The organism is Sphingobium sp. (assembly GCF_036170395.1).
GTDB lineage: Bacteria > Pseudomonadota > Alphaproteobacteria > Sphingomonadales > Sphingomonadaceae > Sphingobium.
Genome location: NZ_JAVHPD010000012.1, coordinates 1 through 99,450, shown reverse-complemented (window position 1 = coordinate 99,450; position 99,450 = coordinate 1). Strand labels below are relative to the sequence as shown.

Below are 99,450 nucleotides of genomic sequence, written 5' to 3'. Positions count from 1 at the left end.
CAAACTAGGGAATTTTAGATGCCCACTTTTGCGGAATCTTCAGTGCCCGTTGACATGATGTACGATGCGTGGGAAGCGAGCGGTGCCGCGCGTGTCGCTCTCGCCAGGGCCGCACTCGACATCTCTCCGCTATGCGCGGACGCCTATGTCCTGCTTGCGGAGGAAGACGCGCGATCCCAACCGGACGCACTAGCCCTTTACCGTCAAGGCGTGGAGGCAGGCGAGCGCGCGCTCGGCAATGAATTCGAGGAACTGTCTGGCCACTTCTGGGGGTTCCTGCAGACCAGACCCTATATGCGGGCGCGAGCAGGACTGGCGATGACATTATGGCGCACGGGCGAGCAGCAGGCGGCGATCGACCATTATCGCGCGATGCTGATCCTCAATCCCAATGACAATCAGGGCATCCGCTACCTGCTGGCAAGCGCCTTGCTCCAGCGCGACGATCTCGCTGGGCTGAAGGTGCTACTGCGCCAGTATGAAGGAGATGGAAGTGCCGCCTGGGCCTACACGCTGGCGCTGATAGCCTATCGCGAACAGGACCCGCGCGGTCCGGCGATTGTCCGGGAAGCCTGGGAGAGCAACTCGCATGTGCCTGCCATGTTGGCCGGCCTCAAACGCCTCGTTCCTTCTCGCGACGGCTACATCAGTATGGGCGGAGAGGATGAGGCGACCGCTTATGTCGAGGAAAACGGCGCCGCCTGGCGTGCCATCCCGGGCGCCATCGACTGGCTGGCCGAAAGAAGCACGGGGCTGAAGCCGCGACATCGCGGATGCCAGTCATGAGGAACGAACGCGCGCAAACGGTCGTTTGCGCAGCATCCAGACCGGTCCAGCAAAAACAACGCGCTATTCGTCGCACAAAGCTGTTGCCAAACGACATGCAAAAGCAACAGATAAATGCAGCATCACCCAAGCTGCTCGGCTATGCTCGCGTGTCCAAGGCCGAAGACCAGGATACCGCCCCGCAGATCGAAGCACTCGAAGCCGCGGGCTGCACCCGGGTCTACGAAGAACATGCCTCGGGCGGCCGCTGGGATCGACCGGAACTCCACCGACTGCTCGACCGTCTCGAGCCCGGTGATGTTCTCGCAGCCTGGAAACTTGACCGGCTGTCGCGGTCGCTGAAAGATCTGCTGCTTATCCTCGACCGCGTCGAAAAGGCCGGCGCCGGATTCCGCTCGCTGACCGAAAATATCGACAGCACAACGGCATCCGGTCGCATGATGATGCAAATGCTGGGCTCGTTCGCCGAGTTCGAGCGCGCCATGGTGCGCGAACGAACGCAGGCTGGCCTGCGCTCGGCGCGTGCCCAGGGGCGCAGTGGCGGCCGACAACCCAAGCTCTCGCCCCACCAACAGACCGAGGTCATCACCATGCTCACCGCTGGCAGATCGACAGCCGATATCGCCCGCCTCTTCCGCGTCCATCGCGCCACCATCAGTCGCATCGTCAACAACTTCGCCGTCAAAGACGCCGCGCGAACTCCATAACGTTCCGCGTCCGTTCTTCGCCTTGGCCGTTTTTCAACCTATGAGGTCACTGCGCCTTGTTGCGCCTTTTCCCGGTGCGCCGCAGTCCAGGTGTACCAGGCTCCGAGTACGATCACAGCATGAGCCGCCAGCGTTGTGAAGACGACCCATTCCGCCTCGCCGCTGCACAACAGGCTGTAGATGTCCCATGCCGCGCCGACCGCTTCGGTTAGCACGATCACCGGGACCAGCGCGATGTATTTCCACGGCTGCCGCGCGCCCCACAGGGCGACGATACCGATCGCGGCCAGCTGTATCCCGACGATCAGCCAGGCATCGAGCAGCAGATCGAACACCGGCTGGCCCTGGCCCAGATCGATTCCCGGATAGATCAGGGACAGGGCCCCTGCATAGACCGGCGGCCAGAGCAGGACCAGATTGCACAGGTACCAGATTCCGCTGGCGATGAAGAAGATGCGCAGGCTTTGCATGGTTCGATCTCCAAAGGCTGCGCCGGTCAGTCGGCGACCGCGAAAATGTCGGACGTTGCGCCGGCGATCCGTGCAACCTTGAACGGCGCATAGTCGGGGCAGGCCATGAACGCTTGGACATCCGCCATCGCAGGGAAGCGGATGATCACCGTATAGTGCGGCGCCGCGCCTTCGCCTTCGAAGCGTTCGAACTGGTTGGAGCGGCAGATCAGTTCGCCGCCGAACCGCGCAACCATCGGCGGAACATTGGCTTGGTAGTCCGCAACCCAGCCATCGTCGTGCGAGGTGACGGAAGCGATGAAATAGGCGGCCATGGTTGTTCCCTCCGTGTCGTTAGCGGTCTGGTCTGCGGCTTTCGGTTCGCCGCGTCAAAAGAATCGATTGCCGGGGCGCGGCAACCCGAAATGATCGCGCAGGGTCGTGCCTTGGTAGTCCTTGCGGAAAATGCCCCGGCGCTGCAATTCGGGCACGACCCGATCGACGAAATCGTCGAGCCCCTCCGGCAGATAGGGGAACATCACGACGAACCCGTCCGAACCGCGCTCCTCCAGCCATTGCTCCATCTCGTCGGCGATCGAAGCCGGAGTGCCGACGAAGGCGAGCCCGGCATAGCTGCCGGCTTTCGCGGCGAGCTGGCGGATGGTGAGGTTGTACTGTCGGGCTTGCGTGACCAGCATTTCACGAGAGGTCTTGCTGGCGTTGGTATCGGGTATTTCGGGGAGGGGGCCATCGGGGTCGAACCCCGAAACATCGTGATCGAGCATGCCGCACAGCGAGTGAATCCCGCTTTCATAGTGAACCAGGCTGTCCAGGTGAGCGCGCTTGGCCTTGGCCTGCTCGACCGTGTCGCCGACAACGACGAGCGCGGCGGGCAGGATCTTGAGATGATCGGGATTGCGTCCGATCGGGATCATCCGCCCTTTCACATCGGAATAAAAGCTCTTGGCGGCGGCAAGATTCGAACCGGCGGCAAAGACGACTTCGGCGGTTTCGGCGGCAAGTTGGCGTCCAGGATCCGACGCACCGGCCTGGAAGATGACCGGCCAGCCTTGCGGAGGGCGGGCAATGTTGAGCGGCCCGCGAACGGAGAAATGCGGGCCCTTGTGATCGAGCACGTGCATCCGCGCGGGATTGAAATAGATGCCGCTTTCCGCATCGCAGACGAAGGCGTCTTCCGCGAAGCTGTCCCACAGGCCAGTCACGACGTCGTAGAATTCGCGGGCGCGCCCGTAGCGGCCGGAATGATCGGGCTGCACCTCGAACCCGAAATTCTTGGCGCTCTCGGGGTTGGACGTGGTGACGACGTTCCAGCCGGCCCGCCCGCCGCTGAGGTGATCGAGCGAGGCAAAGCGGCGCGCGACGTGAAAGGGTTCGTCGAAGGTGGTGGAGGCAGTGGCGACCAGCCCGATCCGTTCGGTGGCGCCAGCCAGCGCCGACAGCAGGGTGAAGGGTTCGAACGAGGTGACGGTGTGGCTGCGCCGCAGCGCCTCGACCGGCATGTTCAGGACCCCGAGATGATCAGCCATGAAAAAGGCGTCGAACTTGCCTGCTTCCAGCTTGCGCGCGAATTGCCGGATCGCGGCGAAGTTGAAATTCGCATCCGGGATTGCCCCGGGGTAGCGCCAGGCGCCGGTATGGATGCTGACCGGCCGCATGAACGCGCCGAGGTGAAGCTGACGTTGCAGGCTCATGCGTTTTGTTCCTTCAGGCTCGCGAAGACTGCCGGGGATCACCTTCCCTGCAGCTTTTCCAATATTTGGCGGGTCAGGACCGCTGTACTGCCGTTGCCGCCCAGATCGGGGGTCAGGACTGCTTGCGGATCGCGCAGGACCGCTTCGATCGCGGCCAGCACCATCGCTGCGGCTTCCGCTTCTCCCAGATGGTCGAGCATCATCGCCCCCGACCAGATCTGTCCGATCGGATTGGCAATGCCCTGGCCGGCAATGTCCGGAGCCGATCCGTGCACCGGTTCGAACATCGACGGATAGCGCCGCGACGGATTGAGATTGGCCGACGGCGCGACCGCTATCGTCCCGGTTACGCCGGGACCGAGATCGGACAGGATGTCGCCGAACAGATTGGATCCGACCACCACGTCGAACCGTTCGGGTGACATCACGAAGCGGGCGGCCAGAATGTCGATATGGTACTGGTCGGTGGCGATCCCGGGATATTCCGCGCCGATCGCCGCGAAACGCTCGTCCCAGAACGGCATCGAATGGTAGAGCCCGTTCGACTTGGTGGCCGAGGTGACATGCGGCCGGCCAAGCTTGCGCGCGAAATCGAAGGCGTAACGCAGGATCCGGTCGGTGCCGCGGCGGGTGAATACTGCCTGCTGGATGACGATTTCATCCTCGCCGGTGCCGGTGCGGCCGCCGATCTGGGAATATTCGCCTTCCGAATTTTCCCGCACCACCCAGAAGTCGATATCGCCGGTGCTCTTGTCGCGCAGCGGCGAGCGAATGCCGGGCAGCAACCGCACCGGTCGGAGATTGACATATTGATCGAATTCGCGCCGGATCGGCAGCAGCAGGCCCCACAGCGAGACGTGATCGGGCACCCCCGGGTAACCGACCGCGCCAAGGAAGATTGCGTCATGATCGGCAAGCCGGGTGAGCCCGTCATCGGGCATCATTTTCCCGGTGGCGAGATAGGTTTCGCAGCTCCAGTCGAAGTCGCGAAACTCGAGCGCGAAGCCGCATCGCTGCGCGACCGCCGACAAGACCTGCACCCCGGCGGGCAGAACCTCGCGGCCGATGCCGTCGCCGGGAATATTGGCTATGGTATAGCGGTTCAAGCGGGCTTCCCGTGCCGAAAGGTCAAAGGTAGGTGTTCAGGGTCTTGAGGACCCGGTAAGCCCCCAGGAATGTCGGCGCATCGACGCCGAGGCGTTCGGCGGCCTCGGCGAGCGGTCCCAGAATTTCGTCGACCTCCATGCGCCGTCCTGCCACCAGGTCATCGTGCATCGAGGTCCGCACCGGGCGATTCTCCGGCTTGAACCGGCCGACCATGGCCATCACCCCGGCGAGCGCTTCGTCGAAGCTTTCTCCGTTGATCTCGACGAGCCGTGAGACGGGCGCGAAGAAATTTTGCGGTTCGTACCCCAGCGCATTGTAGATCGCCAGCAGGTCCTTGACGATCAGGACATACTGGGCCGCGCCTTCGCGTACCGCCACACCGTCGATGAAATCGAGCTCTTTGATGCCGCCCAGGGTGCTGGCGCTCCACGATGAAGCACTTCCGACCTGGACCAGTTTTTCCCAATGGACATGGGTGATGTCGGCAGTCGAGCGGGACCCCATCCCGGCTGAGTCGAGCGCCTCGGCCATGGTCCGGGTGCGATCGCTTTCCCCGCCTCCCAGTTCACCGAAATAGGCGGTTACCGGGACGGCCATGTGGTTGAGCGCGCGGCCGGGTTCGAGCAGGGTTGCGCCGTCCATGATCGACCCGCCGATCACCTTGTCCTTGCCGAACGCGGCCTGCAGCCGGCCTTCCTTGCCAACCCCGTTCTGCAAGGTGAGGGCGCAGGCTGTCCGGTCAACCAGCACTGTCGCATCGGCCAGCGCCTGATCGGTGCCCTTCGCCTTGGTCAGCAAGATGTAATAGTCGATCGCGTCCTCGACCTCAGCCGGGGTCTCGACCGCGAACAGGTTGTCGCGCTGCACGAACTGTGCACGCACCCCTTCGATTTGCAGACCGCCCTGACGGATTGCCTCGACATGGGGTTTGCGCGCAATCAGCGTTACCTTGTGTCCGCCGCGGGCCAGGAAGCCGCCGACAACGGAACCAAGACCGCCTGCGCCGTGGATGCAGAAATGCAATTGTTTCGTCATTGCCGATGTCCCGCGTTCGATCAGGCGATGCCGAGCTCGATGAGCTTGGCTCTGATCTCTTCCTTCTTCTGCGGGGTCACGTCGGCAACCGGCGGCAGGATCGGGCCGGCCTTGAGGCCGATCGCCTCATACCACGCCTTGATGTTCGCCAGTGCCGAAGCATAGGTCGCGGTGCGCGCAATATCCCAGACAAACTGGTCATGGTAATATTCGCGGACATCGTGCAGGCCTTCCCACTTGGTGCGGGCCTCTTCCCATTTGCCCTGGTTGGCGAGGTTGATATAGTCGCGCGCGAGGTGGCGCTTTTTGCCATAGAGCATGAACGACAGTTCGCCCCAGCACACCGTCCCGCCCAGCCGGAGGTCTTCGAGGAAGAAATATTCGAACGGCTCCATGGTGTTGAAGCCTTCGGGCATCAGGCTGCGGATCTTGATCGTCTCGGCGCGGTTAAGCGCACCCTGCTTGACCCCGATCACGGTCTCGAGATCGGCCAGGCGGCGCATCAGGTTCCAGCTCAGCACCGTGCCCGAAACCGGCGTGCGGTAGAGGCAGACCGCCATGTTGCTGCGATCGGTCAGATACTTGAACCAGGCGAAAATCTCGTCGTCAGTGCGAAGCTGGACGACGGGATTGATGACCTCGGCGCCGTTGAAACCCAGCTTCTCGACGAACTGCATCTTTTCGAGCGCGAGGTGGACCGACGGGTCGAGGATGATCGTCCAGAGATCGAGCCGCCCGGCGTTGGCCTCGGCGACGATCTCGTGATAGCGCATCCATTCGGACGGAGTGACGTTCCAGCATTCGGCAATGAAGCCGCCGACCACCAGGCCATCAAGGCCCATTTCGACATATTTGTCGATGTTGTAGCGGATTCCGTCGATGTCGAACTTGTGGTCCGCGGTCATCGGGGTGATCGGACACTGGTAAAACCCCCGGACTGTCTCGGTGGCCCATTTCTTGGCGTCCTTGCGATCATAGTCCATGGTTCTTCTCCTCCACCCTTTGACTTGTTAAGCTCTTGGCCGGGTTCCGCGCTAGGTAGCGGCCAGTGCCGATTGGGCAGCGGCGAGGCGCGCTATGGGAACTCGGAACGGGGAAGCGCTGACATAATCGAGGCCGACCCTGTGGCAGAACGCGATCGAGGCCGGATCGCCGCCGTGTTCGCCGCAGATCCCCAGCTTGATGTCGGGGCGGGCCTCGCGGCCCAGACGGGCGGCCATCGCAATCAGCTTGCCGACCCCTTCGACATCGATGCTGACGAATGGGTCGGTGGCAAAGATGCCCTTGTCTATGTAGCTGCCAAGAAACCGTCCGGCATCGTCCCGGCTGATGCCCAGCGTGGTCTGGGTAAGATCGTTGGTGCCGAACGAGAAAAACTCGCCAACCTTAGCGATTTCGTCCGCCACCAGCGCGGCGCGGGGCAATTCGATCATGGTCCCGACGGTGAATTCAACCGTCAATGCCTGCTCCGCGAAGACCGCTTCCGACACCCGGATCACAGTCTGCTTGAGCATGTCGAGTTCGCGGGCCGTGCCGACAAGGGGGATCATGATTTCCGGCACGACCGGTTGGCCGGTCTCCCGGCTCACCGCGCAGGCCGCTTCGAAGATTGCGCGGGCCTGCATCTCGTAGATTTCCGGATAGACCACGCCCAGGCGGCAGCCGCGGTGGCCGAGCATCGGATTGGACTCGGCTAATTCCTCGGCCCGGCGTCTGAGCTGATCCACGCCGATGCCGACGGCGGCGGACAGCTCGGTGAATTCCGATTCGGAATGGGGAAGAAACTCATGGAGTGGGGGATCGAGCAGCCGCACCGTGACGGGAAGCCCCTGCATGATCTCGAAAATCCGGGCGAAATCGCTACGCTGTTCGGGCAACAACCGATCGAGCGCGACGAGCCGCTCAGCCACATTCGCGGCCAGGATCATCTGGCGCATGAAGTTGATGCGTTCGCCGTCGAAAAACATGTGTTCGGTGCGGCACAGACCGATGCCTTCCGCTCCGAACTGGCGGGCGACTTCGCAATCGACCGGGGTTTCGGCATTGGTGCGCACATTCATGCGGCGATGCCGATCGGCCCAGGCCATCACCGTCGCAAATTCGCGGTCAAGCTCAGGCATCACGGTTGGCAGGGCGCCCTGGAAAATCTCGCCGGTGCTGCCATCGATAGTGATCAGGTCACCTTCGGCGATGTGCACGCCACCAATCTCCGCTGATCGCGCCTGGTAATCGATCGACAGGCTGGACGCCCCCGAGACGCAAGGGCGCCCCATGCCCCGCGCGACGACCGCCGCATGGCTGGTCATGCCGCCCTTGGCAGTCAGAATTCCGCGAGCGACATGCATGCCATGGATGTCGTCCGGCGAAGTTTCCTGCCGGACCAGGATGACGTTTTCCCCCAGTTCGGCGCGCACCGCAGCCGTATCGGCGTCGAACACGACCGCGCCCGATGCAGCCCCCGGCGAAGCCGGAAGCCCCGATCCCAGCAGGGTCCGTGGCGCGTCGGGATCGAGCGTGGGATGCAGAAGCTGATCGAGCGAGGCCGGATCGATCCGCCTGATCGCCGCTTCCTCGGCGATCAGGCCTTCCTCGACCATATCGACGGCGATCTTCAGCGCGGCTTTGGCCGTGCGCTTTCCGGAGCGGGTCTGCAGGATATAGAGCTTGCCGCGCTCGACCGTGAATTCGATGTCCTGCATGTCCTGATAGTGCAGCTCGAGCAGCTCGAACAGGCGGGCGAGCTCCGTGAAGACCGCGGGCAGCGCCTCTTCCATCGACGGCAGCTTGGCACCGGCGGCCGTGCGGGCTGCGAGCGTCAGATATTGCGGCGTCCGGATCCCGGCGACCACATCCTCGCCCTGGGCGTTGACCAGCCATTCTCCGTAATAGGCCTTGTCCCCGGTTGCCGGATTGCGGGTGAAGGCGACGCCCGTCGCGCTGGTTTCGCCGAGATTGCCGAATACCATCGCCTGGACGTTGACCGCCGTTCCCCATTCGCCAGGGATGCCGTTGAGGCGGCGATAGACCTTGGCGCGATCGGATTCCCAGGATTCGAATACAGCAGCGATTGCGGAAGCAAGCTGCTCGTCGACGTCCTGCGGAAAGGGAGCGCCGCGTTCGGCCTCGACGATGCCGAAGAACTCGCCGATCAAGTCACGAAGATCGGTGGCGCTCAGGTCCACGTCCTGCGAGACGCCGCGATCTTCCTTGGCCTTTTCCAGCGCGTCCTCGAACCGCGCGTGATCGATCCCGAGCACAACGCTTGCGTACATCTGGACGAAGCGGCGATAGCTGTCCCAGGCAAACCGCTCGTCGCCAGACGAAGCAGCCAAGCCACGCACCGTTTGGTCGTTGAGGCCCAGGTTGAGGATCGTGTCCATCATGCCCGGCATCGAGACCCGGGCGCCGGAACGAACCGATACCAGCAAGGGATCGTGCCGATCGCCGAACCTCTTGCCCACCGTGCGCTCGATATGGGTCAGCGCCGACCTGACTTCGCCATCGAGGCGCGCGGACTGGCTGTGGCGATCGCGCAGGAAATGAAGGCATTCTTCGGTTGTGATGGTGAAGCCGGGTGGGACAGGCAACCCGATCCGCGCCATCTCGCCGAGATTGGCGCCTTTGCCGCCCACTACCGCCTTGTCGCGGGCGCGCGAGTCATCATGGGCAATGCCGGGGCCGAACGTGTAGACGGTTTTCATTTGCTGCTAGTTTCCCCGCGGAATGTGCCGCTCTTGCCAAACATGTCCCCGGGCATGCCGCGCCTTGCCGCCACACGGGCGGCAAGGCGGCTGGCGAACACGGTCCTTACATCCGGAGGATGGCCTTGATCGCGCTGCCAGTTTTTTCGGTGTCTTCGACAGCCTGGTTGATCTGATCGAAATCGTAGAACGAGCAGAGCTTCTCGAATGGGAACAGGCCGGCCTTCTGCATCGCGATCAGCTGCGGGATGAACACCTGCGGCGTGCTGGAGCCTTCCACTACCCCGCGCAGCTTGCGACCGAACAGGATGTTGTTCATATCAAGCGAAAATTCGGTGCCCAGCTTGGCGCCGCCCACGACTGCGGTTTCCCCCATGTTGTGGGTGCTTTCGACCGCCGAACGCAGGACTTGCGGGATCGCGGTCGTATCAATCGCATAGTCCGCGCCGCCGCCCGTCATCGCGACAATCGCTTCCTGGGCATTTGTGGTCGAGGCATCGATGACATCGGTTGCGCCGAGTTCGCGCGCGACTTCGAGTCGGGCGGGATTGCGATCGACCGCGATGATCTTGAGACAGCCCGACGACTTGGCGGCCATCAGCGCGCTGAGACCGACCGAGCCGACGCCGAAGATGGCGATCGAGGAACCCGGAGCCGGCTGCAGCGAATTGAGGACTACGCCCGCCCCGGTCTGGATGCCGCAGCCCAGCGGGCCGAGCAATTCGATCTGCGCGTCGTCGGCAACCTTGACGCAATTGTTCTCGCTCGCGATCGAATAGGTCGCGAACGAGGACTGGCCGAAGAAGCAGGCGTTCACGTCCTCGCCGTTGCGCGTGATCGGGGTCGATCCGTCGAGCCTGCGGCCCATGAAATTGAGCGGGAACAGGCTGGGGCAATAGGCCTGATGCCCCTTGAGGCATGACGGGCAGGTGCCGCAGTAGCTGAACGACAGGACCACCTTGTCACCTGGCTTGACAGTGGAAACGCCGCGTCCGACCTTTTCGACAACGCCCGCGCCCTCGTGGCCGAGCACAGCCGGCAGCGGGGTCGGATAGTACTGGTCGCGGACAGTCAGGTCGGTGTGGCACATGCCCGCCGCGGCAACCTTTACGAGCACCTCACCATCGCGGGGGTCCTCAATCGATACGTTATCGAGGACGAATTCCCCGCCTTGGCGTTCGATGATCGCGGCGTAGGCTTCCATGCATTTTCTCCCGGTTTTGCGCCAAATCGCGCGTTATCAGCAAAAGAAATAGAGATTCTTGTCTTGCGTGACTCTCGCATCGAGGATCAGTTTGCGCCGGAAGACCTTGAAGCCATTGCCGTCCCGGCGCAGCTTGTCCTCGCGCCCCAACGTATGGACCGTGACCTCGGTCTGGCGGCGGTTGCGGTAGACAAGGATGTTCGACAGGACGTCCAGTTCACCGTTGCCGGCTTCGAAAGCTTCGACATTCGAAACGAAGTACCGGATCTTGGATGGCGGATCCTCCATCCAGACCTGGCCTGAATAAAGCCGCTCGACGCGCTGCTTGAGCTCTCCGAAATCGTCGTTGTAGATTGCCGCATCGTCCGGCGTCGGGTCCGGGCGCCGATCCCTTGCGAAGCGCTGTTCGTAGATCGGCATCCAGTAATGGATGTCTTCGGCGACCATTCCGTGCAGCCATTCCCGGTATTGCCCGGTCTGCAAAAGTCTGACCTCGGCGCGATAATGCGCCTCGACGGCATAGTGCACATCCGGCGTCACCGGTACTTGTTCGGACGACATGTTCTCTCCGTAATTCTCGATATTTGTATCGGCGTTTGCGGTCACTCGGCGGCGTCGAGCTTTTCAGTCCAGAAATTGCGGTTCGGGAAGACCGAATCCCAAGTGTCGTCATTTGCTTTCACGCTCGCCCAATCAGGGGCATCGATCATTTCCTTCCAGAACCGGTAGAAGCCCCGGTAGGAGGTTTCACCGATGAAGCTGATTCCGACGATACCGGGATAGACCGGATGCGGTCCTTCGTAGCCGGCACCCATCGTGGAGTTCATTCTGCCATCGCGCGTGATCACGCCACGGTTCATGTAGGTTGCCGAAGACATGTTTTCGCCGTCATCGCTTTCCAGCGTTCCGGCGGTGCCGAAGGTGCGGATTGCTTCGCGCTGTATCATGCTCTTGGTAGCTGGATCGGCATCACGCGGCACCATGGTATAGGTCCACACCTCGATTTCATGCGGTCCGCGCGGATGCCAAATCTTGAAGGTGTTGGTCCCGTAGAGGAACGAGCAGTTGGGGAAGATCGAGCAGTTCCAATGCCCCATATAGAGCCGTTCGCGCTCCGGGCCGAACTTGCGGCGCACTTCGCCGCGCGTGTCCTCGAGATATTTGGTCCAGCCCTCGCGCTTGACGTGGATTGCGGCCGCTGCGTTGTCGATCACCCCGAAGCCGTGGCCATGACGGGTCGTGAACTGCAGCCCAAGATCGTCGAAGGGAATGTCCGCGCGATTGCCCGAAAGGCCTGCCAGCTCGCCGCCGATCTGGCCGAGCGCGGCGGCATGTGTCCAGCCGACGTGATAACCGTCGCCGATGAAGTTCTCGGTCGGTACCTTCCAGTTGCACTGGAGCAGGCTCTTCATCGGAGGGCCAAGCAATTCCATTCCGCCGCCGGCGCCCTCCCAGATGGTATCGAGGTAGTAGCGGAACTCACCCAGATAGTCCTCCAAGCTGGGCGCTTCGGGATCGTGGCAACCGAAAATGAAACCCTTATAGGTTTCGACCCTAACCGACTTTGCCGCCAACGCATCCTTATCGAGGCTGTTGTGGTAGCAACGCGATTCGAGCGGGACATCGACCAGCGATCCATCCTGTCCGAACACCCAGCCATGATAGTTGCAGACGAACGCCTTGGCATTTCCGCTGTCGGCGTGACAGATCTGGTTGCCGCGATGGCTGCAAGAGTTGATGAAGGCGCGGAAGGTCCCGTCGCTTTGATGCGAGAGGATGACCTTATCTTCGGCCATGTAGGTGGTGATGAAATCGCCCGGCTTGGGCACAAGCGACTCGTGGCCGAGCATCAGCCATGCGCGTGAAAAAATCCGCTCTATTTCAAGAGCGTAAACATCTTTGTCCCAAAACACCTTACGGGATTGGCTGGCATTCACTGTGTCTACGAGTGTGGTGTCGCCGCTCATGGCTCTCTCCGGTTTTCACGAACTGCGGTTGTCGTCTGCAGATTCGTACACTAAGGGCAATGCGATGTACGATATGCAAAAAGCCGATGCCACGCAAGTGGGATTGAGAGTGACGGACCGTTCGTTCTGATGGGTACTGGCAATGGTTCTTCTGGATGGCGGCAGGCCCTTCGTTACGTATGGAGCTCACCAGTCTTGCTGCTTTCTCTCGCTTCGCTATTCTGGGCGCTGAACCCCATCGTGGGCCGGGCGGCGCGCGACTTGCTTTCTCCTCTGGCGCTGGCCTTTTGGCGTTGGGTGGTCGCGTTGCTATTCGTTCTGCCCTTTGCCTGGCGGCACGTCGTGGCCGATCGTCGGGTCCTGCGCGATTCCTGGCGCCTGCTGGCGGTGCTGGGCGTGTTCGGCGTGGGGGTGTTCGCCTTCATCGTTTACTGGAGCCTGCAACTCACCACAGCCACCAACAGCCTGCTGCTGCAATCGACCATGCCGATCATGACCTTGGTCATGCCGAGCATTCTGTTCGGGGAGCGGATCAGACCGCTGCTGGTTTCCAGTGCGGCGCTGTCTCTTACCGGAGTCGTCTGGATCGTGACCAGAGGGCAGCCTTTCGCGTTGCATCTTGGCGGACTCAACCATGGCGACTTGCTCGCCCTGACCGGGGTCTTCCTGTACTCGGCCTACGCGACGTTCTTGCGCAAGGTGCCCGCCATACACCACATCACTCTGCTCGCTGTGCTGTTCGCGGTCGGCATGGGAACGCTGGCTGTACCTTACCTGGTGAGCCTGGCCGATGGCGGGGTCGCCAAGCCACAAATTGAAGTGATTGGCGCGGTGCTCTATGTAGGCATCTTTCCTTCGCTGATTGCCTATGCCTTCTTCAACCGTGCGGTAATCCTGATCGGTTCAGTAAGAGCCGGCGTCTACATGAATCTCCCCACGGTGTTCGGTGTTTTCTTGGCGGTGCTGCTGTTGGGAGAGAGACTTGAAACCTATCACATGGTCGGAGCGGCCATTGTCTTGGCCGCGATATTCGTATCGCGCCGAGCAGCAGCAGGCCAGACGGAAAACAGGGGAGAGCGGGAATTATGATTGAAGATACCGAGGCGGTGGCTTACGCGGACGCGGTGCGGTACGCCGCAGACCGCCCAGACCAATTCTGGAGCGAGGCCGCAAAGGCGATCGATTGGGTCGCGAACCCGCTGCGCGCCCATAACCCAAGCATGGGTTGGTTTCCCGATGGCATGCTGAACACGTGCCACAATTGCCTCGACCGGCATGTCCAGGCCGGACGCGGCGATGCGCTGGCGCTTGCCTATGACAGCCCGGTAACCGGAACCATCCGCCATTACACCTACCGCGAACTGCTGTACGAAACCGAACGTACGGCGGCGATGCTGGCGAGCCTCGGCGCGGAAAAGGGGGATCGGGTAATACTCTACATGCCGATGATCCCCGAGACGGTTTTCGCGATGCTGGCTTGCGCGCGGCTCGGTGTGATCCATTCCGTTGTGTTCGGCGGGTTCGCCCCACCCGAACTGGCCAAGCGGATCGACGATGCCACCCCCAAACTGGTGCTCACCGCTTCGTGCGGAATCGAGGGCAGCCGCACCATTGCCTACAAGCCGTTGGTCGACGAAGCGCTGGTCCTTGCCGCCCACTCGGTCGAGCATGTCGTCCTGGTCCAGCGCGAACAGCTAACCGCGGACTTGATGCCCGTCCGAGACATTGACTGGCACGATCTGCAGCGCCGGACCGCGGATCAGCCGGCGCCTCCGTGCGTTCCTCTCGCCTCCGGCGAGCCGCTCTACATCCTCTACACCTCGGGCACCACCGGAACGCCCAAAGGGGTGGTGCGCGACAATGGCGGACACGCCGTGGCCCTGGCCTGGTCGATGGCCAACATTTACGGCATCGGGGCAGGGGACACGTTTTGGGCAGCCTCGGACGTCGGTTGGGTGGTGGGGCATAGCTACATCGTCTATGGCCCGCTGCTAGTTGGGGCCACGACCGTACTGTTCGAAGGCAAGCCCGTCGGCACACCCGATCCCGGCACCTTTTGGCGAACCATCGTGCGGCATAAAGTCAAGAGTTTCTTCACTGCGCCGACCGCCATCCGGGCGATCCGCAAGGAAGATCCCGATGCCCGGTTCCTGAAGGAGATTGGCACCGGAGCGTGCCGCGCGGTGTTTCTGGCCGGAGAACGCGCGGACCCGGAAACGATCGCGTGGCTGGAGCGGTTAAGCGGTTTGCCGGTGATCGATCACTGGTGGCAGACCGAGCTTGGCTGGCCGGCCATCGCTTCATGCTTCGCGATGGGGGACCTGCGCCGCAAGCCTGGCAGCGCTGGCTTTCCGGTGCCTGGTTACCAGTTCGCCATCCTCGATGACGATGGACTTGCTCTGCCCGACGGGGCAAGCGGCAATGTCGTTATCGAAACCCCGCTGCCGCCCGGCACCTTCCGTTCGCTGTGGAACAATGACGCGACGTTCGTCCGGAATTTCGAGACATTCCCTGGGTACTACGAAACCGGTGATGCAGGCTTCCGCGACAGGGACGGCTTCGTGCACATCATGGGGCGAACCGACGACATCATCAACATCGCTGGTCATCGACTTTCGACCGGACAGATGGAAGAAATCGTGGCTCGACAGCCGGGGGTCGCCGAATGCGCCGTTGTCGGTGCGCACGATGACCTCAAAGGCATGGTGCCGGTTGCCTTCGTCACCCCGCAAGCCGGCTATGCGACGGACAAGAGCCTTGTCGAGCGCTCAGTCCTTTCCGTGCGCAGCGAACTGGGGGCTATCGCGGCGCTGAAGGCAGTTCTGGTCGTCGAACAATTGCCCAAGACCCGTTCTGGCAAGATCTTGCGTAGCCTGCTCCGTAAGATCGTTAACCGCGAACCCTTCGATATCCCCGCGACAATTGACGAGCCGGAAACGCCAGCCAAGCTTGCGGCGGTTTTTGCGGAAGAAGCGGGATTTAACGACCCTCATTCGCTGAAGCGGGTAAGTGATTGATCCGCATCATGAGCGTTTTGACCGATTAGAGGCAGCGTCAGAACGCTCTCGTAATGGTGTACGATCGGGTTTTGTTATGATCGTAGCCATCCGGTGAGGCTTGCGATTACCCATAAGTATTTGAGACGCTATGTTCGCGGTTGGTAGCTCGTCCCCGGCATGCAGTATCGAGGGTTGACCAAAGATCAGGTCCTATCCTCATGCATGGGAGACGAGCCATGGAATATTCTACGACATATGTAGCGATGGACACGCACAAAAAGACGATAGCGGTATCGGTCGCGGAGGCAGGTCGGCGCGGGGAGGTCCGCTACATCGGTGAGATATCCAGTGATCCTACAGCAGTGGCGAAGATGGTTGCCAAGCTGGCGGCACGTCATGCCCGTTTGTCATTCTGCTACGTGGCGGGGCCGTGCGGCTACGGCCTTCATCGCCAGATCACGCAGCTCGGCCACGAGTGCGTTGTCGTTGCTCCTTCACTCATTCCGACACGTCCCGGCGATCGGGTAAAGACCGATCGTCGCGACGCCACCGCTATTGCCGCGCTGTTTCGTTCCGGCGAACTGACCGCAGTGTAGGTGCTGGACGAAGCTCATGAGGCCATGCGGGACTTGTGCCGGGCCCGCCAGATGGCGATGCAGGGATTGCGCCGGACCCGCCAGCAGGTGCTGGGCTTTTTGCTGCGCCAAAGCCGGATATACAGCGCCGGCAATCACTGGACCGGAAAGCATCGCCGATGGCTGGCAGCCCAAGGCTTCGAACATCCTGCCCGCCAGATTGCTTTCGAGGAGATGGTCCAGGTCGTTGATGAAGCCGAGGCCCGCCGGGATCGGCTTGCCCGGCAGATGGAGGCATTGGTGCCGTCGTGGTCATTGGCGCCGGTCGTGACTGTTATCCAGGCCTTGCGTGGGATTGCCCTGATCGCGGCGATCACCATCGTGGCCGAGATTGGCGATTTCCACCGTTTCGCCAACCCCCGCCAGTTGATGGCCTACCTCGGCCTGGTGCCTTGCGAGCATTCTTCCGGCGCCAAAACCGCGCGTGGAAACATCACCAAGGCCGGGAATACTCGTGCGCGACGCATGCTGGTCGAGAGTGCCTGGACTTACAGACTCCCGGCGCGGATCGGAGAGACCATACTCAAACGCAATCAGGGGCTCGACCAGTCGATCCGCGATATCGCCTGGAAGGCGCAGGTCAGGCTCTGTGCTCGTCATCGCCGTATGACCCGCGCCGGCAAATCGGCAAACGTCGTCAACGTCGCCATCGCCCGCGAACTGGCCGCCTTCGTATGGGCCATAGCGACTAGCCTCAAACAACCAGTCTAATTAACCCGCAGCAGCAAAAGGAGCATCTGCACTAACACACACTCTGCGCTGCTCATCAATGGAAGCGGCGGCACGGTAGGGCATTCCTCGATGTGATTCTGTGGCCGGTCAAAACCGACGCCCGACTTGAGACAGAGGCAGGCCCGAGACGAATACGCGGTCTTGCGGTATCCAACCCGCGCATCACAGTCTGATCAACCGTCGTCCAACGCCGCCGCTTCCTACCATGCGCAGCGCTACAAACCCTCGCCGCCATTGCGAGCGGAAATCGTGTCCCGAGGGGTTCTCTAATCGCCAAGGTCAAGTGCTGATTTCTCAGCGATCCATCCTGCGTGCCGGGCTCTTGGGTTCTCTCCGCGGTCACCGCGTCGGGTGCCGCATGTTTGCGTTCCAGTTCGGGGGATCGAAGTGGTGTGCGCGGTCATTGCCGCTAACCCGGGAGCGATCTCACCCTCGCCGCGCGTCCCGGCTGGACGCATTCCGTTGTGCTGATGATCAGTGTCGTTTCGGTTGCGATCTATGCCATCGCTGGCTCCCGGAAGGGCGTGTTAGTGCGCCACATCGCATGCAATGTTACAGCAAGTTTCCGCGCCAGAGCCACCTTGGCTTTTCGGGTTCCTGTCCTTTCGGCGATAGCTTTGGACCAGTTGCGTAAGCGTGGGCCACCAAGGTCCCGACAGACGATCGCGTTCGCCGCCTCAAATAGGCATTTCCGCGTGAACCTATCTCCGCGTTTCGAGATGCGACCGTTCCGGCTACACCCACCGTGTCGCTATCGCGAACAGCCGTCTCGTCAGCATGGTCGATGCTACCGTCACCTTCCGTTGGCGCGACTATCGGCATGGCAATGCCCAAAAGCATATGGCTTTGACCGCAGACGAGTTTATCCGCCGGTTCCTGCTCCACACTCTGCCCGACCGCTTCCATCGCATCCGTCATTACGGTTTTCTTGCCAACGGATGTCGTCGTACCCTATAGCGCGACGATCTGGATGAGAGGCCTCTCATCCTGTTTGTCGCGCGGCAACTGCCGCCAAGGCCTTCTCGGCGGTGCGGCGTGGCTCCAGGAGGCTTGGGAAGTAACTGCCTTTTCGAAGCTTCGGGATCGCCAGATCAATCCGGCCAGCTCGCGTATCCCAACCGCGCTCGCGGTAGCCGTTGCGGTGGTTCAGCCGTTCCGGGCTGCGTGATCCGCAAGGCACGCCCGTCTTAGCCTCGATCTCCAGATCCATCATGCGCTCTGCGGCGAATGCCAGCATCTCACCCACCAAATCGCTATCAGCCCCTTGCTCAATCAGCTCGACAAGGGCCATTCTGTCATCGGTCATCGTCTTCTCCAGGTTCGAGTTCGCATCCGAACCCTACCAGAAGATCGACGGTGGCCACCCTCTCAGGGAAACCTTCCTACACCACTTAACGTAATCGCCACACTCGACCTCCGCTTCGTTGCGGTAGGAGGACATTGCCGCTTCGGCGCTCGGCCGGAGTCGAACGTGGAGGACATTGCCGCTCTCGATGGCAAAATTCAGGCCGTAGCCAAACAGCATGGTACGGTACGTCTTTTGATGACAGCACCGGGAGTCGGACCGATCACCGCGATGGCGGTAACTGCAGCGTTCGACGACGCCGAACGCTTCAACCGATCTTCCAGCGCGGGCGCTTATCTCGGTCTGACGCCAAGGCGCTACGAATCTGGCGAAATCAGCCGGAACGGGCGCATCTCGAAAAGCGGTGACAGGTTCGCTCGGAAATGCCTGTACGAAGCGGCAAATGCGATCTTGTCTCGAAAGCTTGGCGGCCCTCGCCTGCGTGAGTGGGCACAGGCGATCGCCGGCCGAACCGGGCCTCGCAAAGCGAAAGTCGCGCTGGCCAGGAAGCTGGCGGTAACATTGCACGCAATGTGGTGTACCAATACGGCCTTCCGGGAGGCCGCTATGGCCTGACCTAAATCCGAAACAATACGCTGAACTCAAGCGCGACAGAACGCGTCCTCCTGGGACGCTTAGCGAGGGTGAAATCGTTCCCGCGAGTGCGGCACGGACCGCGCACACCACTTAGATTCACCCTACTTTGAACGCTAACATGCGGCGTCCAGCGCGACGACCGCGCCGAGAGAACCCTGGAGCCCACCACGCGCGTGACGAACCGCATAAGAGATCAGCTGTTGACAGTGGCGATTAGGGAACCTCGCGGGACACGACCCATCCTAATCAACGAATAACCACATGATTATGAGTAATGGATACTGGGACGGTTGCGCCTGAGCGAACGTTTTGATAAATCATCAGGGCTTCATGACATCTGCGAAGGTTTCCCGTTGGGAGATTTATCGCGTGCCCAAGGTTAACTTTCGCCTCGACGAGTCGCTGCACTCAACATTGATGCGACGCGCGCGTGGCGCGAACCTCTCTCTGTCAGGATTTATCCGTCAGGCGCTGGAACAGGCGGTCGACGAGCGCAAGCGCTACGTCTTCTCCTCGCAAGATGAAATCCTCGCCACCTCCATCCAGATACTCTCGATCCTGGCGACCTCCGTGGGCCAGCAGTCGCCGAAGGCCCTCGAACAAGGCATGGCCCAGGCGCGATCCATACTTCTGGACCGCGGCCTCCTCGGGGAGGCGGATCGCCCATGAGCATTTTCCGGAACGATACGCTGGGATCGTGGACGCGGGGCGGGCAAGCGATCGTCCACAATGTCCGCATGACCACTCAGGTCTTCTACCAGACCATGCTGGCCGGGTTGATCATCTGGATCATCGGCACGCTTTGGTATGCCTTCGAAAAATCGACGGAATATGAGCGCTTCGTGCTGGTCAAGCTCGCGGAGGCGATGATCAAGGTCGACGCAGCGGGCGGCCCCAACGATCCGGTCCAGTTTCGCACGCCGACAGGCCAATCCTACTGGACGTCCGCGGACTGGTTGGCCGCTTCGACCCTGGCAAAGAAGACGCTGCACCAGTTCGAGATCTATCTTCTGCACGGCGCTCTTCTATCCGGGCTCTTCACCCTCGCCATGCTCGGATGGGCCTGGTTCTACTTCACGCGGACGGGCAGGGGCCTTGGCTCCAACGAATATCTGCGCGGCGCCCGCTTCGGTACCATCAGGCAAGTGAAGCGCGCACTCTGGCGGCAAGGCAAGGGACCGTTGATCGTAGGCAATGTCCCGGTCCCGGAAGCCTTCGAACCCGAACATATCCTTCTGTGCGGGGCGCCGGGGACAGGCAAGACCAACCTCATCAACGGCATGCTCGATGGCATTCGCAAGTCGGGAAGGCGAGCGATCGTCTATGACACGGCGGGTACTTTCGTCGAGAAATTCTATCGCCAAGGCACGGACATGCTGCTCAATCCGCTCGACCAGCGCACGGCGCGCTGGTCGCCCTGGGTCGATGTGCCGCGCGACTATCATTATGATCAGATCGCCGAGTCGACGATCCCCGACAAGCATGGCGATCCATTCTGGGCCAAGGCCGCGCGAGGCACCCTAGTCGCGGTCATGCGCAAGGTCGCGCGGCAGAAGCACACCTATGTCTCGGTGCTGCTCGACCGGCTGCTACGCTCCAAACTCAAGGATCTCGCCGCTTTCGTGTCCGGGACGGATGCAGCAGCCTTTATCAGCACCGAAGGTGAAAGGACGTCGGCAGGCATTCAGGCGGAACTCGCGTCGGTCATGCGCAGCTTCGGGTATCTCGACGATACCGAAGATGGCTTTTCGATCCGCGACTGGGTGGAGAAGGGGCAGGAAGGGAGCTGGCTCTTCATCACCGTCAAGGCAGATCAGTTGCCGTCGTTGCGGCCCCTGATCACCGTCTGGCTCGATATCGCGATCAGCGCGATCATGAGCCTCACGCCCGACCGCGATCGCCGCCTCTATTGCGTGATCGACGAGCTGCCGACGCTCCAGAAGCTGCCGTCACTGTCCGACTTCCTTGCCCGGGCCCGCAAATATGGCGGCTGCGGCATATTGGGGTTCCAGTCCTATCCCCAGCTTGAAGCCACTTACGGCATTCAGGATGCCGCTGCCATCACCGGCTACTGTTCCACATGGGTAGCGTTACGGGCCAACGATACCGCGACGGCCAAACATGTGTCGGAGAATCTGGGTCAGGTCGAGCAGGTCGAGGCCAATGAGGGCATGTCCTATGGCGTCAACGACATGCGTGATGGCGTCAACCTCTCGCGGATGCAGGTGACGCGGCCGCTGGTGATGCCGACCGAAGTCACCAACCTGCCCAACCTGGTCGGATTTCTGCGCTTCGGCCGCAATCTGCCGGTTGTCCGCTTCGACAGCCGTTTCAACGAAATTCCTTCACTCGGCCCCGCCTTTCTCGAGCGTACGGAGCCCCCCATTCAGATCGATAAGGCGAAGAAGCTCGTCCGGATCGCTCACGCCGAAGCGCGCGTCCGAGAGGTGATCGAGCGGGAAGCGGCGCAAACACCGCCGCCGCCCGCGAAACCGCCGGCCAGTTCCCCAGACGAGCCGCCGAGCGGTGAACAACCGCCGCAATCTCCGCCGCAGCAACGGGACCTGTTCCAGCCGCCTGAGCCGCACGTCGATGCGCAGCGGGTTGAAGACATCCTGTTGAACGAGGAGGACGCTGACCTTCCGGTTCCGCCCCGGCTCGCCTGGACGATCCTGGCGGGCAAGCAGGGCGAAATCCGCTCCGACCTGGTGCAACATGAGCGGGACGATGGTCCGCGCGAACCGTCGCGACCGGCATGATCCAGCCGCAACGTCTCCACGGCAAGCCCGCCAATATCGCCCGATATTATACGGTTGGCGACTATTATACCAAGGGCGGCAACGAGCCGTCCGAATGGGGTGGCAAACTTGCTGCCGACCTCGGCCTTTCCGGTCCCGTCGACGCCAGGCAGTTTCGTGACCTGCTTGCCGGCAAAGTCGGCGATCAGCAACTGGGGCGACACCGCACTGACGGGCAAATTCAGCATCATCCCGGCTGGGACTTTGCCGTCAATGCCCCGAAATCCGTATCCATCATGGCGCTGGTGGCAGGGGATGAGCGAGTGCTCGCCGCGCATGAACATGCTGTCACAGCTGCCATCACCTATCTGGAGGAACAGGCACAACTTCGCCGCCGCGAGGAAGGCAAGATCGTTCATGAGACCACGGGGCGCATTCTCGTCGCGCGCTTCACCGAGCATGGCAGCCGGGAACTCGACCCGCACCTCCATACCCATCTGGTCGTTCTCAACATGACCAATCGCCAGGATGGCGACCCGATGGCGAGCCTGGAAAGTCGCGTCATGTATGGTGAGCAGCGCGTCGCCGGGCAGATCTATCGCAATGCGCTCGCCTTCAGCCTCCGCGAGGCTGGTTATGAGGTCGAGTTCGATCCTCGCACTGGCTTATTCGAGATACGGGGCGTGCCCAAGGAGCTCATCGAGCGCTTCTCGCAGCGCGCAGAGGCGATCGAGGAGCATGCCCGGGAACATGGCCTGGTCGGCCAAAAGGCCCAGCGCGCCTCCTTCTATGCCACCCGCAAGGCCAAGGTGAAGATCGGCGCGCAAGAACATACTGTACAATGGCATGAACGGACTGGCGACCAACTCGACACGCTTGGTAAAATCGCTGCCGTTGCACGCGAACGGGAGGGGCAACATTCTCCCCCTACCGAACGCACGGCTTCACGCGCTGCCCTTTTCGGCCTGCGGCAACTCGAAACCGCCGAAGCCGTCAACAATCTCGGCGATATCCTGCGCACGGGGCTCGCAGCCCATGTCGGGGAAATGCGGCTGGAGGATCTGCGTCCTCGGGTCGCGATGCATGAACTCATGCGAAAACTGCTGCCGACCCACGAGCAAACGGGCGACAGGGTACTCACGCATGGACGCACCACCCGCAAGTCATGGCGGTTGGAACTGGCGCTTACCCAACATATTGCACTTGGCCTCGACGACGCCCGGCCGATCGCGTCGGGCGACCGGCTCTTGGCCGTGCTGGAAAAGACGACACTCAATGCGGAGCAGCAGCGGGCCCTGGTCGAGACCGCTATGTCACGGGATCGCGTCACCGGAATCCACGGCGTTGCCGGTTCGGGCAAATCGACACTGGTGCGGGTATTGGGCGAAGCGGCGGAACCAGGAACGACGCTGATAGCATTGGCGCCCACATCATCGGCGGCTGCGGAACTGGGGCAAAAGGCCAGTATCGAGGCGCACACGGTCGCCAGCTTTGTAGCGCGTGGCGGCCATGGCATAACGGATCGCCATGTGCTCGTGCTCGACGAGGCCGGTCAGCTTGGCAACCGTCAGGCTAGAAGGCTGCTCGAGATCAGCCGGATAACCGGAGCAAGGCTCCTGTTCCTTGGTGACGAGAAGCAGACCGGCGCCATCGAACAAGGCAAGCCCTTCTGGCTGATGCGCCGGCTGGGATTGCCGGTGGTGGAACTGACCGAGGCGGTTCGCCAGGAAACCCGTACGATCAAAGAAGCGGTCGCTCAGGCGAGGGCCGGCAATTTCGAGCAGTCGCTCAAGAATCTCGACAGCGTGACGACCGTCACCGACAATGAGGCCATGGCCGCGATGGTGGTCAACGCCTGGGTGAGGCTCAAGCCCGACTCCCGTGCGGGCACCAACATCCTCGTGCTCGACAACGCCACGCGCCTCATCGTCAACAGCAAGATCCGCGAAGCGCTCAGGAACGAGAATGGGTTGGCAGCCGAAGACAGCAGGCTCTCGATCCTTGCCCCGGCAGGCTTCACCGATATCGAAAAACATATGGGCCGCTTCTACGGAGCAGGGCAGGTGGTGCGCTTCGACCGCGACATCGCTGGTCTCGGCGTTGCCCGGCACACGGACTATCGCGTCGTAGGGCTCGGACGGGAGCCCAACGGCCGGCAGGTCGTGCGCCTTGTCGATGAACAGGGTCGCATCATCCGCTGGGATCCGCAGACGACACGGGCCCGGCACATCAATGTCTTCAACCCCGAAGAGCGTGATCTGGCCGAGGGGGATCGTATCCAGTGGCGACTGGTCAATCGCGATCTCGATCTGCGCAACGCCGAGCGCGGCACGGTCGAAAAGCTGGACGGCGACCTCGCCACCATACGATGGGACCGGGACGGCCGTGTACAGCAGGTCAACCTGACAGAGCACAAGACCTGGGACCATGGCTATGCCGAGACGGTATATTCCTCCCAGTCGAAGACCTATCCGCGGGTCTTCCTGCTGGCGCCCGTGGACTCGCCGCTGGTTAGTGCCCAGAACTTCTACACTGCCATTACGCGCGCCAAGTACGGCGTCAGGCTCTGGACGAACAACGTCAAGGAACTTGTCGCCAAGCTGGAGCGACAGTCGGGTGAGAAGACCTCCTCCACCGAGGGCCTTGGACGCATGGACCAGGACCGCGTCGGCCCGTTCACGAACCGGCAGCGCGCGCGCCTGGCAACGCTGAAGGCCGAACAGGAAAAGGACCGGGCGTCGCGTGGAGATCGCGCCCTTGAAAGGCAATTGTCTCGCCGGGATCGCGGACCGCAAGGGACAGCAGAGTATATCGCGGAAGGCGCCCGAAGCGTCGCGCAGGTCCTCTACCGGTTTCTCGAGGGTATTCTCGATCGTGCTCGCACCCGGATCGAGCCCCCGGCGACGCATGCTGAACGGCAGTCGCCATCCCCCGCACCTCAACCCGAACCCTCCCACGGTCCCGAACGATAGAGGCTCGTCCCATGCTCCTCATCCTGCTCGCTGTCGCGTTGATGCTCCTGGCCCTTGTCCTGCACCGCTTTCACGTGCCCTTGCGGCATCGCTGGCGTCGCAGGCAGGCAAGGGTCATGGTGCAGCAACTGCGCCGCCGTGATCGCCTGCAACCGCCCCAGCTCCTCTACGCCCGGCTAAGAAGCATGGATCCGCTCGCCTTTGAGGAATTGCTGCTCGAAAGTTTGGAGCGTCGTGGTTTCAGGGTCATCAGAAACCATCGCTACACTGGCGATGGCGGCATTGATGGAAAGGTGATGATCGACGGCGCTCTGTGGCTCATCCAGGCCAAGCGCTATGCAACGGCCATCCGGCCCGAACATGTCAGCGCCTTCAATGCGCTGTGCCGGGCCAGCAACTGTCGCGGCCTTTTCATCCATACCGGCCGAACAGGGCCGCAGAGCCGAGAATCCATCGGTAACAGCAGCCACGTCGAGATCCTATCCGGGCGGAGGCTGCTTGCCCTGGTGACAGGCGGCCCGATAGCAGTGGCTGAAGTACCAGGCCGTGCCGTGCTTCCCGCGAAATCTCATCGAGCCACGCCGTGGCGGGCACGGTGATGTGGCGCCTTCTCTCGAGCACGACATGGGCAGTCACTGCCTTGCTGGCAGCATCGCCGGAACGGGCCATGGCCGCGCCCGAAAAAGTGCAGGAGGAACAGCGTATAGCTACCTGCATCCGTCACGCGTCGATGGGTCATGCGTGGCTGGAGAAGACGCTTTGGGGCCTGCGAGACCAGGAAGCAGGCTGGATCGGAGCTGAAGTCCGCAATAGCAATGGCTCGCATGATCTTGGCCCCTTGCAGATCAACAGCTGGTGGGTGCCGCGCATCGCCGCGCAAGTCGGGCACTCCGAATTGCAGGTACGACATTGGCTGCGCTTCGATCCCTGCTTCAACGCCGAAGCTGCGCGATGGATCTTTCTCTCCGGCCTACGAGCGGCGAAAGATTACTGGGCGGCAATTGGCCTTTATCACAGTCCGACTACTTGGCGGCAGCGCAGATATTCAGGTTCGGTCGCACGTCGGATGAAAATTCGCTTTGGCGAGAGCGTCTTTCACGAGCCGATGCGGACACATAATTAACGCTGGAAACATTGGCCAGCTACATCGCTGCGAGCGTGAAGGAATAGCTGTAGTAGTGGGCTGCGGCGCCCGAGGGTGCCATGTCGCGGTGGCGCACGAGCAGAAGATAGCGACCGGCATCCGGCGAGGTAAACGGTGAACTTGCCCGACGCATTGGTGTGGAGGTCGGCCGCCACTTTCTTTCCATCATAGAACCCGGCTTCCTGGAACAACCTCACGTCGGCGTTGGCCAGCCCCTTGCCGCTGTACAGGACCTTAATCGTGAAGGGCTGCGCTCTAGTGATCGATGTCGCGTTGCAAAGCGGATCGAATTTTGAACGCTGTGCCCCGCATATTTAAAGGCAGCAGCGCCGGCATCCTCCAGCCGTTCACCCTAGCGCCATGGCCCACTCCGGTTGCGAGGCACAAACAAGGACGGTTAAGCGGACTTCTACAATTTATTCAGATTGCGACTTCTAGAGAATGGCGACGTCGGCAGTTGTAGTTCCCCGCAAACACCGCTGCCGACATTGGAGACGAACTCGAGTATCGGTCCCGGTTTAATCCCTCCCCCGCAACCACCGATACCGACAAACCAGATTTCTCCTTGGATTGTCGGTCTCGGTTAGATCGCCCTCCCGCAACCAACATAAATCTCAGCGAGCGTAAGCGAGCGCTAAGATTTATGTTATCCCCGCGAAAGCGGGGACCCAGTATGAATTCCAACCCAGCCCGCCCCATGGCGGGCTTTTCGTGCGCAATTGGCAATGATTGGAACGCGCAGCCTGCTTTACGAGGCCGTACGCCGGGGCCAGTCGCTCGCTCCCAACTGGACCCCGGCCTGCGCCGGGGAACAGCATGCGCCAAGTTCGCTTCAACCCGCGCCACTCACTCCCCCTCCAGCCGCTGGCTGAAATAGACCATCTGCATCGCCTGCAACCGCGCGCCCTGTTCGATGTCGGCGTCGCCCGAATGGCCGCCGGCCGTGTCCTCGTAGAAATGATAGGGAATGCCATAATCCTTCAGCCGCGCGGCGAATTTGCGCGCATGTTGCGGCCCCACCCGGTCATCTTTCGTCGTCGTCCAGATATAGGGTGTCGGGTATTTCACGCCCCTGCGGATATTCGAATAAGGCGAAATCCTCTCCAGAAATGCCTTTTCCTCAGGCACGGACACGCTGCCATATTCGTCCACCCAGGACGCGCCGGCCGCGATCTGTTCGTAGCGGATCATGTCGAGCAGCGGCACCTGGATCGTCACCGCGTTCCAGAGATCGGGATGCTGGTTGAACTCCACGCCCATCAGCAGCCCGCCATTGGAGCCGCCATAGATGCCGAACCGGCGCGGCGAGGAGAGTTTGCGCGCGAAAATATCCTGCGCCACCGCCGCGAAATCGTCATAGATGATCTGGCGCTTCGTCTTCAGCCCCGCCTCATGCCAGGCCGGACCGAATTCGCCGCCGCCTCGGATGTTGGCGAGCACGAAGCTGTTGCCCCGCTCCAGCCACAGTTTGCCGGTGATCGCGGCATAGCTTGGCGTCATCGAAATCTCGAACCCGCCATAGGCGGTCATGATCGTTGGCGTGGAGCCGTCCTGCTTCATGTCCTTCCGATGGACGATGAAATAGGGGATTTTCGTGCCGTCGGTGGAGGTCGCCTCATATTGCTCGACCACCAGGCCGCTCGCGTCGAAGCGCGCCGGCATCGCCTTTACCTGAACCGGCCTGGGAGCCGCCGCGTCCAGCGCCCAGAGCGTCGTCGGCGCCAGGAAACCGGCGACCGAGAGATAGGCGCGGTCGCTCTTCTCGCTGGTGGTGGCGATGCCGATCGTCGCATTGTCGGGCAGGGCGACGGGCGTGCTCGTCCATCCCTGCGCGCCCGGCGTCAGCACCGCCACCCGGCCGCGCACATTGTCATTGTAGGACAGGATGACATGGCCTTTGGTCGCGCTGACCTCCTCGATCGACTGGCGCGGCGTCGGCGCGAACAATATCTGGGGCGTCAGCGTCTCGCCCGCTTGCAGCGCTTTCAAGGGCACCGCCGCCAGCGCGCCGCTCGGCACCGTCACGCCGCCGCTGTCCCATGCCTGGCTGGTCTGGATCAGCAGCTGGCCCGCCACCATGCCCTTGATCGTGCTCTTGGCCGGCAGCGGCAGCTTCTTCACCCCCTGCGACGTCACCAGAAAGGTCTCGTTGGTGAAGAAGGTAACGCCGCGATAGAGGAAGGCGGCGCGATTGCCGTCTCCGTCCGAATAGACCGACGGATAGACGCCGACCTGGTCGCTGGCCGCGCCCCGATAGATTTCCGTCGCCGCCGACAAAGGCTGGCCGCGCTTCACTGTCTTGACGACGAAGGGATAGCCCGATTTCGTCATCGAGCCCTCCCCCCAGTCGCGCGCGAGCAGCAGCGTATCGCCGTCCAGCCATGCCTCATTTTGCTTGGAGGTCGGCACGTCGAAGCCGCCTTTCACGAACTGCCCGGTCTCCAGGTCGAACTCGCGCAGCGTCACCGCGTCCTCGCCCCCGTCCGACAGGTTGATGAGCGCCAGCCGTTCCTCGGGATCGAGGATGGTCGCGCCTTTCCACACCCATTTCCTGCCCTCCGCCTTGGACAGCGCATCGAGGTCCAGCACCGTGGTCCATTTGGGCGCATCGGTCGCGTAATCGGCTTCGGTGGTCCAGCGCCAGATGCCTTGCGGATGATCGGCGTCGCGCCAGACATTATAGACCCGCCCGTGGATCAGCATCGGCATGGCGATCCGGTCCTTGGCCGATGCGATCGCGAGCGCTTGGGCGTAATAGCCGGCATAGCGCGGATCATTCTGGAAGGCGGCCAGCGTCGCTTTATTCTCTGCCTCTACCCATTGCATTGCGCGCGGCCCGGTCCAGTCCTCCAGCCAGACGAACGGATCGTCGGCGGGGGCGGGCGGGGTGGCGGATGGCGCATTGGCGCCGGTCAGCAGGGCAGCGGAAACCAAGCCTATCATCCTTTTCTTCATGTCTTTCATTCCCCCTGCGCGCGTCCCAGCCGCCCCTGACGATAGCGCCGGCGCCGCGACGCGCCCACGATCAGCAAGGGTAACGCTACGAGCATCAGGACGATCCCGATCAGGCTCGGCGACCAGCCGAACAGGGTGTGGACGCCGAAGGCCGACGGCGCGAGCAGAGCCAGGAAGCCGGCGGTCAGCAGCCACAACCCCCACCGCCGGGGCCGCACCGCGACCATCCGCATCTCATGCCGGAATGCCTTGCGCCCGGCGCGGGTGGTGAGGTCTGGCGGGGGGCGGTGCATGACGCAAAGCTAGGACGCCGCCGCGCAGATCACAAGCCGCGCCAAACGGCAGGAATTGGCCCGGCCGCTCGTGCGTGCCCAAGCGGCGCAGCGTGCAAAAGTCCTCGTTCCTTGCGTCTCGACGCGAACCGGATGCCCCGTGCCGCGCAAAGCAAATTGTCCAGCCTAAACCCGATCTTAAGCTCCCCCGTGCCATTGTCCCGGCGACATCGGCAATTCAGGCGCGTCTTTCGTGGCGATCATCACCTTCACTCAGCCCGTTCCTTTCCCGATCGCGCCGCTGCGTCAGGTGCTGGGCGCGCAGCTGCCGCTCTACAAATGGCAGATCGGCGAGGAGGATGACGGCGGCGCCAAAACCATGGGGCAATGGCATGGCGCGCAGCTGATCGCGGGGCGCACCGGGGCCAGCGTCGTCTTTTGCGAACTGTTCGCGCGGAACGAAGCGCTGTCCAGCGACGCGCCGCTCCACAGCTGGCATCTCGACATTCGCCGCCCGACCACGGAAAGCGACGCGATCGCGCACCGTATGCTGCTGCTGATCGCCTCGGTCGTGATGGTGCCGGACGATGGCGCGCTCTGCCAGCTTGAGCCGGGCGGCGGCTGGCTGTCGCAGGAGGACATGGTTCGCGCGGCCAAAGCGCTGCTCGCGGGCGAGGCCTTCGACAAGATCGTCCAGTTCGGCCGCCCCGCCAGCAGCTTTGCCGGCGCGCGCGTCACCGCGCCCGCACCCGCCGCCGCCCCGCCGGCCGGGCGCCGCTATGCCGGGCTCAGCCAGGAACAGGCGCTCTCGCTCGGCAGCATGGACGAGACCATGGCGCGCATCCTGCACGAACGCGGCATGGGCGAGATCGCCGACGGCATGGGCCTCAGCCGCCCGCCCGCCTTCGCGCATGAAAAGCCGCAGCCCGATCGGCTGCCGACGATGGTGCTGCTCGCCACCCAGCCGCTGATCCTCGATTGGGCGCTGGTGCGCGAAGGGATGGACGCGATCGACCCCGGCGGCGACTGGCGGGTGGAAGAGACCGGCATCCGCCATGGCGTGATCGCCGGGCGCGGGGCGACCATCCGGCTCGATACCGAAGCCGCGCCGCTCCCCGCCTATCTGCTCGCCCAGGCGCAGGCGCGCAGCCATGGCCTTACCGAAGACGACAAGCGCCTCATCGCCACCCACCGCATCCATCATGCGATCCGCATCGATCTCGACACCCGCGCCGCGCCCTTCGTCGACGTGCGCCAGACCGCGAAGATCGCGACGCTGCTGATCGGCCTCGCGTCCAAGCGCGCGGGCTTTGTCGGCCTCTTCAACGCGGGTGTCGCTACGGTCATGCCGGCGGCGCGCGTCCATAGCCAGATCGGGATTCTCGGCAGCGACGAGGTGCCGATCACGCTCTGGACCTGGGCTGCCTTCCATTCGATCGAGGCGGACGCCATCTCCATCTCGACCGGCGGGATGCTGCCCTTCACCGGGTTCGAGGTCGAGCTGTGGAACGCGCCGGGCACGCTGGAGCAGGTGGCCGAGCGGCTGAACGGCGTGCTGCGCTATCTCCTCATCAACGGTCCGGTTATCGCCCATGGCGACACGATCGGCGATCACGCCGCCGACCGATCGACTCGCTGCTTCCTGGGGGAGAGCCGCGCGGATCGCGGTGAGGGCAGCGTGCCGGCGATGCTGCTAGAATTTGACGGGCTGGGCGGCGCGCCCGCCGCGCCCCGCGCTGACCTGCCCGCCGCGCCGGCCGCGCCGCCGCGCGCCGATGCGCCGCCGCCGCGCGCCGATCCGCTCCCCGCGCCCCGCGCGCCGGCGCCGTCTCAGGGGTTCGGCCGTCGCGCGCCCGGCGGCTTCGGGCGCAAGGGGCTTTAACTCTCCCGCCGCTTGCGCTACACCCGCTGCCATCCCCGGGGGACCGTCCACAGACGGTTGAGAGGCGGCTGGCTTCCTTGAACAAGGGGCGGGGCCGCGACCCGCTGAACCTGATCCGGCTGACACCGGCGTAGGGAGGGAGCGCGCCGTGACACCGCCCGCACTCTCTTTCCGCCCGAAGGAGAGTTATCATGGCAGATGTCCCCGCACGCACCGAAATGCGCGTCACTACAGGCCCGATCCGGGGATCGCGCAAAATCCATGTCGGCCCCTTGAAGGTCGCGATGCGGGAGATCGACCTCGAACCCTCCAGCGGCGAGCCGCCGGTCCGCGTCTATGACACGTCCGGCCCCTATACCGATCCCAACGCCCGCATCGACATCATGGCCGGCCTCCCCGCCCTGCGCCGCGACTGGATCATCGGCCGCGGCGATGTGGAAGCCTATGACGCCCGCGCCGTGAAGCCCGAGGATAACGGCCTCAAGGGACCGGATCGCACCGGCGGCGTGCAGCCCTTTCCTAACGTCGTCAAGCGCCCGCTGCGCGCCAGGGCGGGCGGCAACGTCAGCCAGATGCACTATGCCCGTCGCGGTATCATCACGCCCGAGATGGAATATGTCGCGGAGCGCGAGAATCTCGGCCGTGCCCGCCTCGCCGAATATGTCCGCGACGGCCAGAGCTTCGGCGCGTCCATCCCCGACTATGTGACGCCCGAATTCGTCCGCGACGAAGTCGCACGCGGCCGCGCCATCATCCCGTCCAACATCAACCACCCGGAATCCGAGCCGATGGCGATCGGCCGCAATTTCCTGGTCAAGATCAACGCCAATATCGGCAATTCGGCCGTCGCTTCCGACGTAGCCTCCGAAGTCGACAAGCTGGTCTGGTCGATCCGTTGGGGCGCGGACACGGTGATGGACCTCTCCACCGGCCGCAACATCCACGACACGCGCGAATGGATCCTGCGCAATTCGCCCGTCCCGATCGGCACCGTCCCCATCTATCAGGCGCTCGAAAAGGTGGGCGGCATCGCCGAGGATCTCACCTGGGACATTTTCCGCGATACGCTGATCGAGCAGGCGGAGCAGGGCGTCGACTATTTCACGATCCATGCGGGCGTGCGCCTGGCCTACATCCCGATGGCGGCCAAGCGCGTCACCGGCATCGTGTCGCGCGGCGGATCGATCATGGCGAAATGGTGCCTCGCCCATCACAAGGAATCCTTCCTCTACGAGCATTTCGACGAGATCAGCGAGATCATGAAGGCGTATGACATCGCCTACTCTCTTGGCGACGGCCTCCGTCCCGGCTCGATCGCCGACGCCAATGACGAAGCGCAATTCTCCGAACTCTATACGCTGGGCGAACTGACCCACCGCGCCTGGAAGCAGGATGTGCAGGTGATGATCGAAGGGCCGGGCCATGTGCCCATGCACAAGATCAAGGAGAATATGGACAAGCAGCTCGAAGTCTGCGGCGAAGCGCCCTTCTATACGCTCGGGCCGCTCACCACCGACATCGCGCCCGGATACGACCATATCACCAGCGCGATCGGCGCGGCGCAGATCGGCTGGTACGGCACGGCGATGCTCTGCTACGTCACGCCCAAAGAGCATCTGGGCCTGCCCGACCGCGATGACGTGAAGGTTGGCGTCGTCACTTACAAGCTCGCCGCCCACGCCGCGGACCTCGCGAAAGGCCACCCCGCCGCCAAGGTCCGCGACGATGCGCTGAGCCGCGCAAGGTTCGAATTCCGCTGGCGCGACCAGTTCAACCTGTCGCTGGACCCCGACACCGCCGAGCAATATCACGACCAGACGCTCCCGGCCGAAGGCGCGAAAACCGCCCATTTCTGCTCGATGTGCGGCCCGAAGTTCTGCTCGATGAAGATCACGCAAGAGGTGAGGGACTTCGCCGCGAAGAAGAACCAGCCGGCGGACGGCTTCCTGGAAGCCGGCCTCACCGGCGCGGAAGTCGCGGAGGCCAGCCGCGCGGCGGCGCTCAAGGGAATGGAGGAGATGAGCCGGCTGTTCAAGGAAACGGGCAGCGAACTGTATATGGGTGCGGGAGATAGGGGGCGGGACTGAACGGTCTACGTGGAGAAGCGGCTATGATTGGCGCCGCTTGGCCTCGAAGCGCTTTTTCCGCTCTTGCCGCTCTTCCCAGCTCGGCGCGACATAGGTCCACATGTCGCGCTTGTTTAGTGCGCCCATAAAATCAGCGAGTTTGCCAACTCCGATAGCTGCAGATTGGATAAGTTCTGTTGAAGCTCCGCCGCCCCCTTCTGGTTTGGCAATAACGATGTAGTCGCCGCACTTAAGCTGCGCCGGACGATTGATGTAGTCCATGTCAGTAAACAAGTATGCATCTGAAAGCCATACCAACGCATGTCCATATTTAGATCGGCGGACAAGATATAAGAAGTACTCGTCCGTACTGACATCCTCTATAGATATGACTGAATTATGCTCTAACATTCTCGCGATAAAATACTGTGGTATTGTATAATATAGATCTTTCGTCATAAAATCTCACGCGTTGGTGCTGCGCGCTTGAGGAACAAGTTTATAATTTCGTCTTGAGAAATGTGAAATATCTGTACGTTTAAAGTGAATTTAAATTTTATCTTGAATGATTTTTTTATTTGACTCATAAAATCTCGAATATCCCACTCATTGAATACTATGATGATATCAATATCATTCGGATTTTCAGAGTGTAATATCGACCCAAACATCAGACATTTCACAACTGGAAGTGAATGGCTGCCGAAATAATTCCTCAACCATATTTCTACAATTTCAGACTTAAGCATGACGGGAAATGATCGCGGATATATCTCGGGGAAACTGATTCCGGCTGTAGTCGGCTTTGTCGTCGATTATATGGGCATTGAATGCATCTATATGATCGAGCCATTGGATGAAGGCCGGTCGAAACTCGAATGGTATTGCGGTCATGTTTTCCTTTATAAGATATTCTATTTTCTTATTGTTTTCAGAAATTTTATTGCGAACCTGATACCATATCCCTAAGTCATGCCTAACGATCTTTGGAAGGCCTTCACTACTGCCGCTGTTAGGGCCGAATTTGGAGAACATCCTATAGTTATCATCCATAATCGGCTTAATTGATCGGCATAGATTGCGAAAGCGGCTACGCCTGAAGTTACCGCCGACATATGAGCTGGACCGAACTCCACGCCATCGTCGATACAATTTCCTTCCGCAGTATATGAGTAAGGAAGCTAAGGAAGCTAAAGCGGTAAGAACCGCGATCCAAGTTGCGGCGTCCCACCCCAATGGCTTGCAGGTTGAGAGGTCATAGAACCGCCAAGCGTTCATGCACGTTGAAGCTAGATTGGTGGTTTCCATTCGGATGCCCTCAATAATGATACCGACAACTCAGCACTTCCAGCGCCTGCGTGTCGCCCGATCCACTCACCCGATAGACCAGCCGATGCTCGCCGGTGATGCGGCGTGACCACCAGCCGGTCAGATTCTGCCGCAAGGGTTCGGGCTTGCCCAGGCCGCGAAACGGATCGCGCAGGCATTCGCCGATCAGCGCGTTGATCCGTTCCAGCACCTTGGGGTCTTCCGCCTGCCACGCCACATAGTCGCGCCAGCTCTCAGCCCCAAAGACGATCTTCACGGCGCGATCAGCTCATGCTCCTCGCCAAGTCCGGCATCCAACTCCGCAATGCCCTCCAGCAAATGCCTGGCGTTCGCGGGCGAGGCCAGCAGGTGCAGCGTCTCCTGCATCCCGGCCCACTCGCTTTCCGCGATCATCACCACGCCTTCGCCCTTGGGCCGCACGATCTGGATCGGCGCCTTGTCGGCCACTACACGGTCGAGCACAGCTTTCAGATTGGAGCGGGTTTCGGATACGCTGACGGTCTGCATGAGGAACTTGTACCAAATTCCGTACGAAATTACAAGATGGTTGATCCGAGGTAGCCGCCATGTTATAACCCACGTATGAACATGCCTCTCAAAATCACCAGGATCGGCAACAGCGCCGGCGTCATCCTGCCCAAGGAGCTGCTGGCGCAACTTCGCGTCGGCTTGGGCGACACGCTTTATGCCACCGAAACGCCGGAAGGCGTGCGCCTGACCGCTGGCGATCCCGACTTCGAGACGAAGATGGCGCTGGCCGAGGAGATCATGCGCGAAGATCGCGACATATTGCGCGTCCTTGCCAAGTAGATGAGCGAAGACCGGCAGGAGCCGATCTGGATCGACCGGAAGGTCGCGCTCGCCATCCATGATCGCCAGCTTGCCGAACATGGCGGCGGCGAGGGCGTGCGCGATCTTGCCATGCTGGAATCCGCGCTGGCCCGCCCCATCAATCGCTGGAATTATGGCGAGGACGATCCTTGCGCGCTCGCCGCTGCCTATGGGTTCGGCGTGGTTCGCAACCATCCTTTCGTGGACGGCAACAAGCGCACTGGCTGGGTTCTCGCGCGCCTGTTCCTGAAGCTGAACCAGGTCGCCATCGGCTTCGACCCCGCCGACGCCACGCGCACGATGCTGGATTTTGCCGCCGGCACCCTCTCCGAAGAGGAACTGGCCGACTGGTTCCGCCAGCATCTCACCGACCCTCTTTCCTAATAGGAAAATCTCTGGTCCACCCTCGTAAATGGACCAGAACCCCCACCCCAATCCGCCCCGTCCCCGGCCCGCCAAACGCGGCCACTGGACGCCCGCCCTCCAGGCCCGCTTTCTCGCTGCGCTGATGCAGAGCGGCAGCGTGCGCCATGCCGCGCGCGCGGTCGGCATGTCGCCGTCCAGCGCACACCGGCTGCGCCGCCGCCTCGCCGATACGCAGTTCGACGCCAATTGGGATGAAGCGCTGGCGATGTACGATCATTATTGCGCTCATCCGCTCGCGCTTCAGGCGATGGCCGCCGCCATCGTCGATCGCTGCGCCGGAGAGGGGGCGCTTGGGTGAGGCGTCGGGGACGCGTCCGTGGCGCGTGACAGGCGCGTCGCGAGCGCGAAGCGAGCGCTTCGCATCGAAAAGCGTGCGCCACGGTGTGAACTTCGCACGGGCCGATCCCTACCCCAAAAGCCTGCTGTAACAAACCCGACAAATCCCTACATGGAACCCATGCCGCCTTCGACACCCGACGCCACGCCGCTGCCGCCCATCTGGCAGACGCTCCGCCGCTTCCTGCCCTATCTCTGGCCGGCGGATGCGCCCGCCTTACGCCGCCGCGTGGTGCTTGCCATGAGCTGCGTCCTGCTGGCGAAGGCGGTGACTTTGCTCATGCCCTTCGCCTACAAGGCGGCGGTGGACCGGATGGCGCCGGGCCTCGAACCCGCCGCGGGTCTCGCCATGGCGCTGGTCGTCGCTTATGCCGGCGCGCGCTTCGGCGGCGTCCTGTTCGACAATCTCCGCAACGCGGTTTTCGAGAAGGTCGGGCAGGAGGCCGGCCGTCGCCTCTCCGACGATGTGTTCGTCCACCTTCATCGCCTCTCGCTGCGCTTCCATCTCGACCGGCGCACCGGCGCGGTCACGAAGATCGTCGAGCGCGGCACGAAAAGCATCGACACGATGCTCTATTTCCTGCTCTTCAACATCGCCCCCACGGTGCTGGAGCTGGCGGCGGTCTGCGCCATCTTCCTCGTCAAGTTCGGGGTGGAGATCGTCGTCGCCACGCTGGCGATGGTCGCGCTCTACATCTGGTTCACGCGGACCGTCACCGAATGGCGCAACCAACTGCGCCGCGACATGGTGGACATGGACACCAACGCGGTCGCGCACGCCGTCGACAGCCTGCTCAATTTCGAGACGGTCAAATATTTCGGCGCGGAACAGCGCGAGGCGGATCGCTACGCCGACGCCATGCGCCGCTATGCGCGCGCGGCGGTGAAGAGCGAGAACAGCCTCGCCTGGCTCAACATCGGCCAGTCGCTCATCACCAACCTCATGATGGCGGGCGCCATGGCCTATACCGTCTGGGGCTGGAGCCGGGGGCAATTCTCGACCGGCGATGTCGTGCTGGTGAACACGCTGCTCAGCCAGCTTTTCCGCCCGCTCGACCTGCTCGGCATGGTCTATCGCACCATCCGACAAGGGCTGATCGACATGGAGGCGATGTACAAGCTGATCGACACCCAGGCGGAGATCGCCGACGCGCCCGGCGCGCCGACGCTGACGGTGGCGGGCGGCGAAGTGCGGTTCGAGGATGTGCATTTCGGCTATGACCCGGAGCGCGAAATCCTCCACGGCGTCAGCTTCACTGTGCCGTCGGGCAGGACGCTGGCGATCGTAGGGCCATCGGGCGCGGGCAAATCCACCATCGCCCGCATCCTCTTCCGCTTCTACGACATTCAGGGTGGGCGAGTGACGATCGACGGGCAGGATATTGCCGCCGTGACCCAGGCATCGCTGCGGGCCGCGATCGGCATCGTGCCGCAGGACATGGTGCTGTTCAACGACACGGTCGGCTACAATATCGCCTATGGCCGGCAGGGCGCGAGCCAGGCGGAGATCGAGGCGGCGGCGCGTGCGGCGCAAATCCACGACTTCATCATGAGCCTGCCGCAAGGCTATGACACCCGCGTCGGCGAGCGCGGCCTGAAACTGTCGGGCGGCGAAAAGCAGCGCGTCGCCATCGCGCGGACTCTGCTCAAAGACCCGCCGGTGCTGGTGCTGGACGAAGCGACCAGCGCCCTCGACAGCCGCACCGAAACCGAAATCCAGACGGTGCTGCGCGACATCAGCCGCCAGCGCACGACATTGGTGGTCGCGCATCGGCTGTCGACCGTGGTGGATGCGGATGAAATCATCGTGCTGGATCAGGGCCGCATCGCGGAGCGCGGGCGCCATGCCGACCTGGTTCAGGGGGATGGGCTTTATGCCATGATGTGGGCGCGGCAGGCGGCCGAGCGGGCCGACATGCGCAGCGAGAGGGGCGTTGAGGATATATTCGAGGTCGCGACGCCCTCCTGAAGGAGGGCGTCGGACGGGATCAGTTCTGCGTCGTGACCGTCGTGGTGGTCTGCTCGGCGACGGCGGTGCGCGGCGCAGCCGTGGTCGTCTTGCGGACGATCTTGCGGGGCGCGGCGGTGCGGCGCGGCGTAGCGGCCGCCGTCTTGACCGTCTCGGTCGTCACCGTGGTGGTGGCGGGGCGGGCGGCGGCCACAGCGGCGGCGTTCCGGGCGGCGGCGGCATCGGCGGCGGCCGAAGCGGCAGCCTGTTCGGCAGCGGCGGCGCGGGCATTGGCGGCGTCAGCCTGCTGCTGCGCGCTCAAGGTGGCCTCGGTCTGCACCTGCGCGCTCATGTCGGCGCTCTGCTTGCTCTCACCGATGGCGGTGTCGGCCGCCTGCTGCGCGTCGAGCGCGGAGGCGATCGCCTTCTGTTCCTTGCCGCTCTGATACTGCTCCTTGGCGAGCCGCAGCGACGCCTGGGCGCGGGCGATGAGTTCGGGCGAGGCGTTGATCCGGCTCGCCGCATCCAGCTTGCCCTGCGCTTGGGCGATGGCGGCGAGCGCGCGTTCCTCGTCGCCCGCAAAAGCCGGCGTGACGGTCAGGGCAAGAGCGGAGGCGGCGAGCAGGCCGCCCATGGTGGACCCGAAGATATTCTTCATGTTTCTCTCCTGTCATTGGTGATGACGGCCGGAGAAACGTGCGCCTTTGTCTTAGGGTTCCTTTATCTGAGGTTCAGGAAAGGAGCGGCGACATCTGCCGGAACCCGCATCAGCCGCCCGCTTTGCTTGTCGATCATCGCCCAGGTCGATCGCGCCGCGACCTTCACCTTGCCGTCGGGTCCCGTAAATTCGATCAGCCGGTCGAATCGCGCGCCACGCGGCGGCTCGGGGATCCAGGTCCGCGCCGTCACCGTCTCGCCTTCGGTCACATTGCCGCGATAGTCGATCTCGTGCCGCGTCACGACCCAGATATAGGCGTCGACATGCGCCAGATCGGCGTCGCGCCGCCAATGCTCGACCGACACCTGCTCCATCCACTGCACCCACACCGCATTGTTCACATGGCCGAGTTCGTCGATATGCTCAGGGAGCGCGGTGATATCCTTGGTGAAGCTCGCCGCCATCAGTTCGCCAGCCCCAGCTGCCACAGGATGAAGGCGAATTCCTCCGCCGTTTCATGCAGGCTCTCGAACCGCCCCGACTTGCCGCCATGGCCCGCGCCCATATTGGTCTTGAGCAGCAGCATGTTGCCATCCGTCTTGGTCGCGCGCAGACGCGCCACCCATTTGGCCGGCTCCCAGTAAGTGACGCGCGGATCGTTGAGGCCCGCCGTCACCAGCAGCGGCGGATAGTCCTGCGCGCGCACATTATTGTACGGGTCGTAGGACAGGATGGTGCGGAACGCCGCTTCGTCCTCGATGGGATTGCCCCATTCCGGCCATTCGCCCGGCGTCAGCGGCAGGCTCTCGTCGAGCATGGTGTTGAGCACATCGACGAAGGGCACATGCGCCACCACCGCGCCCCACAGGTCGGGATCGCTGTTGGCGACCGCGCCCATCAATTCCCCGCCGGCCGATCCGCCCGAAATGCTGATCCGGCCCTTCGCCGTATAGCCGCGCTCGATCAATCCCTTCGCCACATCGACAAAGTCGGTGAACGTATTGGTTCGCTTGTCGAGTTTCCCGTCCAGATACCATTGCTGGCCAAGATCGTCCCCGCCCCGGATGTGCGCGAGCGCGAAGGCGAAGCCGCGGTCGAGCAACGAGAGCCGGCTGGTCGAAAAGCCCGGCTCCATCGCGATGCCATAGGCGCCATAGCCATAGAGATGCAGCGGTGCGCTCCCGTCGCGCGGCAAGTCCTTGGGATAGACGATCGACACCGGAATCGGCGTCCCGTCCCGCGCCGGGATCATCAGCCGCTCGGTCGCATAAAGGCTGGCGTCATAGCCCGAGGGTATCTCCTGGACCTTCAGCACTTCGAGCGCGCCGGTCTCCAGATGATAGTCGTAGATCGTATCGGGCGTGACCATCGACTCATAGCCGATGCGGAGTTTCGTCACGTCATATTCGGGATTGTCGTCAAGACTCGCCGAATAGCTCGCTTCCGGGAACGGGATGCGCTTGGCCGCGTGCGTCGCATAATCGCGCAGTTCGATCTGGTCGAGCCCGTCCTGCCGCCCTTCGGTGACGTAGAAGCGCTTGAACAGGGTGAAATCGGTCAGGTAGAAATGCGCGTCCGGCGCGATCACTTCCTGCCACTCCCCCGGCGTGTCGAGCGACGCCTTCACCAGCCGGAAATTGGGATGGGCGTCGTTGGTGCGGATGTAGAGCGTGCCCTCATGCTCATCGACATCATATTCGCGCCCCGCCTGCCGCGCCGATACGAGCAAGGGCGTCGCGGTGGGATCATCGGCCGGCACCAGCCACGCCTCGCTCGTCACATGGTCGCCGGTCGCGATGACGATCCATTTCTCCGAGGACGTGAGGCCGATCGAGACGCGGAACCCCTCGTCATCCTCGTGGAACAGCTCGACGTCGCTCGCCACATCCTGCCCCAGCCAGTGCAGCCGCGCATTGTCCGTCCGCCAATTGTCGTTGGCGAGGCCGTAGAGCAGCCCCTTGCTGTTTGACGTCCATACCAGCGAGGAGAGCGTATCGGGGATCACCTCGGGCAGTATCTCGCCCGAAAACAGATCCTTGATCCGCGCCTCGAACCGCTCCGACCCGTCGGTGTCGATCGCATAGGCGAGGTAGCGCCCGTCGGGGCTGACCGACATCGCGCCCAGGCGGAAATAGTCACGCCCTTCCGCCAGCGCCGGCTCGTCCAGGATGAGCTGGTCCGGCCCGCCGCTTGCGGGCTTGCGATACCATTTGCGATATTGCGCGCCCTTCTCGAACGCGCGCCAGTAGATATAGTCGCCATCCTTCTGCGGGACCGAGCTGTCATCCTCCTTGATGCGGCCCTTCATCTCCTGGAACAGCGCGTCGATCAGCGGCTTGCGTGGTTCCATCGCCCGCTCGAACCAGCGATTCTCCGCCTCCAGATAGGCGAGTATGTCCTTGTCCTTGACCTCGGGATAGCCAGGGTCGCGCAGCCACGCCCACGGGTCTTCGATCGTGACGCCGTGGCGCGTGAAACTATGCGGGCGGCGCTCGGCAACGGGGGGCAGGCTTTGATCGGTCATTCACTATCCATGGCTAGACGGGGCGATGCGCTGGCATAAGCGCTCGGCCTTCTCTATGTTGTCGCCTTCATGCCCTGTGCAAGGGCCGATTGAATCCAGGGAAATTTTGATGTCCAGTTATGAAGACCGTCTGAAGGCGCTGCGCGCGCAACTCGTGCGGCAGAAGCTCGACGGCTTCGTGGTGCCGCTGACCGACGAGCATATGAGCGAATATGTCGGCGCCTATGCGCAGCGGCTCGCCTGGCTGACGGGGTTTCAGGGGTCGGCGGGCAGCGCGGTGGTGCTGCCGGAGGACGCCGCGATCTTCGTCGACGGGCGCTATACGCTTCAGGTGCGCGAGCAGGTGGACGGGGCGCACTGGCAATATCAAAGCGTGCCGCAGACCTCGATCGCCGCCTGGCTGAAGGACCATGCCGGGCAGGGCGCGCGGATCGGCTACGATCCGTGGCTTCATACAAGCAGCTGGGTCAAACAGGCGACCGAAGCGCTGGCGGAAAAGGGCGCTGAGCTGGTCGCGGTCGATACCAACCCCATCGACGCCATCTGGCCCGATCGCCCGGCGCCCAGCAGCGCCAAGCTCGTCGTCCATGACGATCGCTTCGCCGGCCGCAGCGCGGCGGAAAAGCGCGCCGAAATGGCCGACTGGCTGACCGGGAAGAAGGCCGACGCCGCCATCCTCTCCGCGCTCGATTCGATCGCCTGGACCTTCAACATTCGCGGCAAGGATGTCGATCGCACGCCCGTCGCGCTGGCCTATGCCATCGTCCATGCCGACGCGACCGCCGACCTCTATGTCGCGCCGGAGAAGATGGACGAGGCAGTCGCCCAGCATCTCGGCAATGCTGTCCGCATCCACGACCGCGCCGCCTTCGCCGATGCGCTCGCCGACCTTGCCGGCAAGACCGTCGTCGCCGATCCCGAGCGCGCCGTCGCCGCCATTTTCGAGGCGCTGGAGCAGGCCGGCGCGACCATCCTCCCGCTGCGTGATCCCGCTGTCCTGCCCAAGGCGATCAAGAACGGCACCGAGATCGCCGGCCACAAGGCGGCGCAGGCGCGCGATGGCGCGGCCCTGAGCCGCTTCCTCCACTGGATCGCCGCCGAAGCGCCCAGGGGCGGCCTTACCGAAATCGCCGCCGCCGACCGGCTGGAGGCGTTCCGCAAGGAAACCGGCCTGCTGGAGGATCTGTCCTTCGACACGATCAGCGGCGCGGGGCCGAACGGCGCGGTCGTCCACTATCGGGTCGAGGAAAAGACCAACCGGCCGATCGAAACGGGCAGCCTCTACCTGGTCGATTCAGGCGGCCAATATCGCGACGGCACCACCGACGTCACCCGCACCATCGCCATCGGCACGCCGACCGACGAGATGCGCCGCCGCTTCACTCTGGTCCTCAAGGGCCATGTCGCGCTCGCCCGCGCGGTTTTCCCGAAGGGCACGCGCGGCGGCCAGCTCGATCTGCTGGCGCGCCAATATCTCTGGGCCGAGGGGCTGGATTATGCCCATGGCACCGGCCACGGCGTCGGCAGCTTCCTGTCGGTGCATGAAGGGCCGCAGCGCATCGCCACCTTCGGGGGCGGCGACGAGCCGCTCGCGGCGGGCATGATCCTCTCCAATGAGCCCGGCTATTACAAGACCGGCGAATATGGCATCCGCATCGAAAATCTGGTGCTGGTGGAGGATCGCCCCATTCCCGGCGCGGAAAAGGAGATGCTCGGCTTCGAGACGCTGACCTTCGCGCCCATCGACCGCGCGCTGATCGCCGTCGATCTGCTGAGCCCGGAAGAGCGCGGCTGGATCGACGCCTATCATGCCCAGGTGCTGGCCATAGTCAGCCCCCAACTCGATGGCGACGCGCGCGACTGGCTGACCGCCGCCTGCGCCCCACTCTAATTGGCTCACCCCGCCCGCATATCGCGCGCGGCGGGGTGCGCCATGCAGGCCAATGTGCCCAGCAAGACCAGCGCGCCCGCCAGCGCCAGCGGCGCGGCCAGCCCGTAGCGCATCAGCATCGTCGCCCCGGCCGCGGCGCCCAGGAAGATGGTGAGCACGCTACCGATCCGCCGCGCGAGGTTCGCGCCGGTCCCGCCGGCCAGCCGGGAATCGGCGGCGATGCCGGTGATGGTCAGCGTCAGCACGGTGGTGGTCAGGTCCGGCACCTTCAACTGCCGGATAGTCGCATTGCGAAAGCCCATGGCGACCGCCGTCAGCGCGATGATCGCATATAACGCGCTGCCCTGCGGCGCAACGCTGCCGGTCCAGGCCGCGACGCCCGCGGCGGCCCAGAGCAACGCGGCCTCGACCAGCGCCGCGATCGTCAGCCACCGGCGCAACGGTCGCGCGCTCAGCCGCCGGCCTGTATAGCCCGCGGGCAGGGCGCCGATCAGGAAGGCGGCTATCGCCACCAGGAAGGGCCATATCGCAAAGCCCGGCGTTCCCACCACGCCAAAGCCCAGAAAGACGATATTGCCGGTCATATTGGCGGTGAACACCTTGCCCAGGCCGAGCACGCTCGCCGCATCGACCAGGCCGGTGACGAAGGAGAGGAGCAGCAGCAGCCAGGGGAGGGGCGAGGCGGGGGCTTGGGCGTCGGCCATGAGCAACTCCTTGCATGTGCATGTCCTGGCAGTTTAGGCGCCCGCCCTTCGCTCCGCCATCCGGCGAATATCCGCCGCACCGTTCGATTATCTCGAAAAGCGCCGCTCCCAGCCGCGACCCGGCCGCCTTCGCCGCAATCGGCCCGCAGCCCCGCATCCTTCACCTTGCGCCGCCGTCATGCTAGGCCGCCCTGTCCCCGACCGGCAGAGTGGCATGACGATATCCTCCCTCGACACACGCAGCCCCTCCGCCCGCGACCGCGCGAAGGCCATCATCGGCGGATCGACCGGCAATCTGGTCGAATGGTATGACTGGTATGCCTATGCCGCCTTCACCCTCTATTTCGCGCCGCATTTCTTCCCGTCCGATAACCCGACGGCAGAACTGCTCGGCGCGGCGGCGGTGTTCGCGGTCGGCTTCTTCATGCGGCCGCTCGGCGCATGGATCATGGGCATCTATGCCGACCGGCGGGGGCGCAAGAGCGGGCTTGCCCTTTCGGTGACGCTGATGTGCGCGGGGTCGCTGCTGATCGCGATCGCGCCCACCTATGAGAGCGTCGGCCTGCTCGCGCCCGCGTTGCTCGTGCTCGCGCGGCTGATGCAGGGGCTGTCGGTTGGCGGGGAATATGGCGCCAGCGCCACCTATTTGTCGGAAATGGCGGGGAAGAACCGGCGCGGTTTCTTTTCCTCCTTCCAATATGTGACGCTGATCGGCGGGCAGTTGCTGGCGATCGGCGTCCTGCTCGCGCTCCAGACGATCCTGAGCGAGGCTGCGCTCGACGCCTGGGGCTGGCGCATCCCCTTCGCAATCGGCGCGGCGCTTGCGGTTGTGGTGTTCTGGATCCGCAGCGGCCTTGCCGAGACCGAGAGTTTCGAGAAGGCGAAGGGCAGCGATGCGCCCAAATCAGGGCTGCTCGCCCTGTTCCGCCATCACCCGCGCGAGGCGATCACGGTCATGCTGATGACCGCCGGCGGCACGCTCGCTTTCTATGCCTATTCGATCTACATGCAGAAATTCCTGGTCAACACCAGCAGCTTCGACCGGGAAACCGCCTCGCGCATCAATGGCGGCACCTTGTTCCTGTTCATGCTGCTCCAGCCGGTCGCCGGGGCGCTCAGCGACCGGATCGGCCGCAAGCCGCTGCTGGTCGGCTTCGGCCTGCTCGGCATGATCTGCACCTACCCGCTCTTCGCCACGCTCGAAACGACGCGCGATCCCTTGACCGCCTTTCTGCTGGTGCTCGGTGGCCTTGTGATCGTCACCGGCTACACCTCGATCAACGCGGTGGTGAAGGCGGAAATGTTCCCCGCCCATATCCGCGCGCTTGGCGTCGCTCTGCCCTATGCGCTCGCCAACACCTTGTTCGGTGGGACCGCCGAATATGTCGCGCTGCGCTTCAAGGATGAAGGCTGGGAGCGCGGCTTCTACTGGTATGTGACCGGCATGATCGCCCTGTCGCTGATCGTCTATCTGCGGATGCGCGACACCCGCCGCGAGAGCGCCATATTGGAGGATTGACCGCTCATAGGTCCGTCCTATGACGGCGCAGCGCTTTGCGCTATCCTTCACCCATGCAGACCCGGCTCGTCGAATATTTCCTCGCCATCGAACGCGAAGGCCATTTCGCCCGCGCCGCCGCCGCCTGCAACGTCTCGCAGCCCAGCCTGTCGGCCGGCATCGCTTCGCTCGAAGCGCAACTGGGCAAGCGGCTGATCCGGCGCGACCGCAAGTTCGTCGGGCTGACGGCCGAGGGCGAGGCGATCCTCCCCTGGGCGCGCCAGCTCGTGGCCGCCGCCGAAGCGATGGAGCAGGCCGCCGAGACGGCGCGCGGCCCTCTGAAGGGCGAGTTGCGGATCGGCGCGATCCCCGCCGCCATGCCGATCGTCGGCAGCCTGGCGCGCGCGATGCTGGACCGGCATCCGGGGCTCAATATGTCGGTGCGCGCCCTGACCTCGCGCCAGATCGAGCGGGAGCTGGCCGCGTTCGAGCTGGACGCTGGCATCACCTATCTCGATTTCGAGCCGCCGGCCCATGCGCTCTCGGTCCCGCTCTATGCCGAACGCACGATGCTGGTGAGCGCGACCGGCGGCGTCGCTGTGCCCGATCCGCTCGGCTGGTCCGATCTTGCCGGGCTGCCGCTCTGCCTGCTGCACCAGGGGATGCAGAATCGTCGCATCCTCGACGCTCGCCTCGCCGAGCGCGGCCTGGCGATCCGCCCGCTGGTCACCGCCGACAGCTATATCGCGCTGCTCGCGCTGGTGCAGCATGGCCGGCTCTGCTCGATCATCCCGGACAGCCATGCGACGTTGCTCGACGGCCTTTCCTGGGCGCGCACGGCGCCGCTGCCCGAGATGCACGAAGGCAGCAAGGTCGGCGTGATCGTCGCCAACAGCACGCCGGTCGGCCCGCTTGCTCAGGCGGTGCTCGGCGTCGCGCGCCAGCTGCGCCTGCCGCCGGGCTTTCGGGCCGACTGATAGGATTGGTCTATCATATATAGGCCGGATCGATTTGACGAACGGCCAGCCGCGCGCCACGCTACCGACCCGAAAATGGCGACGGGTCAACTTATATGGACGCATTTATCGAAGGCTGGGTAGCGGTCCATGGCGACGGCCGCGATCAACTCCTGCCGCTGCTTCATGCCGTGCAGGAAGAAGCGGGCTATATCGACGATGCGCTGGTGCCCGCCATCGCCAGGGCGCTCAATCTCAGCCGCGCCGACGTGCATGGCGTCGTCACCTTCTATCATGATTTCCGCCGCACCGCGCCGGGCCGCCATGTCGTGAAGCTCTGCCGCGCGGAAAGCTGCCAGGCGCGCGGCGGCGCGGCCATCGAGGTGGAAGCGGCGCAGCGACTGGGCGTAGCGATGGGCGACACCCGCGCCGACGGGCAGGTCAGCCTGGAGCCGGTCTATTGCCTCGGCCTCTGCGCGATCGGCCCCAATGCGCTGGTCGATGGGCGGCCGGTCGCGCGGATCGACGCGGCGGCGCTCGACCGCATCGCGCTGGAGGTGGCGGCATGACCCGCGTCTATGTGAGCGGCGACATGGCCTCGGTCGCGCTGGGCGCTGACGATGTGGCGCGCGCCTTCGCTGACGCCGGCTGCGAGGTCGTGCGGACCGGATCGCGCGGGCTTTTCAGCATCGAGCCGCTGGTGGAGGTGGAGACGGCCGCAGGGCGGATCGGCTATGGCCCGATCACCTCGGCCGATGCGGCGGCGGTGCTGGCGGGCACGCATCCAGCGCGGTTCGGCCCTGTCGATGAGCTGCCCTTCTTCGCCAGCCAGCAGCGTTTCACCTTCGCCCGCTGCGGCGTCATCGATCCGCTGAGCCTTGCCGATTATGCCGCGCATGGCGGTTGGAAAGGGCTGGAAGCCGCCCGCGCTCTCAGCCCCCAGCAGGTGGTCGATGCAGTCAAGGCGTCGGGCCTGCGCGGGCGGGGCGGCGCGGGCTTCCCGACCGGGATCAAGTGGCAGACCGTGCTGGATGCGCCCGCCTCCCCCAAATATATCGTCTGCAACGCCGACGAGGGCGACAGCGGCACCTTCGCCGACCGGATGCTGATGGAAGGCGACCCCTATTGCCTGATCGAGGGTATGGCGATCGCCGCCCATGCGGTCGGCGCGGCACACGGCTATATCTATATCCGCAGCGAATATCCCTTTGCGTGTTCCACGATGCGCGCCGCGATCGAGGCGTCGGCGCATCTGGTCGCGCCCTTCACGCTGGAGGTGCGCGAAGGCGCGGGCGCCTATGTCTGCGGTGAGGAGACCGCGCTGCTCGACTCGATCGAGGGCAAGCGCGGGCAAGTGCGCGCCAAGCCGCCGCTGCCCGCGATCAAGGGGCTGTTCGGCCAGCCGACCGTCATCAACAATGTGCTGAGCCTCGCCGCCGTACCCTTCATCCTGGCGGAGGGGGCGGAGGCTTATGCGGCGGTCGGCTTCGGCCGGTCGCGCGGCACCATGCCGGTGCAGCTCGCCGGCAATGTGCAGCATGGCGGCCTCTACGAAATCGGCTTCGGCGTCACGCTGGGCGAACTCGTGAACGACATCGGCGGCGGCACGGCGAGCGGCCGCCCGGTGCGCGCGGTGCAGGTGGGCGGGCCATTGGGCGCCTATTTCCCGCCGAGCATGTTTCATCTGCCCTTCGACTATGAAGCCTTTGCGCAGGCGGGCGGACTGATCGGCCATGCGGGCATCACCGTGTTCGACGACGGCGTCGACATGGCGCATATGGCGCGCTTCGCGATGGAATTCTGCGCGGCGGAAAGCTGCGGCAAATGCACGCCCTGCCGCATCGGATCGACGCGCGGGGTGGAGATCATGGACCGGATCATCGCGGCGCGGGATAGCGCAACAGCCGTTCGCCCTGAGCCTGTCGAAGGGCGCGCGCGTGCTTCGACAGGCTCAGCACGAACGGAGGGTGGGTATCTGGGTAAAGCCCTCTATTCCCGCGCGCCCGACCGGATCGACGTCTCGCTCGAAGCGCAGACCACCCTGCTGCGAGACCTTGCCGACACGATGAAATATGGCTCGCTCTGCGCGCTCGGCGGCTTCACCCCCTATCCGGTGCTGAGCGCGCTCGACTATTTTCCCGAGGATTTCGGCGCGACCGCGCCCATCAAGGAGGCCGCGGAATGAGCTTTTCCCGCGAAACCGATCATGGCACGCCGCCCGCGCTGGCGACCGGCAAGACCGTCACCGTCACGATCGACGGACAGAGCCTGACCCTGCCCGAAGGCACCAGCATCATGCGCGCCGCCTCGCTCGCGGGCGGCTCCATCCCCAAGCTGTGCGCGACTGACAGCGTGGAGAGTTTCGGCTCCTGCCGCCTCTGCCTGGTCGAGGTGGAGGGGCGCGCCGGCTATCCCGCCTCCTGCACGACGCCGATTGTAGACGGCATGGTCGTGCGCACCCAGACCGATCGGCTGAAGCAGCTGCGGCGCGGGGTAATGGAGCTTTATATCTCCGACCATCCGCTCGATTGCCTCACTTGCGCCGCCAATGGCGACTGCGAACTGCAGGACCAGGCGGGCGCGGTCGGCCTGCGCGACGTGCGCTACGGCTATGACGGCGCGACCAATATGGGCCAGGCGAAGGACCAGTCGAACCCCTATTTCGACTTCGATCCCAGCAAATGCATCGTCTGCTCGCGCTGCGTGCGCGCCTGCGAGGAGGTGCAGGGCACCTTCGCGCTGACCATCGAGAATAAGGGCTTCGAGTCGAAGGTCGCGCCGTCGCAGGGCGAGGATTTCCTCGGCTCCGAATGCGTGTCCTGCGGCGCCTGCGTTCAGGCCTGTCCGACCGCCAGCCTCATCGAGAAGAAGGTGGTCGAAACCGGCACGCCCGACCGCGCGGTCGTTACCACCTGCGCCTATTGCGGCGTCGGCTGCACCTTCCGCGCGGAAATGCGGGGCGAGGAGCTGGTGCGGATGGTGCCGTGGAAGGACGGCAAGGCCAATCGCGGCCATAGCTGCGTCAAGGGCCGCTTCGCCTGGGGCTATGCCCAGCATAAGGAGCGCATCCTCAACCCCATGATCCGTGCCTCGGTCGATGAACCCTGGCGCGAAGTCAGCTGGGAGGAGGCGATCGCCCACACCGCGTCCGAATTCCGCCGCATCCAGGCGAAATATGGCACCCGCAGCGTCGGCGGTATCACGTCGAGCCGCTGCACCAACGAGGAAACCTTCCTCGTCCAGAAGCTGATCCGGCAGGGCTTCGGCAACAATAATGTCGATACCTGCGCCCGCGTCTGCCACTCGCCGACCGGCTATGGCCTCAAGACCACCTTCGGCACATCGGCCGGAACGCAGGATTTCGACAGCGTGATGCGGTCGGACGTCATCCTCGTCATCGGCGCGAACCCGACCGACGGGCATCCGGTGTTCGCCAGCCGCATGAAGCGCAGGCTCCGTCAGGGCGCGAAGCTGATCGTCATCGATCCGCGCCGCACCGATCTCGTCAAGTCGCCCCATGTCGAGGCGGAGCATCATCTGCCCTTACGCCCCGGCACCAATGTTGCGATGCTGACTGCGATGGCGCATGTGATCGTCACCGAGAAGCTCTATGACGAAGCCTTCATCCGCGAGCGCTGCGACTGGGACGAATTTCAGGACTGGGCGGATTTCGTGTCTGAGCCCGCGCGCTCGCCGGAAGCGATCGAGCCGCTGACCGGGGTCGATCCGCAGGACGTCCGCGCCGCCGCACGGCTGTACGCCACCGGCGGCAATGCGGCGATCTATTATGGCCTGGGCGTCACCGAGCATAGCCAGGGCAGTTCGACCGTCATGGCGATCGCGAACCTAGCCATGGCGACGGGCAATATCGGGCGCGAGGGCGTGGGTGTGAACCCGCTGCGCGGCCAGAATAATGTGCAGGGCGCCTGCGACATGGGCAGCTTCCCCCATGAATTTTCCGGCTATCGCCATGTATCGGACGATGCCACGCGAAAGCTGTTCGAGGATGCCTGGGGCGTCGCGCTGGACGCGGAGCCGGGCCTGCGTATCCCCAATATGCTCGACGCCGCGACCGACGGCGCGTTCAAGGCGCTGTTCGTGCAGGGCGAGGATATTCTCCAGTCCGATCCCAACACCCATCATGTCGCCGCTGGGCTTGCCGCCATGGAGTGTGTGGTGGTGCAGGATCTGTTCCTCAACGAAACCGCCAATTACGCGCATGTCTTCCTGCCGGGATCGACCTTCCTCGAAAAGGACGGCACTTTCACCAATGCCGAGCGGCGCATCCAGCGCGTGCGCAAGGTGATGGCGCCCTTGAACGGTTACGCCGACTGGGAGATCGTGCAACTGGTGGCGAACGCGATGGGGCTGGGCTGGGCATACGAGCACCCGTCCGAGATCATGGACGAGATCGCGGCGCTCACCCCGACCTTTGCGGGTGTCAGCTATGACCGGCTGGACGCGGAAGGATCGCTGCAATGGCCGGCGAACGACGCCGCGCCGCACGGCACCCCCACCATGCACATCGATGGTTTCGTGCGGGGGCGGGGCAAGTTCGTCGTCACCGACTATGTGCCCACCGATGAGAAGACCGGCCCGCGCTTCCCGCTGCTGCTCACCACGGGGCGCATCCTTAGCCATTATAATGTCGGCGCGCAGACCCGCCGCACCGCCAACACCGCCTGGCATCCCGAGGACCGGCTGGAAATCCATCCGAGCGACGCGGAGAACCGGGGGTTGAAGGATGGCGACTGGGTGACGCTGCGCAGCCGGGCAGGGGAGACGACGCTGCGCGCGCTGGTGACCGACCGCGTCGCGCCGGGCGTCGTCTACACAACCTTCCACCACCCCGAGACGCAGGCCAACGTCATCACCACCGACTATTCGGACTGGGCCACCAACTGCCCCGAATATAAAGTGACGGCGGTGCAGGTGTCGGCCAGCAACGGGCCGAGCGACTGGCAGCAGGATTATGCGCGGCAGGCGCGGCAGAGCCGCCGTATCCTGCCGCTCGAAGCCGCGGAGTAGCGCGATGAGCGACGACACCCATGTGATGTCCACCGGCGACCGGCTGATCTACATGGCGAACCAGATCGCCCGCAACTTCGCGACGGACGGCGAGGCGCAGGCGGCGGCGCAGACCGCCACCCATATCAGCCTCTATTGGGATCCCGCCATGCGCGCGCGAATCCGTGCGCTGGCGGCGGAGCAGCCCGAGGCGCTCTCGCCGATCGCCGCCGCCGCCCTCCAACGGCTCCATCCTGCCGGTGCGGCCTAAAGCGGCTGCGCGCTCGGCCGGTTCATCGCCCGTCCCAGTTCGCGCTGCAACAGTTCGACCGCCTGCGCCACCTTGGGCAGCAAATGGCGGCGCTGCGGATAGACGGCCCAAATCGGTTCGTCCTCGGGCTGCGCCTCCTCCAGCAGCAGTTCGACCATGCCATGTTTGAGATAGGGCAATATGTAGAAGTCGGGCAGCTGGCAGATGCCGAACCCGGCGACACAAGCCTCGATTACCGCATGGCCGCTGTTGCAGCGGAACCGCCCCCTGGGCCGGTGGAGGATTTCCCGATCGCCCTGCCGGAAGTGCCACGTCGCCGCCGTGCCGACGATGCAGGCATGGTCCGCCAAAGCCTCGATCCGGTCCGGGCGGCCGGCGCTGTTGAGATAGCTCGGCGCGGCGCAGGTATAGAGGGTGCGGGAAGCGACCCGCGTTGCGATCAGCCGGGGATCGGTGACCGTTCCGGTGCGGATCGCCAGATCATAGCCCTCGCTCGCCAGATCGACCACCCGGTTGGACAGGTCGATCGACACCGACAGGCGCGGATGCTGACCTGCGAAGCGGCGCAGGATCGGGGCGACGAACCGCTCGCCCATGGTCGTGGAACAGGTCACCCGCAACTCGCCCTGCGGCTCGCTGCGTTCGCTAATCAGCGCGATCGCCTCGTCCCGCTCCTGCGCGATCCGGGCGCACCGCTCGTAAAAGGCCTGGCCCGTATCGGTCAGCCGGACGTTGCGGGTGGTGCGATGGAAGAGCTGCGCGGCGACGCGCCGCTCCAGCGCCATGATCGCGCGGCTGACATGCGTGGTGGACATGCCGAGCGCGCGCGCGCCCTTCGTGAAGGAGCCGGTCGTTGCGACGCTCAGAAACTCGTCTATCCCATCCCACCCCGACATGATTATCCCATATATGAAAAGATGATTTTCGCAGAAACTATATTATCGCAGGACAGCTATACTATTATCACGGTGAGCCGTCGAGGCGCCGCCGCCGGCACCGCAAAGAGTCTGGAGACAAGATGAAAACCCGTGCAGCCGTCGCTTTTGAAGCCAAGAAGCCTCTCGAGATCGTCGAACTCGACCTGGAAGGGCCAAAGCCCGGCGAGGTGCTGGTCGAAATCATGGCGACCGGCATCTGCCATACCGACGCCTACACGCTCGACGGCTTCGACAGCGAAGGCATTTTCCCCTCGATCCTGGGCCATGAAGGCGCGGGCATCGTGCGGGAGGTCGGCGTGGGCGTCACCTCGGTCAAGCCCGGCGACCATGTGATCCCGCTCTACACGCCCGAATGTCGCCAGTGCAAAAGCTGCCTCAGCGGCAAGACGAACCTGTGCACCGCGATCCGCGCGACCCAGGGCAAGGGGCTGATGCCCGACGGCACGACCCGCTTTTCCTACAAGGGGCAGCCGATCTACCATTATATGGGCTGCTCGACCTTCTCCAACTTCACCGTGCTGCCCGAGATCGCGGTGGCGAAAATCCGCGAGGATGCTCCTTTCCAGTCGAGCTGCTATATCGGGTGCGGCGTCACCACGGGCGTCGGCGCGGTCATCAACACGGCGAAGGTGCAGGTGGGCGACAATGTCGTCGTCTTCGGCCTGGGCGGCATCGGCCTCAACGTCATCCAGGGGGCGCGTCTGGCCGGCGCGAACAAGATCATCGGCGTCGATATCAACCCCGATCGCGAGGAATGGGGCCGCAAGTTCGGCATGACCGACTTCCTCAACAGCAAGGGGCTGAGCCGCGAGGAAACGGTCGCCAAGGTAGTCGAACTGACCGACGGCGGCGCGGATTACACGTTCGACGCGACCGGCAATACCGAAGTGATGCGCACCGCGCTGGAGGCGTGCCATCGCGGCTGGGGCACCAGCATCATCATCGGGGTGGCGGAAGCGGGCAAGGAAATCAGCACCCGCCCGTTCCAGCTTGTCACCGGCCGCAACTGGCGTGGCACCGCGTTCGGCGGGGCGAAGGGGCGCACCGATGTCCCCAAGATCGTCGACATGTACATGACCGGCAAGATCCAGATCGACCCGATGATAACCCATGTCATGGGGCTGGAGGAGATCAACACCGCCTTCGACCTGATGCATGCCGGCAAGTCGATCCGATCGGTCGTCGTCTTCTAAAAGTCCACATCAACCAAGGGAGAAGCGATATGGCAGTCATTTCGGGTGACGGGGTGTTTTCGCACACCTGCGTGGGGGCAAGCGACCTTGCTGGGTCTGCGGCCTTCTATGATGCTGTGCTGACGCCCCTGGGGGTCAAAAATCTCGGCCCCTTCGGCGACAACATCATTCTGTACGGCAAGGACAAGCCGGCCTTTCTCGTGCTGCGGCCGGGCAATGGCGAGGCGCCGTCCGGCAACGGGGTGACGATCGGTTTCGCCGCCGCCAGCACGGAACAGGTTGACGCCTTCCACGCGGCCGGGATTGCCGCGGGCGGCACATGCGAGGGGGCGGCCGGCCCGCGCGGTCACCTCCCCGGCGCCTACGCTGCCTATCTGCGTGACCCGGCGGGCAACAAGATCTGCGCCTACACCTTCACGGAAGCCAACTAATCGATGGAGCAGGTCAGCACTAATCGGTCCTTCGGCGGCGAGCAGGGCGTTTTCAAGCACGCGTCCGCCGCTACGGGCACGGACATGACCTTTTCGGTCTTCGTGCCGCCGCATGAGCCGGGGGCCAAGATGCCGGTCGTCTGGTATCTGTCGGGGCTGACCTGCACCCATGCCAATGTAACGGAAAAGGGCGAGTTTCGCGCCGCTTGCGCGGACCTCGGCCTGATCTTCGTCGCGCCCGACACATCCCCGCGCGGTCCGGATCTGCATGGGAACCCCGTGCCGGACGATCCCGCCGGCGCCTATGATTTCGGCTTGGGCGCGGGCTTCTATGTCGATGCGACGCAGCCGCCCTATGCCGCCCATTACCGTATGTGGACCTATGTCACGGAAGAGCTGCCGGCGCTGGTGGCCGAGCATTTCCCCGTCGATATGGCGCGGCAGGGCATTACCGGCCATTCCATGGGCGGCCATGGCGCGCTCACCATCGGGCTGACTCACCCCGACCGTTTCAAGTCCGTGTCCGCCTTCGCGCCGATCGTCGCGCCCGGGCAGGTGCCCTGGGGGCACAAGGCGCTGGCCGGCTATCTGGGCGAGGACCGGGCGCTTTGGCGGCGGCATGACGCGGTCGCGCTGATCGAGGATGGGGCGCGCCTGCCGGCGTTGCTGGTGGACCAGGGAGAAGCCGACCCCTTCCTCGCCGAGCAGCTGCGGCCCGACCTGCTGCGCCAAGCCTGCGAGACAGCCGGTATCGACCTCAGCCTGCGGCTCCAGCCCGGTTATGACCATAGCTATTATTTCATCTCGACCTTCATGGCCGACCATCTGCGCTGGCACGCGGCGCGGCTGGCCTGACGGGCGGATCGCAAAAGGAGAGAAGGGCGAGAATGTCGCAGATCATCATCATCGACCGCGCGGGGGCGGAGCATCCGGTCGAGGCGCAGGCCGGCCTGTCGGTCATGGAAATCATCCGCGACAATGGCTTCGACGAACTGTTGGCGCTGTGCGGCGGCTGCTGTTCCTGCGCGACCTGCCATGTCTTTGTCGATCCAGCCTTCGCCGATCGCCTGGGGCCGATGAGCGAGGACGAGGACGACCTGCTCGAAAGCAGCGATCATCGCGCCGAAACAAGTCGCCTGTCTTGCCAGATCGCCTTTGCCGACAGCTTGGACGGTCTGCGCGTCACCATCGCGCCGGAGGATTGATCCATGCCGGCCGACCTGCTCCGCCGCTATTATGCGGCGTTCAACCGGGGCGACAGCGCCGCCATGCTGGAGCTGCTGACCGACGATGTCGTCCATGAACCCTCGCAGGGGGCGGTGCGCGAGGGCAAGCAGGCGTTCGCCGACTTCCTCGATCATATGAACCGCTGCTATCGCGAGCAGGTGATCGACCCTATATTCCTGACGTCCGCCGATGGCGCGCGGGCGGCGGCGGAGTTCATGCTGGAGGGCGAATATCTCGCCACCGACCCCGGCCTGCCGCCCGCAACCGGCCAACGCTATCGCCTCCGGGTCGGCGCCTTCTTCGCCATCGCCGATGGGCGGATCGCCCGCGTCAGCAACCATTATAATCTCGCGGACTGGCTGGATCAGGTGAAGCGGGGATGACACAGGCGGCCGCCGACGCCGCCATCACGGTCGAGCGCATCGGCCGTGACGCCGCCACTCTGCGCGCGCTCGCCACGCTGCGGATGACGGTGTTTCGCAGCTGGCCCTATCTGTACGACGGCAGCCTTGATTATGAGGCCGCCTATCTCGACGAATTTCTGCGCGACCAGGCGGCGGTGCTGATCGTCGCGCGGCTGGGCGACATTCCGGTCGGCATGGCGACCGCCTCGCCCATGGCGGGCCAGTCGGACGCCGTGACCGCGCCCTTCCTGGCAGCGGGCCTTGACCCTGCAACCTTCTTCTATTTCGGCGAATCGGTGCTCCTTCCCCAGTTTCGCGGGCTGGGCATCGGGCACCGCTTCTTCGACCTGCGCGAGGCGGCGGCGCGCGCCGCCGGGGCGACCGGCGCGACCTTCGCGGCGGTCGAGCGCGATCCCGATCATCCGGCCCGGCCGCACGATGTACGCGATCTAGCGCCCTTCTGGGAGCGGCGCGGCTATCGCGCCGACCCCCGCCTCATGATGACGCTACGCTGGAAGGAACGCGGCGCGCCGCAGGAGAGCGACCATAGGATGCGCTTCTGGCGCAAATCGCTGGCGGAGGGCTGAGGCGGCGACGGGATAGCCCCGCCGTTCCGTAGCCCTCCGGCTGGACCGTCATCCACGACATGACAGCGAACGAAGGCAACCGGCGTGGCACCCCAGAGCCTTGGCGCCCCCGCTCACCCCTTCCCCTTGAGCCCCAGCAGCGCAGCGAAGGGGCTCGCCTGTTCCTCGGTCATCACCCCGGCTTCCTTCAGCACCGCGTCGGCGTCGGGCGACCGGGGGTAGGGGGTCATCGCCAGCGCCATCGTCTCGGCCACCGCCTCGCCCATATCGATCGCCTGCCCGTCATAGCCGATCGTGTCGACATCCTCCGCGTCCAGTTCCAGCTCCTCGCCCTCCACCACACCGTCCTCCACCACGAAGCGCAGCGCGAAGTCGGTGTCGATCGTCTCGGGCACCGGCTCTCCGGTGGCGATGCAGGGCTGGGCCAGCGCCGCGCGCACCCGCCCGCGCGCCAGAATCGCGCCGGCTTCCTCGGTCAGGCTATAGTCCGCCTCCAGCCGGTCGAGCGCCGAGAGGCCGAACCGCTTCGCCAGCGCCACCCGCTCGGCCTCGTCGGCCGCGATATGCGTCTCGCCGGTCAACCGCTTGACCTGCTCGGCCCGCACGACCCGCGAAAATTCCGGCGTCCCGCTCATCCAAGGTCTCCCGCCAGCAATGCCTCGCGCGTCACGCAGCCGATCCGCACCCAGCGCGCCCGCAGCGCCCCTTCGACATGCGCCACCGCCTCCGCCGGCACATCCGCGCCGCGATAGAGGTTGCGCCGCAGCACCTCGTCGAGCGCCGCCTCGCCGCCGAGCGCGGCGCGATAGGCGCTGATCCGCCCGCCGAGCGCGCTCATCATCCGCCCGACATGCTTGCCCACGACCACGTCGCCAATCCCTTCCTGCCGCAACTGCCCGTCCATATCGTCAACGAACAACTCGGTCAGCCAGACGCTGTCCTGCGCCGCGCCGAGCTGCTCCAGCCGCATCAGCACCTGCGCCAGCACCGCGACGATCATGTCGAACCGCCCGTCGAGCGCATCGGGCACGGCCCCGTCCAGATACCAGTGCGGCTGCCGCCCCTCGGCGACCACGGCATGGTAGAGCGGCAGCAGACCCTCGCGCGGATCGCTGCGGCCCAAAAGGCGATGCAGGAAGGAAGAGGCAGGCATGGTACGGCGCTTCTGTGCAAAAGGGGGATGTTCGCGCCCCTTGCCGGGGACCGCGCATTTCCATATTGATCGCTGCGCCGCCCAATGCAACAGCGGCACCTTGAGTTTTACGCATGGCGCGGGCGCGCCCCCGCAGGAGATATTCATGCCCCAGTTCAGCCGCCATGACCGCCGCGGGCGCGTGATAATCGCGATCGGCCTGGCCGCGCTGCTGGTCGGCACGTCCGCCTGCACCCGCATCCGCACGCATCAGGGCTATCAGGTCGACAAGCTGCTGGTGGATTCGGTCCAGCCCGGCATCGACAATCGCGCCTCGGTGGAAGGCACGCTGGGCCGTCCGACCTTCGTGTCGCAATTCGGTCAGCAGGACTGGTATTATGTCTCGCGCAACATGCGCCAGCTCGCCTTCGCCAATCCCAAGCCGGTCGAGCAGACCGTGCTGCGCGTCCGCTTCGATCCCGCCGGCAATGTCGTCGCGGTCGATCGCATGGGGCTGGAACAGGTCGCGCGCATCTCGCCCGCTGGCGACAAGACGCCCACGCTTGGCCGCAATCGCAGCCTGTTCGACGAAATTTTCGGCAATATCGGCGCGGTCGGCGCGGGTGGCATGGGCGGCGGCAATGCCGGCCCCAATGGCGGCGGTCCGAACGGCAGCTGAGTAAATGCGCAAACAGCTGTCCCACTCGCTGTTCCACTTGGGCTGAAAAAGGGCGCTCCGGCCTGACCGAAGCGCCCTTTTTCGTGGGCTTGAAAGCCTGTCGGCCGGTCAGGCCCGCCGCGTTCCCGAAAAGGCCGACGCGCCGAACGCGCCCAGCTGCATCGTTCCGCTGATGCTGTCGCCCGAAACCTCCGCCTCGCACTCCAGCGTCATCGGCATCGGCATGGTCATTTCCATCTTCCATGTCAGCTTGTCGCCCGCGACCTGCCCGTCGACCACGTCGAGCGACCCCATCATTCCGGCGAAGGTGCCGTTGAAGCGATCCCCGCTGCTGATGACGGTGAACACGCCCTTCTGGTCCCCCATCGGCGTCTTGGCCACGCAATCATAAGCGCCATCCACTGTAGCCATCTCGAATCTCCTTTACGCTTCCGTCAATCGGCGAGCGTGCCCGTTTCCACCGGCAGCCCCACCGCGTCAAGCTGCGGCCGCACCAGCTTGGCGTCGCCCACCACCACCCAGATCAGCCGGTCGGGATTGATCGCCTCGCGCGCCGCCTTGTCCAGATCGGCGGCGGTCATGGCGCGATAGGTCTTGGGCAGCGTCTCATAATAATCGTCGGGCCGCCCGATCAGGTCGTTGCGCATCATCGCCGACAGCAGCTCCGACGACGTCTCGAAACTGCCGGGCAGCGAGAGGATCTGGCTGTTGATTGTCTGGTTGCGCTCGGCCTCGGTCGTGCCCTTCGTGGTCAGATAGTCGCTGATGTCCTTGCGCGCCGCCAGGATCGATTCGCCCGTCTTGTCGGTCTGCACCGGGGCGTAGACCAGCAGCGGGATCGTGTCCTTGACGCCGGGCAGCGCGGTCCCGGCATAATAGGCCCAGCCCTTGGTCTCGCGCAGGTCCATGATGAGCCGCGAGGAGGTGGAGCCGCCCAGCACCTCGTTGGCGGTCTGGAGCGTCACCGGATTGTCGGTGCCCTTCTTGTCGGTCAGCAGCCCGGCGAGGATCATCGACTGCGGGCTTTGCGGCTTGTCGATGAGGACGATCCGCGCCGGCCGCGCCATCCGGTCCTTGCGGAAGGTCTTGACGCCCTTGGCCGCCGCCGGCGCCTTCCAGTCGCCGAAGCGCTTTTCGAGCAGCGGCATCAGTTCGGCCAGCGTCGTGTCGCCCGCCGCGAAGATGGTGGCATTGTCGGGCCGCAGCCACTTGTCGTGGAAGCCGGTAAGGTCAGCCCGCGTCACCGCCTTGACCCCGGTCTCGGTGCCGGAGCCGGTGAAGGGAATGCCGTAGGGATGCGCCTGCCCGAAGAGCAAGGGCGGCAGCATCCGCTGCGCGATCGCCATCGGCTCGGTCTTTTCCGCCTTGATCCGGGTCAGTATCTGCCCGCGCAGCCGCTCGACCTCCTCGGGCTTGAACGCCGGGTTGCGGATCACGTCGGCCAGCAGCCCCAGCGACGCATCCAGATTGGGCTTGAGCGCGAACAGGCCGACCGTCGTGCGGTCCATGCTGTTGGCGGCGCTGATCGTCGCGCCCAGCCGTTCCTGTTCCTCAGCGATCTGCTTGCCCGTCCGGCTCGTCGTGCCTTCATCGAGCAGCGCGGTGGTCAGCCCCGCCGTCCCCAGCTTCGCCTTGTCATCGGCCGCATTGCCCGCGTCGAAGCCGACCGAGACCCGCACCGTCGGCACCGCGGTGCGCCGCGCGAACACGACCTTGATCCCGCTCTTCAGCGTCGCCCGCTCGACATCTGGGAAGTCCAGATCCTTGACCGGCTCGATCGGCGGCTCGGCGATCTTGGTCGGGGCAGGGGGGCTGCCCGCCGCCGGAGCAGGGGAACCCGGCTGCTGGAAATAGGCGGGATGGTGCGTCGCTCCCTTCGCATTGCCCGCCAGCGCATTGTCCGCCGCGCTCCGCTCGCCCGGCGACACGGTCAGCCGCAGCACCGGCCGACCCAGCCATTTTCGCGCCGCCGCGCTCACCGTCGCGGGCGTCGCGGCGGCGTAGATGGCCAGGTCTTTCTTATATTTCTCGGGATCGTTGGAATAGACCGCGCCTTCGGCCAACGTCACTGCCTTGCCCGAAAAGCCGCCCACCTTCTCCAGCCCCGAAATCGTGCCCGACGCCTGTTGCGTCGCGGCGCGCAGCACCTCGTCGGCGGTCGGCCCCTTGGCGAGATAGTCGGCGAGCAGCTGGTCCAGCCGCTTGCCCACCGCGACCGGGTCCACGCCTGGCTTCACGTCCACCGTGATCTCGACCATGCTGAGCTTTTCGAACGGCAGCATCGCCGCCTTGACTGCCACCGCCACCTTCTCGTCGCGCACCAATATGGTGTCGAGACGCGAGGAGGCGAGACCGCCGAAGATCGACAGCGCCAGGTCGAGCTGTGGCAGTTCGGGCGAATTCAGCCCCGGCACGATCCAGTTGCGGTAGAGGCGGGTAGCGGCGACATTGTCGTGCATCGTCACCTCGGCGTCCTTCGCCAGCGTCGGCACGGTCGCATCGACATCCTGCGGCGCGGGGCCGGCGGGGATATTGCCGAACCACTTCTCGACCTTCGCCTTCGCCGTCGCCACGTCGATATCGCCGGCCAGCACCAGCACGGCATTGTTGGGGCCATAATGCGTCTTGAACCAGCTCTGCACGTCGGCGAGGCTGGCGGCGTTGAGGTCCGCCATCGACCCGATGGTCGAGTGGCGATAGGGGTGGCCCTCCGGCAGTAGCGCGGCGAGCTGGGCATATTCGACCAGCCCATAGGGCTCATTCTCGCCCATCCGCTTTTCGTTCTGCACGACCCCGCGCTGGGTATCGAGCTTCACCTGAGTCACTGCGCCCAGCAGATGCCCCATCCGGTCGGACTCGAGGAACAGCGCCCGGTCGAGCGCGCCGGTCGGCACCGTCTCGAAATAATTGGTGCGGTCGAACCAGGTCGTCCCGTTCCAGTCGGTCGCGCCGATATCCTCCAGCCGGCCGAAGAAGGGGCCATCGGCATTTTCCGAGCCGTAGAACATCAGATGCTCGAACAGATGCGCGAACCCGGTCTTGCCCGCCGGCTCGTGCCGCGACCCGACATGATACCAGACCGACACGGCGACGATCGGCGCCTTGCGGTCGGTATGGACGATAACGCGCAGCCCGTTTGGAAGGCGGAACTCCTCATAGGGAATGTCCACTTTCGACACGAGGCTGGAAAGCGGGGCAGGCGCGGCGGTGGCGGTTGCAGCGGCCTGCGCCAGCGCAGGAGCGGGCGTCAGAGCGATAGCGGACAGGCCGGCCAGCAGGGTCAGGCGGCGCGACAGGCGAGACAGGATCATGGAACGGCCTTCTGCGAATGAGCGTATGGACCAGCGGCACGGACGCGCCGCATCTGCCATCACCATAGCGGGGCGTGGTAGCGGCGCAATACGGATAAAGGGGGCGTGATGGGCCGAGGGAGTCCATGCTCCACCGCATTCCGTATAACATCAATCAACTTGGATAAGTTAATTGACTCTGTAGTGCAGATGAAACATTCTAACGATAGTTCTTCTTGATCGGCCCAAGTGCCGACAAAAAGCCTGCATAAATCGCTGGAGAGGTCATCGGATATTCTCGGATATACGGGGGCTTACGCTTGCTGGATAATATTGTTGGGGATTTGTTCGCACGGGTCGACCGGCTCACGGGCGAGCATACCAAGCGCAACCCGCGCACGGCCGAAATTCATTCGGCTCGCAAGCAAGTCATGCGCGTCCGCGGCCGCACCTATCAGGCAGGCCGTGCTATGGCGCTCACCCAGCTCGCTATAGCTGAGGGCGATGTGACGGCGGCGGTGCCGTCGCTTCTCGCCGCCGCCCGCACGGGCAACGGTGCGGAGCGCGCCCGCGCCATTGCGTTGAGCGGTGATCTCGCGCGCATGATCGTCACTGCGCCCGGACGGGGCATCGCCCGCAAGCAGGACGATGTGCCGGGCCTTTACCAGCACTTGGAAAAGATCGCCCGGCTTGGCTCTCCCGATCTTGCCAAGCGGGTTCGCACCTACCGGCTCGTCGCTGCCAACCAGCTGATCGCCGCGCTTCGGCTTGCGATTCTCCGTACCGAGACGGATGAAAATGCGGCGCATGACATCGTCCTGATTGTCGGACGGCTCCTGTCCCGGAAGCGCGCCGACGCGGTCGTCAACCGCATCAACGGGATGCTTGAAAAGCTCGACCTGCACGAAAAGCCCGAACTGCAGTCGGCGATTTATCGCTTCGTCTTCGACGCGCGGGTGCGCGCCGCCAGCCGGTCGGCCGGCGCGCCGCCCACGGCGGAAGAAGTGACCGAATTTCTTGAAGCGAACGGCCATGCCGGCGCACGGGCGCTCGCCCAGTCGAAGGAGACGTTCACGGTCGCGTTCGACGGGTGCGAGGCGGTCAAGGATCGTATCGTTGACGGCTTCCGTGCGTTTTGCCGGGACACGCCGACCAGGGCGGGGGCCAAGCATCTGCTGGACATCGCGTCCTGGACCCAGCGCTTCTGGCGCGACGCCGCATTCCGCGATCCTCTGCTGGAAGAAATCGCGTCGATGATCGCGAAGGAGCGTGGTGGCGCAGCGGACTTCCTGCGCGGCCTCGTCGCCTTCCTTCAGGGCCGCATCGCCGACGCGGAAGCGCAATTCGCCGGTGCGGTCGAGAAGTCGGCAGAACTTGCGAAGACCGGCGCATCCAGCTTTTTCGCCGGCCTTTCCGAAGAGGATGAAGCCCCGCTTCTCCGCCCCGACACCGACTTCACCAACGTCAATCGTACCGACCACGCCTTTGTATGCTGTGCGGACTTGAAATATTTCGAGCGCTACGCTGCGAACTATCTGAAATCCGCCCGTGAGAAGGGCGGGCGGATCAGGCTTCACTTCCATATCGCCGCGCCCACCCATCGTCAGGCGCGCCAGGCGTTCAAGAGGCTGCTGAGCGGGGAACGCAACGTCTCTTTCAGCAGCGAAGTGCCGATCTTCCCGATCCCGACCTATTATGCCAGCATGCGCTTCCTGCGCGCGCCCGATTTCCTCACCTATGTCGCCGATCGGGTCGTGCTGACCGACATTGACGTTCTGTTCCGCGCAAATGCGAACAATTTCCTCAAGTCTCCGCTGTTCGCCGAAGCAGATCTCGGTCTGCGCGTCTATGACAAGGTCCGCCTGCTCGGCTGTTATGGCCGTCCGCGCGACAAATTCTTCCGCTATCCCCGGCTGGTTCCCTGGGGGCAGGTCAATGCCGCCGCCGTCCTGCTGCTCGCCACGCCGGCTGGCCGCCACGCCGCCGAGCAGATCGCGCGGGACATGCGCCGCCATCTCGGCCGCGCGCTCAAGGACCGCAACTCCGCCTGGTGGATCGACCAGAACTCGCTGCTCGCCACGCTTCTGACGCTGCGGGCGGAAGGAGGCGTTCGCATCGTCAATCTGGAGGATGCCGGGTTGCCGTGCGGGTCGTTCGATTATACCGGCAGCGAAGCGATGCCGGGCGGCCATCCGCTAGTGGGCGGGTTCTGACCGACGCCTCAGTCGCCCCGCCGTTCATCGCCCGTTCCCGGAACAGGCGGTAACAGGGAGCGTTGCCCACGCTGACCGGCTTGCGGGAGACGATCGGATGAATCATGTTGTGCTGACGCGCTCGGGCGCGTTGCTGCTGTTCCTTGGACTAGCCCAGTCCGGTCCGGGCGTTGGGGCGGCGCCCCCCTCCAGCGCGGCCGGCACTATCGCCGACTATATGCTGATGAATGTCTGCGTCGACGGCAATGATCGCGCGATCGCCGGCATTCCGCCCCGATGTCCCGGCGGGCGGCAGCGCGACATTCGGCCGGGCGATCTCCTCTATTATCGCCACGCCGATTTTCCGCTGCCGGGCGCAAAGGGCTGCGCCGCCGCTATGCAGTCCCAACGCTTCGCCTTGCCGCTCAGGACGGCGGGCTCGGATGAGCGCGGGCGGCGCTATACGCTGGTTGCCGGCTGGACGGATTACCCCCCAGTCGGTCAGCCATGCCAGTATAACCGCTTCGACGCCCGCGATACCGCTACCCTGCTTGCGATCGGCCCCGAGGGCGCGAGTCTTATCGGGGCGCATCACCATAATAGCTGGTTTCTCACCACCGGCCCGGCTTTTGCCGATCCGCGCAAGGCGGGTGCGAGCCGCTTCATGGGCGCTTGGGCTTTCCCCGCCGCCATTCCGGCCAAGGGGAAGGTCGGCTGGGGCATATTCGGGCGCCGTACCGTTAAGTCGCCCCGGCCTGACTTCGCCGGCGCGGCGGGGCTTGCGCCCGGGGGGCAGCGCGCGCCGACGCCCTCGATCCAGTTCTGGAAGCGGATCGACTTCCAATATGGATCGAAGGATCGCCCGACCATGACGCTCGACACACTCCTGCAAATCCCCTTCACCCGCGTCGGCCCGACCAAGGATGCGCCTGGCGGCTCGCAAGGGTCGGAACATGCCTACCTCACCCGCGAATATGGCTTTGTCACCCGATGGGAAAACTGGTCGGCGGAAGACGCGCGCAAGGATGTGATGGGACAGGCGCGCAAAGCCTACACCACCCCCGGCTGCACGAAACCCGCGACCATCGCTGGCCAGATTACCCCGCATTTCCACGCCGGCGAGATCGAGGACAATCCGCGCGAGCGTTATTACCGGCAGCTCATCTCCACCAGCGACGGGACGAAAACCACCCGCAAATATTGGTATATGACCGGCTGTCACGACTTCACCAACATCGCGGCCGTTAAGCCCTTCGATCCCTATGGCGCGATGAACGATCGCGTTTTTGGCACGACATTCCTCAGCCAGTTTCAGGCACGCCGCTGAAGCCGCCACTGGCGCAAATTTCTGCGCCACCCTTGTGTTGTTTTTCGGCAACACTACATGCTGGGCGTCTGGAAAGAGTGAGACGCCATGAACCTCGACAAATTCACCGATCGCGCCAAGGGCTTCCTCCAGTCGGCGCAGACCGTTGCCATCCGCATGAGCCACCAGCGGATCAGCCCGGAGCATCTGCTGAAAGCGCTGCTGGAGGATGAGCAGGGCATGGCATCCGGCCTCATCAGCGCGGCGGGCGGCACGCCGCAGGTTGCACTGCGCGAAACCGATGCGGCGCTCGCCAAGGTGCCGTCCGTCTCGGGCAGCGGCGCGCAGCAGACGCCGGGGCTCGACAATGACGCCGTGCGCGTCCTCGATACCGCCGAGCAGGTGGCGCAGAAGGCGGGCGACAGCTTCGTCACGGTCGAGCGGCTGCTGCTCGCGCTCACCCTCGCCGCGACGACCGCGGCGGGCAAGGCGCTCGCCGCCGCCGGGGTGAAGCCCGACGCGCTCAACGCCGCCATCAATAGCTTACGCGGCGGCCGCACCGCCGACACGGCGGGCGCGGAGGATCGCTACGACGCGCTCAAGAAATTCGCCCGCGATCTCACCACCGCTGCACGCGAGGGCAAGCTCGATCCGGTCATCGGTCGCGACGAGGAAATCCGCCGCACCATCCAGATCCTCGCCCGCCGCACGAAGAACAACCCCGTCCTCATCGGCGAACCCGGCGTCGGCAAGACCGCCATCGCCGAGGGGCTGGCGCTCCGCATTGCCCATGGCGACGTGCCCGATACGCTCAAGGACCGCACGCTCATGGCGCTCGACATGGGGTCGCTCATCGCCGGCGCCAAATATCGCGGCGAGTTCGAAGAACGCTTGAAGGGCGTGCTGGACGAGGTGAAGGGCGCGGACGGCCAGATCATCCTCTTCATCGACGAGATGCACACGCTGATCGGCGCGGGCAAGTCCGAAGGCGCGATGGACGCTGGCAACCTGCTGAAACCCGCCCTCGCGCGCGGCGAACTGCACTGCATCGGCGCGACCACGCTCGACGAATATCGCAAATATGTGGAGAAAGACCCCGCGCTCCAGCGGCGCTTCCAGCCGGTCTTCGTCGGCGAACCGACGGTCGAGGACACCATCTCGATCCTGCGCGGCATCAAGGACAAATATGAGACGCACCACGGCGTGCGCATCGCCGACAGCGCGATCGTCTCCGCCGCGACGCTCAGCAACCGCTACATCACCGACCGCTTCCTGCCCGACAAGGCGATCGACCTGATGGACGAGGCCGCCTCGCGCATCCGCATGGAGGTGGAGAGCAAGCCCGAAGAGATCGAGAATCTCGACCGCCGCATCATGCAGCTCCAGATCGAGCGCGAGGCGCTCAAGAAGGAAAGCGACCAGGCGTCGAAGGACCGGCTCGCCGCGCTCGAAGCCGACCTCGCCAATCTGGAGCAGCAGTCGGCCGAACTGACCCAGCGCTGGCAGGCGGAAAAGGACAAGATCGCCGGCGAGGCCAGGCTCAAGGAGCAGCTTGACGCCGCGCGCGTGGCGCTGGAGCAGGCGCAGCGCACCGGCGAATATGCCAAGGCGGGCGAGCTGCAATATGGCACTATCCCTGGCCTTGAAAAGCAGCTTGAAGAGGCGCAGTCCGCCTCCAAAGGCGCGATGTTGCGCGAGGAGGTGACGCCGGAAGACATCGCCGCCGTCGTCTCCCGCTGGACCGGCATCCCGGTCGACCGGATGCTGGAGGGCGAGCGCGAGAAGCTGCTGAATATGGAGGCGGAACTCGGCAAGCGCGTGATCGGTCAGGCCCATGCAGTCAAGGCCGTCGCCACCGCCGTCCGCCGGTCACGCGCCGGCCTGCAAGATCCCAACCGTCCGCTCGGCAGCTTCCTGTTCCTCGGCCCCACCGGCGTCGGCAAGACCGAGCTGACCAAGGCGCTCGCCGGCTTCCTGTTCGACGACGACAGCGCGATGGTCCGCATCGACATGAGCGAGTTCATGGAGAAGCACTCGGTCGCCCGCCTGATCGGCGCGCCGCCCGGCTATGTCGGCTATGAGGAAGGCGGCGTGCTGACCGAAGCCGTCCGCCGCCGGCCCTATCAGGTCGTCCTCTTCGACGAGGTGGAAAAAGCGCATGGCGACGTGTTCAACATCCTGCTCCAGGTGCTGGACGACGGCCGCCTGACCGACGGGCAGGGGCGCACGGTCGATTTCACCAACACGATCATCGTGCTGACCTCCAACCTTGGGAGCCAATATATCGCCGCGCTGGGCGACGATGATCCGGTCGAGAAGGTCGAGGATCAGGTGATGGACGTGGTCCGCGCCCATTTCCGTCCCGAATTCCTCAACCGGCTGGACGAGATCATCCTGTTCCACCGCCTGGGCGCGGCGCACATGGCCCCGATCGTCGACATCCAGGTCGCCCGCATCGGCAAGCTGCTGAAGGACCGCAAGATCACCCTCGACCTGACCGACGGCGCGCGGGCGTGGCTGGGCCGGGTCGGCTACGACCCGGTCTATGGCGCGCGCCCGCTGAAGCGCGCGGTGCAGCGCTACCTGCAAGACCCCCTCGCCGACCTCATCCTGCGCGGCGAAGTGCCTGACGGGGCAACGGTGCGGGTCGAGGATGGGGATGGAGCGTTGCGGTTGGAGGTGGTGTGATCGGCAGCGAGACTGCTGGCAAAATTGCACTTAAGCGGTAGGCTCGCTCTTTCCATTGGGGAGCTTCAACATGTCGTCAACCGCTTTCAACAGCCTGACCCGCAGATCATTCCTCGCGGCAAGCAGCATGGCGTTTGCTGCGGGAGGATGCGCCACGGTGACGCCGCCCAAGCCCCGCTCCTACATGGATGGCCTCAGTTTTCTGCCGGAGGACTTGGCGGACATCCAACGGGCGGGCCTAAATGGCATGGTGTGCGACGTGTCAGAAGTCGAAGAGGTGCGCGATGCGGGGGGCGTTCCGCGCTATCTTCGCACCTTTGCGAAATGCAGCGCTGCATTGGACGCTGCCGTCGCTCGTCTCGCGTCCAGCCCCTATGCCTACATCGCTTACCGAGGGTCCGACATCGGCCGCAAAAGCGGTTGCGCGATCTTTCTTCAGTTCCAGTCCTGCGAGCCGGTCGGCAAAGATATTTCCCGCATTGCGGATTTTCATCGACGAGGCTTGCGCGTCCTTCAGTTCACGCACCACAATGATAATCTCTTCGCTGGCGGGGCTTTGGAAAGCCGATGGAGCGGGCTGACGCCGCTCGGCATTGAAGGACTAGCGGAGATGAATCGGGTCGGCATCGTCCCAGACGTTTCGCATGGCTCTGAACCGACGATGCTTGAAGCTGCCCAACGCAGCACGACACCGATTCTTCTTTCGCACGGCGCTTGCAAGGCAATTGTCGATCATCCTCGCTGCGCTTCGGACGCAGTCATTCGCGCCATCGCCGATAAAGGCGGCATGATGGGCATTTTCATGATGAGCTTCTGGCTGACTCGCGCGTCCGTCCCAGCCGTCGAGCATCTGATCGCTCAGATACGTCATGTCGTGAACATCGCAGGCGTGGAGGCGGTCGGGATTTCGAACGACTTTCCCATGGCTGGACAGCCCAACCTAGCTAAGCTGAACAACGACAATAGGGAGGGGGTGAAAGAATATCTCGCCTGGTGGCGCGCGATGCGCGGGTTGGGGATTGCCGGCTTCGAATGGACACCCGAGCATGTCGTCATCCCCGAACTGAACAGGATCGATCGGATGGCATCGATCGCTCGCGCGCTCGACGCCGCTGGCTTCTCACCAAGGGAATGCGACAAAATAATGGGGGAAAACTGGCGACGGGTTCTGACCGACGTGCTTGGTTGATGACAAAAAAGGCGGCTCCTTAGGAGCCGCCTTTCTTTTTACCCATTCGCCTTTTGATGAATCAGAAGCGGAAATCAACACCTGCGTAGAACATACGGCCATAGAGATCGTATGTGTTCGCCGACGTCTGAGTGCCCGGGAAGGTCACCGGGTTGGTGTCGCCAAACACCGGCGGCTTCTTGTCGAAGACGTTATCCACGCCGAGATAGAATTCGTAAGTCTTCTTCTCGTCCAGTCCGAACCGGAGCTGGGCATCGTGGTACCAGTAAGCACCAGTGCGAGTGGCATCCGGATCGGTGATGTCATCGCGGACCGACGACAGATAGTTCACGCGCCAGTTGAGCGAAACATTGTTCACGCCGACCGTCGCCGAGACGTTCACCTTGTCACGGAAGCCAGTGCCGAGACGACCGCAGCTATAGCAATCGAGCTGACCGACTTCCTTCTGCGTGGGACCGCCGGGGAAGGAGGTCTGCTCCTGCTTGAGCAGATGCGTCCATCGGGCCGTCAGATCGAACTTGCCCGACTCCCCAAACCTGGCGGTGTAGCCAACCTGGGTATCGATACCCGAAACGAGGAACGAACCAGTGTTCAGGTTGAAGGCGTCGACTTGAGTAACGCGGCCGGTCGCATCGCGCGTGATATTGTCGCAGAACAGTGCTTCGCCGCCACCGGTGATGCACTCATCCAGCGACGTCTGCTGCCCGATGATACCGATCGCGTCCTTCACCTTGATACGGTAATAATCGACGGTGATATTCAAACCGCGCAGGAAGCTCGGCGTGAAAACTGCACCCAGCGTCAACGTCTTAGCGGTTTCCTCGGTGAGGTCCGGGTTACCGCCCACGAAGCCGTTGATCGTTTGAATTTGCGCCGTCGTGTAGGTGAAACCGCCAGCGGCCGCAGCTGCGGCGATGGCGGGATTGGCGCGACAGGCTGCTGGCAGCGAAGCGGCAGGAATGCTTATCGGAGCCCCATCGCCATTGCCTTCCGACTGGTCGCACGGATCGACAACCGCCGGGAAGGTCTCGCTCTGCGCAGAGAACAGTTCGGAGATGTTGGGCGCGCGGGTTGCTTCGGAGTAGATGCCGCGGAATCGCAGGTCAGGAACAGGGGCCCATTCGCCACCCGCCTTCCAGCTCCAGACGCCGCCGACCGTCGAGTAATCGGCGTAGCGGACAGCGCCTTCAAGTCCCAGATAATGGAAGAAGGGGCGCTCCGAAAGGATCGGCGCGAGAACTTCGATGAAGCCTTCCTTGACATTATATTTGCCGCGCGTGTCGGTCAGAAGATTGCCCAGCGTAAGGCCAAGGTTAGTTGCCTCGTCGAAATCCTCGGTGCTCGACTCCCGACGATATTCAAAACCGGTCGCGATGCTGAGCGCACCACCAGGAAGTTCGAACAATTCGCCCGAGACCGAGGCGGAAAACACATCCTGCTTCACCTTCGCCCGGTACGTCGACAGCTGGCCATTATTGGTTACATAGGCGGCAGCGGCGGCCGAGGCAGTGTTCGCCCCAAATATGTTGATCGGAACGCAGGCAGGATCGTTATTAGACGGGTCGGCATCCACGTTGATGCTGCAGACCGGGCCATTGGGGCCGGCTACGGCGTTGAGGGCGTTCACATATTGCGGGCCGAGGATCGTTCCCGAGCGGGTATAGTCCTTCGTTTCGCCGTGGGTGTAGTAAAGTTCGTAATTGAACTTTTCTGCGACAGTGCCCCGCAGGCCGCCAACGACGCGCCAAGTCTCACGATCATTCTTGTTGCTGCGGTCGAAAATATCGTTTGAGCGACGGCGGAAGGGCAAAGACGTCACACCAGCCGCCACCATAGCATCGCGGATCGCGGTCGGGATGAACGGGTTGGTGATCGGAATGCCTTCATAGCCGCTGCCATCGGCGTTGGTCAGATCGGTATTGGCGACTGCTTGCGGCTCCAGCCGCGAGCGCGACTTGCTCTTGGCGTAGGTCACTTCGCTGAACAGAGTTACGTTGTCGGTCAGTTCATAGCTCGCTAGACCGGTCGCTAGGTAACGCTCAACCGGAAGCCCAAGATAGCGGTCCTGGTTCCGGTTATACCCGTCGATGTTGGCGCCCTGATAGGATTTCAGCACATTGCCCGGTCCGAAGGTGAAGGTGCTGGGCCCCGTCGCGAACGTGCCACTGGGGCTGAAGAGGCCCTGGGAGGCGAAGGAACTGCGGTTAGGGATGTCAGTGTCGGAATAGTCGCGATCCTTCGACCGCAAGCCTTTGTCCCGATCATAGCTGCCGTTGACGACGATATGCCCGCGACCTCCGCCAAAGGAGATGCCACCGGTGACGGTCGCCAGATAACGTCCGGCATCGCCTTCGTCGCTGAGCGTGTTCTGCCCGTGAAACCGCAGGCCTTCGAACTTGTCGTCAAGAATGAAGTTAACCACGCCCGAAATGGCTTCCGAGCCGTAGACGGCCGATGCACCGCCGGTAACAACCTGAACCTGCTTGATGAGGTCGGTGGGGATGGTGTTGAGGTCGACGATGGACGTGCCCGGAAGCCCGGCCACGAATCGCCGTCCGTTGACGAGAACCAGCGTGCGAGAAGAACCCAGGTTGCGAAGGTTCACCGTCGCTACGCCGTTACCTGTAGTCGAAAAATTCGACGAGGTGCGGCTGATATTTTGTCCAACGGCAGGCAGGTCGGCAAGCACGTCCTGAATGTTGGCAGCGCCGGCCTGAGTGATCTGCTCCTGACTGACGACCGCGACCGGCACAGATGCGCTGAGGTCGGGACGCGCGATGCGCGAGCCAGTAACAACGATTGTTTCAGCAGCGTCAGCATCGGCTGCCTGAGGGGGTTCCTGCGCCATCGCCTGGCCGGCGATGAGCGATGCGCCAAGCATCGCCGGGGCAACGCCGGCAAACAGCATTGCCTTGTTTGAAAATATTGTCACGTTCCAGTCCCTTGCTCTGGAGTTCGGCAGATCTCTGCCTTTCGATGGCCGTATGAAGGGATATGGTGCCCGACAGCGATCCCCCCATAAGGATCGCCGGAAACTGCGCGGGCTCATCGGCGGTGTAAAGCCAGACAGAGGGACGAGAGCATCTTTTAATCGACCATGTAGCATAAATACCACATTGGTCTCGAGAGAACGTCAGGCTGTTGCAATATTATTACAATTAATAACGGCTTAGCGACATCGGGGATGTGGTGGCAAGTCGCCAGTATATCAGCGAACCCCTAACCCGCCGGCATCCCCCCCGCTACCAGCAGCGGATCGATCCGCGCGTCGTTCCATTTCATCCCCCAGTGGAGATGCGGCCCGGTGGCGCGGCCCGTTGCCCCGATCGCGCCGATGCGCTGGCCCTGCCGCACCGCTTCCCCCACCTTCACGTCGATCCGCGACAGATGCAGGAAGGCGCTGTTGAGGCCATGGCCATGGTCGATCATCAGCAGATGGCCTTCCAGCGTGAAAGGCTTGTCGGCTGCCGCCAGGATGACCACGCCGTCGGCCGGCGCGACCACCGGCGTTCCCGTCGCGCCGGCGACATCGACCCCGCCATGATAGGCGCCCGGCACCCCCTGATAGACGCGCTGCGCCCCGAACAGCCCCGAAATCCGCCCGATGCTAGGCCAGACGAAGCGCTGCCGCCACCCTTGCGCCTGCGTCACCGTCGCCCGCGCCGCCGCGATTGCCGCCAGTTCGGGCTGGCGCAGCGCCAGAAAGGCCGCGCTGTCCTTCGTCGGCCGAAGCGGCGCATTGATCCGCTCGATCCGCCAGGCGCGCGGGCCGACATCCAGCATCCGCTCGATAACCTGCCCGTCGTTCGTGCGCGCGCTGAGCAGCGCCACCGGCGCGGCGTCGCGATCGAAGGCGATCAGAAAGCGCCCGTCCGCGTCCATCGGCACCGGCTGCCCGCCCAGGCTCAGCGCGGCCGTGCCGGCCGGCGCAGTCCCCAGCATCACCCCGCCCTGCACCGCGCGGCCTTCGAGGCGAAAGTCGCGCGCGACCGGCGCTTGCGCCATCGCGCCACCCGCCGCCGCACAGAGCAGAACGGCGACAACCCCGTTCCGCATCAACCGCGTGCCGCTCGGCGCTCCGCCTCGACCGACGCCTCGGCGCTGGCATAGGCTTCCTGCCGCGCGATGCTCCAGTAGCGCAGATGGTCTAGCGCGATCCTCTGCCCCGTCACCGCGCAGAGCACATGGTCGCCCGCCTGCAACACGCGGAAGCTGTAGGGCATATAATGGAGCCGGGCGATCCGGTCGCTATTGGACATCAGCATGAGGCGGCCTTTCTGCGCGTCAGGAGAACAGATCCTGCTGCCCCTCTTCGGGACCGCGAGCCCTGCGCGCCGGACGGGGAGGAGATATAGCGGGCGCAGCCAGTGTCTCAAGCGGTGGCGCGGCGTCGCCCACCCGCGCCCCGACCGTCCCGTCGCGGAAATGCAGCACCACGTCGCCCGCCGTCCGGGCGGCATCGACCGACGCGACGAGGTGCCCGCCCGCCATTACCCGCGCATAGCCGCGCTGCAGCGGCAGGTCGGGATCGAGCGAGGCGAAATGGCGCGCCACCCGGTCGAAGGCGGTGGCGCAGTCGCGATGCGCCCGCGTCAGATAGTCGGGCCGCAGCCGCAACCGGTCCAGCCGCTCGGTCGCGCGATGGAGATGCTGCCGCAGCAAGGGCGGGCGCAGCGCCGCGCCGGCCTCGCTCAGATGCGCGCGTGCCTCCGCCAGCCGGTGGCGCAGCCCCCCTGCCAGCGCGTCCGATAGCTGGTCGAGCCGCTGCCGCTGGGGGCTCAGCAGCGTGTCGGGCGTCGGCATCAGCCGCGCCTGCATCTCCAGCCGTTCGCGCGCCTGCGCCGCGCTGCGCCGCACCGCCCGCCCCGACCGCAGGCCCATTTCGGTAAGTCCCGCCAGCAGCTCCGCGCGCACCGGCACCGCCATCTCGGCGGCGGCGGTGGGGGTCGGCGCGCGGCGATCGGCGGCGTGGTCGCACAAAGTCGTGTCGGTCTCATGCCCCACCGCCGAGATGATCGGGATGGTGCAGTCGGCCACGGCGCGGACGACGATCTCCTCGTTGAAGCTCCACAGATCCTCGATCGATCCGCCGCCGCGCGCGACGATCACCAGATCGGGCCGGCGCAAAGGGCCGCTGCCGTCCATCGCCGAAAAGCCGCGCACCGCCCGCGCCACCTGCTCCGCCGCGCCGGCTCCCTGCACCAGCACGGGCCAGACCAGCACGTCGGTCGGGCAGCGATCCGACAGGCGATGCAATATGTCGCGGATCACCGCGCCGGTGGGCGATGTCACCACGCCGATGGTGCGCGGCAGGAAGGGCAGCGGCTTCTTCCGCTCCGACGCGAACAGCCCCTCGGCCGCCAGCTTGGCCTTGAGCTTCTCCAGCAGCGCCATCAGCGCGCCTTCGCCCGCCAGCTCCATCCGCTCGATCACGATCTGATATTTGGAGCGGCCGGGATAGGTGGTGAGCTTGCCGGTGGCGATCACCTCCACCCCGTCCTGCGCGGCAAAGGCGAGGCGCTGCGCCCCGCCCTTCCACATCACCCCGTCGATGACGGCGTTGTCGTCCTTGAGACAAAGATAGAGATGCCCCGACGCCGCCCGCTTATACCCCGAAATCTCGCCGCGCAGCCGGACATGGCCGAACCGGTCCTCAACCGTGCGTTTGAGCGACGCCGACAATTCGCTGACGGTCAGCGGCGGCGCGTTGTCGCCGGCGCGCTCCTCGGCTAACAGGCGGCCCGAACTGTCATAGGCGTCATATTCCGGGGACATGGGCGAGATGAACATCCTTCTGCTGGGCGGCGGCGGCCGCGAACATGCGCTGGCGTGGAAGCTGGCGCAATCGCCCCGGCTTTCGACCCTCTATGCCGCGCCGGGCAATCCCGGCATAGCCCAGCATGCGCAACTGGTCGACCTTGACGCCACGGATCATCGCGCGGTGCTCGATTTCTGCACGCGCCACTCGATCGGCCTGGTCGTGATCGGGCCGGAAGCGCCGCTGGTCGACGGCCTCGCCGACAATCTCCGCACGATGGGGGTGCCGGTGTTCGGCCCCAACAAGAAGGCCGCGCAGCTCGAAGGGTCCAAGGGCTTCACCAAGGATCTGTGCAAGCGCGCGAACATCCCCACCGCCGCCTATGTCCGCGTCACCAGCAAGGATGGCGCGATCGCCGCGCTCGACGATTTCGCGCTGCCCGTCGTCATCAAGGCGGACGGGTTGGCTGCGGGCAAGGGCGTCATCATCGCCGAAACCCGCGAGCAGGCGCTCGACGCGCTCGACTCCATGTTCTCCGGCGCGTTCGGCGCGGCGGGCGAGGAAGTGGTGCTGGAAGAGTTTATGACCGGCGAGGAAGCGAGTTTCTTCGCCCTGACCGACGGCACCGCCATCCTGCCCTTCGGGTCGGCGCAGGATCATAAACGGGTAGGGGACGGCGACATCGGTCCCAATACCGGCGGCATGGGCGCCTATAGCCCGGCGCGCGTGCTGACCGCCGAAATGGAAGCGCAGGTCATCGACACTATCATCCGCCCCACGGTCGAAACGATGGCGGCGGAGGGGACGCCCTATTCGGGCGTGCTCTATGCCGGGCTGATGCTGACCGACGCAGGCCCCAAGCTGATCGAATATAATGCCCGCTTCGGCGACCCGGAATGCCAGGTGCTGATGATGCGCTTCGACGGCGATCTGGTCGAGCTGCTGCTGGCCGTGGCGCAAGGGCGGCTGGCGGAGCAAGGGCCTGTGGCGCTGGCCGACCGCACGGCGTTGACGGTCGTCATGGCGGCGAAGGGCTATCCCGGCACGCCGGAAAAGGGCGGCACGATCGCTGGCATCAAGGCGGCAGAAGCGCAGGGGGCCAGAGTCTTTCACGCCGGCACCGCTGATCGGAACGGGGCACTGGTTGCCAGTGGCGGCCGGGTGCTGAACGTCACCGCGACCGGCGACAGCGTCAGCGCCGCCCAGGCGGCCGCCTATGCGGCCGTCGATGCGATCGATTTCCCATCGGGCTTCTGCCGCCGCGATATCGGCTGGCGCGAGGTCGCCCGCGAAACGGCATGAGGCTCTTGCGGCGCGGCGCTGTCCGTCCTTAAATGCCTCCAATCATCATCAGGGGAGACGGCGGGCGATGCAGGAATTCTTCATGGACTATGGGCTGTGGCTGCTGATCGGCCTGCTCGTGGTGATCGCTCTGGTCTTCCTCCTGTCGGGACGCAGCAAGGCGGAACCCGCCACCGACGCTCCGCCGGCCCCTGCCGAGGTCGCACCGCTCCCGCCCGAGGCCGTCCCCGTCGCGGCCGCCCCCCAGCCCACGGCCGTCGTCGCGGCGCCCGAGGCCGTTCCGCCGGCGCCCGTCCTGGTTCCGGCCGAGCCCGAGATGCCGGCCGCGCCTCAGCCGGCCTCCGAACCGATCCCCGCTTCGCCGGCCGTCACCGCCGCCCCGGAGCAGCCCGACGACCTGCTCCGCCTGAAGGGCGTCGGCCCCAAGCTCAAGGCGCTGCTGATCGAACTCGGCGTCACGCGCTATGCCCAGATCGCCGCCTGGTCGGACAGCGACATCGCCGCGATCGACGCCCGCCTCGGCAATTTCAAGGGCCGCCCGGTGCGCGACCAATGGGTCGATCAGGCCAAATATCTGGCCGCAGGCGACATTGCGGGCTTCGAAGCGAAATACGGCAAGGTCTGAGCAACGAACGCCGTGCCCGCCTCAATGGCGCGCGGGCACCGCGTCGGACTGGCGGCGGATCAGCTGATAATCCAGCTTCACCTTGCCGACGATCCCGTGCGCGCCTTCGTCCTGGCTGCGGAAGCGCATCGCCAGCAGGCCGATCGCCTCGCGGCTCATGTCGCGGATCGGCTGGCGGATGGTGGTCAGCGCCGGCCAGATCGCGCTGGCGAGCGGCGTGTCGTCAAAGCCGCAAATGCTGATTTCCGCCGGCACGTTGATCCGCCGCTGATGCGCGACCGTGATCGCGGCGGCGGCCATGTCGTCATTGCAGGCGAAGATCGCGGTCGGGCGCTGGCTCAGCGTCATCAGCCGCTCGGCCGCGTCCAGCCCGGATCGATAGCTATAGTCGCCCGCCACGATCAGCGCCTCGTCCACTGCCAGTTCATGGCTCGCCATCGCATCGCGGAAACCCTGGAGCCGCCGTGCGCTTGATCGGTGGCGCGGATTGCCGGCGATGAAGCCGATCCGCTGATGCCCCAGTTCGATAAGGTGTCGGGTCAGGTCATAGGCGGCATGACGGTCGTCGGTGCCGACGCTAAGCATCTCGCCCCCGTCCTGGTCCGGGGCGACCGCCACGACCGCGATGTCGCGGGCATGGAGCGCGTCGACCAGTTCGGCCCAGTCGCACAGCGGCGGCGGCAGGATGACGCCGGCGACATGCGCTTGCGCCACCTGCTCGACAATCTCCTCGGCATAGGCGCCGGGCGCGCATTGCTCGACCACCATATGCAGGTGCCGCTGCGGCGCTTCGCCCAGGGCGCCCAGCAGCAGTTCGCCGAGATAAGCCGATGTGGTCGAATTGCTGTGCAGCAGCGCCACCCGCCGATCGACATTGCCGGCCAGCGCGCGGGCCGAGGCATTGGGGACATAGCCGAGATCCTTGACCGCCTGCTCGACCGCGCGCTGCGCCTTGGCGCTCACCAGAGCCTTGCCGTTCACCGCGCGCGACGCCGTCATCACCGACACGCCCGCCTTCGCCGCCACATCCCTGATCGTCGGCGCCTTGCCGTTCTGGTTCTTGTCCATGCCCTTGTCGTAACCGCTTTTCGCGCGAAGGAAAGCCGCCGGCTCAGCGGAACAAGCGCAGGTCGAAGGCGTCGGCCATCGCCTTGAAGCCCGCGTCATTGGGGTGGAGCGCGTCGCCCACATCATAGGGCTTCGCCATGCGCGCGGGATCGTCCGGATCGGCGACCGCCTTGTCGAGATCGACAAAGCCGTCCGCTTCCCGGCTGGTCCTGATCCAGTGGTTGACGGCCATGCGCGCCGTCTCGCCCGGTTCGCTCCAATAGCCCGCGCCCTTATAGGGCAGGATCGTGGCGAGGATCACCTTTACGCCCCGGTCATGTGCCCGCGCGATCATCTGGCGGTATGCGCCGATCAGCGCCTCGGGCCGCAGCATCTGCCCGGCGCGCGCCGCATTGCCGAGGTCGTTCACCCCTTCCAATATCACGACGTGGGTGACGCCGGGCACCGCCAGCACATCGCTGTCGAACCGCGCCAGCGCATTATAGCCCGCGCCGTCGGACAGCAGCCGGTTGGCGCTGATCCCGGCATTGGCGACGCCGACCGATGTCCGCCCGGCCTTCTGCAACCGCTCCGCTAGCAGGTCGGGCCAGCGGCGATTGCTGTCGGGGGTCGCGCGCACCCCGTCGGTGATCGAATCGCCCAGCGTGACGATCGTGGTGCCGGGCTTGCGATTCTCGACCTCGACGGCGGTCAGGATCAGGCGCGGTTCGATCCGGCTCTCGCCCGTCATTCGCACTGCCGCCGTCTGGGCGCCCGGCGCGGTCCAGCCGGTGGCGGCCGAATAGCTGTGGACCGTCGCATCGGGCGCGCCGCGCGGCAGGTGGATGCTGACCGTGACATGCGTCAGTGGCCTGACCGGCATCGCGATCGGGTCGCTCAACAGCGGCGCGCGTGCGGGGATCAGCGCATCCCGCTGCCCGTCGAAGGTAACGACATGGTCGGACCCCGGCACGATCGCGCCATTCTCCCCCGCCAGCGCGACATGCACCGCGCCCAGCTCCAGCGGCTGGATCGACATTTCGTTGGAGAGGCGCAGGCGGATGCGCTGGCCGCCGCTGCTGATCCGCACCACCTGCCGGACGGTCCGATCGCTCAGGTTCGGGCGCTTCTCCGCAGGGCCGCTCGCGACCTGCGGCGCGGCCATCCAGCTGCGCGACCAGCCCTCCGCCAGCGCCGGCGCAGCGCCCAGAGCCAGCACCAGAGCCGCGCCGATCACGCCCGTCCGCATCCTTATTCTCCTACAAAGAAGCCCGCCGGTCATAGGCGACCGGCGGGCTTCTTTTAGCGGCGCTTGCCGATCCCTCAATATTGAATGGTAACGGTCACCGCGCGGCGATTCTGCGCCCAGGCCGCTTCGTCCGATCCCAGCGCGGCCGGCCGTTCCTTGCCATAGCTTACCGTGGTGATCCGGCCCGGATCGATGCCGAGCGAGGCGAGATAATTCTTGGCCGCATTGGCCCGGCGCTCGCCAAGCGCGATATTATAATCGCGGGTGCCGCGCTCGTCGGCATGGCCCTCGATCGTCACGCGCACCGACGGGTTCTGCTGCAACCAGGCCGCCTGGCTCTGGAGCGTCGCCTGATCCTCGGCATCGATGTCATATTGGTCGAGGCCGAAGAAGATACGGTCGGACGCGACCGACGCGACGAAATCCTCCTGGCTGCCCTTGCGCGGGCCGGCGGGCGTCGCGGGGCCGCTTGGGACCGTCGCGCCGGTTCCCGATCCGGCGGGCGGCGGCGGCAGGTCGGCCGGCGGCTTCTTCGAGCAAGCCGCCAGCGCGATCATGGCGCTCGCCATGATGAGGGTCCGGGACAATTTCATCGGGGTCTCCTTTATCTCGTCTGCCCACCCGCGAAGACAGGTCATGGTTCGTGAAGTTCGTTACGCTGTCAAGACGAAGTGGTTCCCTCGGCCCTCAAGGCAGCAACGGACCCCAGGCCGGGTCGGAGCCGCTCAAGGGGGTCGGTATGCGCCGCTCGTTCACGCCGGTCAGGTCCACCTGCCACACCTGGCTGCTGCCCTGTCGGCCCGGCGTCGTGCGGAAGAATTGGAGGACGCGGCCGTTGGGCGACCAGGTCGGCTGCTCGTCCTGCCAGCCATTGGTCAGGATGCGCTCATTGTCGCCGCTCGGTGTCATCACCGCGATCTTGAAATCGCCCGACAGCTTGGTGAAGGCTATGAGGTCGCCGCGCGGCGACCATTCGGGCGTCGCATAGCGCCCGCCGCCATGGCTGATCCGCTGCTGGTTCGATCCGTCGGCGTTCATGACGTAGAGTTGCTGCCCGCCCGAGCGGTCGCTCTCGAACACGATTCGGCTGCCGTCGGGCGAGTAACTGCCGCCCACGTCGATGCCGGGCGAAGTGGTCAGCCGCACCGGCGCCCCGCCGCTCGCGCCGACGCGATAGATATCGGTGTTGCCGGCCACCGCCATGGAGAAGAGGATGCTGCGCCCATCGGGCGACCAGCGCGGCGCGAAGGTCGGGTTGTTGCTTTCCGTCACCAGCCGCTGCTGTCCGCTGCCATAGTCATAAACGTAGAGGCGCACCCGGCTCCCCAGATAGCTGACATAGACGATCGACTTGTAATCGGGCGACCAGCGCGGGGTCAGCGCGATCGACTGGCCGTTGGTGATGAAGCGGTGGTTCGCCCCGTCCGAATCCATGATGGCGAGCCGTTTGGTGCGGTTCCCCTTGGGGCCGCTCTCGGCGATATAGGCGATGCGGCTGTCGAAGAAGGGACTTTCGCCCGACAAGCGCGCATAGATGGCGTCGGCGCATTTATGCGCCGCCCGCCGCCAGTCGCGCGGCGCGACGACATAGCCCTGCCGCGTCAGTTCCTGCTTCAGCGCCACGTCGTAGAGATAGCAGCCGACGGTGATGTCCGCCTCGCCCCCGGTCGTGCGAACGAAGCCCTGCGCCAGCGCCTGGTATGCGCCCCATTTGTCATAGACCGGGTTGGTGACTTCGGGGAAGGCGATCCCCGGCATCCCGCCCGGTCCCAACGGGTCGAACAGGCCCGAGCCTTTGAGGTCCGCCGCTATCACCTCGGCGATCTTGCGGCCAAGGTCGGACGCGGTGCCCGCCGGCGTATCGACATCCTGCTGCGCGGGGAGGGCGGGCACCGCGATCTTGAGGTTGCTGTCGATATCGCCGGTGACGTCGACCGACAGCTGCGCCAGGGCGGGTGCGGCCAGAAAGGCGGACAACGCGGCGGTCGCCACGAGCAGGCGGCGCAACAAGGGGGTCTTCATCGGTTCAGCCTCGCGTCAAAGCGGAGTGGCCGCAGCCATTTCCATTGGTCGTAAAATTCACCCGGCAGATTGCGGAACGGCGATGCCAGCTTCACGGCCTGGATCGCGCGCTCGGCATGCAGCTTGGCCTGCGGCTGGTTGCTCGCGGTGACGCCCTGCTGGTCGATCACCTGCGGCGTGCCGACGATGTTGCCATTCTGGTCCAGACGCACTTCCAGCAATGTCACCAGCTTGTCCGCATCCGCGCCCGAAGGCGGCCGCCAGTGCGGCTTTAGCTGCCGGCGGATTTCCGCGTCCAGCGCCGCCTTCTGCTGCGGCCCCATGGCGGCGGCGGGCGGCGGCGCGGGCTTGCGCGGGGCATCTTCGGTGCTGTCGATGCCCTTGAGGAAATCCTTGCCCAGCAGCGACCCGCGCGCCTTCTCGGCCTTGCCTTGGCCCGATGCCTTGGCGGGCGCGGTGGCCTTGCTGCTACTGCTGTTGCTCTTGGCGGAGGCCGAGGATTTGGCCTCGCTCTTCGCCGGCTTGGCGGGCGCGGCCGCTGCCGGCTTGGGCTTTTCAGGCGTCGGTTTCGCCTTGGGTGCGGGCTTCTCCGGCGATGGCTTGGGCTTCGCCGGAGCCTTCGCCACCGCCTTCTTGGCCGGAGCGGGCTTTTCCTGCGGCTTGGGCGGCTCGACCTTCTTGGGCGGGGGCGCGGGAGCGGGCTTGGGCGCTGGAGCCGGCTTCGGCGGGGGCGGCGCTGGCTCGGGCTGGGGCTCGGGTTCCGGCGCGGGCTTGGCGTCTTCGGTCGGCCCCTGCTCGGGCGCGACGCTGGGCGGAGGCGGCTGGGTCGACACCTGCGGCGCGGTGGATTGCAGCGCGACCTCGTCCACCAGGCTGACGTCCATCGGCGGCGACTTGAGCTTCAGCGGATTGGGCGACGCCAGGAAACCGGCGGACAGCAGGCCGAACAGCAGGACATGCCCCGCCGTCGCTACGCCCAAGCCGATCTTTTCCGCGCGCTCCATATCCCCGGCCTATGGCCCCTATTCTGAACCGCCGCTGGCCGAACCAGCGTTCGAGCCGGCATCGGTGCTGACCAGCGCGACCTTGTTGAGCCCGGCGCGATTAAGTTCGCCCATCACCCGCATCACCCGGCCATAATCGAGCGCGGTATCGGCGCGCAGGAAGATCTGCGGCGGCTCGGCCTTGCCGGCATTGGCCGACATGATCTCGGCCAGCCGATCGGGCAGGTCGGCATCGCTGATCTGCGCGTCGTTGATGAACAGGCCACCGTCGCGGTCGATCGACACGACGGTCGGCTTCTGATCCTCGTCCAGCGCCTTGGCGCGGGTTTCGGGCAGGTTCACCGGCACGCCCGTTACCAGCAGCGGCGCCGTCACCATGAAGATGATGAGCAGCACCAGCATGACGTCGACCAGCGGCGTCACGTTGATCTCCGCCATCGGCGGACGCCCGCGCCCGCGCCTGCTAGAAGGAGGGCCGGACATCGCCATCAGTCGCGCCCTCCCGCGCCAACGCCCGTTCGGTTCGAGCCTGTCGAGAACGACGCCCACAGTTCTCGACAGGCTCGAACCGAACGGATGTGGCTAGCCGGGGCGCGCTTCATCGTTGCGCCTCCAACTCGCGGCTCAGCGTCGCGTAGAAGCCGTCGGCGAAGCGCGACAGGCCCGCTTCCAACCGGTTGATGCCGTGGCTGAAGCGGTTGTAGGCGATGACCGCCGGGATCGCCGCGAACAGGCCGATGGCGGTCGCGAACAGCGCCTCCGCGATGCCGGGCGCGACCACCGCCAGGCTGCTATTCTGCTCCGCCGCGATCGAGGTGAAGGCGCGCATGATGCCCCAGACCGTGCCGAACAGCCCGACGAAGGGCGCGACCGATCCGATCGTCGCCAATATGTTGAGCCGGTCGGACAGCTGATCCACTTCCGCAGCGATCGCGCTCGACATGGATGTGGACAGGCGGTCGCGCGTCCCCTCCCGGTCGATCACCCGCTGCGCGGTCGATCGCCGCCATTCGGTGACGCCCGCCGCCATCACCTTGGCCGCCGGGAAATCGGTCTTGCCGCGCGATTCATAGAAGCGGTCGATATCCTCCGCCTTCCAGAAGTCCGCCTCGAACTTGCGGCTTTCCTTGCTCGCCCGGCGCAGCGTGACGGAAAAGCCGATGATGATCGCCCAGGTCCAGATGCTGGCGAGCAGCAGCCCGGCCATCACGCCTTTGACGACGATATCGGCCTGAAGGAACAGGGCGAGGGGGGAAAGGGTCGCGGCGTCGGTGATCGCGCCGGCGGGCAGGTTGAGGCTCATGGGTGAAGATCGTCCCCTTGGCAAAGGCGGGTGTAGATGTCGGTCCAGGCTTTGGGCTGGCGCTGCGGCCGGCCCTGCGGCGTCAGCCAGGCGACGGTGATGCTGGCGTCCGTCAGTTCCTCGGCGTCGCGCATGACCGCCTGCCCGATGGTGCAGCGCGTCGGGCGCACCTCGGTCACGCGGCTCACCACCGTCAGATCATCGTCCAGCCGCGCCGGGCGGCGATAGCGGATCGACAGGTCGGTGACGGCATAGACGCCGCTGCCGCCCTCATGCTCGCTGCGCTGGTCGATCCCGGCGAGGCGCAGCATGTCCGATCGCGCTCGCTCCATATAGCGCAGATAATTGGCGTGATAGACCAGACCCGACAGGTCGGTATCCTCGAAATAGATGCGCAGCGGGAAGTGATGCACCGCGGAAACGAAGCGGCCGGACGCGGGCATCAGGGGGGGCAAGGACATGGGCCGGCTTTTAACCATGGCGCACCCTCCACGCAAAGCCGGAAATCATTCATCCATGTCATCCGTCGCGCGGCGCTGTTCGCTTTGCCGCCTCACGCATTTGACAGGGTGCGGGCACTGGCGGCGAAGGCGAGCCGCCGCTAAGGGAGAGCGAAACGATGGAGGGAGACAGGCATATGACGGATATTCGCACCCTGGGGGTGATCGGCGCTGGACAGATGGGCATCGGCATCGCGCAGGTATCGGCGCAGGCCGGCTATGACGTCATCCTCTCCGACATCGACCTGCCCCGCGCCGAAAAGGGCAAGGCGAACATCGCCAAGCTGCTGTCGCGCGCGGTGGAGAAGGAGAAGATCAGCCAGACCGATGCCGACGCCACGCTGGCGCGCATCACGCCGGTCGGCGAACTCGCGCCGCTCGGAGCCGCGCAGTTCGTGATCGAGGCCGCGACCGAACGCGAGGAGGTGAAGCGCGCCATCTTCGGCAATGTCGGCGCTCTGCTTGGCGCGGACGCGATCCTCGCCACCAACACCTCCTCCATCCCGATCACCCGCCTGGCGCAGGCCGCGCCCGACGCAGGCCGCTTCATCGGCCTGCATTTCTTCAATCCCGTACCCGTTATGGTGCTGGTGGAGATCATCCGCGGGCTCGCCACCACGCCGGAAACAGTCGCGGCGGTGGAAGCCTATGCGACGAAGACCGGCAAGACCGTGGTCCACGCCTTCGATGCGCCCGGCTTCGTCGTGAACCGCATCCTGCTGCCGATGCTCAACGAAGCCGTGTTCGTTCTGGGCGAGGGCGTGGGCAGCGTCACCGACATCGATCAGGGCTGCAAGCTCGGCCTCAACCACCCGATGGGTCCGCTGACCCTGCTCGACTTTGTCGGCCTCGACACGGCGCTCGAAATCCTCAACGTGTTCCTGACCACCACCGGCGATCCCAAATATCGGCCGGCGCCCTTGCTGGTCAAATATGTCGAAGCGGGCTGGTATGGCCGCAAGACCGGGCGCGGCTTCTACGACTATTCGGGGCCGGAGCCGGTGCCGACCCGCTGATCGGGTCAGCCCGCGCTCAGCCCATGCTTCTTCATGCAGTGCCGCAGCTGGTCGTAGCTGAGGCTCAGCGCCTTCGCCGTTGCGCGCTGGTTGTAGCGATAGCGCTCCAGCGCGGCGCGGATGATCGCGACCTCATGCGCGTCCACCGCTGCGCGCAGATCGCTGATGTCGTCGAACGTCGCTGGCGGCGCGCCGACTGACGGAGCGGGGGCGGTGGCACCGCCTTCCTCCGCCCTCGGCATCAGCGCCTTGGGCTTCCAGGGCGAGGCGAAGGGGTCGAAGGTGATGCGGCTGATCGGCTTATTGGGTTCGTCCCAGCGATAGACCGCGCGTTCGACCACGTTGCGCAGCTCGCGCACATTGCCCGGCCAGCCATAGCCTTCCAGCTCGGCGGCGCAGGCGGCGGTGAAGCCCGGCCATTGCGGCCAATTGAGTTCCGCCGCCATGCGCCGCCCGAAATGGTCGGCCAGCACCGCCACGTCGCCCTCCCGCGCGCGCAGCGGGGGCAGGGTGATGACCTCGAAGCTCAGCCGATCGAGCAGGTCGGGGCGGAACCGCCCGGCGTCGGCGGCGGCAGGCAGATCCTCGTTCGTCGCCGCCACGATCCGCACGTCCACCGTCACCGGCCGCGACGCGCCGATCCGCGTCACCTCGCCATATTCGATGACGCGCAGCAGCCGCTCCTGCGCCGCCATGGACAGGGTGCCGAGTTCGTCCAGGAACAGCGTGCCGCCGTCCGCTTCCTCGAACCGGCCCGGCCGCGCCTTGGTCGCGCCGGTAAACGCGCCCTGCTCATGGCCGAAAAGCTCCGCCTCGATCAGCGTCTCGGGCAAGGCGGCGCAATTCATCACGATCAGCGGCTCGCCCCAGCGCGGTGAGAGGTGATGCAGCCGCTCGGCGATCAGTTCCTTGCCGGTGCCGCGCTCGCCGATGACCAGCACCGGGCGGTTGAGTTCGGCCGCGCGCCCGGCCTGTTCGACGGCGTCCAGAAAGGCGAAGCTCTGGCCGACAAACTGCGTATTTTTCTCCATGTGCCAACTTATGGTGAAATGTCCCACTGCTTGGCAAGCGAGATGTTGGAATGCGCCTTGCGCCTATGGCCGAAACCGGCAGATTTGTGCGCCTTTCCGCAAATTGGCATGCCCTCTGCAAAGCTCAGGACAATCCGCGAAAAAGATGCGGAACCACATGAAGGCCAAGGTTCAGGGAGTGTGAAATGAACAAGCAGACCAGCAGCATCCGCGAGATCGGCCAGCTGATGTCGGTCGCCATCGCCGCCGTCCTGTTCGGATCGACCATGATCCTTTCGGCGGTCGGCCCGGCCCGCGCCAGCGAAAAGGCGCCCCGCGCCAGCGAAACCCCCGCGCTTGCCAAGCACGACATGGCCGCCCCTTCGCGCTATCTTGCGTAAGGACGCGGTTCGCACAGCCACGACCAGGAGTAACGATAAAATGGGCATTTTTTCCCGCACCCGCGACATCATCGCCGCCAATGTGACCGACCTGCTCGACAAGGCGGAAGACCCGGCGAAGATGATCCGCATGATTATCCTCGAAATGGAGGAGACTCTGGTCGAGGTGCGCGCCTCCGCCGCCCGCACCATCGCCGACCAGAAGGAGATGCGTCGCCACATCGCCAAGCTGACCGCGCTTCAGGACAGCTGGACCGAAAAGGCGCAGCTGGCGCTCAGCAAGGACCGCGAGGATCTGGCGAAGGCCGCGCTGGTCGAGAAGCAGAAGGCGGCCGACATGGCCGAGCAATTGGGTCATGAGATCGAGGTGCTGGACGAGGCGCTCGCTGCGTCCGAAGCCGACATCGCCAAGCTCCAGGCCAAGCTGCGCGAGGCGCGCGCCCGCCAGAACAGCATCGTCACCCGGATGCAGAGCGCCGAAAACCGCCTGCGCGTCCGCGAAGCCTATGCCGGCGAAAAGGTGAACGAGGCGTTCGCCCGCTTCGACATGCTGGAGCGCCGCGCCGACCTCGCCGAAGGGCGCGCCGATGCGATGGGCCTGGGCCAGCAGCCCAAGACGCTGGAGGAGGAGATCGCCGAGCTGAAAGCGGCCGACAAGGTCGATGCCGAGCTTGCCGCGCTCAAGGCGTCGATGAACAAGGGAGCCTGAACCGATGGAGGACGTGTTTCTGCCCGTCGTCATCTGCGGCATGTTGTTCATCGGCATGCCGTGGCTGATCTTCCACTATGTCACCAAGTGGAAGCAGGCGCCCAAGATCACCGATGAGGACGAGAAGCTGCTGGACGAACTCCACCTTCTCGCCCGCCGCCTCGAGGAACGGCTCCAGACGGTCGAGCGGATCGTCGCCGCCGACAATCCCGATTTCCGTCCGCAACGTCCGACCCAGGAAACGGACGACTACAGCTTCGACCGGAGGAACTGACATGAGCGCCCGCCGTACAAAATTCTATCTCGACAAGGCTAATGGCAAGGTCATGGGCGTGTGCTCGGGCATTGCCGACTATACCGGGATCGACGTGGTCTGGGTCCGGGTCGCGATGTTCCTGTCCTTCTTCATCATCGGCTGGACGCTGCTCGGCTATTTCGCGATCGGCGTGATCGCCGACAACAAGCCGTCGGGCCTCTACACCGACCGGGACGACCAGAAATTCTGGCAGGGCGTGCGCGCCAACCCGGCGCGTTCCACCCGCGACGTGCGGGCGAAGTTCCGCGACATCGACCGGCGCCTGGCCGACATCGAAATCTACTATACCAGCCGCAACACCCGCCTGGCCGAAGAGATCGACAGCCTGCGCTGACGGCTTCGGCCAAGAGGAAGGGGAGAATCGTCATGAGCTTCGGCAGTCCGCTGTTCATCCTTGCGATCATCGCGATGTCGACGATCGGTTGGGCTTTCACCACCTGGGTCCGCGCCCGCCACGGTTATCCTGTGGAAAATGAATGGTCCGGCGTCGCTCATCGAACCGATCCCGACGCCGGTCGAAAAATCGACCTTCTTGTCTGCGAAAACGAAAAGCTGACGGGCCGCATCAGCCGCCTCGAAGACCGCATCGCCGTGCTGGAAAGGATCGCCACCGATCCCGCCACCCGCACCGCGCGCGAAATCGACGCGCTGCGCTGATCCGGCCGAAGCCAAGGGGAGTTAAGGACATGTCTCAGATAAGCGGCTTCGCGCCCATCGCCTTCGTGCTCGGATCGCTCGCCATCGGCGGCTGGATTTTCACCACCTGGCTGCGGATCAAGCACGGCTATCCGCTGGAAAACAGCTGGGGCAAGGCAGTCTATCCGCAGAAGAATGAGGAAATGGTGGAACGCATCCGGCTGCTGAGCCAGGAAAATGCCCAGCTCCGCGCCGAGGTCGGATCGATGAAGGATCGCCTCGCCGTGGTGGAGCGGATCGTCACCGACGAAAGCCACCATCTGAACCGCGAAATCGAACGGCTGCGCGGCCCGGCGAACTGACCCGCGCAGCGCACATCTTCAGGGAGTAGTCCTATGGGCCCATTTGAAATGGTGGTCGCCATCATCGCGATCGTCATGATTGCACAGGTCGTGAAAGCGAAGATGGGCGTGGTGCGCCGCGACAAGGGTGAGGATTTCATCCATCGCGGCCCCGACCCGGAGGCCGAGCGCCTGCGCGCCGAGGTCAAGGCGCTCAAGGATCGCGTCGCCGTGCTGGAACGGCTCGCGACGGACAGCTCCACCGCGCTGGAGCGGGAATTTGAAAAATTGCGGGACCGCGACTGACAGCGGTTCCTTTCGACAGGGAGGCTTAGATGCAAGACCCCTATCTCTATCTCACCCTCGCGGCGACCAGCCTCGCTGGTCTCGCGATCGTCGCAGCCGCCACGCTGCGGGGCTGGAACGGCTGGCTGGAACTCAAGCGGGCGGAACTCATCCGCTACGCCCAGAGCGAGGACAGCGCGCCGCCTTCGGCGGCCGCCCGGATCGAGGTCGCGGACCTCAAGGAACGCATCCGCAAGCTGGAAGCGATCGCGGCGGGCGTGGACCTGTGAGGTAAGTGGCGGGCGCAGGTTACGCCCGCCACTTGGCCCATCAGCCGCGCAGGCTGCCGCCCAGCTTCTGCGCCGCCTTCACCACCGCCGCGCTGACGGCTTCCAGCTCTTCCTGCGAAAAGCTCTTCTCGCCCGGCTGAAGCGTCACCTCGACCGCCAGCGACTTATAGCCTTCTTCCACGCCCGGCCCGGTGAAGACGTCGAACAGCCGCGCCTCGACGATGCTCTTCTTGTCCGCGCCCCTGACCGCGCGCACCAGCGCTTCGGACTGCACCTCGGCGGGGACAAGGAAAGCGAAATCGCGTTTCACCGCCTGCAACGCCGGTGGCGCATAGGGGGGACGCATGAAGCCGCTCTTGCGCTTGGCCGGAATCGCGTCGAGAAAAATCTCGCCCGCGACCACCGTGCCAGTCAAGCCGAACGCCTTGGCGAGGCTGGGATGCAGCACGCCATATTCGGCCAGCACCTGCTTGGGGCCAAGCCGCAGCGTGCCCGACTGGCCGGGATGATAAGCGCCCGATGCTTCGCCGAACATCTGGAGATTGGCGATCGGCGCGCCCGCGCCCGCCAGCAGCGCCATCGCCTCGGCCTTGGCGTCGAAGGCGTCGAAGGGCTGCGCCTTGCCCGTGCGCCAGCCGCGCGGAGCCTTCTCGCCCGCCAGCACGAAGCCCACCGTCGCCCGCTCGCCCTGCGCGAAATAGCGCCGGCCCAGCTCGAACAGGCGGATCGACGCCGCGCCGCGATCCATGTTGCGCGCAGCGGCCGACAAGAGGCCCGGCAGCAGCGAAGGCCGCATGACCTTCAGATCCTCGGAGATCGGATTGGCGAGGGTCCAATGCCCGCCGCCGACGCTCGCCGCTTCCTTCTCGGAAATGAAGGACCAGTTGATCGCCTCGGCGAGGCCCCGCGCCGCCGCCGTCCGCCGCACCCGGCGCTCGACCAGTTGCTCGGGCGTGGCGGTGGGCCGCGCGACGCCCGGCGCGCGCGGCAGCGGCGTCGAGGGCACATGGTCGAGCCCGACGATCCGCACCACTTCCTCGACGATGTCGGGCCAGCCGTCCACGTCGCGCCGCCAGCTCGGCACGCCGACCTGCCAACGCGCCGGCGTCATCACCGGCATCCCGTCCTGATATTCGACCGACGCGGTTTCGACCGCCACGTCGAAGCCCAGGCTTTCGAGGATGTGCTGCTGCTCGTCCGCCGGCACGTCCACGCCCGCGAGCGCCAGACAGCGCTCGGGCGCATAGTCCACGACCTTCGCTGGCACCGGCGGCGCGCCCGCGCGGGTCGCCTCAGACGGGGTTCCGCCGCACAGATGGGTGACGAGGAAGGTCGCGATCGACAGGCCATCGTCCAGAAACGCCGGATCGACCCCGCGCTCGAACCGCCCGCGCGCGTCGGAGGTGAGGCCGAGCTTCTGCCCTGTCACCGCGATCCGTTCCGGCGTGAAATAGGCGCATTCGATCAGCACGTCGTTCGTGCTCTCCTGCGCGCCCGAATGTTCGCCGCCCATGATGCCGCCGATATCGTGTACCGCTTCGTCGTCGGCGATCACGGTCATCGTCTCGTCGACCGTATAGGTCTTGCCGTTGAGCGCCAGCACCTGCTCACCGGCACGCCCCTTGCGCGCGACCAGCCCGCCCTTGAGCGTCGCAAGATCATAGACGTGGAGCGGCCGGCCGAGATCAATCATGATATAGTTGGTGATGTCGACCAGCGCGCTGATCGGCTTCTGGCCGATGGCTTTGAGCTGCCTCGCCATCCACTCCGGCGACGCGCCATTCTTCACGCCGCGCACGACGCGGGCGTAGAAAGCCGGGCAGCCGTCCGCATCCTCGATCCGCACGTCCGGTCTCGGCCCAGTGCCGACGATCTCCGGCACGATGATGGCGTTGAGCGTCCCAAGCCCCGCCGCCGCCAGATCGCGCGCGATGCCGCGCACGCCCATGCAGTCCTGCCGGTTGGGCGTCACCGACACGTCGATCACCGGATCGTCCAGCCCCGCCCATTGCGCATAGACCTGCCCGACCGGCGCGTCGTCCGCCAGTTCGATGATCCCGTCATGATCCTCGCCCAGTTCCAGCTCGCGATAGCTGCACATCATGCCGTTGGAGTCGACGCCCCGGATCGCGGTCTTCTTGAGCACCATGCCATTGGCCGGCACGACCGCGCCCTCGACCCCGAACACGCCGACCAGCCCCGCGCGCGCATTGGGCGCGCCGCATACGACCTGCAGCGGCGTGCCGTCGCCATGATCGACGGTCAGCACTTGGAGCTTGTCCGCCTGCGGATGACGCTCGGCCGTCAGCACCTTGGCGATCTTGAACGCGCCCAGCTTGTCGGCCGGGTTTTCGACGCCCTCGACCTCAAGCCCGATGGCGTTGAGCGTCTTGAGGATCGTCGGCAGCTCCGCATCCGTCGCCAGATGCGTCTTGAGCCAGCTCAGCGTGAACTTCATGCGCCCACTCCCCCGCTCAGCGTCGGCACGTCCAGCGCCGAGAAGCCATAATGCTTGAGCCAGCGCAGATCGCCGTCGAAGAAAGCGCGCAAGTCGTTCATCCCATATTTGAGCATGGCGAGCCGATCGACCCCGGTGCCGAAGGCGAAGCCCTGCCATTCATCGGGGTCGAGCCCGCACGCCTCGATCACGCGGCGGTTGACCATGCCGCTGCCAAGCACCTCCAGCCAGCCGCCGTCCGGCGCATCGCCGTCGCCGCCGATCACCCGCTGGCCGCTGACCAGCGTGTAGCCGACATCGACCTCCACCGACGGCTCGGTGAAGGGGAAATAGCTCGGCCGCAGCCGCAGGACGATGTCCTCCCGCTCGAAGAAGGCCTTGAGGAAGGTCTCCAGCGTCCATTTGAGGTGGCCCAATGTGATGCCCTTGTCGATCACCAGCCCTTCGATCTGGTGGAACATCGGCGTGTGCGTCGCGTCGCTGTCGCTGCGATAGACCCGGCCCGGCGCGATGATGCGGATGGGCGGGGGCGTGGTCATCATCGTGCGGACCTGCACCGGCGACGTATGGGTGCGCAGCAGCATCTTCTTGCCCGTCCCGTCGTCGGGGAAATAGAAAGTGTCGTGCATCGCCCGCGCCGGATGCGTCTCCGGGATGTTGAGCGCGGTGAAATTATGCCAGTCGTCCTCGATCTCCGGCCCGGTGGCGACGGAGAAGCCAAGGTCCGCGAAGATTTCCGCCAGTTCGTCCATCACCTGGCTCACCGGATGCACGCTCCCCTGCGGCGCGGCGTCGGCGGGGAGGGTCATGTCAACCTTTTCGCTGGCCAGCTTCGCGTCGAGTGCCGCCTGCTCCAGCGCCGCCTTCTTCGCCGCGATCGCGGCCGTCACGCTCTCGCGCAGATCCTGGATCGGCGGCCCCTTCTCCAGCCGCTCGTCGGGCGACATGGGGCCAAGCGTCTTGAGCAGCCCGGTGATAACCCCGCTCTTCCCCAGCGCGCCGACGCGCAACGCCTCCAGCGCGTCGAGCGTGTCGGCAGCGTCGATATCGGCGATCAGGCCGGCTTTGAGGTTGGCAATTTCATTCATAAACGTCATTCCCGCGAAGGCGGGAATCCATCTCCCGCGCTGTCCGATAGTGCCGACGCTCAATCGACGCGCCGGCTGTCCAATGGCTCAAACCCGAAATCGCGTGCCAGATCGCGCCAATCCGGATTGGTCCGTTCGATCAGGTCGATCTTCCACTGTCTGTTCCACTTTTTGATCTGCTTTTCCCGCCTTATCGCCTCTTCCATGGAGCCGCCGCTCTCAAACCAGACCAACCGATGCACGCCGTAGTCGCTAGTGAACCCCTCGATCAAGCCGGAACGATGCTGATGGAGGCGTTGGATGAGGTTTGACGTGACGCCGACATAAAGCGTCCCGTTCCTGTGGCTGGCGAGCAGATAGACGGTCGGATGGAAGTCGCGTGGCATGGCGAGGTCCGGAGATGGATTCCCGCCTTCGCGGCAATGACAAGATGAGTATGACTACGCCCGCGCCCCCAGCAACGCCCCGCCAAAGCCGATGAACAGCAGCCCGGTCCCCCGATTGAACAGCCGCTGCCGGTTCGCCGGCTCCAGCCAGCGCGCCAGCCGCGCGCCGCCCAAGGTATAGACGCCGTACCAGAAGCTCTCGATCACGACGAAGCTCGCGATCAAGATGCCGAGCTGGAGCCAGAAGGGCCGGTCGAGCACGATGAACTGCGGGAAGAGCGCGGCGGCGAAGATGATGAGCTTGGGATTGGACAGCCCCGTCAACAGCCCCGTCGCATAGAGCGCCCGATCCGACCGCACCGGCCGGGCAGCGTCGCCGCCGCTCACCGGCGCCCGCCACGCCTTGATCCCTAGCCACACAAGATAGGCGACGCCAGCATAGCGCAGCACATCGAACAATCGCGGCGAAGCCTTGAGCAACGCCCCCAGCCCCAGCGCCGACGCGACCAGGCACAGCAGCACCGCGCTCATCAGCCCCGCCATCGTGGCGAGCGCCTTGCGCGGCCCATGGGCGATGCTCTGCGTCATCACATGCAGCATGTTCGGCCCCGGCGTCGCCGAGATCAGGAACACCGCCGTGACGTAAATCCACCAGAGATGCAGCGACATGGGATGAGTCCTTCTGATGCGGTCCACCACCTCCGTTCGTTTCGAGCCTGTCGAGAAACGGAAGCGATGCCCCCCCCCCGGCTTCTCGACACGCTCGAAGCGAACGGAGGTTAAGCAAAAACAAAAAGGGCGCCGAAGCTATCTGCCCCGGCGCCCCTTTGGACGATCTTGCGATCGATCCGGCTCAGGCCGCGGGCAGCGCAGCCTTCGCCTGGGCGATGATGGCGCTAAACGCCTCGCCTTCGTGCATCGCAATGTCGGCCAGAACCTTGCGGTCCAGCTCCACGCCGGCCAGCTTCAGGCCATGCATGAACTGCGAATAGGTCAGGCCCTCGGCGCGGACGCCGGCGTTGATGCGCTGAATCCACAGACCCCGGAAGGTCCGCTTCTTCACCTTGCGGTCGCGATAGGCGTATTGGCCGGCCTTTTCGACGGCCTGACGCGCGATGCGGATGGTGTTCTTGCGACGGCCATAATAGCCCTTCGCCTGATCCAAAATCCGCTTATGCTTCGCCTTGGTGGTTACACCACGCTTGACACGTGCCATGGGTCAGAACTCCTTACTTGAGGCCATAGGGCGCCCACAGGCGCACATGACCGGCGTCGGCGTCCGACAGGACGGACGTGCCGCGGTTCTGACGGATATACTTCGCATTGTGGCTGATCAGCCGGTGACGCTTGCCAGCGACGCCATGCTTGACCTTGCCGGTGGCGGTGAATTTGAAGCGCTTCTTCACACCGCTCTTGGTCTTCATCTTGGGCATTTTCGTCTCCTTGTTCAGCGCGACGATTACAGACGGCCACGGCAGCCCTAGTTAGCCGGGCAGTCCCACTGAATATCGCGAAGGGCGCCCCTTAGTGGCGTGACGCGCAAAAGGCAAGCGATTCGGCCGCGTCCGTCAATGATGGTGATGGTCGTGGCCCGCCGCGTGCAGCGCCTCCAGCACATCCTCCAGCCGCGCCGGATCGCCGAGCGCCAGCACATCGCCTTCGCTCTCCGCGTTAAGCGGCTCGCCATTCCAGTCGCACATCAGGCCACCCGCGCCTTCGACCACCGGCACCAAAGCAGCGAAATCATAGCTTTGCAGACCGGACTCGATCACGATGTCGAGGAAACCGGACGCCAGCAGCCCATAATTATAGCAGTCCCCGCCATAGACCGGCCCCTGGCGCGGCGATCCGCCCGACACGGCGGCGACCAGCGCCATATAATGCGCCACGTCGCTCTCGGCGAACAGGTGCGGGCTGGTCGTCGCGATCCCTGCGCCCTCCAACGCGCGGCAGGCGCGGGTCCGCGCCGGCTTGCCGTTGAAGGTCGTCGGCTGCCCGCTCATGCCCGCCCAGCGTTCGCGCGCGATCGGCTGGTCGATGATCCCGATCGTCGGCCATCCCCCCTGCGTCAGCGCGATCAGCGTGCCGAATATCGGCCGTCCTGCGATGAAGCTGCGCGTGCCGTCGATCGGGTCCAATATCCACACCCGCTCGGCGTCGGTCCGCACCGATCCATATTCCTCGCCGATGATTCCGTCGCCCGGCCGCTCTTTCTCCAGGATCGCGCGGATCGCGGCCTCGGCGGCGCGATCCGCTTCGGTCACCGGCGACTTGTCCGCCTTCATCTCGATATCGTAGCGCGCGCGGAAGAAGGGGCGGATCGCTTCGCCCGCCGCGTCGGCAAGGCGGTTGGCAAGGGCAAGGTCATCGCGGCTGGTCATAGTCCGCGGCCCTAGCGGATCGGTTAAGCCTTCCGCAACCCGGCCGTCTTAGGCTGCGACGGAAAGGGGGCGGGATATGGCGCTGCTGGGATGGATGGTGAGCTTTGTCGCTCTGTTCGGCGGCCTGGCGCTGCGGCAGGACATGCCGGTCGGCGGCTCCGTCGCCATCTCCAACCTGCTGATCGGCCTTGCTATCCTCGCCTGCCCGATGCTTTGGCGCGACAAGCCGATGGGCGTGTCCCGCGCGCAGCGGATCGTCGCTGCGCTCGCGCTGATCCTTGCCCTGCCGCTGATCCTGCTGCCAGCCGCCTGACGCCCCGTCAGTCGAACAGGGTGGACACCGACAGAGTTCGGCTGAACGATCCCCCGGATCGTCCGCCAGCCTATTCTCCTTTCAGTCGAACAGGCTGGACACCGAACTCTCATCCGCGATCCGCTTGATCGCCTCGCCCAGCAGCGGCGCGATCGGCAGATGGCGGATATGCTTGGCGTTGTTGACCGCATCGGTGCCCTGAATCGAATCGGTGATGACCAGCTCCAGCAGGTCCGACGCCTCAACCCGCGCCACCGCGCCGCCCGACAGCACGCCATGGCTGACATAGGCGACCACATCCTCCGCCCCCGCCGCCTTCAGCGCATTGGCGGCGTTGCAGAGCGTGCCGGCCGAATCGACGATATCGTCGATCAGCACGCAGAAGCGGCCCTTCACGTCGCCGATGATGTTCATGACTTCCGATTCGCCCGCCCGCTCGCGGCGCTTGTCGACGATGGCGAGCGGCGCATTGTCGAGCCGCTTGGCGAGCGCGCGGGCGCGCACCACGCCGCCGACATCGGGCGACACGACCATCAGGTTGCGGTCGCCGAAGCGCGCCTGAATGTCCGCCGACATCACCGGGGCGCCGAACAGATTGTCGGTCGGAATATCGAAAAAGCCCTGGATCTGCCCCGCATGGAGATCGACCGAGAGCACCCGGTTCGCCCCCGCCGTGGTGATGAGGTTCGCGACCAGCTTGGCGCTGATCGGCGTGCGCGGGCCGGGCTTGCGGTCCTGCCGGGCATAGCCGAAATAGGGGATGACCGCCGTGATCCGCTTGGCCGACGCCCGCTTCAGCGCGTCGATCATGATGAGCAATTCCATGAGATTGTCGTTGGTCGGGTAGGCGGTCGACTGGATGACGAACACATCCTCGCCCCGGACATTTTCATGGATTTCCACGAAAACCTCTTCGTCGGCGAAGCGACGAACGCTGGCGTCGGTCAGGGGGATTTCGATATAGTCGGCGATGGCGGCCGCGAGCGGCTTGTTGGAATTGCCGGTCATGAGCTTCACGGCCTAGACTCCCCGAGTGACGTGACGGATTGATGACGCTGCGCGAGACGCGGCCCCTTTAGCGGCGCATGTGGACGCTGGAAAGGCGTTTTGCGCGCCTGAGGGAAATGGATTAGGGCGCGCCCATGACCGTCACCACCCGCTTCGCGCCGTCGCCCACAGGCCATCTTCATGTCGGCAATATCCGCGCCGCGCTGCACAACTGGCTCTGGGCGCGCAAGGCGGGCGGCCGCTTCCTGCTGCGCCTCGACGATACCGACCTGGAGCGCTCGCGCCCCGAATATGCTGACGCGATCAAGGCGGACCTCGGCTGGCTCGGCCTCGGCTGGGACGGGGAGGAGCGGCAGTCGGACCGCTTCGCCCTTTATGAAGCGCGGTTCGAGGCGCTCAAGGCCGCTGGCCGCGTCTATCCCGCCTATGAAACCGCGCAGGAACTCGACCTGCGCCGCAAGGTCTTGCTGGGGCGTGGCCTGCCGCCGGTTTACGATCGCGCCGCCCTGTCGCTGACGCCGGACCAGATCGCCGCTTATGAGGCCGAAGGCCGCACCCCGCACTGGCGCTTCCGGCTGGACCATGACCGGCCGATCGCCTGGACCGACCTCATCCGGGGCGAGCAGCGCTTCGATCCCAAACTCTTGTCGGACCCGGTCGTCCGCCGCAGCGATGGCAGCTGGCTCTACCTGCTGCCCTCGGTCATCGACGACATCGACATGGGCGTCACCCATGTGCTGCGCGGCGAGGATCATGTGTCCAACACCGCGACCCAGATCCAGATGTTCGAGGCGCTCGGTTCATCGCTCCCCGCCTTCGCGCATGAAGCGCTGCTGACCGGGGCGGAGGGCAAGCTGTCGAAGCGGCTGGGATCGCTCGGCGTCGCCCATTTCCGCGATGCGGGACTTGAGCCGATGGCGATCGCCGCGCTCCTTGCTCGCCTCGGCAGTTCCCAGCCGATCGAACCGTTCGCCGATATGGCTCCGCTGATCGACAGTTTCGACTTCGCCCATTTCAGCCGCGCCCCCGCCCGCTTCGACGAGGCCGAACTCGCCGCGCTCAACCAGAAGATCGTCCATCTTCTGCCCTACGACGCCGTGGCGGATCGCGTTCCCGAAGGCATGGACGCGGCGGCATGGGACGCCATCCGTCCCAATCTGGAAACGGTCGCCGGCGCCGCCGACTGGTGGCGCATCGTCACCGGCCCTATCGCCGCGCCCGAGCCCGCCGAGGAGGACCGCGCCTTCCTCGCCGCCGCCCATCGCATCCTCACCGAAGCGCCGTTCGACGCCGATATCTGGCGCACGCTTACCAACGCGCTCAAGGAGGAGACCGGTCGCAAGGGCAAGCCGCTGTTCCTACCGCTCCGCCGCGCGCTGACGGGGCTGGATCATGGACCGGACATGGGGCAGTTGCTGCCGCTGATCGGCCGGGAAGAAGCGCTGCGCCGTCTGGCGGCAGCGCAGCGGGGCAATGGTTGCGGCGACACCCCCTTCTGATAGGCTGAGGCGCGTCGGTCGGAGAGTCGCAATGATCTTTGAAAGTTCCAGCAAGGCCGTCGCGTTCCTATATGTGACCGACCGAAGCAGGGCATTGGCGTTTTACGGCGATCTGCTCGGCCTGGAACATAAGAGCGCGGATGCGTTCGGCGATTTTCTGAGCGCCGGCGACACGCTGGTCCGCATGACCGTCATGCCTGACCATCAGCCCGGCCCGCACCCGGTGTTCGGCTGGGACGTGGCCGACATCGCTGCCGCTGCCCAGGCGCTCCGCCGCAAGGATGTTTCCCTCATCGTCTATGACGGCATGGGCCAGGACGAGCTGGGAATTTGGACCGCCCCGGACGGGAAAGCGAAGGTCGCCTGGTTCAGGGACAGTGAAGGCAATCTGCTCAGCCTGTCGCAAAGCTGAGCCGGGCGGGTCAACCCTGAACGGTCAGCGCAACGCCGCCAGCGCCTTGCCCACCGCCGCTATCCCTTCGGGCGCAGCGGCAAAGCCCATATGGGTGCAGTCCACCTCGATTGCTTTGTCACGTTCGCCGGCGCGACCGCGCGCGCATTCGGGCAGGATGACGCCGTCCCGCTTCGACCACAAAGCGACTGTCGGCACCGGCGGCTTTTCCTCACGGGTGCAGGGGAAGGGCGGGCGATCGACCGGGAAGCCGGAGACCAATTGATAGAGCCGCCAGGCATGATTGGCGCGCGGATCGCCGGAAAAGGGCGTCCCCATCGTTACGACGCCACCCACCTTGTGAGGCGCGAACTTCGCATATTCGCGCGCATAAAGACCGCCCAGGCTCCAGCCGACAAGAGTAACCGGCGCGTCGCTCTCCTCGCGGATCGCTTCGACCCGGCTGTCGATCCGGTCCAGGCTGTCGGGCCGAGGCCCGAAATTGCGGCCCATCCCCCAGTCATGAGCGCGATAGCCGCCCAGGGTCAGGATATGCCGCAGCCAGCCCATCCGCCGCTCGGACGCCATCAGGCCGGGGATCAGCAGCACATGCCGTCCATCGCCGCACATCCGCTCGGCAAGGCCAGCCGCCTCCGCCTTGGTCCGGGCAAGATCGAAAGGCACCGCCAGGTTGCCCAGAAGCTGCTGCAAGGACGGCAGCTGCGTCGCGCGGGGGCCGGGCGCGAGCCGTCCCTCCCAGAAATGGGTGATGGCTTGGGCATAGGGTTGAACGGCAGGCGGCACGACGATGGATATCCTTGGCCCGGTCGGGCAAAGATGACATTGTCGTGACAAACGCGGCGAACGTCCATCGGTTTCACCGCCTGCTATGAACGGTTCGTCGTTTGTGACAGCTCAGGGCGCGAGCGGAGAGGTCTGCGTCACCGCCGCGCCGGTCGTCCCGCGCAACTGCCGCGGTTCCAGGATCGCCGCCGTCTCAATGAGGTCGAGCGCCCGCCGTGCCTCGATGTAGCGCCGCGCCGCCTGCACCCAGCGATCGGCCGCCGCCTTGCCCGGCATCCGCTCCACCTCGGCCAGCGCCGCGCCGACGCGCCCGCTGTCAATGTATCGCAGCGCCCGATCCAGCGCCGCCTCCGGCTGGGGCGAGGGCGTGCTCGCCTTGCGGATCGAAACCAGTTCGCGCGCTTCATGTTCCAGCGCCGTCCACCAATTGGCGCCGGGCGGCGTCCGCGTCACCTGATCGGCGACCTGGTTCAGGCTCGCGCGCAGGTCCATGAGCGTGATCGGCTCGCGCGCCGCGTTGATGATCGCCGCCACCGCGCGCGGCTGCGCCTGGCCGAAGCGCAGCCGCAACTGCCCCTCGATATAGCCGAGCGGCGCGCCGCTATCGAGCGCCCGGCGCGCGGCGAAGGCGACCAGCAGCCCTTCGGCGCGCGCGGCATTGCCCGACG

94 protein-coding genes, 4 pseudogenes and 1 riboswitch are annotated in these 99,450 nt (G+C 64.7%); of the genes and pseudogenes, 50 read left to right on the top strand and 48 right to left on the bottom strand.

Annotation, left to right across the window (positions count from 1 at the left end; all coding sequences use genetic code 11):
• Window positions 1-18: 18 nt before the first annotated feature.
• Together V2B31_RS05280 and V2B31_RS05275 are read left to right on the top strand one after the other, a co-directional pair.
• Window positions 19-786 carry a hypothetical protein gene (locus V2B31_RS05280; protein WP_328276098.1) on the top strand — a complete coding sequence of 256 codons (768 nt, stop codon included), beginning with the start codon at window positions 19-21 and terminating at the stop codon, window positions 784-786.
• Entirely contained in the window at window positions 783-1,493 is a 711-nt protein-coding gene (locus V2B31_RS05275; RefSeq protein WP_328276096.1) for a recombinase family protein, read from the top strand. The genes V2B31_RS05280 and V2B31_RS05275 overlap by 4 nt, the downstream gene beginning before the upstream one ends.
• 38 nt (window positions 1,494-1,531) lie before the next feature.
• Here the strand turns inward: V2B31_RS05275 and V2B31_RS05270 are convergent, their stop codons facing one another.
• From V2B31_RS05270 to V2B31_RS05225, 10 genes are all read right to left on the bottom strand, one after another.
• Entirely contained in the window at window positions 1,532-1,963 is a 432-nt protein-coding gene (locus V2B31_RS05270) for a BphX family protein (protein WP_025551201.1), read from the bottom strand.
• Window positions 1,964-1,989: 26 nt separating this feature from the next.
• Window positions 1,990-2,277 (bottom strand): DUF1330 domain-containing protein, encoded by a 288-nt coding sequence (locus V2B31_RS05265; protein WP_013834075.1) that lies wholly within the window; start codon window positions 2,275-2,277, stop codon window positions 1,990-1,992.
• Window positions 2,278-2,331: 54 nt separating this feature from the next.
• Window positions 2,332-3,696, bottom strand: a complete 1,365-nt coding sequence (locus V2B31_RS05260; protein WP_328276093.1) for an LLM class flavin-dependent oxidoreductase — start codon at window positions 3,694-3,696, stop codon at window positions 2,332-2,334.
• Complete coding sequence (locus V2B31_RS05255) at window positions 3,693-4,760, bottom strand: tartrate dehydrogenase (protein ID WP_013834073.1); 1,068 nt, start codon at window positions 4,758-4,760, stop codon at window positions 3,693-3,695. Before V2B31_RS05255 ends, V2B31_RS05260 begins: the two co-directional genes overlap by 4 nt.
• A gap of 22 nt (window positions 4,761-4,782) precedes the next feature.
• Entirely contained in the window at window positions 4,783-5,796 is a 1,014-nt protein-coding gene (locus tag V2B31_RS05250; protein ID WP_013834072.1) for a ketopantoate reductase family protein, read from the bottom strand.
• Window positions 5,797-5,816: 20 nt separating this feature from the next.
• A complete protein-coding gene (locus V2B31_RS05245; protein ID WP_328276089.1) occupies window positions 5,817-6,779 on the bottom strand; it encodes a dihydrodipicolinate synthase family protein in 963 nt (320 codons plus the stop codon).
• A 51-nt stretch (window positions 6,780-6,830) separates the two neighbouring features.
• The gene (gene ppdK / locus V2B31_RS05240) at window positions 6,831-9,497 is read right to left on the bottom strand and encodes a pyruvate, phosphate dikinase (protein ID WP_328276087.1); all 2,667 of its coding nucleotides are present in this window, start codon (window positions 9,495-9,497) and stop codon (window positions 6,831-6,833) included.
• Window positions 9,498-9,603: 106 nt separating this feature from the next.
• Window positions 9,604-10,701 (bottom strand): NAD(P)-dependent alcohol dehydrogenase, encoded by a 1,098-nt coding sequence (locus V2B31_RS05235; protein WP_130030186.1) that lies wholly within the window; start codon window positions 10,699-10,701, stop codon window positions 9,604-9,606.
• Between the two features lie 36 nt (window positions 10,702-10,737).
• Window positions 10,738-11,262, bottom strand: coding sequence for an aromatic-ring-hydroxylating dioxygenase subunit beta (locus V2B31_RS05230; RefSeq protein WP_130030187.1), 525 nt, complete (start codon window positions 11,260-11,262; stop codon window positions 10,738-10,740).
• Window positions 11,263-11,303: 41 nt separating this feature from the next.
• Window positions 11,304-12,668 carry an aromatic ring-hydroxylating dioxygenase subunit alpha gene (locus tag V2B31_RS05225; protein ID WP_130030188.1) on the bottom strand — a complete coding sequence of 455 codons (1,365 nt, stop codon included), beginning with the start codon at window positions 12,666-12,668 and terminating at the stop codon, window positions 11,304-11,306.
• A 195-nt stretch (window positions 12,669-12,863) separates the two neighbouring features.
• Here V2B31_RS05225 and V2B31_RS05220 point away from each other — a divergent pair, with 195 nt between their 5' ends.
• From V2B31_RS05220 to V2B31_RS05205, 4 genes and pseudogenes are all read left to right on the top strand, one after another.
• Window positions 12,864-13,757, top strand: a complete 894-nt coding sequence (locus V2B31_RS05220; RefSeq protein ID WP_229742782.1) for a DMT family transporter — start codon at window positions 12,864-12,866, stop codon at window positions 13,755-13,757.
• Window positions 13,754-15,685, top strand: coding sequence for an AMP-binding protein (locus V2B31_RS05215; protein WP_328276081.1), 1,932 nt, complete (start codon window positions 13,754-13,756; stop codon window positions 15,683-15,685). The genes V2B31_RS05220 and V2B31_RS05215 overlap by 4 nt, the downstream gene beginning before the upstream one ends.
• A gap of 218 nt (window positions 15,686-15,903) precedes the next feature.
• Window positions 15,904-17,013: pseudogene (locus V2B31_RS05210) on the top strand (IS110 family transposase).
• 750 nt (window positions 17,014-17,763) lie between these two features.
• Window positions 17,764-17,979 (top strand): annotated as a pseudogene (locus tag V2B31_RS05205) (transposase); the annotation flags it as partial.
• A gap of 58 nt (window positions 17,980-18,037) precedes the next feature.
• Here the strand turns inward: V2B31_RS05205 and V2B31_RS05200 are convergent.
• Window positions 18,038-18,340, bottom strand: a pseudogene (locus V2B31_RS05200) (transposase); the annotation flags it as partial.
• A 165-nt stretch (window positions 18,341-18,505) separates the two neighbouring features.
• Between V2B31_RS05200 and V2B31_RS05195 the strand changes: the two are divergent.
• The 6 genes from V2B31_RS05195 (at window position 18,506) to V2B31_RS05170 (ending at window position 25,809) form a co-directional block, all read left to right on the top strand.
• A complete protein-coding gene (locus V2B31_RS05195) occupies window positions 18,506-18,955 on the top strand; it encodes an IS110 family transposase (protein ID WP_052076585.1) in 450 nt (149 codons plus the stop codon).
• A gap of 351 nt (window positions 18,956-19,306) precedes the next feature.
• On the top strand, window positions 19,307-19,645 hold the full coding sequence (locus tag V2B31_RS05190) for a CopG family transcriptional regulator (protein ID WP_328276079.1): 339 nt from the start codon (window positions 19,307-19,309) through the stop codon (window positions 19,643-19,645).
• The gene (locus V2B31_RS05185) at window positions 19,642-21,735 is read left to right on the top strand and encodes a type IV secretion system DNA-binding domain-containing protein (protein ID WP_328276077.1); all 2,094 of its coding nucleotides are present in this window, start codon (window positions 19,642-19,644) and stop codon (window positions 21,733-21,735) included. The genes V2B31_RS05190 and V2B31_RS05185 overlap by 4 nt, the downstream gene beginning before the upstream one ends.
• Window positions 21,732-24,686, top strand: coding sequence for a MobF family relaxase (gene mobF / locus V2B31_RS05180; protein ID WP_328276075.1), 2,955 nt, complete (start codon window positions 21,732-21,734; stop codon window positions 24,684-24,686). The genes V2B31_RS05185 and mobF overlap by 4 nt, the downstream gene beginning before the upstream one ends.
• 11 nt (window positions 24,687-24,697) lie before the next feature.
• Window positions 24,698-25,285 carry a restriction endonuclease gene (locus V2B31_RS05175; protein WP_328276073.1) on the top strand — a complete coding sequence of 196 codons (588 nt, stop codon included), beginning with the start codon at window positions 24,698-24,700 and terminating at the stop codon, window positions 25,283-25,285.
• Window positions 25,286-25,353: 68 nt separating this feature from the next.
• Complete coding sequence (locus V2B31_RS05170; protein WP_230588527.1) at window positions 25,354-25,809, top strand: lytic transglycosylase domain-containing protein; 456 nt, start codon at window positions 25,354-25,356, stop codon at window positions 25,807-25,809.
• Between the two features lie 867 nt (window positions 25,810-26,676).
• Here the strand turns inward: V2B31_RS05170 and V2B31_RS05165 are convergent.
• Together V2B31_RS05165 and V2B31_RS05160 are read right to left on the bottom strand one after the other, a co-directional pair.
• Window positions 26,677-28,773 carry a prolyl oligopeptidase family serine peptidase gene (locus V2B31_RS05165; RefSeq protein WP_328276070.1) on the bottom strand — a complete coding sequence of 699 codons (2,097 nt, stop codon included), beginning with the start codon at window positions 28,771-28,773 and terminating at the stop codon, window positions 26,677-26,679.
• A gap of 17 nt (window positions 28,774-28,790) precedes the next feature.
• A complete protein-coding gene (locus V2B31_RS05160) occupies window positions 28,791-29,078 on the bottom strand; it encodes a hypothetical protein (RefSeq protein ID WP_328276068.1) in 288 nt (95 codons plus the stop codon).
• 232 nt (window positions 29,079-29,310) lie between these two features.
• On the opposite strand from V2B31_RS05160, the gene V2B31_RS05155 reads away from it, so the two are divergent.
• Window positions 29,311-30,939, top strand: coding sequence for a DUF4261 domain-containing protein (locus V2B31_RS05155; protein ID WP_328276066.1), 1,629 nt, complete (start codon window positions 29,311-29,313; stop codon window positions 30,937-30,939).
• Window positions 30,940-30,965: 26 nt separating this feature from the next.
• Window positions 30,966-31,093: riboswitch (TPP riboswitch) on the top strand.
• A 37-nt stretch (window positions 31,094-31,130) separates the two neighbouring features.
• Window positions 31,131-33,026: a phosphomethylpyrimidine synthase ThiC gene (thiC, locus tag V2B31_RS05150; RefSeq protein WP_328276064.1), complete on the top strand. Its 1,896-nt coding sequence runs from the start codon at window positions 31,131-31,133 to the stop codon at window positions 33,024-33,026.
• A gap of 21 nt (window positions 33,027-33,047) precedes the next feature.
• Here the strand turns inward: thiC and V2B31_RS05145 are convergent, their stop codons facing one another.
• From V2B31_RS05145 to V2B31_RS05135, 3 genes are all read right to left on the bottom strand, one after another.
• Complete coding sequence (locus tag V2B31_RS05145; RefSeq protein ID WP_328276062.1) at window positions 33,048-33,416, bottom strand: hypothetical protein; 369 nt, start codon at window positions 33,414-33,416, stop codon at window positions 33,048-33,050.
• A gap of 907 nt (window positions 33,417-34,323) precedes the next feature.
• Window positions 34,324-34,590 (bottom strand): Txe/YoeB family addiction module toxin, encoded by a 267-nt coding sequence (locus V2B31_RS05140; protein WP_328276060.1) that lies wholly within the window; start codon window positions 34,588-34,590, stop codon window positions 34,324-34,326.
• Window positions 34,587-34,841 (bottom strand): type II toxin-antitoxin system Phd/YefM family antitoxin, encoded by a 255-nt coding sequence (locus tag V2B31_RS05135; protein ID WP_328276058.1) that lies wholly within the window; start codon window positions 34,839-34,841, stop codon window positions 34,587-34,589. The genes V2B31_RS05140 and V2B31_RS05135 overlap by 4 nt, the downstream gene beginning before the upstream one ends.
• A gap of 75 nt (window positions 34,842-34,916) precedes the next feature.
• On the opposite strand from V2B31_RS05135, the gene V2B31_RS05130 reads away from it, so the two are divergent.
• From V2B31_RS05130 to V2B31_RS05115, 4 genes are all read left to right on the top strand, one after another.
• Window positions 34,917-35,144, top strand: a complete 228-nt coding sequence (locus V2B31_RS05130; protein WP_328276057.1) for an AbrB/MazE/SpoVT family DNA-binding domain-containing protein — start codon at window positions 34,917-34,919, stop codon at window positions 35,142-35,144.
• Window positions 35,145-35,549 carry a type II toxin-antitoxin system death-on-curing family toxin gene (locus V2B31_RS05125; RefSeq protein ID WP_328276056.1) on the top strand — a complete coding sequence of 135 codons (405 nt, stop codon included), beginning with the start codon at window positions 35,145-35,147 and terminating at the stop codon, window positions 35,547-35,549.
• Between the two features lie 28 nt (window positions 35,550-35,577).
• A complete protein-coding gene (locus V2B31_RS05120) occupies window positions 35,578-35,889 on the top strand; it encodes a helix-turn-helix domain-containing protein (protein ID WP_328276054.1) in 312 nt (103 codons plus the stop codon).
• Between the two features lie 159 nt (window positions 35,890-36,048).
• Window positions 36,049-37,896: an ABCB family ABC transporter ATP-binding protein/permease gene (locus V2B31_RS05115; protein ID WP_328276052.1), complete on the top strand. Its 1,848-nt coding sequence runs from the start codon at window positions 36,049-36,051 to the stop codon at window positions 37,894-37,896.
• A gap of 19 nt (window positions 37,897-37,915) precedes the next feature.
• Here the strand turns inward: V2B31_RS05115 and V2B31_RS05110 are convergent, their stop codons facing one another.
• The 3 genes from V2B31_RS05110 to V2B31_RS05100 form a co-directional block, all read right to left on the bottom strand.
• Window positions 37,916-38,533 carry a hypothetical protein gene (locus tag V2B31_RS05110; RefSeq protein ID WP_328276050.1) on the bottom strand — a complete coding sequence of 206 codons (618 nt, stop codon included), beginning with the start codon at window positions 38,531-38,533 and terminating at the stop codon, window positions 37,916-37,918.
• 62 nt (window positions 38,534-38,595) lie between these two features.
• The gene (locus V2B31_RS05105; RefSeq protein WP_328276106.1) at window positions 38,596-38,997 is read right to left on the bottom strand and encodes an acyl-CoA thioesterase; all 402 of its coding nucleotides are present in this window, start codon (window positions 38,995-38,997) and stop codon (window positions 38,596-38,598) included.
• Complete coding sequence (locus V2B31_RS05100) at window positions 38,997-41,057, bottom strand: S9 family peptidase (RefSeq protein ID WP_328276048.1); 2,061 nt, start codon at window positions 41,055-41,057, stop codon at window positions 38,997-38,999. Before V2B31_RS05100 ends, V2B31_RS05105 begins: the two co-directional genes overlap by 1 nt.
• Window positions 41,058-41,166: 109 nt before the next feature.
• On the opposite strand from V2B31_RS05100, the gene V2B31_RS05095 reads away from it, so the two are divergent.
• Window positions 41,167-42,948: an aminopeptidase P family protein gene (locus V2B31_RS05095; protein WP_328276046.1), complete on the top strand. Its 1,782-nt coding sequence runs from the start codon at window positions 41,167-41,169 to the stop codon at window positions 42,946-42,948.
• A 5-nt stretch (window positions 42,949-42,953) separates the two neighbouring features.
• Here the strand turns inward: V2B31_RS05095 and V2B31_RS05090 are convergent, their stop codons facing one another.
• A complete protein-coding gene (locus V2B31_RS05090) occupies window positions 42,954-43,652 on the bottom strand; it encodes a YoaK family protein (RefSeq protein WP_328276044.1) in 699 nt (232 codons plus the stop codon).
• Between the two features lie 214 nt (window positions 43,653-43,866).
• Here V2B31_RS05090 and V2B31_RS05085 point away from each other — a divergent pair, with 214 nt between their 5' ends.
• The 6 genes from V2B31_RS05085 (at window position 43,867) to V2B31_RS05060 (ending at window position 51,384) form a co-directional block, all read left to right on the top strand.
• Window positions 43,867-45,171, top strand: a complete 1,305-nt coding sequence (locus tag V2B31_RS05085) for an MFS transporter (protein ID WP_328276042.1) — start codon at window positions 43,867-43,869, stop codon at window positions 45,169-45,171.
• 53 nt (window positions 45,172-45,224) lie between these two features.
• Window positions 45,225-46,127 carry a LysR family transcriptional regulator gene (locus tag V2B31_RS05080; protein WP_328276040.1) on the top strand — a complete coding sequence of 301 codons (903 nt, stop codon included), beginning with the start codon at window positions 45,225-45,227 and terminating at the stop codon, window positions 46,125-46,127.
• A 95-nt stretch (window positions 46,128-46,222) separates the two neighbouring features.
• Complete coding sequence (locus tag V2B31_RS05075; RefSeq protein ID WP_328276038.1) at window positions 46,223-46,675, top strand: NAD(P)H-dependent oxidoreductase subunit E; 453 nt, start codon at window positions 46,223-46,225, stop codon at window positions 46,673-46,675.
• The gene (locus V2B31_RS05070) at window positions 46,672-48,291 is read left to right on the top strand and encodes an NADH-ubiquinone oxidoreductase-F iron-sulfur binding region domain-containing protein (RefSeq protein WP_328276036.1); all 1,620 of its coding nucleotides are present in this window, start codon (window positions 46,672-46,674) and stop codon (window positions 48,289-48,291) included. The genes V2B31_RS05075 and V2B31_RS05070 overlap by 4 nt, the downstream gene beginning before the upstream one ends.
• A complete protein-coding gene (gene fdhF, locus V2B31_RS05065; protein ID WP_328276034.1) occupies window positions 48,288-51,134 on the top strand; it encodes a formate dehydrogenase subunit alpha in 2,847 nt (948 codons plus the stop codon). The genes V2B31_RS05070 and fdhF overlap by 4 nt, the downstream gene beginning before the upstream one ends.
• Window positions 51,135-51,138: 4 nt before the next feature.
• Window positions 51,139-51,384, top strand: coding sequence for a formate dehydrogenase subunit delta (locus V2B31_RS05060; protein WP_328276032.1), 246 nt, complete (start codon window positions 51,139-51,141; stop codon window positions 51,382-51,384).
• On the opposite strand, the gene V2B31_RS05055 is transcribed toward V2B31_RS05060, so the two are convergent.
• Complete coding sequence (locus V2B31_RS05055; protein ID WP_328276030.1) at window positions 51,381-52,280, bottom strand: LysR family transcriptional regulator; 900 nt, start codon at window positions 52,278-52,280, stop codon at window positions 51,381-51,383. The genes V2B31_RS05060 and V2B31_RS05055 overlap by 4 nt on opposite strands.
• A 122-nt stretch (window positions 52,281-52,402) precedes the next feature.
• Between V2B31_RS05055 and V2B31_RS05050 the strand changes: the two genes are divergently transcribed.
• From V2B31_RS05050 to V2B31_RS05025, 6 genes are read left to right on the top strand one after another with little or no spacing between them, the layout of a single operon-like run.
• The gene (locus V2B31_RS05050) at window positions 52,403-53,515 is read left to right on the top strand and encodes an S-(hydroxymethyl)glutathione dehydrogenase/class III alcohol dehydrogenase (protein ID WP_328276028.1); all 1,113 of its coding nucleotides are present in this window, start codon (window positions 52,403-52,405) and stop codon (window positions 53,513-53,515) included.
• 29 nt (window positions 53,516-53,544) lie between these two features.
• Window positions 53,545-53,946 carry a VOC family protein gene (locus tag V2B31_RS05045; RefSeq protein WP_328276026.1) on the top strand — a complete coding sequence of 134 codons (402 nt, stop codon included), beginning with the start codon at window positions 53,545-53,547 and terminating at the stop codon, window positions 53,944-53,946.
• A gap of 3 nt (window positions 53,947-53,949) precedes the next feature.
• Entirely contained in the window at window positions 53,950-54,801 is an 852-nt protein-coding gene (fghA, locus tag V2B31_RS05040) for an S-formylglutathione hydrolase (RefSeq protein ID WP_328276023.1), read from the top strand.
• Window positions 54,802-54,833: 32 nt separating this feature from the next.
• Window positions 54,834-55,151: a 2Fe-2S iron-sulfur cluster-binding protein gene (locus tag V2B31_RS05035; protein WP_328276021.1), complete on the top strand. Its 318-nt coding sequence runs from the start codon at window positions 54,834-54,836 to the stop codon at window positions 55,149-55,151.
• A 3-nt stretch (window positions 55,152-55,154) separates the two neighbouring features.
• Window positions 55,155-55,556 (top strand): ketosteroid isomerase-related protein, encoded by a 402-nt coding sequence (locus tag V2B31_RS05030; protein WP_328276019.1) that lies wholly within the window; start codon window positions 55,155-55,157, stop codon window positions 55,554-55,556.
• Window positions 55,553-56,164, top strand: coding sequence for a GNAT family N-acetyltransferase (locus V2B31_RS05025; RefSeq protein ID WP_328276017.1), 612 nt, complete (start codon window positions 55,553-55,555; stop codon window positions 56,162-56,164). Before V2B31_RS05030 ends, V2B31_RS05025 begins: the two co-directional genes overlap by 4 nt.
• A gap of 113 nt (window positions 56,165-56,277) precedes the next feature.
• Here the strand turns inward: V2B31_RS05025 and V2B31_RS05020 are convergent, their stop codons facing one another.
• Window positions 56,278-56,799: a YceD family protein gene (locus V2B31_RS05020; RefSeq protein WP_328276015.1), complete on the bottom strand. Its 522-nt coding sequence runs from the start codon at window positions 56,797-56,799 to the stop codon at window positions 56,278-56,280.
• On the bottom strand, window positions 56,796-57,317 hold the full coding sequence (locus V2B31_RS05015; protein WP_328276011.1) for a ubiquinol-cytochrome C chaperone family protein: 522 nt from the start codon (window positions 57,315-57,317) through the stop codon (window positions 56,796-56,798). Before V2B31_RS05015 ends, V2B31_RS05020 begins: the two co-directional genes overlap by 4 nt.
• Before the next feature lie 145 nt (window positions 57,318-57,462).
• Between V2B31_RS05015 and V2B31_RS05010 the strand changes: the two genes are divergently transcribed.
• Window positions 57,463-57,975, top strand: coding sequence for an outer membrane protein assembly factor BamE (locus V2B31_RS05010; RefSeq protein ID WP_328276104.1), 513 nt, complete (start codon window positions 57,463-57,465; stop codon window positions 57,973-57,975).
• Window positions 57,976-58,083: 108 nt separating this feature from the next.
• Here the strand turns inward: V2B31_RS05010 and V2B31_RS05005 are convergent, their stop codons facing one another.
• Window positions 58,084-58,386, bottom strand: coding sequence for a hypothetical protein (locus V2B31_RS05005; RefSeq protein WP_328276007.1), 303 nt, complete (start codon window positions 58,384-58,386; stop codon window positions 58,084-58,086).
• A 23-nt stretch (window positions 58,387-58,409) separates the two neighbouring features.
• Window positions 58,410-61,286: a M16 family metallopeptidase gene (locus V2B31_RS05000; RefSeq protein WP_328276003.1), complete on the bottom strand. Its 2,877-nt coding sequence runs from the start codon at window positions 61,284-61,286 to the stop codon at window positions 58,410-58,412.
• A 410-nt stretch (window positions 61,287-61,696) separates the two neighbouring features.
• Here V2B31_RS05000 and V2B31_RS04995 point away from each other — a divergent pair, with 410 nt between their 5' ends.
• The 4 genes from V2B31_RS04995 (at window position 61,697) to V2B31_RS04980 (ending at window position 68,640) form a co-directional block, all read left to right on the top strand.
• Window positions 61,697-63,478, top strand: a complete 1,782-nt coding sequence (locus V2B31_RS04995; RefSeq protein ID WP_328275999.1) for a hypothetical protein — start codon at window positions 61,697-61,699, stop codon at window positions 63,476-63,478.
• Window positions 63,479-63,575: 97 nt separating this feature from the next.
• The gene (locus V2B31_RS04990) at window positions 63,576-64,784 is read left to right on the top strand and encodes a hypothetical protein (protein WP_328275996.1); all 1,209 of its coding nucleotides are present in this window, start codon (window positions 63,576-63,578) and stop codon (window positions 64,782-64,784) included.
• 87 nt (window positions 64,785-64,871) lie between these two features.
• Window positions 64,872-67,451 carry an ATP-dependent chaperone ClpB gene (gene clpB, locus V2B31_RS04985; protein WP_328275991.1) on the top strand — a complete coding sequence of 860 codons (2,580 nt, stop codon included), beginning with the start codon at window positions 64,872-64,874 and terminating at the stop codon, window positions 67,449-67,451.
• 70 nt (window positions 67,452-67,521) lie between these two features.
• On the top strand, window positions 67,522-68,640 hold the full coding sequence (locus V2B31_RS04980) for a membrane dipeptidase (RefSeq protein ID WP_328275987.1): 1,119 nt from the start codon (window positions 67,522-67,524) through the stop codon (window positions 68,638-68,640).
• A gap of 61 nt (window positions 68,641-68,701) precedes the next feature.
• Here V2B31_RS04980 and V2B31_RS04975 read toward each other — a convergent pair whose 3' ends face one another.
• The 4 genes from V2B31_RS04975 to xseA form a co-directional block, all read right to left on the bottom strand.
• On the bottom strand, window positions 68,702-71,572 hold the full coding sequence (locus V2B31_RS04975; RefSeq protein ID WP_328275982.1) for a TonB-dependent receptor plug domain-containing protein: 2,871 nt from the start codon (window positions 71,570-71,572) through the stop codon (window positions 68,702-68,704).
• A 287-nt stretch (window positions 71,573-71,859) separates the two neighbouring features.
• The gene (locus tag V2B31_RS04970; RefSeq protein WP_422247132.1) at window positions 71,860-72,696 is read right to left on the bottom strand and encodes a M23 family metallopeptidase; all 837 of its coding nucleotides are present in this window, start codon (window positions 72,694-72,696) and stop codon (window positions 71,860-71,862) included.
• Entirely contained in the window at window positions 72,696-72,905 is a 210-nt protein-coding gene (locus V2B31_RS04965; protein ID WP_328275979.1) for a DUF2093 domain-containing protein, read from the bottom strand. The genes V2B31_RS04970 and V2B31_RS04965 overlap by 1 nt, the downstream gene beginning before the upstream one ends.
• A 19-nt stretch (window positions 72,906-72,924) precedes the next feature.
• A complete protein-coding gene (xseA, locus tag V2B31_RS04960) occupies window positions 72,925-74,415 on the bottom strand; it encodes an exodeoxyribonuclease VII large subunit (protein ID WP_328275976.1) in 1,491 nt (496 codons plus the stop codon).
• Window positions 74,416-74,422: 7 nt separating this feature from the next.
• On the opposite strand from xseA, the gene purD reads away from it, so the two are divergent.
• Together purD and V2B31_RS04950 are read left to right on the top strand one after the other, a co-directional pair.
• Window positions 74,423-75,700 (top strand): phosphoribosylamine--glycine ligase, encoded by a 1,278-nt coding sequence (gene purD, locus V2B31_RS04955; protein WP_328276100.1) that lies wholly within the window; start codon window positions 74,423-74,425, stop codon window positions 75,698-75,700.
• Between the two features lie 67 nt (window positions 75,701-75,767).
• The gene (locus tag V2B31_RS04950; RefSeq protein ID WP_328275973.1) at window positions 75,768-76,325 is read left to right on the top strand and encodes a hypothetical protein; all 558 of its coding nucleotides are present in this window, start codon (window positions 75,768-75,770) and stop codon (window positions 76,323-76,325) included.
• Window positions 76,326-76,346: 21 nt separating this feature from the next.
• Here the strand turns inward: V2B31_RS04950 and V2B31_RS04945 are convergent, their stop codons facing one another.
• From V2B31_RS04945 to V2B31_RS04910, 8 genes are all read right to left on the bottom strand, one after another.
• Window positions 76,347-77,393: a LacI family DNA-binding transcriptional regulator gene (locus V2B31_RS04945; RefSeq protein ID WP_328275971.1), complete on the bottom strand. Its 1,047-nt coding sequence runs from the start codon at window positions 77,391-77,393 to the stop codon at window positions 76,347-76,349.
• A 43-nt stretch (window positions 77,394-77,436) separates the two neighbouring features.
• Window positions 77,437-78,621 (bottom strand): SGNH/GDSL hydrolase family protein, encoded by a 1,185-nt coding sequence (locus V2B31_RS04940; RefSeq protein WP_328275966.1) that lies wholly within the window; start codon window positions 78,619-78,621, stop codon window positions 77,437-77,439.
• 74 nt (window positions 78,622-78,695) lie between these two features.
• Window positions 78,696-79,214 carry a peptidoglycan-associated lipoprotein Pal gene (gene pal / locus V2B31_RS04935; RefSeq protein ID WP_328275963.1) on the bottom strand — a complete coding sequence of 173 codons (519 nt, stop codon included), beginning with the start codon at window positions 79,212-79,214 and terminating at the stop codon, window positions 78,696-78,698.
• A gap of 94 nt (window positions 79,215-79,308) precedes the next feature.
• Window positions 79,309-80,643 carry a Tol-Pal system beta propeller repeat protein TolB gene (gene tolB / locus V2B31_RS04930; protein WP_328275961.1) on the bottom strand — a complete coding sequence of 445 codons (1,335 nt, stop codon included), beginning with the start codon at window positions 80,641-80,643 and terminating at the stop codon, window positions 79,309-79,311.
• Window positions 80,640-81,647 carry a cell envelope biogenesis protein TolA gene (locus V2B31_RS04925; protein WP_328275957.1) on the bottom strand — a complete coding sequence of 336 codons (1,008 nt, stop codon included), beginning with the start codon at window positions 81,645-81,647 and terminating at the stop codon, window positions 80,640-80,642. The genes tolB and V2B31_RS04925 overlap by 4 nt, the downstream gene beginning before the upstream one ends.
• An 18-nt stretch (window positions 81,648-81,665) precedes the next feature.
• Window positions 81,666-82,136: a protein TolR gene (gene tolR / locus V2B31_RS04920; RefSeq protein WP_328275954.1), complete on the bottom strand. Its 471-nt coding sequence runs from the start codon at window positions 82,134-82,136 to the stop codon at window positions 81,666-81,668.
• A gap of 109 nt (window positions 82,137-82,245) precedes the next feature.
• Window positions 82,246-82,950, bottom strand: coding sequence for a protein TolQ (gene tolQ, locus V2B31_RS04915; protein ID WP_328275952.1), 705 nt, complete (start codon window positions 82,948-82,950; stop codon window positions 82,246-82,248).
• Window positions 82,947-83,411 (bottom strand): YbgC/FadM family acyl-CoA thioesterase, encoded by a 465-nt coding sequence (locus V2B31_RS04910; RefSeq protein ID WP_328275949.1) that lies wholly within the window; start codon window positions 83,409-83,411, stop codon window positions 82,947-82,949. Before V2B31_RS04910 ends, tolQ begins: the two co-directional genes overlap by 4 nt.
• A 176-nt stretch (window positions 83,412-83,587) precedes the next feature.
• On the opposite strand from V2B31_RS04910, the gene V2B31_RS04905 reads away from it, so the two are divergent.
• Window positions 83,588-84,466: a 3-hydroxyacyl-CoA dehydrogenase NAD-binding domain-containing protein gene (locus V2B31_RS04905; protein WP_328275945.1), complete on the top strand. Its 879-nt coding sequence runs from the start codon at window positions 83,588-83,590 to the stop codon at window positions 84,464-84,466.
• 5 nt (window positions 84,467-84,471) lie between these two features.
• Here the strand turns inward: V2B31_RS04905 and pspF are convergent, their stop codons facing one another.
• The gene (gene pspF, locus V2B31_RS04900; RefSeq protein ID WP_328275940.1) at window positions 84,472-85,497 is read right to left on the bottom strand and encodes a phage shock protein operon transcriptional activator; all 1,026 of its coding nucleotides are present in this window, start codon (window positions 85,495-85,497) and stop codon (window positions 84,472-84,474) included.
• A 185-nt stretch (window positions 85,498-85,682) separates the two neighbouring features.
• Between pspF and V2B31_RS04895 the strand changes: the two genes are divergently transcribed.
• The 8 genes from V2B31_RS04895 to V2B31_RS04860 are packed head-to-tail and all read left to right on the top strand — an operon-like array spanning window position 85,683 to window position 88,454.
• Window positions 85,683-85,877, top strand: coding sequence for a hypothetical protein (locus V2B31_RS04895; RefSeq protein ID WP_328275936.1), 195 nt, complete (start codon window positions 85,683-85,685; stop codon window positions 85,875-85,877).
• A 40-nt stretch (window positions 85,878-85,917) separates the two neighbouring features.
• Complete coding sequence (pspA, locus tag V2B31_RS04890; protein WP_328275935.1) at window positions 85,918-86,586, top strand: phage shock protein PspA; 669 nt, start codon at window positions 85,918-85,920, stop codon at window positions 86,584-86,586.
• A gap of 4 nt (window positions 86,587-86,590) precedes the next feature.
• Entirely contained in the window at window positions 86,591-86,860 is a 270-nt protein-coding gene (gene pspB, locus V2B31_RS04885) for an envelope stress response membrane protein PspB (RefSeq protein ID WP_328275931.1), read from the top strand.
• A 1-nt stretch (window position 86,861) separates the two neighbouring features.
• The gene (pspC, locus tag V2B31_RS04880; protein ID WP_066764369.1) at window positions 86,862-87,236 is read left to right on the top strand and encodes an envelope stress response membrane protein PspC; all 375 of its coding nucleotides are present in this window, start codon (window positions 86,862-86,864) and stop codon (window positions 87,234-87,236) included.
• Between the two features lie 32 nt (window positions 87,237-87,268).
• On the top strand, window positions 87,269-87,559 hold the full coding sequence (locus tag V2B31_RS04875) for a hypothetical protein (RefSeq protein ID WP_328275924.1): 291 nt from the start codon (window positions 87,269-87,271) through the stop codon (window positions 87,557-87,559).
• 29 nt (window positions 87,560-87,588) lie between these two features.
• On the top strand, window positions 87,589-87,900 hold the full coding sequence (locus tag V2B31_RS04870; protein ID WP_328275922.1) for a hypothetical protein: 312 nt from the start codon (window positions 87,589-87,591) through the stop codon (window positions 87,898-87,900).
• Window positions 87,901-87,933: 33 nt separating this feature from the next.
• Window positions 87,934-88,185, top strand: a complete 252-nt coding sequence (locus V2B31_RS04865; RefSeq protein ID WP_328275920.1) for a hypothetical protein — start codon at window positions 87,934-87,936, stop codon at window positions 88,183-88,185.
• Window positions 88,186-88,214: 29 nt separating this feature from the next.
• Entirely contained in the window at window positions 88,215-88,454 is a 240-nt protein-coding gene (locus V2B31_RS04860) for a hypothetical protein (protein WP_328275918.1), read from the top strand.
• A 40-nt stretch (window positions 88,455-88,494) separates the two neighbouring features.
• On the opposite strand, the gene pheT is transcribed toward V2B31_RS04860, so the two are convergent.
• The 7 genes from pheT to hisN form a co-directional block, all read right to left on the bottom strand.
• Window positions 88,495-90,912 carry a phenylalanine--tRNA ligase subunit beta gene (gene pheT / locus V2B31_RS04855; RefSeq protein ID WP_328275917.1) on the bottom strand — a complete coding sequence of 806 codons (2,418 nt, stop codon included), beginning with the start codon at window positions 90,910-90,912 and terminating at the stop codon, window positions 88,495-88,497.
• The gene (gene pheS, locus V2B31_RS04850) at window positions 90,909-92,000 is read right to left on the bottom strand and encodes a phenylalanine--tRNA ligase subunit alpha (protein ID WP_328275915.1); all 1,092 of its coding nucleotides are present in this window, start codon (window positions 91,998-92,000) and stop codon (window positions 90,909-90,911) included. Before pheS ends, pheT begins: the two co-directional genes overlap by 4 nt.
• 59 nt (window positions 92,001-92,059) lie before the next feature.
• Entirely contained in the window at window positions 92,060-92,386 is a 327-nt protein-coding gene (locus V2B31_RS04845) for a GIY-YIG nuclease family protein (protein ID WP_328275913.1), read from the bottom strand.
• Window positions 92,387-92,440: 54 nt separating this feature from the next.
• Window positions 92,441-93,055, bottom strand: a complete 615-nt coding sequence (locus V2B31_RS04840) for a LysE family translocator (protein WP_328275911.1) — start codon at window positions 93,053-93,055, stop codon at window positions 92,441-92,443.
• 184 nt (window positions 93,056-93,239) lie between these two features.
• Entirely contained in the window at window positions 93,240-93,602 is a 363-nt protein-coding gene (gene rplT / locus V2B31_RS04835) for a 50S ribosomal protein L20 (protein ID WP_007711871.1), read from the bottom strand.
• 13 nt (window positions 93,603-93,615) lie between these two features.
• On the bottom strand, window positions 93,616-93,819 hold the full coding sequence (gene rpmI / locus V2B31_RS04830) for a 50S ribosomal protein L35 (RefSeq protein WP_066699836.1): 204 nt from the start codon (window positions 93,817-93,819) through the stop codon (window positions 93,616-93,618).
• A gap of 135 nt (window positions 93,820-93,954) precedes the next feature.
• Window positions 93,955-94,767, bottom strand: a complete 813-nt coding sequence (gene hisN / locus V2B31_RS04825) for a histidinol-phosphatase (RefSeq protein ID WP_328275906.1) — start codon at window positions 94,765-94,767, stop codon at window positions 93,955-93,957.
• A 76-nt stretch (window positions 94,768-94,843) separates the two neighbouring features.
• Here hisN and V2B31_RS04820 point away from each other — a divergent pair, with 76 nt between their 5' ends.
• Window positions 94,844-95,080, top strand: coding sequence for a hypothetical protein (locus tag V2B31_RS04820; RefSeq protein WP_328275904.1), 237 nt, complete (start codon window positions 94,844-94,846; stop codon window positions 95,078-95,080).
• Window positions 95,081-95,161: 81 nt separating this feature from the next.
• Here the strand turns inward: V2B31_RS04820 and V2B31_RS04815 are convergent, their stop codons facing one another.
• Window positions 95,162-96,097, bottom strand: coding sequence for a ribose-phosphate pyrophosphokinase (locus V2B31_RS04815; protein ID WP_328275902.1), 936 nt, complete (start codon window positions 96,095-96,097; stop codon window positions 95,162-95,164).
• A gap of 125 nt (window positions 96,098-96,222) precedes the next feature.
• Here V2B31_RS04815 and gltX point away from each other — a divergent pair, with 125 nt between their 5' ends.
• Together gltX and V2B31_RS04805 are read left to right on the top strand one after the other, a co-directional pair.
• Window positions 96,223-97,587 carry a glutamate--tRNA ligase gene (gltX, locus tag V2B31_RS04810; protein WP_328275900.1) on the top strand — a complete coding sequence of 455 codons (1,365 nt, stop codon included), beginning with the start codon at window positions 96,223-96,225 and terminating at the stop codon, window positions 97,585-97,587.
• Window positions 97,588-97,618: 31 nt separating this feature from the next.
• Window positions 97,619-97,999, top strand: coding sequence for a VOC family protein (locus V2B31_RS04805; RefSeq protein ID WP_328275899.1), 381 nt, complete (start codon window positions 97,619-97,621; stop codon window positions 97,997-97,999).
• A gap of 24 nt (window positions 98,000-98,023) precedes the next feature.
• Here V2B31_RS04805 and V2B31_RS04800 read toward each other — a convergent pair whose 3' ends face one another.
• Complete coding sequence (locus V2B31_RS04800; RefSeq protein WP_328275898.1) at window positions 98,024-98,782, bottom strand: esterase/lipase family protein; 759 nt, start codon at window positions 98,780-98,782, stop codon at window positions 98,024-98,026.
• Between the two features lie 111 nt (window positions 98,783-98,893).
• Window positions 98,894-99,450 (bottom strand): annotated as a pseudogene (locus V2B31_RS04795) (hypothetical protein); the annotation flags it as partial.

Excerpts from the sequence above, each read along its gene's own strand:
- V2B31_RS05280 (WP_328276098.1), top strand. The coding sequence starts at position 19 with ATGCCCACTTTTGCGGAATCTTCAGTGCCCGTTGACATGATGTACGAT.
- V2B31_RS05275 (WP_328276096.1), top strand. The coding sequence starts at position 783 with ATGAGGAACGAACGCGCGCAAACGGTCGTTTGCGCAGCATCCAGACCG.
- V2B31_RS05270 (WP_025551201.1), bottom strand. The coding sequence starts at position 1,963 with ATGCAAAGCCTGCGCATCTTCTTCATCGCCAGCGGAATCTGGTACCTG.
- V2B31_RS05265 (WP_013834075.1), bottom strand. The coding sequence starts at position 2,277 with ATGGCCGCCTATTTCATCGCTTCCGTCACCTCGCACGACGATGGCTGG.
- V2B31_RS05250 (WP_013834072.1), bottom strand. The coding sequence starts at position 5,796 with ATGACGAAACAATTGCATTTCTGCATCCACGGCGCAGGCGGTCTTGGT.
- V2B31_RS05245 (WP_328276089.1), bottom strand. The coding sequence starts at position 6,779 with ATGGACTATGATCGCAAGGACGCCAAGAAATGGGCCACCGAGACAGTC.
- ppdK (WP_328276087.1), bottom strand. The coding sequence starts at position 9,497 with ATGAAAACCGTCTACACGTTCGGCCCCGGCATTGCCCATGATGACTCG.
- V2B31_RS05235 (WP_130030186.1), bottom strand. The coding sequence starts at position 10,701 with ATGGAAGCCTACGCCGCGATCATCGAACGCCAAGGCGGGGAATTCGTC.
- V2B31_RS05230 (WP_130030187.1), bottom strand. The coding sequence starts at position 11,262 with ATGTCGTCCGAACAAGTACCGGTGACGCCGGATGTGCACTATGCCGTC.
- V2B31_RS05225 (WP_130030188.1), bottom strand. The coding sequence starts at position 12,668 with ATGAGCGGCGACACCACACTCGTAGACACAGTGAATGCCAGCCAATCC.
- V2B31_RS05215 (WP_328276081.1), top strand. The coding sequence starts at position 13,754 with ATGATTGAAGATACCGAGGCGGTGGCTTACGCGGACGCGGTGCGGTAC.
- V2B31_RS05190 (WP_328276079.1), top strand. The coding sequence starts at position 19,307 with ATGACATCTGCGAAGGTTTCCCGTTGGGAGATTTATCGCGTGCCCAAG.
- V2B31_RS05185 (WP_328276077.1), top strand. The coding sequence starts at position 19,642 with ATGAGCATTTTCCGGAACGATACGCTGGGATCGTGGACGCGGGGCGGG.
- mobF (WP_328276075.1), top strand. The coding sequence starts at position 21,732 with ATGATCCAGCCGCAACGTCTCCACGGCAAGCCCGCCAATATCGCCCGA.
- V2B31_RS05175 (WP_328276073.1), top strand. The coding sequence starts at position 24,698 with ATGCTCCTCATCCTGCTCGCTGTCGCGTTGATGCTCCTGGCCCTTGTC.
- V2B31_RS05170 (WP_230588527.1), top strand. The coding sequence starts at position 25,354 with ATGGCCGCGCCCGAAAAAGTGCAGGAGGAACAGCGTATAGCTACCTGC.
- V2B31_RS05165 (WP_328276070.1), bottom strand. The coding sequence starts at position 28,773 with ATGATAGGCTTGGTTTCCGCTGCCCTGCTGACCGGCGCCAATGCGCCA.
- V2B31_RS05160 (WP_328276068.1), bottom strand. The coding sequence starts at position 29,078 with ATGCACCGCCCCCCGCCAGACCTCACCACCCGCGCCGGGCGCAAGGCA.
- thiC (WP_328276064.1), top strand. The coding sequence starts at position 31,131 with ATGGCAGATGTCCCCGCACGCACCGAAATGCGCGTCACTACAGGCCCG.
- V2B31_RS05145 (WP_328276062.1), bottom strand. The coding sequence starts at position 33,416 with ATGTTAGAGCATAATTCAGTCATATCTATAGAGGATGTCAGTACGGAC.
- V2B31_RS05135 (WP_328276058.1), bottom strand. The coding sequence starts at position 34,841 with ATGCAGACCGTCAGCGTATCCGAAACCCGCTCCAATCTGAAAGCTGTG.
- V2B31_RS05130 (WP_328276057.1), top strand. The coding sequence starts at position 34,917 with ATGAACATGCCTCTCAAAATCACCAGGATCGGCAACAGCGCCGGCGTC.
- V2B31_RS05125 (WP_328276056.1), top strand. The coding sequence starts at position 35,145 with ATGAGCGAAGACCGGCAGGAGCCGATCTGGATCGACCGGAAGGTCGCG.
- V2B31_RS05120 (WP_328276054.1), top strand. The coding sequence starts at position 35,578 with ATGGACCAGAACCCCCACCCCAATCCGCCCCGTCCCCGGCCCGCCAAA.
- V2B31_RS05115 (WP_328276052.1), top strand. The coding sequence starts at position 36,049 with ATGCCGCCTTCGACACCCGACGCCACGCCGCTGCCGCCCATCTGGCAG.
- V2B31_RS05110 (WP_328276050.1), bottom strand. The coding sequence starts at position 38,533 with ATGAAGAATATCTTCGGGTCCACCATGGGCGGCCTGCTCGCCGCCTCC.
- V2B31_RS05105 (WP_328276106.1), bottom strand. The coding sequence starts at position 38,997 with ATGGCGGCGAGCTTCACCAAGGATATCACCGCGCTCCCTGAGCATATC.
- V2B31_RS05100 (WP_328276048.1), bottom strand. The coding sequence starts at position 41,057 with ATGACCGATCAAAGCCTGCCCCCCGTTGCCGAGCGCCGCCCGCATAGT.
- V2B31_RS05095 (WP_328276046.1), top strand. The coding sequence starts at position 41,167 with ATGTCCAGTTATGAAGACCGTCTGAAGGCGCTGCGCGCGCAACTCGTG.
- V2B31_RS05090 (WP_328276044.1), bottom strand. The coding sequence starts at position 43,652 with ATGGCCGACGCCCAAGCCCCCGCCTCGCCCCTCCCCTGGCTGCTGCTG.
- V2B31_RS05085 (WP_328276042.1), top strand. The coding sequence starts at position 43,867 with ATGACGATATCCTCCCTCGACACACGCAGCCCCTCCGCCCGCGACCGC.
- V2B31_RS05080 (WP_328276040.1), top strand. The coding sequence starts at position 45,225 with ATGCAGACCCGGCTCGTCGAATATTTCCTCGCCATCGAACGCGAAGGC.
- V2B31_RS05075 (WP_328276038.1), top strand. The coding sequence starts at position 46,223 with ATGGACGCATTTATCGAAGGCTGGGTAGCGGTCCATGGCGACGGCCGC.
- V2B31_RS05070 (WP_328276036.1), top strand. The coding sequence starts at position 46,672 with ATGACCCGCGTCTATGTGAGCGGCGACATGGCCTCGGTCGCGCTGGGC.
- fdhF (WP_328276034.1), top strand. The coding sequence starts at position 48,288 with ATGAGCTTTTCCCGCGAAACCGATCATGGCACGCCGCCCGCGCTGGCG.
- V2B31_RS05060 (WP_328276032.1), top strand. The coding sequence starts at position 51,139 with ATGAGCGACGACACCCATGTGATGTCCACCGGCGACCGGCTGATCTAC.
- V2B31_RS05055 (WP_328276030.1), bottom strand. The coding sequence starts at position 52,280 with ATGTCGGGGTGGGATGGGATAGACGAGTTTCTGAGCGTCGCAACGACC.
- V2B31_RS05050 (WP_328276028.1), top strand. The coding sequence starts at position 52,403 with ATGAAAACCCGTGCAGCCGTCGCTTTTGAAGCCAAGAAGCCTCTCGAG.
- V2B31_RS05045 (WP_328276026.1), top strand. The coding sequence starts at position 53,545 with ATGGCAGTCATTTCGGGTGACGGGGTGTTTTCGCACACCTGCGTGGGG.
- fghA (WP_328276023.1), top strand. The coding sequence starts at position 53,950 with ATGGAGCAGGTCAGCACTAATCGGTCCTTCGGCGGCGAGCAGGGCGTT.
- V2B31_RS05035 (WP_328276021.1), top strand. The coding sequence starts at position 54,834 with ATGTCGCAGATCATCATCATCGACCGCGCGGGGGCGGAGCATCCGGTC.
- V2B31_RS05030 (WP_328276019.1), top strand. The coding sequence starts at position 55,155 with ATGCCGGCCGACCTGCTCCGCCGCTATTATGCGGCGTTCAACCGGGGC.
- V2B31_RS05025 (WP_328276017.1), top strand. The coding sequence starts at position 55,553 with ATGACACAGGCGGCCGCCGACGCCGCCATCACGGTCGAGCGCATCGGC.
- V2B31_RS05020 (WP_328276015.1), bottom strand. The coding sequence starts at position 56,799 with ATGAGCGGGACGCCGGAATTTTCGCGGGTCGTGCGGGCCGAGCAGGTC.
- V2B31_RS05015 (WP_328276011.1), bottom strand. The coding sequence starts at position 57,317 with ATGCCTGCCTCTTCCTTCCTGCATCGCCTTTTGGGCCGCAGCGATCCG.
- V2B31_RS05010 (WP_328276104.1), top strand. The coding sequence starts at position 57,463 with ATGCCCCAGTTCAGCCGCCATGACCGCCGCGGGCGCGTGATAATCGCG.
- V2B31_RS05005 (WP_328276007.1), bottom strand. The coding sequence starts at position 58,386 with ATGGCTACAGTGGATGGCGCTTATGATTGCGTGGCCAAGACGCCGATG.
- V2B31_RS05000 (WP_328276003.1), bottom strand. The coding sequence starts at position 61,286 with ATGATCCTGTCTCGCCTGTCGCGCCGCCTGACCCTGCTGGCCGGCCTG.
- V2B31_RS04995 (WP_328275999.1), top strand. The coding sequence starts at position 61,697 with ATGCGCGTCCGCGGCCGCACCTATCAGGCAGGCCGTGCTATGGCGCTC.
- V2B31_RS04990 (WP_328275996.1), top strand. The coding sequence starts at position 63,576 with ATGAATCATGTTGTGCTGACGCGCTCGGGCGCGTTGCTGCTGTTCCTT.
- clpB (WP_328275991.1), top strand. The coding sequence starts at position 64,872 with ATGAACCTCGACAAATTCACCGATCGCGCCAAGGGCTTCCTCCAGTCG.
- V2B31_RS04980 (WP_328275987.1), top strand. The coding sequence starts at position 67,522 with ATGTCGTCAACCGCTTTCAACAGCCTGACCCGCAGATCATTCCTCGCG.
- V2B31_RS04970 (WP_422247132.1), bottom strand. The coding sequence starts at position 72,696 with ATGCGGAACGGGGTTGTCGCCGTTCTGCTCTGTGCGGCGGCGGGTGGC.
- V2B31_RS04965 (WP_328275979.1), bottom strand. The coding sequence starts at position 72,905 with ATGCTGATGTCCAATAGCGACCGGATCGCCCGGCTCCATTATATGCCC.
- xseA (WP_328275976.1), bottom strand. The coding sequence starts at position 74,415 with ATGTCCCCGGAATATGACGCCTATGACAGTTCGGGCCGCCTGTTAGCC.
- purD (WP_328276100.1), top strand. The coding sequence starts at position 74,423 with ATGAACATCCTTCTGCTGGGCGGCGGCGGCCGCGAACATGCGCTGGCG.
- V2B31_RS04950 (WP_328275973.1), top strand. The coding sequence starts at position 75,768 with ATGCAGGAATTCTTCATGGACTATGGGCTGTGGCTGCTGATCGGCCTG.
- V2B31_RS04945 (WP_328275971.1), bottom strand. The coding sequence starts at position 77,393 with ATGGACAAGAACCAGAACGGCAAGGCGCCGACGATCAGGGATGTGGCG.
- V2B31_RS04940 (WP_328275966.1), bottom strand. The coding sequence starts at position 78,621 with ATGCGGACGGGCGTGATCGGCGCGGCTCTGGTGCTGGCTCTGGGCGCT.
- pal (WP_328275963.1), bottom strand. The coding sequence starts at position 79,214 with ATGAAATTGTCCCGGACCCTCATCATGGCGAGCGCCATGATCGCGCTG.
- tolB (WP_328275961.1), bottom strand. The coding sequence starts at position 80,643 with ATGAAGACCCCCTTGTTGCGCCGCCTGCTCGTGGCGACCGCCGCGTTG.
- V2B31_RS04925 (WP_328275957.1), bottom strand. The coding sequence starts at position 81,647 with ATGGAGCGCGCGGAAAAGATCGGCTTGGGCGTAGCGACGGCGGGGCAT.
- tolR (WP_328275954.1), bottom strand. The coding sequence starts at position 82,136 with ATGGCGATGTCCGGCCCTCCTTCTAGCAGGCGCGGGCGCGGGCGTCCG.
- tolQ (WP_328275952.1), bottom strand. The coding sequence starts at position 82,950 with ATGAGCCTCAACCTGCCCGCCGGCGCGATCACCGACGCCGCGACCCTT.
- V2B31_RS04910 (WP_328275949.1), bottom strand. The coding sequence starts at position 83,411 with ATGTCCTTGCCCCCCCTGATGCCCGCGTCCGGCCGCTTCGTTTCCGCG.
- V2B31_RS04905 (WP_328275945.1), top strand. The coding sequence starts at position 83,588 with ATGACGGATATTCGCACCCTGGGGGTGATCGGCGCTGGACAGATGGGC.
- pspF (WP_328275940.1), bottom strand. The coding sequence starts at position 85,497 with ATGGAGAAAAATACGCAGTTTGTCGGCCAGAGCTTCGCCTTTCTGGAC.
- V2B31_RS04895 (WP_328275936.1), top strand. The coding sequence starts at position 85,683 with ATGAACAAGCAGACCAGCAGCATCCGCGAGATCGGCCAGCTGATGTCG.
- pspA (WP_328275935.1), top strand. The coding sequence starts at position 85,918 with ATGGGCATTTTTTCCCGCACCCGCGACATCATCGCCGCCAATGTGACC.
- pspB (WP_328275931.1), top strand. The coding sequence starts at position 86,591 with ATGGAGGACGTGTTTCTGCCCGTCGTCATCTGCGGCATGTTGTTCATC.
- pspC (WP_066764369.1), top strand. The coding sequence starts at position 86,862 with ATGAGCGCCCGCCGTACAAAATTCTATCTCGACAAGGCTAATGGCAAG.
- V2B31_RS04875 (WP_328275924.1), top strand. The coding sequence starts at position 87,269 with ATGAGCTTCGGCAGTCCGCTGTTCATCCTTGCGATCATCGCGATGTCG.
- V2B31_RS04870 (WP_328275922.1), top strand. The coding sequence starts at position 87,589 with ATGTCTCAGATAAGCGGCTTCGCGCCCATCGCCTTCGTGCTCGGATCG.
- V2B31_RS04865 (WP_328275920.1), top strand. The coding sequence starts at position 87,934 with ATGGGCCCATTTGAAATGGTGGTCGCCATCATCGCGATCGTCATGATT.
- V2B31_RS04860 (WP_328275918.1), top strand. The coding sequence starts at position 88,215 with ATGCAAGACCCCTATCTCTATCTCACCCTCGCGGCGACCAGCCTCGCT.
- pheT (WP_328275917.1), bottom strand. The coding sequence starts at position 90,912 with ATGAAGTTCACGCTGAGCTGGCTCAAGACGCATCTGGCGACGGATGCG.
- pheS (WP_328275915.1), bottom strand. The coding sequence starts at position 92,000 with ATGAATGAAATTGCCAACCTCAAAGCCGGCCTGATCGCCGATATCGAC.
- V2B31_RS04845 (WP_328275913.1), bottom strand. The coding sequence starts at position 92,386 with ATGCCACGCGACTTCCATCCGACCGTCTATCTGCTCGCCAGCCACAGG.
- V2B31_RS04840 (WP_328275911.1), bottom strand. The coding sequence starts at position 93,055 with ATGTCGCTGCATCTCTGGTGGATTTACGTCACGGCGGTGTTCCTGATC.
- rplT (WP_007711871.1), bottom strand. The coding sequence starts at position 93,602 with ATGGCACGTGTCAAGCGTGGTGTAACCACCAAGGCGAAGCATAAGCGG.
- rpmI (WP_066699836.1), bottom strand. The coding sequence starts at position 93,819 with ATGCCCAAGATGAAGACCAAGAGCGGTGTGAAGAAGCGCTTCAAATTC.
- hisN (WP_328275906.1), bottom strand. The coding sequence starts at position 94,767 with ATGACCAGCCGCGATGACCTTGCCCTTGCCAACCGCCTTGCCGACGCG.
- V2B31_RS04820 (WP_328275904.1), top strand. The coding sequence starts at position 94,844 with ATGGCGCTGCTGGGATGGATGGTGAGCTTTGTCGCTCTGTTCGGCGGC.
- gltX (WP_328275900.1), top strand. The coding sequence starts at position 96,223 with ATGACCGTCACCACCCGCTTCGCGCCGTCGCCCACAGGCCATCTTCAT.
- V2B31_RS04805 (WP_328275899.1), top strand. The coding sequence starts at position 97,619 with ATGATCTTTGAAAGTTCCAGCAAGGCCGTCGCGTTCCTATATGTGACC.